This window comes from Terrabacter sp. Soil811, from assembly GCF_001429655.1.
In the GTDB taxonomy this organism is placed as follows: Bacteria; Actinomycetota; Actinomycetes; order Actinomycetales; family Dermatophilaceae; genus Terrabacter.
Genome location: NZ_LMSX01000009.1, coordinates 175399 through 290741 on the forward strand (window position 1 = coordinate 175399; position 115343 = coordinate 290741).

Below are 115343 nucleotides of genomic sequence, written 5' to 3' on the forward strand. Positions count from 1 at the left end.
CGAGGTAGGGGTCGTCGACGGTCGTCGTGCGGTCGGTGATGCCGCGTGCCGTGACGTCGGTGTTGCCGGTGATGCGGCCGAGGCCGGGGAAGTGCTTGACGGTCGAGGCGATGCCACCCGCGCGCATGCCGGCGATGAAGGCACCGACCATGCGTGCGTTGCGCTCGGGGTCGCTCGAGAACTGACGGTCGTACTGGCCGATCGGCCCGTTGTCGCGCCCGATCGACGTCGGCACCGTGTCGGCGACCGGCGCGAGGTTGACGTTGATGCCCGCGGTGCGCAGCTGGTCGGCCCATCGGGTGGCGTCGGCGGTGAGGGCGCTGGCCGAGCCCTGGTCCTGGACGCGGGCGGACGGCATGCGGCTGAAGCCGTCGCCACGCAGCTGCTGCACGGCCCCGCCCTCCTGGTCGGCGGCGACGAGCAGACCGAGGCCCGCGGTGTCCTCCTTCGAGGCGAGCGCCGCGAGGTGTCGGGTCGTCGCACGGACGCGTTCGGTGCCGCCGTCCCAGCCGCCGAGCAGGATGACCCCGCCGAGGTGGCGCCGGGCCACGAGGGCGTCGAGGCTCGTGCGGCTCGCCCCGTTGTCGAGGCCGACCATGAGCAGCTGCCCCGCGCGTTCGCCGTCGTCCATGCCGGCGACGATCGCCGGGGCGCACGAGGAGGGCGTCGACGGTGTGGTGGTCGTGGGGGCGGGAGTGGTCGTCGTCGACGGGGTGGCGCTCGTCGACGCGACCGTCGTGGGCGCGCTCGATGCCGAGGTCGAGGGGACGGTCGTGGTCCCCGTCGCGGTGGGCCCGGCGGCCGGCGGGGCGGAGGAGCAGGCGGTCACGACGAACGTCACGGCAGCCGCGAGGACCGCCCACCGGGCGATGGACGGGCGGCGTCGGCTGTGGCTCGGGCGCATCGTTCGAGCCTATCCTCGGACGCCGGTCGTCCCCAGCGGGGCCGCGTCGGCCACCGACCGGTACGTTGCCGCTGTGACGACCGAACCCACCCCCATCGTGCTCGACGTCGACACCGGAGTCGACGACGCCTGCGCCCTGCTCCTCGCCGCCCTGCACCCGGCCCTCGACCTGCGCGCCGTGACGTGCGTCGGCGGCAACGCCCCCGTCGACGACGTCGTACGCAACACGCTGCTCGTCCTCGAGACCGCGGGACGCACTGACGTCCCGGTGGGCCGGGGTGCCGAGCGGCCCCTGCTGGAGGCGCCCGTCGACGCCCGCCACGTGCACGGGGACGACGGCATGGGTGACCTGGGCTGGCCGCCCGCCGCCATGAAGGCCGACCCGCGCCACGCCGTCGAGCTGCTGCGCGACGTCTGCCGTGAGGCCGCGGAGCAGGAGCGCCCGGTCACGCTCGTGCCCCTCGCGCCGCTGACGAACATCGCCCTGCTGCTCCGGACCTACCCGGACGTCGTGTCGGGCATCTCCGAGATCGTCTTCATGGGCGGCGCCGCCAACGTCGGCAACGCGACGGCGTCGGCCGAGTTCAACGTCTTCCACGACCCCGAGGCGGCGGCGATCGCACTCGACGCCGCGGCCGACCTCGGCATCCCGGTGACGATGTACGGCCTCGACGTCTTCTACGAGCCCGTCGTGTCGGCCGAGCTGGCCGACACGCTCGTCTCTGTGGGTGGCCGGGGCCCCGCCGAGCTCGCGGGCAGCCTGATCCGCTTCCAGAACGCCCGCTTCGACCGGCCGGCGTCGACCATCGGTGACGCCGGCGCCGTCTGCGTCGTCATCGACCGGGCCGGGATCCGGACCGAGCCGCTGCCGCTGCGCGTCGAGCTCGCCGGCACGTGGTCACGGGGACGCACCATCGTCGACCGGCGTGACTGGAGCGGCGACATGGCCCACGACCCGCACGGCGAGGCGCCGGTGCGGGTCGACGTGGCTCTCGAGGTCGACGGTCCCCGCTACGCGCGGCTCTGGGCCGACACCCTGCTCGGCCGGGTGGGCGAGCGCTGATGGGCCGCGTCGCGGTCCTCGGCTCGCTCAACGTCGACGTCGTCATCCTCGTCGAGCGGCACCCGGTGCCCGGCGAGACCCTCCTCGGTGAGGCCGGGGGCACGTATGCCGGTGGTAAGGGTGGCAACCAGGCCGCGGCTGCCGCTCGGGCCGGGGCGGCCGTCTCGATGCTCGCCCGGGTCGGCGACGACGGACCCGGCGGGGCCTACCTCGACCGCCTCACTGGTCTCGGCATCGACACCGCAGCGGTGTCGACGAGTGGAAGCGCCCCGACCGGCACGGCCTTCATCACCGTCGACGAGCAGGGCGAGAACTCGATCATCGTCGTGGCCGGCGCCAACGGTGAGCGTGACCGGGCGCTCGTCGAGCAGGCCGGAGGGCTCGGACCCGGCGACGTGCTGCTCTGCTCGCTCGAGGTCGACCTCGCGACGGTGGCCGACGCCGCCCGCGCGGCCCACGCCGCGGGAGCCCGGGTCGTCCTCAACCTCGCGCCGTATGCCACCCTGCCGCCCGACGTCATCGCGCTCGCCGACCCGGTCGTCGTCAACGAGTCGGAGATGCGCGACCTCGCCGACTCCGACCTCGTGCCGGAGTCGCTGCTCGTGACCTTCGGGGCAGCGGGCGCGCGCTGGGGGATGGACGGCGTGGACGGCATACCTGTGGCGAAGCGCGACCTCGGTGACACGGTCGGTGCCGGGGACGCGTTCTGCGGGGCGCTCGCAGCGGCGCTCGCCGGGGGAGCGGACCGTCAGGGCGCCCTCGAGGCGGCCAACGCGGCCGGCGCGGCCGCCGTGCGCTGGGTCGGGGCCCAGCCGGACGCCGCGCTCTGACCCCCACCCCACCCCGCAACACACCGAGCAGGTCACGACCCACCAGGATCCGATCCCGGTGGGTCGTGACCTACTCGATGTGTTGCGAACAGGCGTACCTTGTGCGTTACGTAACTCAAGGGTTACTCTTTGGTCGTGAGTGGGACCTGGGAGGCGCTGACCGACCCGACTCGGCGGACCATCGTCGAGCACCTCGCCCGTGAGGAGCTGACGGCCGGCGAGGTCGCGGCGCTCTTCGACGCCGCGCGGCCGGGGATCTCGAGGCACCTGCGCGTGCTGCGGGAGGCCGGTGTCGTCGAGGCCGAGGCCGTCGGGCAGCGGCGCGTCTACCGGCTCGCGCCGGGCGCCCTCGACGAGGTCGAGCAGTGGTGCCGCGAGGTCCGCTCGTTCTGGGGGCGGCGCCTCGACGCCCTCGACACCGAGATCGCCCGCGGCGCGCGGGCCCGACGACAGGGACAGGGACACCGATGAGCGAGCTGACGCAGGTGCTGGGCCGGATCGAGCGCGGCGGCGAGGAGGTGGCGGTCGTCTTCGACCGGCACTACGCGACGTCGCCCGACGACCTCTGGCGGGCGTGCACCGAGCCCGACCGCCTCGCGCGTTGGTTCGCCCCCGTCCAGGGGGAGCTGCGACCCGGTGGCGACTTCACCATCCACTTCGACGACGCCGACACCCCGGTGTGCCGCGTGGTGGTGTGCGAGGCGCCGAGCCGGCTCGTCTGGGAGTGGCCGCTCGGCGACGTGCGGTCGGTCGTCACCGCCGAGGTCATCGCCGACGGGGAGGGCGCCCGCCTGCACCTGCGGCACGAGCGGCTCACCGGCGCCCAGGCAGCGGGGTATGCCGCAGGCTGGGACACCTACGTGCGTCGCCTGGAGTCGGACGTCGCGGATGCTGCGATGGCGGACTGGGACGCCACGTGGAGCGCACTGCACGCGCTCTACGCCGCCATCGCCTGAAGCCCGTGGCGGCCGTCGCGCTCGGTCGAGGAGCGCCGAGGCGTCCGTTGCCGGGAGCGGCATCGGCGGCGGGCCGCTGACACTGGAACGCCACGTCGGAGACGGACGCCCGCCGACGCTCCACGCCGCGAGCGGCGGCGGTCGCTTTGGCAGCCGGGGGCGCCGGTCAGCCGGGGCTGCCGGTCAGGCGGGGGTGACGACGAGGGCGACCTGGCCGCCTCCGACGCGTGTCAGGACGAGCGTCGCCTCCGAACCGCCCTTGCCGCGGCCGGTCATCTTCAGCTGCCGGCGCAGCAGGTCGGCGTCGAGAGTCACGCCACGCTTCTTGATGGTCACCCGGTCGTGGCCGTGGTCGCGCAGCCAGCGGGCGAGCCGCTTCGTCGACAGGGGCATCGCCTCGACGACCCGGAAGCGCCGCGCCCACGGCAGCTCGCGCGCGACGCCGCTCGAGACGTAACCGACGCCCGTCGCGAGCTCGGCGCCGTCGACGGCCGCCACGAGCGCCCCCGTGAGCCCGGCCCGGATGACGGCCCGGTCCGGCTCGTAGAGCCACTCGCCGATGTCGGTCACCGACCCGAGGCCGGGTCTCTGACCGCCGTCGACCGCATCCTGATCCGTGACGACGGACGTCGAGGTCTCGGTGCACACGGCGGCGGTCCGTCCGGCGGTCGCGACGAGCGGTCCCCACCAGACTGCGCACTCGAGCACCTCGCCGTGCCACGACGTCCACTGCGCCTCCGCCCCCGACGGGACCGAGCCGTGCGGAAACGCGGGGGAGAGCTTGGCCCCCGTCGCCGGCACCTGCTCCGCGAAGTCGAGCACCTGTGACCACGACGGCGAGATCGCGTCGAGCGAGAAGACGCGCTTCGTGCGCCCGCTGATGTCGGCCACGCCGGTGACGCGGCGGGCCGGGTCGAGCCACAGCCCGAGGTGCCGTCGCCCCTCGCCCTGCGGCAGGCGTACGTCCTCGGCGAGCCCGTGCGTCACCCGGGCTGACGCCCAGTGGCGCAGGTTGACCGCGGCGATGCGGGCGGTCGTGTCGTCGGCGTCGACGGCGTTGACGGTGAGGTCGAGACCGGCGAACGCCATGGCGTCGGCGCCCAGCCCGCACCCGAGGTCGTAGACGTCGCGGACCCCGGCAGCGGCATACCGGTGGGCGTGTCGCGCGGCGATGGCGAGGCGCGTCGACTGCTCGAGCCCGTCGGAGGTGAAGAGCATGCCGGCGGCGAAGTCGCCGAACTTCTCGGTGCCGCGCGAGCGCAGCCGCGACTGGGTCATCGCGGCCGCGACGAGGTCGGCCGCGAAGCCCGCCTCGCGCAGTCGGCCCTGCAGGTGCAGCGAGCCGTCCTCGTCGTAGGGAGGCAGCGACTGGAGCAGGGCCCAGCCCTCACCTGCGGAGAGGCGATCGACCATGGCGGCATCCATGGCCTCATCCTGCCAGCGCCGGTGGGTGTGCCCGTCCGGGCCGCGGCGCGCCGACGAATCTGGCACTCGACTTGACCGAGTGCTAATGACAAACCTAGATTTCATCCTGTTGGCACTCTCGACCTGAAAGTGCCAGCACCCTCATCGAGGGAGGTCGACCCCCGCGACGGCGGCCAGCCTCGAAGAGCCCACAGTCCGTAGTCAGTTTTCCGACTGTCCCGAAGGGAAGGTCACCACCGTGTCGGTTTCCATCAAGCCGCTCGAAGACCGCATCGTCGTCAAGTCCCTCGAGGCCGAGCAGACCACTGCGTCTGGCCTCGTCATCCCGGACACGGCCAAGGAGAAGCCCCAGGAGGGCGAGGTCCTCGCTGTCGGCCCCGGCCGCTTCAACGACACCGGCACCGAGCGCGTCCCGCTCGACGTCAAGGTCGGCGACAAGGTCATCTACAGCAAGTACGGCGGCACCGAGGTCAAGTACGGCGGCGAGGAGTTCCTGATCCTCTCGGCCCGCGACGTCCTCGCCATCGTCGGCTGACCCAGCCGTATGCCGTGACCGCACCCCGGTGAGCCCCGCTGGGGTCTCCCCGGGGTGCGTCTCGTTTGACCGGGCATGCTCGCAGATGCCCGGATTCCCAAGAACCACAAAGCAACCCGAGCCAAAGGAACACCATGGCCAAGCAGCTGGAGTTCGACGACTCCGCCCGCAAGTCGCTCGAGCGCGGCGTTGACGCGCTCGCCAACGCCGTCAAGGTGACGCTCGGCCCGAAGGGCCGCAACGTCGTCATCGACAAGAAGTGGGGCGCCCCCACGATCACGAACGACGGCGTGACCATCGCCCGCGAGATCGAGCTCGAGGACCCCTACGAGAACCTCGGCGCCCAGCTCGCCAAGGAGGTCGCGACCAAGACCAACGACGTCGCCGGTGACGGCACGACGACCGCGACCGTCCTCGCCCAGGCCATGGTCAAGGAAGGCCTGCGCAACGTCGCCGCCGGCGCCGCCCCGGCCGCGCTCAAGCGCGGCATGGACAAGGCCGTCACCGCGGTCAACGACCGCCTTCTCGAGAACGCCCGCGAGGTCGACGGCAAGGACGAGATCGCCTCCGTGGCGACGCTCTCCGCCCAGGACGCCACCCTCGGTGGTCTCATCGGCGAGGCGTTCGACAAGGTCGGCAAGGACGGCGTCATCACCGTCGAGGAGTCCTCGACGACGGCGACCGAGCTCGAGTTCACCGAGGGCATGCAGTTCGACAAGGGCTACCTCTCGGCGTACTTCGTCACCGACACCGAGCGCATGGAGACCGTCCTCGAGGACGCCTACGTGCTCATCAACCAGGGCAAGATCTCCTCGGTCGCCGAGGTGCTCCCGGTCCTCGAGAAGGTCGTGCAGTCCGGCAAGCCGCTGCTCATCATCGCCGAGGACGTCGACGGCGAGGCCCTCTCGACGCTCGTCGTCAACAAGATCCGCGGCACGTTCAACGTCGCCGCAGTCAAGGCCCCCGGCTTCGGCGACCGCCGCAAGGCCATGCTCCAGGACATCGCCATCCTCACCGGTGGCCAGGTCATCGCGCCCGAGGTCGGGCTCAGCCTCGACCAGGCCGACCTGACCGTCCTCGGCCAGGCCCGTCGCGTCGTCCTCACCAAGGACAACACGACGATCATCGACGGCAACGGCGAGGAGGGCGAGGTCTCCGGCCGCGTCCACCAGATCAAGGCCGAGATCGAGCGCACCGACTCCGACTGGGACCGCGAGAAGCTCCAGGAGCGCCTCGCCAAGCTCGCCGGTGGCGTCTGCGTCATCAAGGTCGGCGCGCACACCGAGGTCGAGCTCAAGGAGAAGAAGCACCGCATCGAGGACGCCATCTCGGCGACCCGCGCGGCCATCGAGGAGGGCATCGTCGCCGGTGGCGGCACCGCCCTCATCCACGCCGCGTCCGCCATCGACGCCCTCGAGCTGACCGGCGACGAGGCCACCGGCGCGTCCATCGTGCGCAAGGCCGTCGCCGAGCCGCTGCGCTGGATCGCCGAGAACGCCGGCCTCCAGGGCTACGTCGTCACCTCCAAGGTGGCCGAGCTGCCCATCGGCCAGGGCCTCAACGCGGCGACGGGCGAGTACGGCGACCTCATCGCCGCCGGCGTCATCGACCCGGTCAAGGTCACCCGTTCCGCGCTGCGCAACGCCGAGTCCATCGCGTCGATGATCCTCACGACCGACACGCTCGTCGTCGACAAGCCCGAGGACGAGGAGCCGGCGGCCGGCGGTCACGGCCACGGTCACGGTCACTGACCGACCGCGCGACACGGCATACGACCGGGGTCCTTGACGGGCCCTGGTCCCACGCCCCGGCACGACAGCGAGGGCCGCTCCCCGACGGGGAGCGGCCCTCGCTGCGTCTCGACCTCCGCGACCCCGTCGTGTCTCGCGGTCCGGTCGAGCGGCTGTGTCGGTCGTCGGCGGCGTGTGCCGGCGACCGTCAGACGGTCAGGAGGCCTCCTGGATGCCGTCGTAGAGGACCTCGCGCTCGGCCTCGGTCAGCCCGCCCCAGACGCCGTACGGCTCGCGGACCTCGAGGGCGTGCGAGCGGCACTGGGCCACGACGGGACAGGCGGCGCACACGGCCTTGGCCTGGGCGTCCCGGTTGCGACGGCGTGGGCCGCGCTCGCCCTCGGGGTGGAAGAAGACCTCGGGGCTGACGCCTCGGCAGGCCCCGTCCAGCTGCCAGTCCCAGAGGTCGGCTACCGGTCCGGGCAGGCGGGTGATCTCGGCCATGAACTCGTCTCTCGGTCGGGCGGGGGTGCCCGCCGTGTCGTACCGGCCCGCTCGGTGCGTGTGGTGGGGTCGCGGGACCGCGGAATCGACGCTAACCGGGCACGCGATCACGGATAAAGAGCGGAATCTTAAGGACTTGTTCAAGAATTGCCATCTGGATGGCATGCTCGTCCAAGGAGTCGGATCCGACCATCCGAACTCGTCCCGAGGGGTCCGTTCGCACTACCATGGCCCCGCTCTGGGCGAGCACCGACGGCGGCGCAGACGAACAAGGCGGCGCAGACGAAGGCGTCGCCTGCACAGACAACAGTTCGGGGGGACGAGGACTCACATGGGTCTTGGTTGGTCCACGCACACCGGCGTAACACCCGGCGGCGTTGGTGCGATGGAGCGGATGGACGCTCCATCGCTTCGTGAGCTCGCGGCCCTCGCCGCGCGTGACGACAACGCGCGCGACGTGCTGCTGGCGCGCGTCAGGGACATGGCCCTGCGATACTCCCGCGTCCGCCTCGGCCGCTTCGGCGCCGAGGACACAGCCCAGGACGTCGCTCAGGAGGTGTGCATGGCCGTCGTGACCGCCCTGCCGACCTACCAGGAGCGCGGGCTGCCGTTCGAGGCGTTCGTCTACACCATCACCTCCCGCAAGCTCGCCGACGCCCAGCGTGCCGCGATGCGCGGACCCTCACCCGTGGCCGACGTCCCCGACGGACCTGACGACGGTCCGTCGCCCGAGTACGTCGCCGTCATGCGCGACGACGCCGCGACGGCGATGGCCCTCATGCAGCAGCTGCCCGGCCAGCAGCGCGAGATCCTCACGCTGCGCGTCGCCGTCGGCATGAGCACCGACGAGACCGCGGCCGCGCTCGGCATGTCTGCCGGCGCGATCCGCGTCGCCCAGCACCGGGCTCTGACGAGGCTCCGCGCGATGATCGCCGAGGCCGGGGCGGGTGACGTCGCGTGAACGACCTGTCTCCCATGAGCGACCTCATCGCCGACGACCTGCTGCTCGACCGCCTCGCCGGTCGCATGGACGCCGGGTCCGAGCCGGTCGCCGCGTTGCTCGGTGCCCTCGCGGCCCACGCCGACACCCCGCTGCCCTCGCGCACCGGGCGCCGACGGATCGCCAACAAGCACCGCTACCTCGGGGCCTTCGCGGCCCTCGCGGTCGCAGCGTCCGGTGCCGGGGTTGCGGCCGCCGTCACGCTCCCGACCAACGGTCCGAGCCAGGCCGACCGCGCCCGCATCGTCAAGAAGATGGACGAGAGCGCCCGGAGCGACAGCCCCAGCGCGCTGCTCGCGCGCCTCGGCCTCCCGCAGACCTCGGGCACCACCGAGGCCAGGGGACTCGTCCTCGCGCGCGCCGAGGACGGCACGATCGTGCTGCTGCCCGCCGCGGTGGTCGCCGCCCAGGGCCGCGCGGCTGCTGCGGGGACCAACGGCATGCCCGGCGCCGTCGCCGGTGCGGAGGGCGGGCGTCCGGTCGCGAACGGTCTGAACGGTGGCCAGAACGGCCAGACCGGCAACGGCCAGACCGGAAGCGGTCAGGTCGGCAGCGGTCAGGTCGGCAACCCGCAGGGCGGCACCCCGGCCGGCGGTGGCCAGACCGGCACGCCGCAGGCGACGAACAACGGCAAGAAGCCAGCCGTCGGCACCAAGGGCGGGAAGAAGGCCACCGTGACGCCGACGGCCACGCCGACTCCCACCCCGACGGGCACGTCCGAGGTCGTCCCGCAGACCACGCTCGCCACGAGCACCCCCACCGCCCCGGCGTCCAAGACGCGCGCGACCGGCCCCGTCCGTCCGCGCCCGACCGGAACCACAGGCGGCTCGAGCGGATCGGGATCGTCCGGCACGTCCGGCAGCACGAGCGACGGCACCAGCGGCACCAGCGGCACCAGCGGCACCAGCGGCACCAGCGGCACCAGCGGCACCAGCGGCACCGACGGCACCGACGGTCTCACCGACACCCTGTCGGGCACGCTCGACGGCGCCGCCTCGACGACAGCTGGCGTCGTCGGCGCCCTCACGCTGCCCGTCGTGCCCACCCTCTGAGGCACGTTCGGTCGCACCCTCGGCAGCCCGTAGAATCGGGCAATGAGCCTCGGATCGTCTGACGTGCCCGCTGCTTTCGCCTCGATGGGGCTGACGTACGACGACGTCCTGCTCCTGCCGGGCTACAGCGACCTCGCCCCCAACGACATCGACACGACGACGCGCCTGACGCGCGAGCTGTCGATCCGGTCGCCCCTCATCTCGGCGGCGATGGACACCGTCACCGAGGCCCGGATGGCCATCGCGATGGCCCGCCAGGGCGGTCTCGGCGTCCTGCACCGCAACCTCTCGATCCAGGACCAGGCCTACCAGGTCGACCTCGTCAAGCGGACCCAGACCGGGATGATCTCCAACCCGATCACCATCGGTCCCGACCGCACCCTCGAGGAGCTCGACACGATCTGCGGCGAGTACCGCGTCTCGGGTCTGCCGGTCATCGGCGACGACAAGAAGCTCATCGGCATGGTGACCAACCGCGACCTGCGCTTCACGCCCGTCGCCGAGTGGGCCACGACGCTCGTGAGCGACGTCATGACCCCGATGCCGCTCATCACCGGCCCGGTGGGCATCGGCCGCGACGAGGCGACGGCCCTGCTGCGCCAGCACAAGCGCGAGCGCCTGCCGATCGTCGACTCCGAGGGCCACCTCGCCGGGCTCATCACGGTCAAGGACTTCGTCAAGGGCGAGCAGTTCCCCGACGCGAGCAACGACGCCGACGGCCGCCTCATGGTCGGTGCGGCCATCGGCTACTTCGGCGACGCGTGGGAGCGCGCCACCACGCTCATCGAGGCCGGCGTGGACGTGCTCGTGGCCGACACCGCCCACGGCCACGTGCGCCTGCTCATCGAGATGGTCGCGCGCCTCAAGAGCGACCCCGCGACCCGCCACGTCCAGGTCATCGGCGGCAACGTCGCCACCCGCGAGGGCGCGCAGGCGTTCGTCGACGCCGGCGCCGACGCCGTCAAGGTCGGCGTTGGTCCGGGCTCGATCTGCACGACGCGCATCGTCACCGGGGTGGGTGCCCCGCAGGTCACCGCGGTCCACGCCGCCGCCCAGGCGTGCAGGCCGGCCGGCGTGCCGGTCATCGCCGACGGCGGCCTCCAGTACTCCGGCGACATCGCCAAGGCCATCGTCGCCGGGGCCGACTCGGTCATGGTCGGCTCGCTCCTCGCCGGCTGCGAGGAGAGCCCCGGAGAGCTGATCTTCGTCAACGGCAAGCAGTTCAAGGCCTACCGTGGCATGGGCTCGCTCGGCGCGATGAGCAGCCGGGGCAAGAAGTCCTACTCGAAGGACCGCTACTTCCAGGCCGAGGTCGACTCCGACGACAAGATCGTGCCCGAGGGCATCGAGGGCCGCGTGGCCTACCGTGGTCCGCTCGCGGCCGTCGCCCACCAGATGCTCGGTGGCCTGCGCCAGTCGATGTTCTACGTCGGCGCGCGCACGATCCCCGAGCTGCAGGACAAGGGCCAGTTCGTGCGCATCACGTCGGCCTCGCTCAAGGAGAGCCACCCGCACGACATCCAGGGCATCGTCGAGGCGCCCAACTACTCGATCGGCTGACACCGCGCTCCGGGCCCCCCGGCGCACCACCCGATGACGTATGCCGTCCCGCGGAGCCCGCCGGACGGCATACGTCCGCTCGTGGCCGGGTCGGTAGGATCGGCCGGTGACCGAGATCGAGATTGGCCGAGGCAAGCGCGGACGGCGCGCCTACTCCTTCGACGACATCGCCGTCGTGCCCTCGCGGCGCACGCGCGACCCCGAGGAGGTCTCGGTGTCGTGGCAGATCGACGCCTACCACTTCGACATCCCGGTCATGGCGGCGCCGATGGACTCCGTCGTCTCGCCCGAGAGCGCGACGGTGCTCGGCAAGCTCGGTGCCCTGCCGGTGCTCGACCTCGAGGGCCTGTGGACCCGCTACGAGGACCCGACCGCGCAGCTGCGTGAGATCGCCGAGATCGAGCCGGAGGCCGCCACGGCGCGCATGCAGCAGATCTACGCCGAGCCGATCAAGCCCGAGCTCATCACCGAGCGGCTGCGCCAGCTGCGCGAGGCGGGGGTCACGGTCGCGGGCGCCCTGTCGCCGCAGCGCACGCAGCAGCACTGGAAGACCGTCGTCGATGCCGGCGTCGACCTCTTCGTCATCCGTGGCACGACGGTGTCGGCCGAGCACGTCTCGGGTCGCGCGGAGCCGCTCAACCTCAAGCGCTTCATCTACGAGCTCGACGTGCCCGTCATCGTCGGCGGCGCCGCGTCCTACACGGCGGCCCTGCACCTGATGCGCACGGGCGCGGCCGGTGTCCTCGTCGGCTTCGGCGGTGGCGCGGCGCACACGACTCGCACGGCCCTCGGCATCCACGCCCCGATGGCCTCGGCCGTCGCCGACGTCGCAGCCGCGCGCCGCGACTACCTCGACGAGTCGGGTGGCCGCTACGTCCACGTCATCGCCGACGGCGGCGTCGGCACGTCCGGCGACATCGTCAAGGCCGTCGCCTGCGGCGCCGACGCGGTCATGCTCGGGGCGGCCCTCGCCCGAGCCACCGACGCCCCCGGCGGCGGCTACCACTGGGGCCCGGAGGCCCACCACCAGCAGCTGCCGCGCGGCGAGCGCATCGCGCTCGGCACCCAGGCCTCCCTCGAGGAGATCCTCTTCGGCCCGGGCCGACAGGCCGACGGCGCCACCAACGTCATCGGAGCCCTGAAGCGGGCCATGGCCACGACCGGCTACTCCGACGTCAAGGAGTTCCAGCGCGTCGAGGTCGTCGTCTCGCCCTATCTCGGCAACTGAGCGCCCAGCCGTCCCCTCGGGGGCGGCCACGGCGTCCCGAACGGCCCGCGTTCGGGACAGATAGTATTTGTGCGGCAATCGCCCCGAGCGGGGTGGCGCGGCCGGGATGGCGTCAGGGGACTCCCACCGCGAGACCAGATCCACCGGAGCACGGGAGCCACGCGGCTGCCCCGTGCGGGAAAGGCACCAGACATGACCGAGGCGACTCCCGAGCACGTGACCCTGCCGAGTCCGGGCAGGCCACTCTTCTCGGTGGTCTCGGCCGTCTACAACGTCTCGCGCTACCTCGAGGAGTACATCGCCTCGATCGAGGCGCAGACCTTCGACCTCGCGCGACTCCAACTCGTCCTCGTCGACGACGGCTCGACCGACGACTCGCGGGCCGTCCTCGAGGAGTGGGCCACCCGCGCCCGCTGCGAGGTCGTCGTGCTGCACCAGGAGAACGCCGGGCAGGCCGCAGCCCGCAATGCCGGCCTCGAGCGGGCCACCGGTGAGTGGATCACCTTCATCGACCCCGACGACACCGTCAACGCGGTGTTCTTCGCCTCGATGGCCGCCTTCGCCGCCGCGAACCCCGAGGTCCAGTTCCTCTCGGCCAACGTCGTGCTGCGCAACGAGGGCACGGGCGAGCTCGGCAAGCACCCGCGCTGGAAGATGTACGCCGAGGACCGCCTCGTCGACCTCGACGTCGCGACCTCCTACATCCCGGGTAGCTCGACCACCTCGCTGATGCGCCGCGAGGTCATCGGCGACCTGCGCTTCAACGCCGGGCTGCGCCCGAACTTCGAGGACGGCGACTTCGCCGTGCGCTACCTGCTCGCGGCGCCCAGCCGCCAGACCGGCTTCGTCGGGTCGGCGTGCTACTACTACCGCAAGCGTGCCGACCAGAGCTCGACGTTGCAGACCGGCATCTCCGCGACGGGCCGCTACTCGACCGTCCCCCGCGACGGCTACCTCGAGCTGCTCCGCGAGGCGCGTCGCCGCCACGGCGCCGTCCCGATGTGGGTCCAGCACGTCATCCTCTACGAGCTGTCCTGGTACTTCTCGTCCGAGGACGCCATGGCCAACTCGGCGTCCGCCATCAGTGGTGACCTCGCGGCGACGTTCCGCGAGACCCTCGGCGAGATCGCCGAGCTGCTCGCGCCGGACGTCGTCGACTCCTTCACGATCCGCAAGTTCCAGCCGCACTGGCGCGACATCCTGCTGCACGGCCTCCGCGGCCGGGACTGGCACACCTCGTATGCCGTGACGGACAAGTACGACCGCACCAAGCGCATGGTGCGCGTGCTCTACCGCTACATCGGCGAACCGCCCGAGGAGGCGGTCTACTCGCGCGGTGAGCTCAAGACCCCGCGCTACGCCAAGACGCGCGCCATCGAGTTCTTCGGTGACACGCTCATGTGGGAGCGCGTCCTCTGGGTCGACGCCCGAGGTACCCTCGAGCTGCGTCTCGACGGCTCGCGGGTCGAGCTCCTCGGGGCCTGGAAGGGCGTCCGCACGCGTGCCCTGGGCGCCCGGGCGATCGCCAACCGCTTCCGTCGTCCGGGTCGGCGGCGCCGCGAGGCTCTCGACCGGCTCAAGGTCGACCCGGTGCGCGTGCTCGCCTCCCGGGCCCAGGTGCGCAAGCAGTTCGAGGGCGCCTGGGTGCTCATGGACCGCATCCACGACGCCAACGACTCGGGTGAGATCCTCTTCCGTTGGCTGCGCGACAACCGTGAGGACGTCAACGCGTGGTTCGTCCTCGAGAAGGACACCCCGGACTGGAAGCGGCTCAAGGCCGAGGGCTACGGCTCGCGCCTCGTCGCCCACGGCACGCTGCGGTGGAAGCTGCTCATGATCAACGCCGGGCACCTCATCTCCTCGCACATCGACGCGCCCGTGCAGAAGCCGCCGGCCATCCTCAAGCACATCGACCCGCGCTGGAAGTTCACCTTCCTCCAGCACGGCGTCATCAAGGACGACCTGTCCCGCTGGCTCAACCCGAAGCAGATGGACATCTTCGTCACGTCGACGCCGGGGGAGTACGAGTCGATCGCGGGTGACGGCTCGCCCTACGTCTTCACGGCCAAGGAGGTGGCCCTCACCGGGTTGCCGCGCTTCGACCGCCTGCACGCCAAGGCGCAGCGGATCCAGGGCGACGCGTGCGACCTCATCCTCGTCGCACCGACCTGGCGCAACTGGCTCGTTCCGCCCCTCAAGCCGGGCAGCCAGCGTCGCGTCATCGACTCGCACTTCTTCGAGACCGAGTACGCCAAGGCGTGGACGGCCTTCCTGCGCAGCCCCGAGCTGACCGAGCTCGCCGCCCGCACCGGGCGCACCGTGGCGTTCCTGCCGCACCCGAACATCCAGCCGGTCCTGGCCAAGATGGACCTGCCCGACTCGGTGCTGCGCCTGTCCTTCGACGGCGCTGACGTGCAGGAGTACTTCGCGCGATCCGCCGTGCTCGTCACCGACTACTCGTCGATGGCGTTCAACGCCGCCTACATGGACCGCCCCGTCGTCTACTTCCAGTTCGACGCGCAGCGGGTCATGGCCGGCGGGCACGTCGGCCGGGCCGGCTACTTCCAGTACCCCCGTGACGGTTTCGGGCCGGTCGTCGAGGACGTCGAGGCGGCTGTCGCGGCCGTCGTCGACATCGCCGACAACGGGTATGCCGCCCGCCCGGACTTCCAGAGCCGCATCGACGCGACGTTCCCGATGCGTGACGGCCAGTGCTGCGCCCGCGTCACCGCGGCCATCGAGGAGCTCGACAAGGCCCGCCAGGGTGAGCCCGGCCGGTCGAAGAAGGACCAGCCCGCGGCCGTGAGCCGCTGACGGCGGCGGGCTCAGCCGACGTCGCCGGCCGGGCCCGCACCGTCGCCGGACGGCCGGAGCGACAGGTTGCCGTTGCGCGTGCGGTAGGCCTCGATGCCGTCGAGCGACGGGAGCGCGACGGTCGTGGGCAGCTCGACGGGGTGCGGCTTGCGGGTCCGCACCGGGAGCCGGCTGCGCAGCGCACCCACGACGTCGACCCTGACGTCCCACGCCTTGCCAGGTGTCGCGGCCGCGCCGCGTGGCGGCAGCTCGAGGGCCGCGTCGAAAGCGCCGTCAGGGCGCAGCCGTGCGACGGCCGAGGACAGGCGTGCGCCGGTGTCACGATCGACGAGCGAGACGGTGAGACGCGCGCGCGCACCGATGCCGTCGTCGCCGTCGACGACCGTGCCGGAGAGGTGCAGGGCGCCCTGCACCACGTGCACCTCGCGACAGGTGACCGTCCAGATGCGGCGTCGCCGGGCATGCTCCGTCGCGACGACCGACGTCAGGTCGTGGTCGGCAGACGCCTCGCCCGCGGGTCGGTACGGCCACCACCACCGGTCGGCGCGCAGCGCGAGCGGGCGGTCGACGTGGAGGCGGCGGTAGGCGAAGAGGCAGGCGGCCACGGCGCTCTCGGTGCTGCCGTCGACGAGCTCGCGGATCGCGAGGCGGTAGGGCTGGTCGAGACCCTCACGCAGCTCGGCGGGCAGCTCGGTGAGGTAGTCCCGCACCGCTGCGAGGAAGGCTGTCCGGTAGTCGGGGTCCCGGGCGTCGAGGTCCTTGCCGTAGAGCGACAGGTCGTGACGGACGAACTTGTCGAGCTTGGCCGACGCGAGGTCCGGCCGGCCAGTCAACTGGACGTCGATGGCCCGGTTGGCGGCGAGGCGGTCGTGGACGTTGGCGATCTCGTGGCGTCGCGCGGTGATGGACTCCTCACCCGCGACGTTGTTGACGTACCAGTGGTAGACGACCTCGTCGAGGGTCGCGACCCGTCGCGCCGTCGACCAGAGCGCCACGGTGAAGGGCTGGTCCTCGTAGAGGATGCCCTCCGGGAAGCGGATCGCCTCCTCGTCGAGCAGCGCCCGCCGCATGACCTTCGCGACGGCGATGGTGTCCTGCCACAGGGGTGAGCCGGGCGACAGCGGGTCGACCGGCCCCGTGGTGTAGCCGGTCGCCGGAAGCGGCGTGACGCGGTCGGTCCGCTCGTTGTAGCGGGCCACGGCGCCGGCCGCGACGTCGGCGTCCTGGGCGACCGCGGCCTCGAGGAGCCGGCGCAGCGAGCCCGCGACGTACGTGTCGTCGCTGTCGACGAAGGCCACCCAGTCCCCGCGGGCCTCGTCGAGGCCGAGGTTGCGCGGCGCCCCCGGGGCGCCGTCGTTGACGCCACGGTGCACGACGCGTACGCGATCGTCCTCGGCGGCCAGCCGGTCGGCGACGGCGCCGGTGTCGTCGGTCGAGCCGTCGTCGACGACGAGGACCTCGACAACGGGTCCGTCGTACGCGGCGAGGGCCGACCCGACGGCCCTCGGGAGCCGTGCGGCGTCGTTGTGGACATTGCAGATGACGGTCAGCAGGGGAGCGGCGGAGGGCACGCAGGTTCTCTTCCGGTCGAGGAGGGTCGGCCCATCCTATGGGCCGTTGTCTGAGCGGAGCCTGTGCTCGCGAACGCCCCACGAGCCCGGCGAATCGGTCTCCGGCAGGTTCGTGCGTTAGTTTGTCTGGGTCATTTCGCGGTGGGCAGGGGCACAGCCCGCACAGGAGTACCAGCAATCCGGAGTAGATCCATTGTCACTGCCCGACAGACCGAGTGCGGCGATCGTCGGCGACGACAAGGACGTCGTCACCAGCCCCCGAGAGATCCCCGCTCAGGTCGCCCAACCGCGCAGGGACATCCAGGCGCTGCGCGCCGTCGCAGTCGCGCTCGTCGTGGTCTACCACTCCTGGCCGCAGCGGCTCACCGGAGGCTACGTCGGGGTCGACGTCTTCCTCGTGATCTCCGGCTTCCTCATCACGCTCCACCTCCTCGAACGTCCGATCCGTAGCGCCAAAGATCTCTTCTCCTTCTGGTCTCGTCGCATCCGACGGCTCATCCCAGCGGCCACCCTCGTGCTCGTGACGACGCTCGCGGCGAGCATCGTCTGGCTTCCCCAGACGGTCCATGAGCGGGTGGCGAAGGAGGTCCTCGCCTCGGCGTTCTACGTCGAGAACTGGTTGCTCGCACTGACGTCGACCGACTATCTCGCGACCGACCAGCTGCAGTCGCCGACCCAGCACTACTGGTCGCTGTCGGTGGAGGAGCAGTTCTACATCGTCTGGCCAGTGCTCATCGCCCTGGCCCTGCTCGTGTGCCGTCGCCGCGGGCTCTCGCTCCGCTTCCCACCGCTGCTGGTGATCGGCGTCGTCAGCCTGGCGTCCCTTGCCTTCTCCGCCTGGTTCACCCGAGAGGACGCGGGTCAGGCCTACTTCGTCACCACGACCCGGGTGTGGGAGCTCGGGGTCGGGGCGGCGGTCGCTGCGGCGGTCCACGCCGGCCTTCGCGCGCGGGGCGCCGTCGTCCGCTCCGTGCTCGTCTGGGGAGGCCTCGCCGCCATTCTCTGGTCCGCCATGGCGTTCACCGTCGAGACCTCCTTTCCGGGCGTCGCGGCACTGGTGCCCACGTTGGGAGCTGCGGCGGTCATCGCGGCAAGGTCCGACGACCTCCGAAGTGGTCCACGGCGGCTCTGGTCCGGGCGTCACGTCCAGTGGCTCGGCGACGTCTCGTACTCGGTCTACCTGTGGCACTGGCCCGCCATCGTGATCGCGCCTTTCGTGCTCGACGAGGACGACATGCGGGCGTGGCAAAAGTGCGTCCTGATCGCCGGTGTGCTCTGCCTGTCGGGCCTGTCGAAACGCTGGGTCGAGGAGCCGTTCCGCTTCGCGCCGAAGCTGACTCAGAGCGTCAGGCGCTCCTTCGTGCTGCTCGGGGCCTGCCTCGCGCTCTCGGCCGGCCTCGCGGGCCTCGCCCTGTGGCACGGCCAGCGGGTCACTGACTCTGCCGCGACCGTCGTCGTCGACCCTTCGGCGAGGTGCGTGGGTGCAGACTTCTTCCGCACCGCTGCGTGCGCCACCCGCGACATGCCATTGCTGACCACGCCGGTCGCAGCTGCCAAGGACAAACCCGAGGTCTACTCCGACGGCTGCTGGAACGAACGCCCGTTCACCCGACGAAAGGTGTGCGGCTACGGCCCACGCTCGACCCCCGTGCGGATCGCCCTGTACGGCAACTCGCACGCGGGTGCCTGGTTTCCCCCGCTGCACACCCTGGCCCGCGAACGCGGATGGCGGATCGACACCTACCTCACCTCCGAGTGCTACTCGGTAGACGTGCCCATCTCCTTCAACCCGCCCGAGATCGGGGCGAACTGCCAAGCTTGGAACGACTGGACTCGCCAGCGCATCAACTCGGGGGGCTACGACCTCGTGGTCATGTCGGACCGTACGCTCCAACCGCTGGTCGGTGTGCCCGCGAACCGCAAGACGGCGGTGGCGCAGCAGGCCTACCGACGTGTGCTCGAGGGCTTCGTTCGCCAAGGTCTGCGGGTGCTCGTCATTCGCGACACCCCGGACGCGGGAGGAAATGTGCCGGACTGCGTGGCCCGCTACGCGGACGACCTCACGCGGTGCGGAATCGACGTGGACAAGGGCCTCGAACCCGACCCCCTGACCTCAGCAGCACTCCAGGGCGGGTTTCCCGCAGGAGCGGTGAGCACCCTGGATGCCACCAACCTGCTGTGCCAGACCGGCAGGTGTCCCGCCGTCGTCGGGGGTTTGATCACGTACTTCGATCACGGGCACATGACGACGCAGTACTCCATGACGCTCTACCCCGAGGTGGCCTCAGCGGTGACCAAGGCATTGCGCCCCTGACCTCAGGAGGAACGCCTGAGCGGCGGCCGGCCGACGTACACGGTGTGCACGCCGTGGCGACTACTTGACGGTGATCGCCAGGGACGCCGGCAGGTCGTAGAAGAGCTTGTAGCGGGTCTCCCACGGCTCGAAGTCGGGGTCGGGGGCATGGACCCACCGCCCGCCGTACGGTAGGTGCCGGAGCACGACGCTCGACGCGCCATCCGCCACGGCCGTCCGAGCGGTCGCCTGTCGCGCCGCCGAGGCTTCGTCGATGCGGTGGTAGATCTCGTAGCGAACGACGAAGGCCGTGACCCCGATGACTGCCGCAGCGGCAACGAGGATGTAGGCCGAGGTTCGAGCGGGGACGCGGCCCAGGCGTCGCAGGCCGACGCGTGCGAGCACAGCGACCGCCACGAGGAGAAGGACGTACGAGGGAACGAAGCACCTAGGCCCGAGCGGCTTCACCACCAGGAGCGGCGCGATGAGGAGGACGAAGCCAATGGTGACGAACAGCAGGAGCCGCCGGTCCTCGTGGTCCTCCACCGTGACCATGGCACACGCCATCGTCACGAGCACGAGCACCAGGCTGGCGATTCCTCCCGACGTAAGAGCGGAGGCGTCGTGTGGCACCCACCACACGACGAGGACAGCGGCCACGAGGGCGACCACGCCGATGGCGCCGAAGAAGAGTCGGGCGGCGGCCCCGCTCGCGTGAGTCGCCCGGCGTGCCGCCACCAGGCCCAGCAGACCCAACAGGACGACGTTGAGTGCGGTGTTGAGAGCGACGCCGTATGTCCCGATGATCGTGTCGAGCGAGATGAGCATCTGCTCCGTTCGGCTCCCGCCCTGCGACCCGATCTTCTGGTAGCCATCCCCGCCTGAGAAGGCGCGACGATACGCGCCGTTCGAGAACATGGCGGCGGCCCCGAGCACCGCGCCCCCGAAGAGGCACCACAGGGACGCCCCGACGCCTCGACGCGTGACGAGCGACCAGAGGACGCACCCGCCCGTGACGGCGACGACGAGGATCGTCACGTGCTCGATGAAGAGCTGGCCGACGAAGGCAAGCAGGAAAAGAGCGACACCCCGCAGGACGGGGTGACTGGGGCGGTCGGAGGTCCGCGTCAGCGCAGACCGGACGGCCACCATGACGCCCAGCATTGAAAGCGTCGCGAGCATGTAGTTGCTGAAACCCGAGGTCCAGACGATGCCCTGGCGCCAGACGTCGACAGGGGTCGCGAGCAGGAGCGCATAGACGAGCACGTATCCGGTGAGCGTCCGGAAACGAGCGAGGTGCAGGACGAGGAAGGCGGCCGCTGCCACCGCCAGGGCCATCGTCACCGCCACCGCGGCACTCGACCTCGTGAGGACGAGGACGGCGAGGTTGCCGGCGTAGCGGCCGTTGTAGTCGGCGAAGAAGGTCGACAGCCGGTCGACGCCGATCTGCGAGCCCCAGGCCCAGTCGTCCCCGCTGTAGGGGAACAGGTCGGCGAGCACGCCGAAGGTCACGACGATGACGGCCAGGACCACGACCTCGAGCCCCCGCGGCAGCCGCTCCGCCGGCCCGCGCCACACGATCGGGTTCACCTGGTCGTTCCGACCACGGCGCCGTCCGCCGACGCGTCGACGTCACTGAACGGGTCGCGGTCACGCATGAGATGGCTTCCTAGCAGGTACGAGAACGGGATGGCGCAGATCCCTGCGATCAGAGGTGCGAGCCGCACGTTGACGTGAAGCAGCTCGACGAGCCCCACGACCCCCACCGAGGTGAAGAGGATGTTCGGGAGGTTGGAGAGTGGGAAGAGCAGGTATCTCTTCCACGTCGGCCTGACGTGGTAGGTGAATCGACAGTTCATGAGGAAGGAGAAACTGATGGAGACGAACCAGCCCACGACGTGGGCGACGAGGTACGGGGCGACCTGGACGATGAGCAGGTAGATGCCGTAGTAGACCCCCGTGTTGAGCACTCCGACCAGGGCGAACCGCATCAGGGGACGGAAGTGCTCGTCGATCATCGCCCTCATGTCGACGTGTGGCCGGTCTCGGCCAGGTCGACGACCTCGGGCTCCTCATCGAGCGACCCGTCGAACGCGTGTGGCGCGATCTGGGGGCTCGCCATGGACCCTTGGCTGTCGTAGGAGAGCAGGAAGATCGGGCGGCGTTTGGTCTCGTTGAAGATCCGGCCGACGTACTCTCCGATGATCCCGAGCGTCAGCAGCTGGACCCCGCCCATGAGAGAGCTGATCGCGATGGTCGTCACGTAGCCTGGGGTGTCGACGCCGTTGATGAGGGCCGCCAGGAGAATCCACATCGAGTATGCGACGGTGATGCAGATGACGATGACGCCCATCCAGATGGCCAGACGGAGCGGTCTGCTGTTGAACGAGAGCACACCTTCGATCGCGTAGTTGAACAGCGATCGCATGGTCCACGTCGACGCGTCCCGTGAGCTCGCGACGTCGTCGTACTTGATCTCCATCTGGGAGAAGCCCACCCACGCGAACATGCCCTTGGAGAAGCGGTGCACCTCGCCGAGCTGGAGCAGGGCGTCCACGCAGCGGCGGCTGATGAGGCGGAAGTCCCCGGCGCCGTCGGTCAGGCGGACCTCCATGAGGCCGTTGACCAGGCGGTAGTAGAGGCGGGACACGCTCTTGCGGACGACCTTCTCCTGGCCTCGCGTGCGTCGGGCGACGACTTGGTCCCAGCCCCGACGTCCGTAGTCGAGCATCGCCGGGATGAGCTCCGGCGGATGCTGGAGGTCGGCGTCCATGATGATGACGAACCGTCCGCGCGCCGCCTGCAACCCGGCGTACATAGCCGCTTCCTTGCCGAAGTTGCGGCTCAGGCCCAACGCTCGCACCCGTGGGTCCGAGGTCGCCATCGATCCCGCGAGCAGGCGCGTGTCGTCGCGGCTGCCGTCGTCGACGAGCAGGATCTCCCAGGAGCCGACCCGGTCGGACAACTCGTTGACGAGGGCCGAGTAGAGGGCTTCGAGGGTCGCTTCCTCGTTGTAGCAGGGGACCACGATGGACAGTTCCACGGCGCGGTCCGACGACTCAGTTCTCCCCTCCACGGGAGGCCACTCTACACGCGGCCGACCACGGGCCCGGACACTCGCCGAGCCGTCGCCCGGAACTTACTGTCGGTAGCCTAGGGGTGTTCGGACCGTTAGCCTGACGTCCATGGAGACCGTCCACGACCACGACGTCGTCGTCATCGGGTCCGGCTTCGGCGGGTCCGTGGCCGCGCTGCGTCTCGCCGAGAAGGGCTACGGCGTCCACGTCTACGAGGCGGGCCGCCGCTTCGAGGACGACGACTTCGCCCGGACGAGCTGGGACGTGCGCCGCTACCTCTGGGCACCGCGCCTCGGCCTCTTCGGGGTCCAGCGCATCCACCGGCTGCCCGACTGCCTCGTCCTCGCGGGCGCCGGCGTCGGTGGTGGGTCGCTCAACTACGCCAACACCCTCTACGTGCCGCCGGCGCCGTTCTTCCGCGACCGCCAGTGGGGGCACATCACCGACTGGCAGGCCGAGCTCGCGCCGCACTACGCGACGGCCCAGCGCATGCTCGGGGTGACCGTCAACCCGTGCGACGGCCCGGTCGAGCAGCTGATGCGCGACACGGCGACCGACCTCGGTGTCGGCGAGACGTTCCGCAAGACGCCGGTCGGCGTCTTCTTCGGCGAGCCGGGCAAACGCGTCCCCGACCCCTACTTCGGCGGTGAGGGCCCGGCCCGCACCGGGTGCACGGAGTGCGGCAACTGCATGGTCGGGTGCCGCGTCGGTGCCAAGAACACCCTCGTCAAGAACTACCTCGCGCTCGCCGAGCGACGCGGTGTCAGCATCGAGCCGCTGCGCACGGTGACCCGGGTGCGGCCGCTCGACCCGGCTGCGCCGGAGCAGGGGTATGCCGTCACGACCGTCCGCAGCGGCTCGTGGGGTCGGCGTCGGGCGGGGGAGCGCACCGTCACGGCCGGCCAGGTCGTCGTCGCGGCAGGGGCGTGGGGCACGGCCCAGCTGCTCCAGGCCATGAAGGCCGAGCCCGAGGGGCGGGGGCTGCCGCGCCTGTCGGACACGCTCGGGGAGCTGACCCGCACGAACTCGGAGGCCCTCGGTGGGGCGATGACGGCGCGGGTGCCCGACGGCGTCGACCTGACGCGAGGCGTGGCGATCACGTCGAGCTTTCACGTCAACGACACGACGCACGTCGAGAACTGCCGCTACGGCAAGGGGTCCAACCTCATGGGAGCGCTCGCCGTCATGCAGGTCGACGGCGGCGGACGCGTCCCCCGCTGGGTGCGTTTCGCCGGCACCGTCGCGCGCCACCCGTGGGTCTTCGCCCGGTCGCTGTCGAGCCGGCGCTGGAGCGAGCGCACCGTCATCGCCCTCGTCATGCAGAGCAGCGACAACTCGATCAAGGTGCGCCGCCGGCGCGGCCTCCTCGGGTGGCACCTGACCTCGACGCAGGGCCACGGCGAACCCAACCCGACCTTCATCCCCGAGGGCAACGAGGCAGTGCGCGCCATGGCGGCGCGGCTCGAGCGCACGACGGGGGAGCGGGCCTGGCCCGGGTCGTCGGTCGGCGAGGTCCTCGACATCCCGATGACGGCGCACTTCCTCGGTGGGGCGGTCATCTCGGACTCGCCGGAGCACGGGGTCGTCGACCCGTACCAGCGGGTGTGGGGCTACCCCGGCCTGCACGTGCTCGACGGATCGGCCGTCTCGGCGAACCTCGGGGTCAACCCGAGCCTGACCATCACGGCGCAGGCCGAGCGGGCCGTGTCGCTGTGGCCCCTGCGTGGCGAGGCCGACCGGCGCCCGGCCCAGGGCGAGGCCTACCGACTCGTCGACGCCTGAGCGCGTCCGGGCTGCCGGGCCGCGACCTCGCCGTGTGCGGTCGACGGTGCCCTGACCCCCGCAGGTGCACACACGACCGGACCACCCCAGCGAGGAGCGCCGGCGCCGAGCGCCGGCGCCGAGCGTCGGGGCCGAAGGGTGGCGGCAACCGGTGGGCCGTGCTTGGATCGGCGCACATCGGACGTCAGGGGAGGGCACGGATGGACATCGGGGCGAACACGTCGAACACTGCGAACTCCTCAGGAGCTCGGCCAGGGGTGCAGCCGGCCGAACCGGTGGCGACGCGGGAGCAGCAGGCGATCGTGGCGGGACTCGTGCTCGCGGCGCTCCTGCTGCCGGGGGTCGTGCGTGCAGCACTGCTCGTGGCTGCGGCGCTCGTGTCGGCCGTCGTGCACTGCCCGAGATGGGTGGGCATCCTGCTCGTCTCGGCGGGTGTGCCGCTCCTGCTCTTCTCGGCCGTCACCGGGAGCCTGTGGTACCCCTGACCGGTCGGGTCGGGGCGCACCCGCCCTGGAGATGAGGGAGGGTGAGGCCGTCACCCCTCAGAGACGGCCCCACCCGACGGTGCGGGCTAGCAACCGGTCGAGAAACAGCCCGGCACCGCGCTGACAACGACGCAGGCCGAGGGGGGTTACGGCATCTGCCATTTATTTGCCGAAGTTGTCGAAACCGCTTCCCGGACGCAGTGACGACGGGGCCATTCGACCCGGTCGTCGAGTGGCCCCGTCGTCACGGGTGCCGCCTGGTGCGGCCTGGTGCCGGCTCGTCCCAGCGGCCGTCAGCGGGCGGGCTGCGGCTCGTCGCGCCACGAGCGCCACAGCGCGGCATACGCCCCGTCGGCCTCGAGCAGCTCGTCGTGCGAGCCGATCTCGCTGATCCGCCCGTCCTCGACGACGCACACGCGGTCGGCGTCGTGCGCGGTCATGAGCCGGTGCGCGATGGCGACCACGGTGCGGCCGTCGACGACCGCGGCGAGCGATCGTTCGAGGTGGCGGGCTGCGCGCGGGTCGAGCAGCGAGGTCGCCTCGTCGAGGACCAGTGTGTGCGGGTCGGCGAGGACGAGCCGTGCGAGGGCGAGCTGCTGCGCCTGCGGTTCGGTGAGCCGGTGGCCACCGGAGCCGACGACGGTGTCGAGCCCGTCGGGCAGCTCGAGTGCCCAGCTGCGTGCGTCGACCGCGGCGAGGGCCTCGAGCAGCTGCTCGCGGGAGGCCTCGGGGCGGGCGAGACGCAGGTTGTCCTCGAGCGAGCCGACGAAGACGTGGTGCTCCTGCGTCACGAGCGCGACCTGGCCGCGCAGCTGGGCGAGCTCGAGGTCGACGAGGCGGACGCCGCCGACGTCGACCCGGCCCTGGCGCGGACCGTCGATGCCGGCCATGAGCCGTCCCAGCGTCGACTTGCCTGCTCCGGAGGGACCGACGATGGCGAGGCGCTCGCCGGGCTGGAGGTCGAGCGAGACGCCGCGGAGCACGTCACGGCCTGCGCGGTAGGAGTAGTGGACGTCCTCGACCTCGAGGTGGTCGTCCTCCGGCTCCTCTCCGGTCGCGGCGCGGTCGGCCGGGACGTCGGCGATGCCGATGACGCGCGCGAGCGAGGTCGCGCCGACCTGGATCTCGTCGAGCCACGAGATGAGCTCGTCGAGCGGCCCGGCCATCTGCTGCACGTAGAGGGCCACCGCCGTGACGGTGCCGGCCGTCGCGACGTCGCGCGAGATGAGGTAGCCGCCCCAGAGGAGGGTGACCGCGACCGGAGCGAAGAAGGCGAACTCGACGGAGGGGAACCACCGCATCCGTAGCTTCAGCGTGTAGAGCTCGGCGTCGTAGCAGTCGTGCAGGGCGTCGTCCATGCGCTGCCGGCGGCGGCTGCGCAGGCCGAGCGCGTCGACGGTGCGGGCGCCGTCGGCCGACTCGGTGACGACACCGTTGAGCACGGCGTACGTCGCGCGCTCGCGCAGGTAGCCATCGGGCGCGTACCGCAGGTAGCGGCGCGTCGAGAGCACGAGGATCGGCACGCCGACGACGATCGCGAGCGCCACCTGCCAGCCGGTAAGAAAGGCGGCGACGACCGTGATCGCCGTCGTGACGGCGCCGACGAAGATCGACGGGATGCCGAAGCGGATGACGTGCGAGAGGGCCTCGACGTCGTTGGTCGTGCGCGAGACGAGGTCGCCGGTGCCGGCGCGCTCGACGGTCGACAGGGGGAGCTCGACGACGCGCCCCATGAACTGCTCGCGCAGCTCGGCGAAGATCGTCTCGCCCATGACGAACGAGGCGCGCCGGGCGAACCACGTGACGACGGTCTGGACGACGACCGCACCGGCGATCCAGAGGGCGAGCCGGTTGACGACCTCGAGCGACCGGCCGTGGCTGATCTCGTCGACGAGCAGGCCGATGACGCGGGGCGCCACGAGGGCGGCGCACGCGGCGACGGCATGCAGGCCGATGACCGTGAGCAGGCTGCCGCGGTGGCGGCGGAGCAGGCCGCGGGTGTGGTCCTTGACCGAGTTCATGTCGGCCACGGGAAGGGTGCGCGTGGACGGCGCTGGTGTCAGCGACATCAGTCCTCCTCTCCTCGGACGACGGTGCGTCGGTAGTCGGGTTCGTCGGCCATGAGACGACTGTGGGTGCCGGATGCGGCGACCTTGCCCCCGCGCAGGAAGACGACGTGGTCGGCCTGGTCGAGGATGAGCGGGCTGGCCGACATGACGACCGTCGTGCGTCCGGCGCGGGCGGCGGTGAGGCGACCGGCGATGCGGGCCTCGGTGTGGGCGTCGACGGCGCTCGTCGGCTCGACGAGCACGAGGGTGTCGGCCTGGGTGAGGAGGGCGCGGGTCAGGGCGAGCCGCTGGCGCTGGCCGCCGGAGAAGGCCCGGCCGCGCTCCTCGACCTCGTTGTCGAGGCCGCCGGGCAGCGCCTCGAGCACGTCGTCGCCGCTCGCCACCGACAGGGCGTCGAGGATCGAGACGTCGTCGTGGTCACCCCACGGGTCGAGCTCGTCGCGCAGCGTGCCGGTGAAGAGGCGCGGGTCGGTCTCCGACACGACGACCCGGCGGCGCACCGCGGCCAGCGAGGCGTCGGCGAGGCGAGTGCCGTCGAGCCGAACGTCCGTCTCTCCGACACCGAAGCGGCCGAGTCGGTCGGCGAGGGCCGCGGACTCCTCCGGGCGCGCCGACACGACGACGGTGAACCGGCCGGGCTCGATGGTGACGCCGCTGCGCGGGTCGTAGAGGCGGGCGGGCCCGGTGGGCAGCGGCTGGGCGTCCGGCGTCTCGACGTGGTCGGGCTGCACGCGAAGGATCTTCGTCAGCTTGCGGGCACCGATGTGGGCGCGGGTCGCCCGGTCGACCATCTCGGTCGCCGTGCGCAGCGGGATGACGAGGAAGGCGGTGTAGCCGTAGAACGCGACGAGCTGGCCGGCCGTGATCTCGCCCGCGATGGCGAAACGCGCCCCGAGCCACACGACGACGAGGACGAAGAGGCCGGGCAGCAGCACCTGGGCGGCGTCGAGGGCCGCCTGGTAGCCGGCCACCCGATTGCCCACCTGGCGCACGGACTGCGACTGGACGGCATACCTGCTCAGGAAGGTGTGCTCGCCGCCGATGCCGCGCAGGACGCGCAGCCCGGCGACGGTGTCGGCGCCGAGCCCGATGAGCTTGCCGGACTCCTCGCGCTGGGCGAGCTGGCGCGCCTGGAGCGGGCGGACGATGAAGGTGAGGCAGGCGACGAGCACCGGGACGCCGATGAGGACGACGAGGCCGAGCGGCGTCGAGGCGCCGAGCAGGATGAGCGCGACGACGACGTAGGACACGACGGCGCCGGCGAATCGCGCTGACACGTCGTAGAGCCCACCGATGCGCATCGCGTCGGAGCTGACCGTGGCGACGACGTCTCCGGTCGGGACCGTGCGCGACAGGGCCTCACCGGTGTCGGCCGCCTTGTGGCCGATGAGCTGGGCCGAGCGGAAGGCGCCCTGCATCCAGTTGGCGACGGCGTACTTGTGCCGCATGGCGCCGGACAGGGCGCTGATGGTCACGAGACCGACGAGGATGCCGCACCACAGCAGGAGCGAGCCCGCGTCGCCGCCGATGATGCCCTCGTCGATGGCCTTGCCCATCGCGGCGGGGAAGAGTGCCTGGCTGACGAGCCACACGATGCCGAACGCGATGGCGACGACGAGGGTGCGCCACTGGCCCTTGCCGACCCAGCGGAGGTAGGCCGTCGGGCTGGTCAGGTCGGGAGTGCCGGGATCGGCGTGGGGCAGCGAGATCACTTGGTTCATCGTACGTTCGGCGCGGGCATGCCTCATGCCATTTTTCGTCGGGGCCACGGGCCGACCGTAGGAGCTCAAGCGTGCTTGAGGTCAACACGAGGGCGTATGCCGTGTGGCCGCCTCGAGGTCAGGGCGTGGGGTCCTGACCCGAGCGGTCGAGGGCCTCGGACAGCTCGTCGACCTCGAGGGTCTCGGGGTCGACGAGGCGGTTGCGGTAGGCCGCCCGGGCGACGAGGTGTGCGGACACCGGGGAGGTGAAGAACTGCGTCGCGGCGAGCAGGACGAGCGTCGTGACCGCCGCCCACGTGCGTAGCGTCAGGGCGAGCCCGGCGAGGATGAGGATGAGGCCGAGGGTCTGCGGCTTCGTCGCTGCGTGCAGGCGGGAGAGGGTGTCGGGGAAGCGGATGAGGCCGACGGCCCCGGCCATGCAGAGGAACGAGCCGAGCAGGAGGCACACGGCTCCGGCGACGTCGAGGGCGGACGACCACGTCATGACTGCTCCCACCCCTCGGGCTGCTGTCGTGGCTCCGGGTGGTCGACCTCGACGGCGTCGTGCTCGTCGGAGTCACGGGACATGAAGCGGGTGACGGCGACGCCGCCGACGAAGCCGACGAGGCCGAGGATCATGAGCAGCGGCAGGTAGGTCGTGGTCCGCTGGCGGGCCGACTCGAGCGCGACACCGGCGATGACGATGACGAGGAGGATCTCGGCGGCGACGATGCGGTCGAGGTTGCTCGGGCCACGGAAGAGGCGCACGAGGACGAGCGCGGCCGCGGCGCCGAGCATGCCGAGCGAGATGCCGAGGACGATGGTCACGGGTGCTCCTCCCCGTCGCGGGGGCGGGTCCCGTCGAGGTCCGGGCCCTCGGTGGCGTCGAGGTGGTCGCCTGCACCCCGAGGGTCGCTCGCCGAGCCGGTTGCCATCGGCCACGGACCGCCCGCCTCGAGCGCCGCGATCTCCTCACGGGACCCGAGGGCTCGGACGACGCGCCGCTCGATCGCGAGGACGTGGGCCCGCTGTGCCTCGATGGCGCTTTCGCCCCTGACGTCGAGCAGGTGCAGGTAGAGCACCGACGTCGAGCGCCGGGCGTCGACGACGACCGAGCCGGGCACGAGGGCCACGAGCTCGGCGGTCAGGGTGAGGTAGAAGTCCGATCGCGAGCGAAGCTGCACCTCGATGACGGCGTTGCGCGGGCTCCGGCGGCCGAAGGCGAGTCGCATGACCTGCCACGAGGCGCCGACGAGGTCGACGAGGAAGTGCGCGACGAGCAGGAGCACCCGGTGCGGTCGCAGCCGCCCCTGGAACTCGATCGAGGGGAGCGGGAACGCATACGTCACGAGCAGGCCGACGAGGACGCCGTTGACGACGTTGCCCCACGTGACGCGGTCCCACAGCAGGACCCACGCGAGGGCGATCGTCGCGACGGCACGCGGCTGCAGGACCCGCCGCCGACGGCGCGGCGACTCGGGCTCGCGCGGGGCCGTGGCCATCCGGACGTCGGTCATCGGCGGACCTCCACGGGAAGGACGCTCGTGATGTAGGGGTCGCGGCTCATGAGGTCGGTGGCGGCGCGCTGGGTGTAGGCGAAGAGCGGTCCGGCGACGACGGTGATGAGCAGCCCCACGACCGTCATGGCGGCGGTGGCGCCGAGCATGGTGCGCGGCAGCGCTCGTGAGCCGGTGTCGACGCGGATGGTGTCGACGCGGACGGTGTCGACGCGGACGGTGTCGACGAGAACGGTGCCGGCGGGGTCGGCGCTCGGCTCGACGTCGAGGGTGCCGGCCTCGATCGCGGCTGCCGTCTCGGTCGAGCGCGGGGCGTCGGCGAGGGTGCGCCAGAACGCCTGGCTCCAGACCTTGGTCAGGGCGTAGAGGGTGAGCAGGCTCGTGACGATGCCGCCGACGACGAGCAACCAGGCGAGCGGGGTGCCGAGCTCGATCCCGGCGTTGAGCAGCCCGACCTTGGCGAGGAAGCCCGAGAGCGGCGGGATCCCCGAGAGGTTCATCGCCGAGACGAAGAAGAGGGTCGCGAGCACGGGGGAGGCCACGGCGAGGCCGCCGAGACGGTCGAGCGACGTCGTGCCGGCGAGGCGTTCGACGAGGCCGGTGATGAGGAAGAGGGCCGTCTGGATCGTGATGTGGTGCGCGATGTAGAAGATCGCACCGGCGGTGCCCTCGGGCGTCGCCAGCGCGATGCCGAAGATCATGTAGCCGATGTGGCTGACGAGCGTGAACGACAGGATCCTCTTGAGGCCGGACTGGGACACGGCGCCGAGGATGCCGATGACCATGGTGAGCAGCGCGGCCCACATGAGCAGTCCCTGCAACGGCGAGTCCGGGAAGAGCAGCGTCTGGGTGCGGATGATCGCGTAGACGCCGACCTTCGTCAGCAGGCCGGCGAAGACGGCCGTGACCGGCGCGGGCGCGGTCGGGTAGCTGTCGGGCAGCCACGCCGACATGGGGAAGACGGCGGCCTTGATGGCGAATGCCGTGAGCAGCGAGAGCTGGAGCACGAGCGCGACGCCGGGGGCGAGGTCACCGATGCGGATCGCCAGCTGCGCGAGGTTGACGGTGCCGGTCGCGGCGTACGCGGCGGCGATGGCGACGAGGAAGAGCGCGGAGCTGAGCAGGCTGACGACGACGTACGTCGTGCCCGCGTGGATGCGCGCGGCCGAGCCGCCGAGGGTGATGAGGACGTAGGAGCTGAAGAGGAGGATCTCGAAGCCGACGAAGAGGTTGAAGAGGTCGCCGGCGAGGAAGGCGTTGGCGACGCCGGCCGAGAGCACGAGGTAGGTCGGGTGGAAGATTGTGAGCGGGGTCTCGCTCTCGCTCTCGTCGTCGCTGTCGGCCTGGCCCTGCCCGATGGCGAAGACGAGCACGAGCAGCGTGACGATGCCCGAGACGAGGAGCATGAGGGCGCTGAGGCGGTCTGCGACGAGCGAGATGCCGAGCGGCTCCTGCCACGCGCCGAGCCACAGCACCTGCGGGCCGTTGACGTCGGTCTGCCACACGAGGGCGCCGGCGACGGCGACGACGGCGGCGAGCACGGCGATGCTGACGCCCCGCTGCAGGCGTGGGGACCGGCGGAAGGCGAGGGTCAGGGCGGCGCCGAGGAGCGGGAGCAGCACGGGCAGCGGCACGAGGTTGGGCACGGCGACGTCGGTGAGGTTCATCGGCGGGGGCTCCGGTCGCCGTCCGCGAGCTCGTCGGACGTCGTCGTCGACTCCTCGGACGGGTCGTAGGTCGACGACGTCTGGTCCTCGAGGGCGAGGCGCTGGATGCGGGCGTCCTCGGCGTCGTCGGGCACGTCGTCGGTGCCGGAGATCTGCCACAGGCGGTAGGACAGGGCGAGCAGGAAGCCGATGGTCGCGAGGGAGATGACGATCGCCGTCAGCACCATGGCCTGTGGCAGCGGGTCGCTGATCGCGGCGGGGTCCTCGCCGACGAACGGTGCACGCCCGGCGCGCCCGCTGATGACGAGGTAGAGCACGGCGATGCCGTTGCCGATGAGCACCATGCCGAGCAGGACGCGCACGAGGCTGCGGTCGAGCGCGAGTGCCGTGCCGGCGGCGACGAGCCCGACGGTGACGAGGACGAGCGTGATGTTGGGCTGGAGCGTCGACTCGATGAGTGCGGGAGCGAGCGTCGTCATGGGCGGGCCACCTCCGCCTGGCCGGCTGCGGAGGCATCGGTCTCCTCGGTCTCCGCGGCCTCCTCCTCGGCGATCTGCCGGTCGATGCCGGTGCCGAGGCTGCGGACGATGTCGAGCATCATGCCGACGACGATGAGGTAGACGCCGATGTCGAAGACGAGCGACGTCACGAGGTGCACCTCGCCCCACGGCGGGAGCGTGAAGTCGACGGCCGTCGTCTCGAGGACCGTCCCGCCGAACGCGAGCGGGGCGAGGGCGGAGCCGACCGCGACGAGCAGGCCCAGGCCGACGAGCAGTCCGGCGTCGAACGGCGCGGCCTCGTCGAGCTCGTAGCGGCCACCCGCGAGGTAGCGCACGACGAGCGCGAGTCCCGCGACGAGCCCTCCCGCGAAACCGCCACCGGGCTGGTTGTGGCCGGCGAAGAGCAGGAAGAGCGAGGCCGCGAGCATGATGTGGAAGACGAGCCGCGTCACGACCTCGAAGATGACCGAGCGCTTCTCCTTGCGCATCGTCCGGCCGCCGTGCAGCCACGTGCCCCGGCCGGCGTTGCTCGACGGGAGCGACTTCGACGTCGCGCGTGAGATCCGGGTGTTGCGGGTGCGCACGAAGATGAGGCTCGCGATGCCGGTCGCGGCGGCCACGAGGACCGACACCTCGCCGAGGGTGTCCCAGGCGCGGATGTCGACGAGCGTGACGTTGACGATGTTCTTGCCGTGGCCGAACGCGTAGGCCTCCGTGGGGAACCCGGCCGACACGGGCTCGGCGGTGCGGCCCCCGGAGGCGACGAGCGCGATGGCTCCGACGGACGCTCCGACGGCCGCACCGAGCGCGATGCGCCACGTGCGCGAGGGCGAGTGGGGGTGACGGGTGAACTTCGTCGGCAGGCGGCGCAGCGCGAGGACGAAGACGACGAGCGACACCGTCTCGACGAGCATCTGGGTGATCGCGAGGTCGGGAGCCCCGTGGAGGATGAAGAGCAGCGAGACGCCGTAGCCCGTGGCGCCGACGAGCATGACCGCCGTGAGCCGGCGGCGGGTCACGAGCACGAGCACCGCGGCCGTCACGACGACGACCCCGACGACGGCCTGCCCCGGGTTGTCCCAGAGCCGGACGTCGGGGACCGTGCCGCGGGTCACCGCCGCGAGACCCGGCAGGGCGACGAAGACGATGAGGATGCCCGCGAGGTAGATCGGGAGCGAGCCGCGCTGGGTCACGGCGGTCGTCTCGACGGCCCCGCGGTCGACCCACCGCAGCGTGCGGGCGAAGCCGCGCTCGCCGTCGACGAGCGACGGAACGCCGGACTGCACCCGGGCGACGAGGTCACGCTGCGCGAAGAGGACGAGCCCGACGGCCACCGACACGAGCGAGAGCATCAGCGGCACCGTGACGCCGTGCCACAGGGCGAGCGACTGCGGCTCGGCCCCGACGGGGAAGTCCACGGCATACGGGAGCAGCCACGGGGACTCGAGTGGCGACAGGAGGCCGACGAGCAGGCACGCCACGCCGAGCAGCACCGGCGCGAGCACGAAGCCGGGGTGGGCGGCCTTGACGGGGGTGGGGGCGACGCCGGGCTTGGTGGCGAAGGTGCCCCAGAGGAAGCGCGCCGTGTAGGCGACGGTCAGGGCCGACCCGGCGACGACGCCGACGATCGCCAGCCAGCTCCACGGGGCCGGGAGCGGGGCGGAGGTCTGGACGTCCTCCCACAGCGACTCGAGCGCGCTCTCCTTGGACACGAACCCCGCCAGCGGCACGATCCCGGCCATCGAGAGGCCGGCGAGCGTCGCCGGCACGGCGACCGGGAGCAGCCGACGCCCGACGCCGGACAGCTCGCGCAGGTCGCGGGTGCCGGCGCACTTGTCGACGACCCCGACGGTGAGGAAGAGCGTCGACTTGAAGAGGGCGTGCGCGATGACGAGGGCCAGCGCCGAGAGGGCGGATGCCTTGGTGCCGAGACCGGCGATGGCGACGATGAAGCCGAGCTGGCTCACGGTGCCGTAGGCGAGGAGCAGCTTGATGTCGTGCTGGCGCAGGGCACGCCACCCGCCGACGAGCATCGTGAAGAGGCCCAGGCCCACGGTCAGGGCGTGCCAGGCCGGGGCCCCCGCGAAGGCCGGGGCGAGCAGGGCCACGAGGTAGATGCCGGCCTTGACCATCGCGGCTGCGTGAAGGTAGGCGCTGACCGGCGTCGGTGCGGCCATGGCGCCGGGCAGCCAGAAGTGGAAGGGCACGAGCGCCGACTTCGACAGGGCGCCGACGAGCAGCAGCACGACGGCGGCCACGGTGAGGGTGTCGAGAGGCGGCGGGTCGGCGATCAGCGCCGAGATCGAGTAGGTGTGGTGGACCCCGAGGATGATGATGCCGACGAGCATCGCGAGGCCGCCGAACGTCGTGACGATGAGCGCCTGCATCGCCGCGCGCCGGTTGGTCGAGCTCGCCGGGTTGTGACCGATGAGCAGGTAGGAGAAGACCGTCGTCAGCTCCCAGAAGACGTAGAGGACGAGAAGGTTGTCGGTGAGGACGAGGCCGAGCATGGCGCCGGCGAAGGCCGTGAACACCGAGGTGAAGCGCCACAGCGTCGGGTCGCGGTCCGTGAAGTACCACGTGCAGTAGAGCAGGACGAGCGCACCGACGCCGGTGACGAGAAGGCCGAGCACCCACGAGAGGGTCGTGACCCGGAAGTCGAGATCGATCCCGAGACCGGGGACCCACGAGATTCGTTGTGTCGGAAGGTTGCCCGCGCGGACGTCGTTCGAGACGGAGACGAGCCAGACGAACGAGACGGCGGGCGCGAGCGCGAGGACGGGGAAGGCCTTCGTGCGCAGGACCTTGGCGAGCCACGGCGCGAGGGCGGCGGCGAGCAGGTGCAGGAGCAACAGTTGCGCCACGGCGGCCCCTCGGTCGTCGGGTGTGTCGAGCTCGGTCCAGTTCTGCGTCGGTCGTGACCCAATCCTAGGTGCAGCGAAGGACCCCGCCGACCACTGGTCGGCGGGGCCCTCCCTGTCAGCTGCGGATCCGGACCGCTCCGGACCGCGTCGCCGGACCGCGTCGCCGGTCCGTCCCGTCGGGACGACCGTTCGTGAGGTCGGTGCGCGTTCGTCGGCGTCTGCGCCCCCCTTGTGCCGTCTGGGCGTCGGCGCCTCAGAAGGTGGTGAACGTGTCGCGTGCCAGGAAGAAGCCGTGCCGGCTCGCCTCGTCGATGCACGTCACGCCGAAGCTCTCGCTGAGACAGGCGTTCGTCCCTGACGGCGGGGTGCGTGCGCCGTAGCCGAGCTCGGGCTCGCCGCCCGTGCGGATCGTGTCGGAGTTGCACACCGGCAGCGCGCCCTTCGGTCCGAGCTCGATGCGGCCGATGTCCGACGGTCCACCGGCCGGGCAGATCGAGGGGAGCGGTGGGTCGATCCGGCCCTTCTCCACCTCGCACGCGGCCAGGCCGGAGTCGGTGCTGCGGCGGCAGACGATGTTGCCGCTCGGGCTGCGGAAGCGGTCGCTCACGGAGGCCGCGGGGCGGGCGGCGTCGAGGCGCGCCCTGGCCTCGTCGAACGACCTGGGTGCGCCGCGCAGCCGGCCGACCGCGAGGGCCGTCGGGACGTCCGTCGACGTCGGCGCGCTGGTCGGCACCTGGGTCGTCGTCGCTGTCGGCGTGCCGGCCGGCGCCGTGCTCGGCGCGTCGACGGTGACGGTGACCGTGCGTCGCGGCGTCGGGATGTCGGTGGCGCCGCACGAGGCGAGCAGGGACGCCACGGCGAGGATGGCGGGGACGACGACCGCGACACCCGGCATACCTGCTCGGCGTCGGCGCAACGAGGACATGGCGCAGGAGTCTGGCACGGATGGACGCCCCGGGTCAGGTCCGAGCCGGGAGGGTGACCTACCCTTGGGGCGTGTTCCGGCGGCTGCTCACCCCTCGCTGGGTCGGCATGCTCGCCGCCCTGGCCGTCGTCGTCGCCGCCTGCGTCCTGCTCGGCCTGTGGCAGCTCGGCGTGGCCCGCGACTCCGGTCGCCAGGACGCCGTGGCCGCAGCGTCGACGCTCGAGCGTGCGCCCCTCGAGCAGGTGACCGCGCCGCACAGCGACTTCAAGAGCGACTACTCCAACCGCGCCGTCACCGTGACGGGGACGTATGCCGCCGGGCGCAGCCTGCTCGTCGTCGACCGTCGGCTCGACGGCCGGGTCGGCTCGTGGGTCGTGACGCCGCTCGAGACCGCGGCCGGCACCGTCCCGGTGCTGCGCGGCTTCGTCGACGGCACGCCGGCGTCCGTGCCGGCGCCCCCGACCGGTGTCGTCACGGTGACGGGCACGCTGGGCCCGGGGGAGTCGCCCCGCGACGGCGCCCCGCTCCCCGCGCCGCAGGTGCGCTCTGTCGACCTCGCCTCCCTCGTCAACGAGTGGCCCGGCGACCTCTACAACGTCGTCGTGCTGGCCTCGGCGGAGTCCGCCGGGCCCACGGTGGGCACCCCGCTCGCGGCCGCCGGTCTGAGCCGCGTCCCGCCGCCCCCGCTCGATGCCCCGCTCAACCTGCGCAACGCGGCCTACGCGGTCCAGTGGTGGGTCTTCGGGATCTTCGCGATCTGGATGTGGTGGAAGATGTTCCGAGCAGAGCAGCAGGCGGACGAGCCCGTCGCTGCACCGAGAGAAGGCGCGACGACGTGAGCACGTACCCTCAGACCCTGGCCAAGCCGCAGCAGATCCGGTCGGCGCTGTCGATCTACCGGGTCCTCGCGACCGTCGCCGGCATCGCCCTCTTCGTGCTCATCCTGGAGATGGTCATGAAGTACGTCTTCAAGCAGACCAACGTCCTCACGGAGTACTGGAGCCCGATCCACGGGATCATCTACTTCGCGTATGCCGTGTCGGTCGCCAACCTCGGCCTCAAGGCCGCGTGGGGCCCGGTGCGCATCGTCAAGAACCTCCTCGCCGGCTTCGTTCCGGTGGTCCCGTGGATCGCCGAGCGGCGCAACACCGTCCAGACCGAGGCGCTGCTCTCGCGCGCCTACGTCGCGGGCGACGGGACGTCGTCGGAGGAGCCCTCACCGGGCCGATAGTCTTGGCGCGTGACTGACGCCGTGCCGAACGAGCCGACCGACCTCCAGAGCCACCCCGTCCTCGTCGTCGACTTCGGCGCCCAGTACGCCCAGCTGATCGCGCGGCGCGTCCGTGAGGCGCAGGTCTACAGCGAGGTCGTGCCCCACTCGATGGCCGTGGCCGACCTGCTCGCCAAGGAGCCGGCCGCGATCATCCTGTCCGGCGGCCCGAGCTCGGTCTACGAGGACGGCGCCCCGCGCCTCGACCCGGCGCTGCTCGAGGCCGGTGTCCCGGTCTTCGGCATGTGCTACGGCTTCCAGTCGATGGCCCAGGCTCTCGGCGGCTCCGTGGCCCGCACCGGAGCCCGTGAGTACGGCAAGACCGACGCGGCGATCAGCGACGTCGAGTCGACGCTCTTCGCCGGCCAGCCGCCGAGCCAGACCGTCTGGATGTCGCACGGTGACTCCGTCAGCGCCGCTCCCGAGGGTTTCGCGGTGACGGCCACGACCGCGGGCACGCCGGTCGCAGCCTTCGAGGACGACGACCGACGCCTCTACGGCGTCCAGTGGCACCCCGAGGTGCTCCACTCCGAGCAGGGGCAGCGCGTCCTCGAGAACTTCCTCTGGAAGGGCGCGGGCATCGCACCTGACTGGACGCCGGGCCACGTCGTCGACGACCTCGTGTCGACGATCCGCGAGCAGGTCGGCGAGGACCGGGTCCTCTGCGCCCTGTCCGGCGGAGTCGACTCCTCGGTCGCGGCAGCCTTGGTGCAGAAGGCCGTCGGCGACCAGCTGACCTGCGTCTTCGTCGACCACGGGCTCCTCCGTGAGGGCGAGGCCGAGCAGGTCGAGCAGGACTTCGTCCAGGCCACCGGTGTCGACCTCGTCGTCGTCGACGCCCGTGAGCGCTTCCTCGAGGCGCTCGCCGGGGTCACCGACCCCGAGACGAAGCGCAAGATCATCGGCGAGCAGTTCATCCGCGTCTTCGAGCAGGCCGCGCGCGACGTCGTGCACGACCGCGGCGACGAGGAGCACCCCGTCAAGTGGCTCGTCCAGGGCACGCTCTACCCCGACGTCGTCGAGTCCGGCGGCGGTGAGGGGGCGGCCAACATCAAGAGCCACCACAACGTCGGCGGCCTGCCCGACGACCTCCAGTTCTCGCTCATCGAGCCGCTCCGCACCCTCTTCAAGGACGAGGTGCGGCAGGTCGGTCTCGAGCTGGGGGTGCCCGAGGTCATCGTGTGGCGCCAGCCGTTCCCCGGCCCCGGCCTCGGCATCCGGATCATCGGCGCCGTCGACGCCGAGCGCCTCGCGATCCTGCGCCGCGCCGACGCCATCGCCCGCGAGGAGCTGACGCGGGCGGGCCTCGACCGCGACATCTGGCAGTGCCCGGTCGTGCTCCTCGCCGACGTCCGTTCGGTCGGCGTCCAGGGTGACGGCCGCACCTACGGCCACCCCGTCGTGCTGCGCCCCGTGGCGTCGGAGGACGCCATGACGGCGGACTGGGCCCGGGTGCCCTACGACGTGCTCGCGACGATCTCGACCCGCATCACCAACGAGGTCGAAGAGGTCAACCGCGTCGTCCTCGACGTCACGAGCAAGCCGCCGGGCACCATCGAGTGGGAGTGACCCGCTGAGACCGGACGACCCGACGAGGGCGGCCCCGACCTGATGGTCGGAGCCGCCCTCGTCGCATCCGGACCGTGACCTCGCCCGGCGTCGCGCGTAGCACTTCCGGGTGTCGCCCGTCGGGATAACCCCAGACCGACGCCCCCCAATTCTCGGGGAGTGTCACCCCCCACCGTGGCGCATGCCCCTCGGTGTCGACGCTCCCACGATGGACGCAAGTCCTTGAGGGGGGATCGTGATGAGTCGATGTGACGCTCGTCCGGCAACGGGTCGACCGGCGACCGCTCGGCACTGTGCTGGCCCGACCGGCTTGACCGTCACCGACGTCCACGGACCCCGCCGGCGCGATGCCGCCGCCACGCGCACCCCGGGCCCGGGAGCCGACACCCGGGCACCGTGCCGCCCCGACCCGTGGGATCGGTCGCGGAGCCCTGACCAGGGCCGGTCACCCCATGTCAATGCCAGTCAACGCAGCAGGAGATGGATGGAGGACGGAGATGTCTAGTCAACTGGGGGGTGCGCTCTCGAAGCGCCACGTCGGCGGACCCGACCCGGGAGGCGGTGTCCGACGGCGCCGACTGCTCTCGGCCGCGGCCGCCATCGCACTCGCGGCGGGCCTGGCCCCGGTCGCGAGCAACGCCGCGCACGGCGCGGCCACCCCGCTGGTCGCTCCGGCGATCAACCCCGTGGTGGCCTCGAGCACGCAGTTCGACATCACCGGCTTCCTGCAGTCCGCGACCCTCGACTCGGCGGGCGACCCGCACTCGGGTGGCACGCTGACGCTGAACGGTCACGTCGTCGTCGTCCCCAAGGAGACGATCGTCATCCTCCCGGCCAGCGCTCTGACCTGGCAGGAGCTCTTCACCCACGCACCGGCGCCGTACGGCCCGACACAGACCGGCATGGCCCTGGGCGACAGCCCGAAGCCGCTCACGACGTACGAGGTGCACGTCGTCGGCAACCGCGTCGTCAACGGCAGCGGTGACCGCTACATCGCCGGCATGGTCGACATCTCGGAGCAGGACCTCAACAACGGGGCCGGCTACGTGAACTACCTCGACTACTCCACCGGCGAGATGGAGGTCGGTGGCACGCCGGGCGTCGCCGGCACCGGCACACGCGTGCGGATCAACGACCCGGCCATCGCCGGGTCGACGACGTCCGGACGCTATGGACGTGCGATGTCGCCGGACGACCGCTTCCAGGTCGACCAGGACAACCCGACGATCCTCGCCGAGACCGGCTTCCCGATGTGCATCCCGCGCACCGCGCCGACGACGACGAACGACGACGCCGAGTGCCCGCAGACCAACCGGCCCGTCTACACCGGGACCGACACCTCGGGCATCACCCCCCAGCCGGCGCTGCCTGCGGTGGGTGCGGCATACACGATGTTCCGGATGGACGCGCCGTCCGACGTCGACGCCAACACGTGCGCCCGCGGCACGTGCGCCGACCCGCGCAAGCAGGCGCCGTTCGAGATCGGTGACTACGTGACGTTCGCCGGCAACCTCGTGCAGGACGGTGGCGCCAACGGGGGCCAGTACATCTCCGCCCACACCATCGTGGCCAGCCTGGGCGTCTACACCCAGCCGGGAGTCGACCCCGCCTACGTGTCCGTCGACGTGTCGATCCTCGGCACCGGTGGCCTGACGATCTTCGGTGCCGGCGAGGCAGCCGTGCGCACGCGGTTCGAGGGCATGACCACCGACGAGAGCCGGATGGTCCGTCTCTACGGCATCGACGTCAACCCGGCCACCGGCGCCACGAGCGACCGCGAGTGGGGCACGATCATGCCCGACCCCGGCCCTCCCGGCGGTGCGGTGCGCGGTCGCTGGCGGTTCCGGCCGCCGTGCACCGCGACGGTCCCCACCCAGAAGGCCTGCACGCCACCTCCGGCCGGGCAGTTCATCCCGCCCACGCGTGAGGTCCGCGCCGTCGTCGACGGGCTGTCCGAGTTCGTCCCGGGCACCCTGGACGCGAACCCCCGCAGCCAGATCCCCGGCACCGCGAGTGCCAAGACCGCGGCCAACGGGATCTACTACGGCCAGTACCACGCCCCGATCGGTGAGTACATCTTCCCGGAGAACGTCCCCGGCTCCCCGGTGCCGGAGAACAACTTCAACTCGATCCCGTTCCTCGCGTACGGCGGGTACTCGTCGCTCACCGGCGTCCAGGCAGGCGTCCTGAGCCCGTGGCCGAGCAGCGTGGCGGCACCGGCCGTCGTGTGTGCCGTGCCGACGATCAACGGTGCGCCGTACTCCGTCGCCAACGGTGGGACCATCCCGCTGTCCGGCAGCGTCACCGCCGGTGCCTCCACCCCGGTCACGCTCCGGTGGACGGCCGGGACCTCGGCCGGAGGCACGAACCTGGGCGGTGCCCTCACCGGTGCCGGCACCACGACCCCGACGTTCAACGCGACGGGTCTCGCAGCCGGCACCTACCACCTGACGTTCACCGTCTCGAACGCCTGCGGCGTCGCCTCGGCCGCCACGACGATCGTCGTCCAGGCCGCGCCGAAGCCGACCATCGCCCCCATCCAGAACCAGACGGTGACGGCGGGCAACCTCGTGACCCTGACGGCCTCGAGCAGCTCGCTGCCGGCGCCCACCTGGGTGTGGAGCCAGACGTCAGGCCCGACCAACCCGGCCCTGAGCCAGACGCCGTCGGCGGCCACGGCCACGGGCACGTCGCAGCTGAAGTTCACGCCCACCGTCGCGGGGACCTACACCTTCGGCGTCACGGCGACGAACGCCAACGGCACCTCGCCGGCCACGTCGGTCACGGTGACCGTCACGGCCTCGGTGCCGACGAACGTCACGCTGACCCCGGTCGAGTACCGGACGTCCAAGCAGCGGCTGATCGTGACCGCGACGTCGACGGACACGACGGTCAGCAGCATGGTGCTCCTGCCGTACCTCACGGAGTCGGGCACGATGTTCGACCCCGCCACCCTGGGCGCTGCGAACCTCACGGTCTCGCTCGTCGCGCCCGGCTCGTTCACCGTCACGGCCGTCGGGGCACCCGCCCCGGCCTGCAACCTGGGCGGCGTGTACGCCACTCCGTGCGCACAGGCGCCACTGACGGTGAAGTCGCTCAACACCGCAGGAGCGGTGATCGGCACCAGCGCCCCGTCGAGGCTCGACAAGATCCGGCAGTAGGGCGCCGTCAACGGTGGCTGTCGGGGTCGCACCCCCCGACCCCGACAGCTCACCGCAGGTACCGCCGGGGTCGGACCCGCACCTCTGGCCCCGACGGCGAAACCGGTGGGCCGCCTCCATCCCCCGGGGAGGCGGCCCACCGGGCACCGTTCACGACGAGGAGGACCCGATGTCACGTCGACCGACGCCCGCTCGGACCCTTCGGCTCGTCGGGGCCGGCGTCGCGGTCCTGCTCGCGGGCGGAGTCCTCTCAGGGTGTGGGGCCAGGCCCGACGCGCGCGGCGCCGCCCCCGCGGCGAGCTCCGCGGCGGGGCTGTCCCCCGTGGCAGGTCCCGTGGCAGGTCGCGTGGCAGGTCCCGTGGAGGCCGGGCCCACACCGGCCACGGCCGCCGCCTCGCAGGCCCCGGCCCGGGACGCAACGTCCTCGACCCGTGGCGGCCACGTCGACCGGATCGAGGTCGGCAAGTGCTGGACCAACGCGACGAAGAGCCAGGGTGGACAGCTGCTCATCAGCGCGAGGAGCTCGGACCCGGCCGCGCACCTGCGCGCCTACCGACCGGACGGCTCGCTCATCGGGGACGTCGGCAACGGCGGTGGGCAGCGCTACGGCGGCACCGTCTTCGCCTACGAGCGCAGCGACCCGGGGTGGGTGACGATCCGTAGCAGCGCCGGCGGAAGCCTCACCGTGCCGACGACGCCGTTCCGCGTCGAGGACTGACGGGCAGCGACGGCCGGCCCGGTGCGCGGTGGCACCCGGTCGGCCGTCGGCCGTGAGGATCGGTGAACGCTGGTGACGGAGGTCAGAGGCCGGTGGCGGCGATGTAGCGCTGAGTGTTGCCGTTGGGGTTGACCAGCACGGCGGGCATGTGGCAGTAGTCGGGCAGCCACACGGTGTCGTCGATGCGGGCGTCGCCGTCGGCGTCGAGCGGAGCGGGCATCGTCGTGGCGACCGTCATGCCGTTGCAGACGACCGTCGCCGTGATCGTCGTGACGGTGCCGGTACCGGCGCCCGGGATGACGAGGCCCTCGACCCTGACGCGGACACGCCCGTCCTCACGGACGCGAGCGAGGCTCTCGTCGACGACCCAGTCGACGCCGCCCGGCTTGACGCCGAAGAGCACCGGCCCGTCGGGCATGCTCCCCATCAGGGTGTCGCGCAGGATCGTGTGGCCGGACCCGCCCGAGGAGCCGTCGCCGGCGGAGGCAGCGGGGGCCACGAGGGTGGTGACGCCGAGGACGGCGCCGGTGACGAAGGCAGCGGTGCGAAGCGATCTGTGCATGTCATGCTCCTTGTCGGTGAAGGGTGTTCCCCAGTGGACGACGCTCGCTCGAGGTGATCTGGTTCACCTCCGGACCAGGTTTGTCCCACGACGGACGCGTCGGCGCCGGTGGGGGTGGGGCTGGGCCGGTTCGTGCGCGTCTAGGGTTGACCCATGTGCGGAATCGCCGGACACCTGGGTGTCCACGCCGACGAGGCCCAGCTCGACCGACTGCTCGACCGACTGCTCGCGACGCATCCGGGGTCGGGCGATGCGGCGACCGCGCGGGACGGTGACGCCGGCGTCGGGGTGCGGGAGGCGTGCCCGGGCGTGACCACCGAGGACGACGGCGGCCAGGGCGTCGCGAGGCTCGCGGTGGCCCGCGGTGGACGGTTCACCCTCGCCCTCGACGGCGAGCTCTACAACCGCGCCGAGCTGCGCGCCGACCTCGAGACCCTGGGTCACGACTTCGGCGTGGGCAGCGACGCGGAGGTCGTCCTCGCGGCCTTCACCGAGTGGGGCACCGACGGCCTCGACCGGCTCGACGGCGCCTTCGCGCTCGCGGTCTGGGACCGTGACACCCGGCGGATGACGCTGGCGCGAGACCACTTCGGCGTGCGTCCGCTCTACCTCGCCCGGGCCGATGACGGGTGGCTCGTCGCGAGCGAGATCCGCGGCATCCTCGAGAGCGGCCTGCACGAGCGTCGCCCCGACGACCGCACCATCTACCGCTACCTGCGCTTCCGCGTCCACGACGACAGCCGGTCCACGTTCTTCGCCGGGATCGAGCGCGTCGGCGCGGGCGAGGTCGTCACCTTGGGCGCCGACGTGCCGGGAGGGCTGGAGCGTCGTCCCTACACGCGGCTCCGCGAGGAGCTGGCCGCGCTGGGGAAGGCCCCCCGGGCCTACTCCCCGGCGGTCGCCGCCGAGTTCCGCACCCTGCTGACGGCGGCAGTACGGCGCCGCGCGACGTCGTCGGGGCGGGTCGGCACGGCCCTGTCCGGTGGCCTGGACTCGGCCGCCATCGCGGCGCTGCTCGACGTCGTCGAGCACGAGTCCGGCCGCTCGGCCGCCGATGCCGTCCAGGACACGTGGTCCGCCGTCTACCCCGGCTCGCGCAACGACGAGGTCGAGCACGTCGACGCCGTCGTGGCAGCGCTGGACGGGCGGGTGCAGGAGCACCGCATCGAGCCGACGCCGACCGAGTTCAAGCAGGACCTCCGCGACCTCGTGCGCACCCAGGAGGAGCCGCTCGTCTCGACCGGTGCCTACACGCAGTACCGCGTGCTGCGCGCGGCGTCCGAGAGCGACAGCGTCGTCCTCGACGGCCACGGCGGCGACGAGACCCTGGCCGGCTTCGGTCCGCACCACCTGATCCACCTGCGCGAGCTGCGTCACCGCAGCGCGGTGAGCGCCGCCTCGGAGCTGGGGCGCTCGCTCGACGTGCTCTACCGGCGGGGTCGGCCGCTCATCGGCGACCGGCTGCACGGCCGCAAGGACGTGCCGGTGGCCTCGTTGCTCGACGCGGACTTCGCGCGCGCCCACGCCGCCGAGGGCTACGACGTCGAGAAGGCCGACCTGCGGGCCCGTCTCGTCGACGACGTCTTCACCGGTTCGCTGCCGGCCCGACTGCGCTACACCGACAAGAATGCCCGAGCCTTCGGGGTCGCCGTGCGGATGCCGTTCGTCGACCGCGACCTCGTGCGGTTCGTCTTCGGCCTCGCCGACGACGCCCTCGTCAAGGACGGCGTCGGCAAGCGCGTGCTCCGCGACGCGATGCGGGGGCTGCTCCCGGACTCCGTCGTCGACCGTCGCGACAAGGTCGGCGCGACGACGCCGCAGGGCGAGTGGTTCATGCGCCTCAAGAACCACGTCTACGGCGAGTTCCTCTCCGAGTCCTTCGCCAACCGGCCCTACTTCGACCAGACGGCGGTGCTGCACGCCTTCGAGGGCTGGATCAAGGGCACGAACTCGATCGACTCGATGACCGTCTGGCGCATGCTCAACCTCGAGCTCTGGCTCCAGGAGTTCTTCGACGAGCGCGAGCCGGAGGACCCCGGTCAGGCCGAGCACGTCAAGACCGACTACGAGCCGAACGCCCGCAAGCAGCTCGACCTCGTCACGGAGGACGGCACCGCGGTCCGCCGCTACCCGTTGCGCACCGAGCTCTACGCCCGCGAGGACGACCTCGAGGCCAAGACGCTCGGCTACGTCGAGCGCTTCTTCTCCGGCCTGCCCGACGCCGGCCCCGAGCACGCGTCCGCCACGAGCGGCCGGTGGTACTTCTTCATCTCCGAGAAGATCGTCGCCATCACCCAGGGTCGCTCGTACTTCATCTGGGACATCAAGGTCGGCCGCCCGGCGCGGTTGCTCAGCCGCTACGTCACGCGCACCCCGGCCGGCATCGGCCTCGGCTCGCCCTTCACCATGCAGCTCGCCATCGAGGAGGCCGGCCTGCCGCGGGTGCTCTTCGCCTCCGCGGGCGGTGCCGTCGGCAAGGTGCTCGGCAAGCGGGGCCTGTTCTACGACCTCGTCGGCGGTGACATCCGTGCCATCGACGGTCCGACCGAGTACTCCGTCTACCCGGCCAACGTGTCGGCCAAGCTCGGTCCCAAGGACCCTGACGACGTGGCCGCACACCTGTCGGCGGCCATCCGCGCGCGAGTACCCGAGGCCTACCGCGACACGTTCGGCGGCACGGTCGTCATGGACGCCAACGACATCGGTCGCAACGTCCTCGGCAAGGACGCGCCGGGAGCCAAGGAGCGCTACGAGCTGATGTTCGCCGACAACCCGCTGGGACAGGGATCCGAGCAGACGCCGATGGCCATCGTCTTCGAGGCGCCTTCTCCCTGAAGGCCTTTCGGGCGTATGCCGTCCGGTGGCTTGGGTGCCGAGCGTCAGCCCTCGATGAGCGAGTCGCGCACCTGCTTGCGCAGGACCTTGCCGATCTGCGAGCGGGGCAGCTCGTCGACGACGACGACACGGCGCGGCACCTTGTAGGCGGCGAGGTCCGCCCGGCAGCGGGCGCGCACGTCCTCGACGACGAGCTCGACGCCCGGCTCGGTCGTCACGGCCGCCACGACGTCCTCGCTGCCGTCGTGCTTGGGCAGCCCGACGACCGCGGCATCGGTGATGCCGGGGACCGTTCGGAGCACGGCCTCGACCTCCGACGGCATGACGTTGAAGCCGCCGGTGATGATGATCTCCTTGATGCGGTCGACGACCGAGACGAAGCCGTCGGGGTCGACGACGACGATGTCACCGGTGCGGAACCAGCCGCCGTCGAGCAGGGCCGCTGCTGTCTCCTCCGGCCGGCCCCAGTAGCCGCCGAAGACCTGCGGCCCGCGGATGAGCAGCTCGCCGCGCTCTCCGGGCGCGAGGTCCCGGGTCGGGTCCTCAGGGTCGACGACGCGGATGTCGGTGCTCGGGAAGGGCACGCCCACCGCGCCGGGCCGGCGGTCGCTGCCGATGGGGTTGCCGAGCGCCACGGGCGAGGTCTCGGTGAGGCCGTAGCCCTCGACGAGCAGCCCGCCCGTCACGTCCTCCCAGAGCTCGAGCGTCTCGCGGGGCAGCGCCATGGCGCCGGAGATCGCGAACCGCGTTGCCGTCAGGTCGGTCCCGCGCTCGCGGGCGGCGGTGGCGAGGCGCTCGTAGATGGGTGGCACGGCAGGCAGGAACGTGGGTGGGTGCTTCTTCGCGGCGGTGAGCACGAGGTCGACGTCGAACCGGGGGAAGAGCACGAGGCGAGCCCCCATGCTCATCGCAAAGGTGAGGCACAGGGTGAGCCCGTAGGCGTGGAACATCGGCAGCACGGCATAGACGACCTCCTGACCCGGCGTGAGGCCGGGCACCCAGGCACGTCCCTGCGCGGCGTTGGCCATGAGGTTGCCGTGGCTGAGCATCGCGCCCTTGGGGACGCCGGTCGTGCCGCTCGTGTACTGGATCGCGGCGAGGTCGTCCACGGTCGGCCCGGGGGTCGACGGGGCGAGCGGGCCGTGCCTCACGACGTCGGACCACGCAGTCGTGCCCGGAGCCCGCCCCGTGAGCTGCGCGCGCAGCGCCCGGGCCCGGGCGACCGGCAGCCGCAGGGCGAGGCGCTTCGTCCAGGGCATCGACGCGGTGATGTCGACGGCGACGACGTGTTCGACACCGGGGAGTGCGGTGATCGTGGTGGCGATCCGGTCCCACGCGATGGCGACGGTCGCACCGTGGTCACCGAACTGGTGGGCCATCTCGGTCGGGGTGTAGAGCGGGTTGTGCTCGACGACGACGGCTCCGAGCCGGAGCACGGCGTAGAACGCGACGATGTGCTCGGGGCAGTTCGGCAGGACGAGCGCCACCCGGTCGCCCGGACGGACGCCGAGCCGGCGCAGGCCCTCGGCCGCCACGTCGACCTGGCGCCCGAGCTCGGAGTAGGACAGCTCGGCGCCGAAGAACTCGAGCGCCGGACGGTCGCCGTAGGTGGTCACGGCTCCGGTCAGCAGGTCGACGAGTGAGGAGTCAGGTGGCTCGATCTCGGCCGGAACACCCTTGGCGTAGTGGGCGACCCACGTGTGCTCCAGTCCCGCCGTCATCCGAGCCTCCGCTCCGGTGGTGCTGCCGCGCAGTGCGGCACGACCAGTATGGCGTGGGCGGCGGGACCGCACGGACGGGCCCGTCCCGGGCACACGGCATACGCCGTCGGCAGGGTCGCGGAGCCCACCCGGTCAGCGGGGTGCACGGTGCCGACCGCCCCGTCGGGCGGGTGCGGTGACGAGAGGGCCTGCTGGGACGAGCGCGAAGGCGCCCTCCTCCTCCTGGCTGTTGTGGAGGCGGCAGACGGCGTAGAGGCCGTAGAGCAGCCGCCTCAGCTCGGTGACGTCCTGGGGGGCGACGGAGCCGGGCTCGATCCCGTCGAGCAGGCGGCGCAGCCGCGACACCTGGTGCTCGATCTCCGCGTGCGTCCGCCGCATGGTCGTCGTGGCCGAGCCGCCGAGAGCCCGGGCCACGAGGGGCATGAGCTCTGCGTCGTCGTCCCGCTCGTGGGGGAGCAGCTCGGCCTCGAGCCGGTCGAGGAGCGCGCGCACGGGAGCGAGGTCGCAGGCGTGGGTGTGCAGGCCGTCGGCGACGGCCCGGACCTGCTCGACGGCGGCGATGGCGACGTCGTGACCCTCGCGCAGCCGACGCGCCGTGGCGACGTCCTCGGCGGACATGGGGACGCTGTGCAGCGGGGTCGGGAGCAGGGCCCGCAGGGCGATGCCGATCGCGAGGACGTCGATGCCCTCCTGGAGCACCGCGCCCGCCGCCGGCGGCAGCAGGCCGGCCGCTGCGGCGACCATGGCCACGAGCGAGAGACCCATCCCGACCACGACGGCCTCCAACGCGACCCGGCGGGACCGGCGCGCGATGAGGATGGCGTCGGCGACGGCGTCGACCCGGTCGACCGTCAGCACGACGTCAGCAGCCTCCGACGACGCCGTCGCGCCACGGGCGGCGAGGGCGACCCCGACCCCGGCGGCCGCGAGGGCGGGCGCGTCGTTGACGCCGTCCCCGACCATGATGGTGCGCGCGCTGGCCGACTCGTCGCGGACGGCCGCGAGCTTGTCGGCGGGGTCGCGGTCGGCGAGGACGGCGTCGACGCCGACGATCCGGCCGACCGTCTCGGCGATGTCGGCACGGTCGCCGGTGAGCAGGACGGTCCGGCGGATCCCGACCTCGCGCAGGGCCGAGACCATCCTGGGCGCATCCGCCCGCACCGGGTCCTCGAGCAGGAACGCGCCGGCCGGGGCGCCGTCGACGGCGACGAAGACCGTGAGGCACCCGTCGAGCGCGGCCCGGCGGCGCACCTGACGCAGCCACGCCGGATCGTCACCGACGATCCACCGGGCCTTGCCGAGACGGACCACCGTCGTGCCGACCCGACCCTCGAGGCCGTAGCCGTGCACCTCGTGGACGGCCGTCGGGAGCACGAGGTCGAGGCCGCGGGTCCGAGCCGTCCCGACGAGGGCGCTCGCGAGCGGGTGGGGCGAGACCTGGTCGAGCGAGGCCGCGAGGCGCAGCACCTCCGCGGCGGGAGGGGCGCCCGGAGCGACGACGACGGCCGTGAGCCCGGGCCGACCGTGGGTGAGGGTGCCGGTCTTGTCGAAGAGCACGACCTCACCGGCCGCGAGGGCCTCCAGGGCCGCGCCGCCCTTGACGACGACGCCGATCCGCGAGGCCCGGGACAGGCCCGACATGATCGCCACCGGAGCGGCGAGCAGCAACGGGCACGGGGTTGCCACGACGAGCACCGCGACGGCCCGCAGCGGGGACCCGGCCAGGGCCCAGGCGGCGCCGGCCAGCGCGAGCGTCAGCGGGACGAAGAGCACCGCGAAACGGTCGGCCGTCCGGACGAAGGGGGCCGAGGTCGCCTGCGCCTGCTCGACGAGTCGCACGACGTTCGCGTAGGTCGACTCGGAGGCCGACGAGGTGGCCACGACGTCGACCGGAGGGCCGGCGTTGACGACCCCGCTGCGCACGTCGTCCCCGTTCGGGCGCTCGACGGGCATCGGCTCACCCGTGAGCGCCGACTCGTCGAACGTGCCGGCCGCGAGCAGCCGGCCGTCGACCGGCACGACCTCGCCCGTCCCGACGACGAGCACGTCACCCGGTGAAACCTCCTCCACCGGAATGCGGTCCACGCGGGTACCCGTGCGCCGCCGGGCCGTCCGCGGCGTGCGCTCGACGAGCAGGCGCAGCTCCCGGTCGGCCCGCGCCGCGGCCCGGGCCTCGAGCAGGCGACCGCTCGCGAGCATCAGGGTGACCATGGCGCCCGCGAACTCCTCACCGACCCAGAGCGCACCCGCCAGGGCCAGGACGGCGATGACGTCGACCGTGGCGCGGCGCTCGGCGACCGACCGCACCGTCCAGAGGACCGAGAGCGCGAGTCCGAGCACGGTGGCCGCCACCCAGAGGGCGCCGGACAGCTCGTCCCTCCCCGACAGGGCGGCGAGCGCGCCGCCGGCCAGCAAGGCGGCCGACGCGACGAAGAAGACCACCGGGGAGCGGCCGCGCCACCAGGTCACACCTCCATGATCCGCCGCCCGCAACCGCACAGACCGCGTACGGGACAGGCGTCACACCGTCGACAGGCCACGTTCTGCGGGTGCGCTCGCGTCGAGGGGCCACGTTCTGCGGGTGCGGCCGCGTCGAGAGGCCACGAACGGGTCAGGCGAGCCCGTCGAAGACGTCACGGCGGATCGGATCGTCGGGGCGCGCAGAGCGGTCGACGAACCACTCGCGGCCGAAGACGAGGTCATAGAGAGGGCGGGGGATCCGCAGGAAGGCAGCCAGGGTGCGGTCGGCGCCGCCGTCGGCACTGGCTTGCGAGGCGTGGGCACGCATCGAGGCACGCTTGGCCGCGATGTGCCGGCGCACGCTGATCCGGTGGGTGATCTCGCTGCGCGCCGAGAAGGCGCGGTCGAAGCTCGACCGGTCGAACTCCGGCGGGAAGCGGTAGACCTTCGCCGCGAGGTCGATGGCGCGGCAGATCGTGTCGCGCGGGACCGTCGCCTCGAGCACCTTCGGGGTGCCTGCGAGCTCGGCGGCGCGCGTGCCGACGACGTGGACCTGCTTGTGGTCCGGGTGTCCGTAGCCGCCGTTGGGCTCGTAGTGGAGCAGGACGTCGACGCGCTCCTCGCGGAGGATCGCGGCGAGGCGCTGGGCCGCCTCCTCGACGTCGGCGCGGACGAAGCGCGTCGCGCCCGGCGGGTCGGGCGCCACCTCGGGGCCGAGGCCGCTGTCGGCGTAGCCGAGGTGCTCGACGCGGGCGACGCCGAGGGCCTGGGCGCTCGCGCGCAGCTCGTCCATCCGGGTGGCGGCGAGCGTCCCGTCTCCGGTGAAGTCGGTGGAGGCCAGGCCGAGCTCGCCGTCCGTCGCGACGACGACGACGACCCGGTGGCCCTCCGCGGCGGCGCGCGCCATCGTCCCCGAGGTCAGCAGGGCCTCGTCGTCGGGGTGCGCGTGGAAGGCGAGGAGCGTGTGCGGCACAGTCACCCATCTTGGCCCATGGCACAGTGTCTTCCGTGAAGGTGGCGCTCCTGTCCGACTGTTACCTGCCCCGACTGGGCGGGATCGAGGTCCAGACGCACGACCTCGCGCAGCACCTGCAGGCGGCCGGCCACGAGGTCGAGGTCTTCACGGCCACCCGCGGCGCGGAGGGTGAGATGCACGGCGCCGTCACGGTCGTCGACGGTGTGCCGGTGCACCGGCTCGCGGCCCGGATGCCGTGGGAGCTGCCGATCAACCCGTTCGCCCCGGCCGAGCTGCGCCGACGGCTCGTGGCCGGGGGTTTCGACGTGGCCCACGTGCAGACCGGTGTCGTCTCGCCCTTCGCGTGGGACTGCACCCGGGTCACCGTGGGCCTGGGACTGCCGACCGCGATGACGTGGCACTGCATGCTCGCCGGGATGGCGCCGGTCTTCGACGCGGCCCGCTTCGTGCGGCGATGGGCCGCGCGAGGGGTCGCGATGTCGGCCGTGTCCGACGTGGCCGCCGAGCCGCTGCGTCGGCTCGTCGGACCGGAGGCGACGGTGGGAGTGCTGCCGAACGGCATCGACGTGGCGCGCTGGGCCGTCGGTCCCGTCACGCGCGAGCCGGGCCCACTGCGTCTCGTGACCGCGATGCGCCTCGCAGCCCGCAAGCGTCCCGCGGCGCTCGTCGAGCTCGTCGCGGAGGCCGAGCGGGTGGCCGGTCCGGGCTCGGTGTCGCTGACGGTGCTGGGGGAGGGGCCCGACCGGCGCAAGGTCGAGGCCCTCGTGCGAGACCGTGGGCTCGACTGGGTGTCGCTGCCGGGGCGCGTGTCGCGCGACGAGCTGCGCGAGAGGTATGCCGCCGCGGACGTCTACCTGTCGCCGGCCCGTCTCGAGTCGTTCGGGATCGCAGCCCTCGAGGCGCGGACGGTGGGCCTGCCGGTCATCGGGCGATCCGGTTCCGGGGTGGGCGAGTTCGTCACCGACGGGGTGAACGGCCTCGTCGTGTCGAGTGACTCGGAGATGTCTGGTGCGATCGCCCGACTGGCCGAGGACGTCGGCGAGGTCGACCGCCTGCGACGGTGGAACGTCGCGCACCCGCCCGAGCAGGAGTGGGCGCGCGTCGCGGCGCTCGCCGTGTCGGAGTACGAGCGGGCCGTCGGGCTGGTGCGGCGATGAGGACCAACGTGCCGGGCGGCCTTCGCGTCGTCGGGGTCCGGGGCGATGGCATGCGTGTGGCCGAGGCGCGACTGGGCCACGGCGAGCACCCCGACGTCGTGCTCGGCGCGGCCGGCTGGCTCGTCGAGGACCCGGTCTTCGCGACGGTGGTGGACGACGGGGCGCTCGAGGTCGGCTACCGCGTGCGCGAGCTGGACGGCATACGCCCTCGGGCCGAGGCGGTGCGCCGGGACGCGGGGGTCGGCGACGACGAGGTGGGCGAGCCCTACCAGCGGGTCGCGGCGTACGCCGTCGTGACGAGCGGACGCGGCCTGCTGCTGACGCAGTTCAACGCCCAGACCCACGTGTCGGGGGACTGGGGGCTGCCCGGCGGTGGCCTCGACGACGGGGAGTCGCCCGTCGAGGGGGTCCACCGTGAGGTGTGGGAGGAGACGGGGCAGCGCATCGAGCTCGGCGCGCTGCTCACGGTCCAGTCGCAGCACTGGGTGGGGCGCGCGCCGTCGGGTGTGCTCGAGGACTTCCACGCGCTCCGGATCGTCTACGCCGCAACGTGTCCCGAGCCCACGGACATCGTCATCCACGACCTCGGCGGCACGACGTCCGACGCACGATGGGTGCCGTACGACCGGGTCGGCGACTACCGCCTGACGTCCTCGTGGCAGCGGCTGGCCGCCCTGCACGGGCTGGCGGGTGAGCCGGGGTCCTAGCCGGGGAGGGGCCGGCTCGCGCGACGTACGACGCTCCGTAGGATGTCGGCCATGGACCTCGTCTACAACCTCCTCGTCGCCCTCCACCTGCTCGGCATGGCCGCGGTCGTCGGAGGCTGGATCGCCGTCCGCAGCGGCCGCACCGTCATCGCCCCGATCGTCTGGGGCGCCCGCGCACAGCTCGTCACCGGCCTCGCGCTCGTCGGCATCGCCTCGGCGATCAAGGACGACGACCACACGGTCAACAACACGAAGATCGCCGTCAAGCTCGTCATCGCCCTCGTCGTGCTCGTCGCCGCCGAGATCGGCGCCGCCCGCGGCCGCAAGGGCCAGGACACCGGCAACCTGCTCGACATCGCGGGTGGCGCTGCGGTCGCCAACGTGCTCGTCGCCGCCCTCTGGTGACCAGGGCTCCGCACCCGGAGGGTTGCTGAGATGCGTTGGAGCGCAGGCGTTCTCGCTGGTCTGCTCATCGGCCTGGTCTGGCTGACGGTGGGCCTCGTGCTGGTGGTCGTCGGGCGCCGACGCGCCCGCGCGTCCCGGGCCGAGGGCGCAGGCAACATGGCCGTGATCGGTTGGTTCCTGCTCGCCGTCGGTGGCTTGACGTGGTTCGCCACCCTGCTGCTGGCCGTCGTGCCCGGTGGCGCCTGAGCGCCCGCACGGGCTCGCGGCCTCCTAGCCCACGGTGAAACGTGCGCCGAGCGCGATGACCGGTGGCACGTCGTCCGAGGTGAGGAAGTGCGACACCCGGCGCACGACGCCGGTCTCGACGTTCCACGCCATGATCCACGTCCCGCTGGGAGCGTCCGACACGTAGACGAGGTCGCCGTGCACGGTCCAGCCCAACACGGAGCAGCAGTCCGCCGCTCGCGCCTGCTCCTCGCCGAAGACGAGCATGCGGTCGCGGCCGAGGCTGTTCGTCGCGACGATGACCTGTCGAGGCCTCACGGCCTCCACGTCGCTCGGACCGCCTGCGGCGAGTCTGAACGCGGATGCGAACTGCCGTGCGTCGGAGACGGTCTCGCCCGCCGGTGTGATCCTCGGCCAGCCGACGGTTTGCGGGCGCGTGCCCACGTCGGGGGCGTGCTCGTCGAGGACGGTGCGGCCGCCCTCGACCCGGAACTCACGCGCGCCCGGCCGTCGCGGCGGCTCTGGCCCGGGGCGGCTCGGCGCTACGCCGGGCGACCACAGCCCCACGGCCGAGCCGGCCAGCAGGTGGTTGCCCCGCCAGGCCGCCCACTCGAGGGTGCGGGACGGGACGGCCACGGTGTGCACCTGGCGGGTGCCCACGTCGAAGACGACGACCTTGCCGGGCTGGGCGAAGGCGAGCGCCGTCTTGTCGCCCGAGAAGGCCCAGATGCCGAGCGGCGGGTGGATCTGCCCTGAGGCAGTGCGGACGTCCGTCAGCACGACGGTGTCGAGGGTGAGCAGCTCTCCGTCGCCGTAGAGGAGCACGGGCACCCAGCGCCCGGGTGCGCGCCGCTCGAGGTAGACGGCGTCGCCGAAGGCGCCCAGGCCGGTGGGTCGCGGTCCGCTGGCCAGGTGATGCTGCCGCCCGGGGTCGATGACGGCGGGCATCCCCACGTCGAGGACCGGCTGGTCGGCCTCAGCGCCGGCCGTCGGGGCGACGACGTATCTCAGACCGCCGGAGGTGGTGTGCCACACGGCCTGCTGGAGCAGTGGCACCCGCGTGAGACTGACGGGCGACGGTGCCGAGGCAGCGGTGATGACGGGGTCGCGGCCGGCCAGGGTGGCGCCCCCGATGACGAGCGCGGCCGCGGCGACGGCTGTGGCGCCACGGCGCCGCGTCGTCGTCCGGTGCAGCAGCGCGTCGTGCCAGGCGCGCTCTGCCAGGTCGACCTCGCGGACACTGGCGACCGCGGCCTCCAGGGCCGCGGTGACCTCGTCGTCCGTCAGCGGACGGTGTGCCCCCGACGCGAGAGCCGCGCGCGCCCGACGCTCGGCCCGGCGCACCCTCTCGGGCGAGCATCCGAGGACCTCCGCGGTGTCGTCCACCGACCGGCCCTCGTACCAGCGCAGCACGAGAACGGCCCGTTCGCGCGGCGTGAGGTGACGCAGGGGCGGCGGCAGCTCGCTCGGGATGCGGTCGGCGTGCACGTCGCCCTCGGCCGCGGCCACGGCTGAGTGCTGCACGCGCGTCCGGACGTACGCGTCGGGGTCGCCCTGACGGATGTGGTGCCAGTGCAGGGCGAGGCTCGTGAGGGCCGAGAGGACGAGGCGCTCGGCCCGCTTCGGGTCGCCGCTGACGAGGAAGGTGGCGCGGAGCAGTCGCAGCTGCCGTGCTCGTGCCCAGGCGGCGAAGTCGGCGTCGGTCTCGCGCATACGTCCTCCTCCTCCAAGGATGGACGCACGGCGACTCCCGCGACAGGGGCCGCCCGCTGAGGCGGTGCCTCGAACCGCGGTCAGCCGCCTGCCGCGGGGTGTCAGCGGCGCTCGTGGACCAGCTCGCCCCCGACCCGGGTCTGCAGCACCACGGTGTCACGGATGTCGGCGGGCGAGGACTCCTCGAGTGCCCACAGGTCGCGGTCGACGGCGACGAGATCGGCGAGCTGGCCCGGCATGAGGCGGCCCACGTCGGTGCGACCGACCGACTCGTGGGCGGCGACCGTGAAGGCGTGCACGGCCTCGGTCAGGGTGACCCGCTCCTCGGGGCGCCAGCCGCCGAGCGGCTGTCCGTCGGCCCGTTGCCTGGTGACGGCGGCGTGCAGGCCGTAGAACGGGTTCGGGTCCTCGACCGGCGCGTCCGATCCGAACGCCACGCGCACGCCGGCGTCGAGGAAGCTGCGCCACGCGTACGACGCGAGCCGCCGCGGGCCGATGATCTCGTCGGCGAGCTCGAGGTCGGCCGTGCAGTGGCTGGGCTGCATCGAGGCCACGACGTCGAGCGCCCGGAAGCGCGGGATGTCGACGGGCAGCACGTGCTGGGCGTGCTCGATGCGCAGGAGCCGCTCCAGCCCTTCGGCCCGCACGGCCTCGAAGGTGCTGAGGACGAGTCGGTTGGCCTCGTCGCCGATGGCGTGCGTGACGACGTCGAGGCCGGCCCGGGCGGCGGTCAACGTGCGCTCCAGCAGCAGCTCGTAGGGCATCGCGGGGATGCCGCAGCCCTCGTGGCCGATGAACGGTTCGGTCATGTGGGCCGTGTGCGATCCGAGTGCGCCGTCGCTGAAGAACTTGACCGGCCCGACGCGGAAGATGTCGTCACCCTGGCCCGAGCGTCGCCCCTCGGCGATCGCGAGCTCGAGGTCGGGGTCGCGCGTGCACTTGGTGACCCGCAGCCGCAGGGCGTCGTCCGCGTGCAGCTCGGCGTAGGCGGCGCGGGCGTCCTCGCCGTCGATGTCGGTGATGCTCGTGAGGCCGACGGAGAGCAGCCAGTCCTGGCACCGCTCGAGCCACGGCCGCAGCGGCGACTCCTCGTGCGGGATGACGGCGAGCAGCTCCTGCGCGGACTCGCGCAGGATCCCGGTGGGCTCGCCCGACGCGTCGCGCACGATCTCGCCGCCGACGGGGTCGGGAGTGTCGCGCGTGATGCCGGCCCGTTGCAGCGCAAGGGAGTTGGCCCAGATCGTGTGGCCGTCGACGCTCGACAGCGCGGCCACGCGGTCGCCCGAGACCGTGTCGAGTGCGTGCCGGTCGGGCTGCTCGGGGACGGCCCAGCGGTTGTGGTTCCAGCGACCGCTGTGCAGCACCTCGCCCTCGGGCAGCGTCTCGGCGTGCGCCCGCACGAGCTCGAGCGTCTCCTCGAGCGACCGGGCCTCGCGCAGGTCGACGGACGACAGATCGCGCGCGAGCCACTCGGTGTGGATGTGGGCGTCGTGCAGACCGGGCATGACGAGTGCCCCCGGGAGATCGACCGTGTCGGTGCCCGCACCGGCCGCGTCGACGGCGTCGCCGCCCACCGCGACGACACGGCCGTCCTCGACGAGCAGCGCCGTCGTCCAGGGGACACCGGCGTCGCCGGTCCAGATGCGGTCGTGCCGGAAGAGCGTGCGGCTCATGCGGTGGGCACCAGGATGAGCTTGCCCGTCGTGCGTCGACCCTCGAGGGCCTCGTAGGCCGCAGCCGCCTCGGTCATCGGATAGCGCCCGCCGATGTCGATCTTCAGCGAGCCGTCGGCCACCGCGCCGAGCACCTCACCGGCCCGCCACTCGTACTCCTCGCGCTCGGCGACGTAGTGCGCCAGCGTCGGACGCGTCAGGAAGAGGGACCCGCCGCTGTTGAGGCGCTGGATGTCGAAGGGGGGCACCTGCCCGCTCGCCCCACCGAAGAGGACCATCGTCCCGCGCGGGCGCAGCGAGGCGAGCGACGCGTCGAACGTCGACTTCCCGACACCGTCGTAGGCCACGTCGACCCCGCGTCCGGCAGCCGCGCGCACCGCGGCGGCCAGGTCGTCGACGGTCGAGTAGTTGATGAGGTGCTGGGCGCCGAGCGCCTCGGCGATCTCGAGCTTCTCGTCGGATCCTGCCGTCGCGACCACGGTGCCGCCGCGGGCCGTCACCATCTGCACGAGGAGCTGCCCGACCCCACCGGCTGCGGCGTGCACGAGGGCGACGGTGCCGGGCCCGACGGCATACGTGCTCGTGACGAGGTAGTGGGCCGTGAGTCCCTGGAGCATGGTGGCGGCCGCGACCTCGAGGTCGACGCCGTCGGGGACGGGGACGAGGAGGTGGGCGGGCTTGTTGACGAGCGTGGACTCGCTCCCGGACGACTGGCACCAGGCAACCCGGTCACCGACGGCGAGGTCGGTCACGCCCGCGCCGACCGCGGTCACGGTGCCGGCGCCCTCCTCGCCGAGGACGAAGGGGGTGCGCACGGGGTAGACGCCCTGGCGCTTGTAGACGTCGATGAAGTTGACACCCGCGGCGGCCACCTCGACCTGGACCTCGCCGTCGACGGGGTCGGGGATGTCGTGGTCGCGGACCTGCAGGACGCTGCGGTCGCCGGGCTCGGAGACGAAGACGCTGGTCGCTCGGTTCATGCTCGCCACCCTACGACCGCGGCCGCCTCGTCCTCGGGCCGGTGGGCCCCGCTGACCCGGCCTCGCCGATGCGCACGAGCAGGGCCAGCTCGTCCTCGAGTGCCGCGAGGAGCGACTCGGGGTCGGGGACGACGGACTCGTCGGCCATGATCCCGATGCGGACGGCGTCGGCATACGTGACGATGCAGAAGCCGAGCGTGTGCCGCCCCGACCCGGGCACCCAGCCGAGCACGCCCGTCACGGGGACGCCGCCGAGGTAGCGGACCTCCCGCGGGCCGGCGACGTTCGTCGTCACGCCGATCGCCTTGTCCGCGAAGAAGTCCACGACCCGGCGCTCCAGCTCTGCCGGGAAGCGGCCGATGACGGAGATGAGCGCGAAGGTGAGCGCTGCCTCGGGCGACGCCTTGAGCCAGTCCATCCGCGCCTTCGACAGGGCGAGGCGCGCGAGGGGCGTGGCGTCGCGACTCGGGAAGCGCAGGAAGACGAGCGCGAAGCGGTTGCCGAGCTCGCGCGGGAGCGGCTCGTCGAGCGGTCGGACGTTGACCGGCACCATCGTCACGAGGTCGACCGGCTCGCGGCCACGCTCGTCCTGGTAGGTGTGCAGGGCGCCGGCGACGGCGCTCAGCAGCACGTCGTTGAGCGTCGCGCCGACGAGCCGCCCGGCCTGCTTGAGCCCGGGAAGGGGCAGCGGCTCGGTCCACACGAGGCGCTTGCGGTGCCCGGGGACGCCGCCGACGACACTCCTGGGGTTCGTCGTCAGGAGCAGGTCGGAGACGACCTGTCCGGTACGAAGGGTGAGCCCGGCGGCATCCGTCACGGCAGCGCGGGCGCCCTTGGAGCGCAGGCGATCCCAACCCGAGCGCGTGGTCGCCCGGGCGAGCCGGAGACCGGACGCGACGATGCCCCCGCCGGTGCCGCCCTCGCCGCCGGACGGGGCAGCGAGCGGCAGGGTCGCGAGGTCGGTCGTCGCCGGGGGACCGACGAGGTCGCCGGGCCGTCCGTCGGCGTCCTCCGTGAGGCCGAGCAGCACCCGGGTCAGGGCGATGCCGTCGGCGAGCGCGTGGTGGATGCGGAAGACGAGGGCGGCGCCGGCTCCGTGGCCGTCGACGAGGTGGACCTCCCAGAGCGGGCGCGTGCGGTCGAAGGGCCGCGGGAGGTGCTCCTCGACGTAGGCCTGCAGCTCGGCGTCCGCCTCGGCCGCGGTCCCCTCGCCGGAGAGCGTCACCCGCGTCACGTGCCGGGCCAGGTCGAAGTCCGGGTCGTCCTCCCAGCGGTGCCCGGACAGCCCCTGGGGTCGCCTCGCACGCTGGCTGAAGACGGGGTACGGCTCGATGATCCGCTCGCGGACCACGTCGAGCACGCGGTCCCAGTCGGGCACCGACTCGAGGAGGACGACCGAGACGATGACCATGAGGTTGGTCGGCCGGTCCATGTTGAGCCAGAGGACGTCGGCCGACCCCATCCGACGCGGCGGGCGCGGCACCTACGGGCCCGCCAGTCGCGTCAGCGCGTCGCCGTCGAGGCGGAAGGTCGTCCAGTCGTCGAGCGAGCGGGCGCCGTGGGAGCGGTAGAAGTCGATGGAGGGGGTGTTCCAGTCGAGCACCGACCACTCGAGTCGCGTCCAGCCGCGCTCGACGCAGATGGCGGCGAGCCGGGCGAGCAGGGCCGTGCCGAGGCCGTGGCCGCGCTGCTCGGGGTCGACGAAGAGGTCCTCGAGCCAGATCCCGGCCCGGCCGGTCCACGTCGAGAAGCTCCGGAACCAGATCGCCATGGCGACGACCGTGCCCTCCCGCACCCCCACGAGGGCGTATGCCGTGGGGTCGCCCTGCGCGGGAAAGAGGGCCTCGCGGAACTGCTCGGGTGTCGCCGTCGCGGAGTCGGGCTCCTTCTCGTAGGCCGCGAGCCCCTGGACGAGGCGGATGAGGTCGGGGACGTCGTCGGCCGAGGCCTCACGGATCTGGAAGTCGCTCACGCCGCCATCCTCTCCCGACGCGCGTGGCTGTGCGTCGTGGTCGGGCGCTGTGGGTGGTTCGACGTAGGCTTGGTCGATCATGAGCACGCTCTTCGACGACCTCCCCATCCCCGGTTTCGAGCACGGTCAGGGCGCGCCCTCCGGCGGGTCCGGGCGCCCCGGGCGTGGCGCGGACGTCACCGAGCAGGGCGTCCCCACGTGGGCCGAGGCCGCCGCCCGCGGCGGCGTCGAGACCGCCCCCCAGGGGCGTGCCGACCTCGACCCGACGGTGCTGCTCGCGGGCCTCAACCCCCAGCAGCGCGAGGCCGTCGTCCACGAGGGCACGCCGCTGCTCATCGTCGCGGGCGCCGGCTCGGGCAAGACCCGTGTGCTCACCCACCGCATCGCGTGGCTGCTCGGCGAGCGTGGCGCCCAGCCGGGGCAGATCCTCGCCATCACCTTCACCAACAAGGCCGCGGCCGAGATGCGCGAGCGGGTCGCCGCGCTCGTCGGCCCGCGCGCCCGTGCCATGTGGGTCATGACCTTCCACTCGGCCTGCGTGCGCATCCTGCGCCGCGAGGCCGCCAAGGTCGGGATGAAGTCGACCTTCTCGATCTACGACGCCGCCGACAGCCAGCGCCTCATGAGCCTCGTGCTGCGCGACCTCGACCTCGACCCGAAGCGCTACCCGCCGCGCGGCTTCTCGGCGCAGGTCAGCAACCTCAAGAACGACCTCATCGACGAGGAGACCTACGCCTCCCAGGTCACCGAGGGCAACCACTACGAGCGCACCGTCTCCGACGCCTACACCCAGTACCAACGCCGGCTGCGCCAGGCCAACGCCCTCGACTTCGACGACATCATCATGATGACCGTCAACGTGCTCCAGGCCTTCCCCGACGTCGCCGAGTACTACCGCCGCCGCTTCCGTCACGTGCTCGTCGACGAGTACCAGGACACCAACCAGGCGCAGTACCAGCTCATCAAGGAGCTCGTCGGCGAGGTCAAGGGACCCGAGGGCGCGTATGCGGTGCCGCCCGCCGAGCTGTGCGTCGTCGGCGACTCCGACCAGTCGATCTACGCCTTCCGCGGCGCGACGATCCGCAACATCCTCGAGTTCGAGAACGACTACCCCGACGCCCGCACCATCCTGCTCGAGCAGAACTACCGCTCGACCCAGCGCATCCTGCGGGCCGCCAACTCCGTGATCGCGCGCAACGAGGGGCGCCGCGCCAAGAACCTCTGGACCGACTCCGGCGACGGCGCGATGATCACCGGCTACGTCGGTGACAACGAGCACGACGAGGCCGCCTTCGTGGCCAAGGAGATCGACGACCTCGCCGACCAGGGCGTCAAGCCCGGCGACGTCGCCGTCTTTTACCGCACCAACGCGCAGAGCCGCGCCATCGAGGAGGTGCTCGTGCGGGTCGGCTTGCCCTACAAGGTGGTCGGCGGCACGCGCTTCTACGAGCGACGCGAGGTCAAGGACGCCCTGGCCTACCTCCGGGTCGTCTCCAACCCCACCGACACCGTCAACCTGCGCCGCATCCTCAACACCCCCAAGCGTGGCATCGGCGACCGTGCCGAGGCGTGCGTCGCCGCCCTCGCCGAGCGCGAGCGCATCCCGTTCGTCGCGGCGCTCGGGCGGGCCGAGGACGCGCCGGGCATCGCGACGCGCTCGGTCGCGGCGATCCAGGGCTTCACGGCGCTGCTCGAGAAGCTCCGCACCTCCTACGAGGCCGACGACAGCATCGCGGCCCTGCTCGAGATGACACTCGAGGAGAGCGGCTACCTCGCCGAGCTGCGCGCGAGCCACGACCCACAGGACGAGACCCGCGTCGAGAACCTCGCCGAGCTCGTCGCCGTCGCGCAGGAGTACGACGACCGCCGTGCCACCGAGCTCGAGGAGTCGGGTGGCGAGCTGCAGCCCGGTGTCGAGCCCGAGGACGTCGGTCCCGCAGGCGCGCTCGAGGAGTTCCTCGAGCAGGTCTCGCTCGTCGCCGACGCCGACGAGATCCCCGACGAGCCGGAGGCCAAGGCGCAGGGCGTCGTCACGCTCATGACGCTGCACACCGCCAAGGGCCTCGAGTTCCCCGTCGTCTTCCTCACCGGGATGGAGGACGGCACGTTCCCGCACATGCGCGCGCTCGGCGACCCCAAGGAGCTCGAGGAGGAGCGCCGACTCGCCTACGTCGGCATCACGCGCGCCCGTGAGCGGCTCTACCTCTCGCGCGCGGCCGTCCGGTCCGCCTGGGGTGCGCCGCAGTACAACCCGCCGTCGCGCTTCCTCGACGAGATCCCGGGTGACCTGCTCGACTGGCAGCGCCTGGGCCCGTCGTTCAGCGGGGCGCGCGGCTCCGACCGTCCGGCCGTGGCGACGCTCGCGGCCCGGCCGGGCGTCCGCAGCGCCGGCAAGCGTCCGGTCATCGCGCTCCAGTCGGGCGACCGGGTCAGCCACGACTCCTTCGGCCTCGGCACCGTCGTGCGCGTCGAGGGCGACGGCGACAAGTCGATGGCGCACGTCGACTTCGGCGCCGACACCGGCACGAAGCGCCTGCTCCTGCGCTACGCCCCGCTCGTCAAGCTCTGAACCGCGGTCCGGGGCAGGCCGGACCTGTCGTCACAGCCGATGGCGTATGCCGTGTGGCGCAGCCCCGGCGTCAGCCGGGCTCCGTTGTGGCACAACGGCATACGGCATACGGCAGGCGACTGGAGGTCGCGGCCCCGGCGGGGCGGCGAACGCGACGAGGCCCGTCCCGGAAGGGGACGGGCCTCGTGTCACTGAAGGGCCTCGGTCAGAGGTAGACGCCGTGCTTGGCGAGCCAGGTGCGAGGTGCGACGGCCGAACCGTCGTCGGGGTGGATCTCGAGGTGCACGTGCGGGCCGGTCGAGTTGCCGGTGCTGCCGCTGTAGGCGACGCGCTGGCCGGGGGAGACCTCGTCGCCGACGGAGACCAGCAGGCGGCTGTTGTGGGCCATCCACGAGACGGTGCCGTCCCAGTAGCGGATCTTGACCATGTTGCCGTAGCCCTCGGTGGACCAGCCGGCGAAGACGACGGTGCCGCTCGAGAGGGCCCGGACCGTGCTGCCCGTCGGGCATGCGAGGTCTTGGGCGGGGTGCATCTTGCCCCAGCGGAAGCCGAAGCCGGAGGTGAGGGTGTAGCCGGCGACGGGGGAGACCCAGCGGTGGGCCATCGCGATCGCACGCTCGCGGGCTGCGGCCTTGACCTTGGCGGCGGCGTCGGCCTTCGCCTTCTCCGCGGCGGCCTTGGCGGTCGCGGCCCTGTCTGCAGCGGTCTGGGCGTCCGTGGCGGTCTGCGCGGCAGTGGCCGTGGCACTGACGATGAGCGTCTTGGCGTCGCGGGCCAGGTCACGCGAGGAGCGGGCGCCGGACCGGCTCGCGGCAGCAGCGGCGACGACGTCGGGGTCCGCGGTGAGACCGAGACCTGCGACCGAGTTGGAGACGTTCTTCATGGCAGCCGCTTCGGGGCTCAGCTCGCTCGCACCGGCGTCGCGGATGACGAGGCCACCGGCGACGGTCGAGGAGAGCAGAGCGACGGGGACGACGAACTGTCGACCCCGCGAAGGCTTGGCTGCCGGCCTGTGCCGGCCGGAGTAACTGGTTTTGGGCACGAAAGAGATACCTATCGGTCACAGATTGCGAGCCGCCAGCCTAACGTGACCATTTCGTTATCCAAAATCACGCCACGTTTCTGGACGTCCCGGCGTCGCGGTGGAGGGACGCGACTGCGCATGACACTAGGGCATGCCGGGGCCCCGGTGCGGGATGTACACAGGAGGATCTGCACGAATTCGCAGCCTCTCGTGACAGGGGTCGACCTGGTCAGCGCGCGGGCACCACACGACCCGCGGTGCCACCCCGGCGGGTCGTCGACGTGCTGGTGCGCCGGCTCCCGAGGGAGCTGACCCCGGGGGTGACGGTCGCTCCCGAGGTGTCGAGGTGGGCGAGGGCCGTGGAGATCCCGTGCACGACGCTGCTCGTGATCGGCAGGCTCATGTGGCCGACGCCGTGCAGGGCGATGTTGTGGACCGTGAGGTCGTCGTGGTGCAGGGCGGCGTTGCGCTGGGGCACGACGACCTGGTCGAGGTCGGACCAGTAGACGAGGAACCGGGTCTGGCACTCCTTGACCGGGGCGGCGAGCTCGTCCATGAGGGCGCTCCCCGGGCGCAGCTGACGGGTCAGCCCGTTGTTCCACGTGTAGGCGAGGTAGCTGCCCTGGTGCGGGGTGCCGAGGGTGACGAGCGTGTGCACGTGCTGGTCGCCGCCGAGCCGGGTCACGTAGTAGCGCGCGATGAGCCCGCCCATCGAGTGGCCGATGACGTGGATCCGCTCGTAGCCGGTCTCCTCGACGATGCGCTCGACCTCGGCGCCCAGGGCAGCGGCCGCAGCACGGACGTCGCCGGTGAAGATGGAGTAGTTGATCGTCTCGATGCGCCCGAAGCCGCGACGCACGAGGCCGCGCCGCAGGACGGTGAAGATCGAGCGGTTGTCGACCATGCCGTGCACGAGGAGGATCGGCGTCTCGGCGGCCTCGACGTTCTGGATCGCGAGTCCCCGCTGGCTCGGTGGCAGGTGACCGAGACGGTAGCCCTGGCGCCGGTCGCTGGCGCGCGAGCCGAGCAGCCCGAGCGGGTAGAGCCCGAGGTGCAGCCCCATCCACGTCGCCTCGAGAGCCGCGCCCGCGATCCCGGTGGGGGTCAGGAGCGCACCGGCGAGCTCCCCGACGGTCGCCACGAAGCCCCGAGGGCCCGCTGCGCCACCCTTCGGGGTGCCGGCCTGTCGCGGCGTCATCGCCGCCCGTGCTGCCACTGCCACGTCCCGAACGTACCCCGACCGGTGGGCGATGCATCACTATTGCGCGTCGCGTCTCGCGGGGCTGGCTAGAGTGCCCGGCATGAGCGAGTCCCTGGGCGCCGACGCCGTGACCGACGACGAGACCGCGAGCGCGACCGGAGCGGGTGCGGCGTCGACCGACGTCATCCGGGTGGTCGTGGCCAAGCCGGGTCTGGACGGGCACGACCGGGGCGCCAAGGTCGTGGCCCGGGCGCTGCGCGACGCCGGCATGGAGGTCATCTACACCGGCCTGCACCAGACCCCCGAGCAGATCGTCGAGGCGGCCATCCAGGAGGACGCCGACGTCGTCGGGCTCTCCGTCCTCTCGGGCGCGCACATGACCCTCTTCGCGCGCGTCGTCGAGCTCCTCGCCGAGCGTGACGCGAGCGACATCGTCGTCTTCGGCGGCGGCATCATCCCCGCGGACGACATCTCCGAGCTCGAGAAGCTCGGGGTGGCCAAGGTGTTCACGCCGGGCGCGACGACGATGGAGATCGTCGGCTGGGTCCGCGACCACGTCCACGCCGCCTGACCAGCCCTGACGAGCCCCGACCAGCCCCCGCCAGGTCACCCTCGCCCGCCCACGTATCGCGCGCTCCACGTATCGCGCGCTCCACACCTGAGCGCGCGAAACCAGCACGGAGCGCGGGAGGTTCTGGGCGCCCGGTGCGTACTTCGCGCCCAGGCCGCGCGGGACCCGGCTGTCCGCACCCTTCGGCCATCGGGCCGCACCGTCCACAGCTGCGCGGCCGGACCGGCGCGCCACCATGCATGGCCGAGATCCTCCTCGGGTGAACCTCGAGCTCATTGCCAGACACGGAGTCTTCAGCGCGCGAGACGCCCTGCGCGCCGGCGTCGACGGGCGGGCGCTGGCCCTGCTGTGCCATCGCTACGTCTGCACGAGGCTGACCCACGGGTGGTATGCCGTGGGCGTCCCCGCGGACGAGCGTGACCGTCACCGGCTCTGTACCATCGCGCTCTCCCGAGCCTATGAAGGAGCGGCCGTGGTCAGTCACTCCTCGGCACTCGTCCTGCTCGGGCTGCCACTGCACGGCGTGGACCTCGGCGTCGTGCACCTGACCCGCGTCCGGCCGCTCGACGCCGAGGCGCCCCAGCCCTGGAGCGGGCAGTCCCGCCGTCGCCCCGGCCTCCTGCTCCACCGCGAGCAGGAGGGAGTCGCTTGGGTCGGCGCGCCATCCGCGGGTGGCCACACTCACCCGGCCCCGCTCGCTCCGGTCGGGCACGCCGCCGTCGGCGCCGGACTCGTCGGCGAGCCGACGGCAGCCCTCGTGGCCGCCGACGCCGCTCTCGCTCGAGGGCTGTTGACAGCCGAGTCGTTGCCCGTGGCCATCGCCGACTTCGAGGGCCACCGCGGCGTGGGTCCGGTGCGTGCCGCGCTCCGGTGTGCGGACGGCCGGCACGAGTCCCCGGGCGAGTCGCTGACGGCATACGTCCTGCGCGGGCTCGGCCACGACGTCGAGCCGCAGTTCGAGGTCGTGGCGGAGGGCAGGACCTACCGCGCCGACTTCCGCATCACGGGCACCCGCGTCCTCGTCGAGTTCGACGGCAGGGTGAAGTACGCCTCGGGTGACGGCGCGGTCCTCTTCGACGAGAAGCGTCGTGAGGACGCGCTGCGCCGCTGCGGTTGGGTGGTCGTCCGGCTCACGTGGTCCGAACTCGCCAGACCGGAGATGGTCCACGGCCGCGTGCTCGAGGCCCTCCGCCTGGCCGCTCTCGCCGCCTGAGACCGCACACCGCCGGCGCCGCCACCAGCACGCAGAGCTCGGCCCCGGGCATACGCCCGGATCGCGCGCTCCTGGCGTGAGCGCGCGATCCGGTGAAGGGGCGCGCGAAAGGACCCGCGCACCTGCGTGTCTCGCGCGCTCGTGCGCTGAGCGCGCGAAACGGAGGGCCGGGGCGGGGTGGGATGCCGGTGTGATCTTCGTCCGGTCGGGCGCACCCGATGGGGTCGCCACACGTCACAGCCACTAGAGTCCGAGGGACAGCCTGATTCGGTTGCGCCTCGGCGCAGGGCCCGTCCGAGCGCGAGAGCGTGAGCACGTGGGCCCCGGGACGCCGCAGCGACGCGATCGACGACGATTCGAATCGACGACGAGGACGGACCCCACCCGTGGATCTCTTCGAGTACCAAGCCCGTGACATGTTCGAGAAGCACGGGGTGCCCGTGCTGGCCGGCGCCATCGCCACCACCCCTGAGCAGGCCCGAGCGGCCGCTGAGCAGATCGGACCGAAGTCGGGCGGTGTCACCGTCGTCAAGGCGCAGGTGAAGACCGGCGGCCGCGGCAAGGCCGGTGGCGTCAAGGTCACGAAGAGCCCCGACGAGGCGCAGGCCGCTGCCGAGGCCATCCTCGGGATGGACATCAAGGGCCACACCGTGGGCACCGTGATGATCGCCCAGGGCGCCCGCATCGCGGAGAAGTACTACTTCTCGGTGCTGCTCGACCGTGCCAACCGCACCTACCTCGCCATGTGCTCCAAGGAGGGCGGCATGGAGATCGAGCAGCTCGCCGTCGAGCGCCCCGAGGCCCTGGCGCGCGTCGCCGTCGACCCCAACACGGGCATCGACGCCGCGAAGGCGCAGGAGATCGTCGACGCCGCCGGCTTCGACGAGGGCGACAAGGCCGCCATCGCCGACGTCATCCAGAAGCTGTGGACCGTCTACCGCGAGGAGGACGCCACGCTCGTCGAGGTCAACCCCCTCGTCAAGACCGAGGACGGCCAGATCGTCGCCCTCGACGGCAAGGTGACGCTCGACGAGAACGCCGGCTTCCGCCACGCCGACCACGAGGCGCTCGAGGACACCGCCCACGCGGACCCGCTCGAGGCAGCGGCCAAGGAGAAGGACCTCAACTACGTCAAGCTCGACGGCTCCGTCGGCATCATCGGCAACGGCGCGGGGCTCGTCATGAGCACCCTCGACGTCGTCGCCTACGCCGGCGAGGAGTTCGGCGGCCAGAAGCCGGCCAACTTCCTCGACATCGGTGGCGGCGCCAGCGCCGAGGTCATGGCCAACGGCCTGCACATCATCCTCTCGGACCCCCAGGTCAAGAGCGTGTTCGTCAACGTCTTCGGCGGCATCACCTCCTGCGACGCCGTGGCCAACGGCATCGTCGGAGCGCTCGACGCGCTCGGTGACGAGGAGGACCGCCCGCTCGTCGTGCGCCTCGACGGCAACAACGTCGAGGAGGGTCGCCGCATCCTCCAGGAGCGCAACCACCCGCTCGTGACGATCGAGCCGACGATGGACGGCGCCGCGCGCCGCGCCGCAGAGCTCGCCTCCCGGCCCGCCGCCAACTGACCCCCTCGCCACAGAAGAGAGAACGAGCGAACATGGCTATCTTCCTCAACGCCGACTCGAAGGTCATCGTCCAGGGCATGACCGGGTCCGAGGGCATGAAGCACACCCAGCGCATGCTCAAGTCCGGCACCGACATCGTCGGCGGCGTCAACCCCCGCAAGGCCGGCACGACGGTCGACTTCGAGGGCGGCGTCTCCGTCCCCGTCTACGGCACGGTCAAGGAGGCCATCGAGGCCACCGGCGCCAACGTGTCCGTGATCTTCGTGCCCGCGCAGTTCACCAAGGCCGCGGCCGTCGAGGCGATCGAGGCCGAGATCCCCCTCGCCGTCGTCATCACCGAGGGCGTCGCGGTCAAGGACACGGCGGAGTTCTACAACTACGCCAAGGACAAGGGCACGACGCGCATCGTCGGCCCGAACTGCCCCGGCCTCATCACCCCGGGCGTCAGCAACGCCGGCATCATCCCGGCCGACATCTCCGGCACCGGCCGCATCGGCCTCGTCTCGAAGTCGGGCACGCTGACCTACCAGATGATGTACGAGCTGCGTGACTTCGGCTTCAGCTCGGCCGTCGGCATCGGTGGCGACCCGATCATCGGCACGACGCACATCGACTGCCTCGAGGCGTTCCAGAACGACCCCGACACCGACGCGATCGTCATGATCGGCGAGATCGGTGGCGACGCCGAGGAGCGTGCGGCCGCCTACATCAAGGAGCACGTCACGAAGCCGGTCGTCGGCTACGTCGCCGGCTTCACCGCCCCGGAGGGCAAGACGATGGGCCACGCCGGCGCCATCGTCTCCGGCTCCTCGGGCACCGCGCAGGCCAAGAAGGAGGCCCTCGAGGCCGCGGGCGTCAAGGTCGGCAAGACGCCGTCCGAGACGGCCGACCTCATGCGCGAGATCATGAAGGACCTCGCGAAGTAGCCTGCGCCAGCAGCGTTTCCGAGCGGGCGGTCACCTCCGGGTGGCCGCCCGCTCTGCTGTCTCCCGAGGGCGTATGCCGTGTGGCCGGCCCGTCGCCCACGGCACCCGGGCGCGTGGCCCGGCGGGACGGCATACGCGATCGGTGATCAGCAGGCCATCAGGCCGATGACGAAGCCGCGGGCCCGCAGCCTCGGGATGAGCAGGTCGAGGGCGGCCACCGTCTGCGACCGGTCACCGCCTCCGTCGTGCATGAGGATCCGCGAGCCGCCCCGGACGCTCGCGAGCACGCGGCTCACGATCGTCGTGGTGCCGGGGCGGGACCAGTCGCGCGGGTCGACGGTCCAGAGGATCTGGCGCTGGCCGCGGTTGGCGATGATCGTCGCGATGCGCGAGCTCGTCGCCCCGTAGGGCGGTCGCACGCAGCGTGGCCGGTAGCCGAGGGCCGACTCCATCCGGTTCAGCTGCGACGTGACGGCGGACGTCGACAACGTCGTGAGGTCGGGGTGGGTCCACGTGTGGTTGCCGATGAGGTTGCCGTTGCTGCGCAGGCTGCGGGTGATCGACGGGTACCACGAGACGTTCTGGCCGAGCTCGAAGAAGACGGCGTGCACGCCGTACTTCCGCAGGACGGCGAGGACCTTCGGGGTATAGGTGGAGCTGGGACCGTCGTCGAAGGTGAGGTAGACAGTGCCCGCGTAGGCGACGCGCACGGATGTGATCTCGAGCGGCGCGGTGGCGACGACGGCGGCGCGCGGGGTCGGGGCCCGGGCGGTCGGGCCGACGGCGGCCACGATGAGGGCGAGCACTGCCAGCAGGGGTGCCAGCAGGTGGAGGGTTCTGCTGTTCATGATGGGTCATCCCCTTCACCTCCATCGTCCGCCCGTCGGGTCGGGGGCGCGGGGTCTCGGGGCTGATCCGTGCCTCACATCCGGCCGCTCTCGGGCCCCATCGGCGTGGGCGCTCGCTCCGTGGCGGGGATCTTGTGACCATGGGAGCGACCACGCACGAGCCCGCAGGACCCGCAGCGCAGGAGTGAGACCACTGGCCCCGCCGAGCACGACCACGACGTCGACGACCACGTCGGCGACCTCGTCGACCAGCCCCTCGACGGCGATGCCGGCTGCCCTGCGCGCCGGCGCCCTCGCCGCCGTCGGCACGTGGTCGGTCGTCGTCCTGCCCGCGCTCATCGGCTGGGTGGCTGCGCCCGAGAGCTCGGTCGGGTGGTTCTCGGCGGTCTCGGTCGCCAGCGCTCTCTGGTTCCTCGGCCACGGACAGTCCGTCGGTGCCGGCTCCGTGGCGATCTCCATGACGCCGCTGCTGCTCCTGCTCGTCTTCGTCCTCATCGCCTACCGCTTCGCCCGTCGTCTCGCGGCGACGGAACGGCTGCGCGTCGGTGCGACTGACTGGAGCCGCGTCGCGCAGTGGGGCGTCGTGCCCGGCTTCGTCATCGGGTACGGCCTCGTGTCGGCGGTCTTCGCGCTCTTCACCCTCGGGGGCCCGGCGACGCCCGGTGTCGCCGCGGTCTTGGGGTCGCTGCTCGTGCCGCTCGCAGCGCTCGGCTTCGTCTTGCTCCGGCCCGACGACGAGAGCGCGCCGGCGTTCGTGCGCACGTGGTTCCGGCGCGGCCCGACGTGGCTGCCGACGGTGTGGCGCACCGGCTGGCGCGGGGCGGGCGTGCTGCTCGCCCTCGGGTTCGTCGTCGTCGTCGTGAGACTCGTCGTGTCGTGGTCGACCGTCGCCGACATCCAGGACCAGTACGGCGCCAACCTCGGGGCGATCGCCATCATCGCGCTCGCCCAGGTCGCCCTCCTCGGCAACGCGGCCACGTGGGCCCTCTCGTTCCTCGCGGGCCCGGGCTTCCAGGTCGCCCTCGGTTCGACGATCTCCGCCGGAGCCGCCCAGCCCGGGCTGCTGCCGCTCGTGCCCGTGCTCGGTGCGCTGCCGCAGGCCAGCGACTACCCGGCGACGATGTATGCCGTCGTGCTGGCTCCGGTGCTCGTCGGCGTGTGGCTCGGTCGTCGGGTCGACGCCGAGCTCGAGTTCTTCGGCAACGTGCGGGCCCGGTTGTCGGCCACGGCCGTGGCGGCGCTCGTCGCGGTCGTGGTCGTCGTCGCCCTGACCGCTCTCGGCAACGGTGCGGTCGGCGTCGACCGGCTCTCGGCCGTCGGGGCCCACCTCTGGTCGTTCGCTGCGGCCCTGACGGCCGAGGTCGTCGGGGGTGCGCTGCTCTTCACGGGCGTGCTCGTGCTCCGTGACCGTCGCGCCGAGCAGCGCGAGCGCGAGCACCAGTCGGGGGTCGCGACGCAGGCCGGTGCGGACGCGGAGACCTCAGCCCCCGAGGCGGACTGACGGGGAGTGTCGACGGGGGCTGACGCGGGGACTGACGCGGGACGGTCGGGGTGGCCTCAGCGGGCGACGAGGCCGATCATCCCGGCGTCCTTCAGCGGCGCGCAGTCGCCCTCGGCGATACTCGTCTGCGCCCCGGCGACGCACTCCTCGTAGGCGTGGACCGAGTCGTAGAAGACGACCTGGAGCGCCAGGGACGACAGCAGCATGCCGGAGATCACGAGGGTCACGACGGGCCAGATCTTCTCCTTGCCGCCGCGCGTCGACAGGAAGCGGAGCAGGCGCACGGTCAGCACGATCGCGAGCACGAGCGGCAGCACGGCGACGAAGCGCTTCGGCAGCGGGAGGTACATCGCCACGAGGCCGAGCAGCACGAGGAGCGCGATGGGCAGGGTGCGCTTCGCCTTCTCACGGGCGAACGCGATCTCCTGCTCCTGCTGCGGCTCGGTCATGTGGTCCATCCTCGCCCATCGCGAGCGGGCGCAGGAGGCCGGGAGCCGTCCAGAGTGGCACTGCCCCGGCGACCGAGCGCGCACACCCCCTCTCCCATCCGCTGGCATTGCCCCATCTGACGATTCGTCGATGGAACGGTGCGCGGCCTGCCATGCTGAGTCGGCGGGGGTGCACTCGGCAGAGGAGCCCAACCGTGATGAGCCGATTCTCGCGAATGGTGGCCGTACTCGGCCTCGTGACCGCCTCAGCCCTCACGGTCGCCACGGTGACGCCTTCACATTCTGCCGCGGCCGCCGAACCACCGGCCCCACCACCGATCATCAAGCTCTTCGACCTGGTGCCGGATCCGGTCTTGCACATTCCGCTGCCCCAGCCGTATTCGGCTGAGACCCAGGCGGCGCTCACGGCCTTCGAGACGAAGGCGGTCGCCGAGGTGCTCCAGAACAAGTCGCTCCCACCGAGCGACGAGCTGAGCGTCCGGGCGCTCGCCCGCGACGACATCCGCACCCAGCTCTGGGCCGACCTCGGGGTGATCATGCTCAAGCCGGCGGCGAGCAGAACGGCGACGGAGGGACTCGTCCACGCGTGGTTCTCCGCCAAGGTGCGACGCACGCAGATCGGCGCTGCGAAGGCTGCCGTGGGTGAGTACGTCAAGTGGTCAGGACTCACCGAGAGCACGTACACGAAGACCGACACCTATGCCCCCCAGCCGCGGAACGGGTCCGACGGCTACTGCAACTACCACCCGCCGGGCCGGTACGACACCACGGCCGAGTACAACGGACGAGGGACGACGATCTGCACCGAGTCAGGGCTCACGATCTTCAGCTTCCTCGTCTTCTCCCCACCCCGGCCGACCTATGACCAGTTCGTGAAGTACGGGCAGTACCTCCAGCTGGAGGCGCTGTCACAGGGAGTGACGAACGCGTGGAACCCACTGACGTACAACGACTTCACGATTCACGCAGGGCAGGTGTCCGCACTCGTGGGGATGGGTGTCTCGTTGGCCGCCAGTGGGGCGGCGATCCCCATCGCGCGGGCGTTGGCCGTCCCCCTGGGTGCGGACAACCTCTTCGTGACCAAGCTCTTCCCGTTCGCGGCCCGAGCGAAGTTCATCGCCAGCCCCGCCCTGCAGGGGGCCGAGGCCACGATCAAGATCGCGGAGGCTGCCGCCGCTGACGCGCAGGCGCTGCGCTCGTTCACGGCGCTCAAGGCCGCGAACTCCCTCAAGGCCGGGGCCGTGACCGCCATCGCCGACGCGGAGGCAGCGGCTCGCGCTGCACGAGCGGCTGCGTTGGCCGAGGCCCGGTTGACGGCCGGGATCGAGGTCTTCGGTGCCGTCACGTCAGTGGTGGGCGCCATCGTCGACATCGTCGTCACCACCACCATTGCATCGATCCAGATCAACAGTGACCTGGAGGCGCCGAAGAAGCTGGCCGAGCTGCTCACCAAGGCGCAGGGGACCCCCGATCTGGCTGCACTGATGAAGCAGGCCGAGGCCTATCCGGGACTCATGGCCACCTTCCTCAACGAGACCTTCCCCGAGCCCGAGTGGGGCTGCACCGGTTTCATCCAGGTCGGCGTCGAGCTGCATGAGTGCGCGAACGCGCCTGCCAGCGGAAGTGATGGCAACGCTCCTGCGTGGACCGAGGCGGAGCCGCAGTTCCTCAACGGTGTCGAGTCCGGTGGAGCCATCACGAGCTGGAGCCAAGCACCGCGAATCTCGGTGGACCTGCCCGACGACGAGGGATCGCTCTGGGTCCGACCGCATGGAGAGGGCTGGTGGATCCTGCAGCAGGTCCTTCCCGACGGCACGGTGACGCCGGAGTGGCAGTCGACGTGGTTCCCGTTCCGAGGGCCCGGCGGTGAGACCTACATCGCCGAGCGCACCCAGAACGCGACGGGCAAGTACTTGTTCAACATCGCCCCGGTCGGCGCCACGGCGCTGGACAGCTCGTGCTACCCCGGAGGCGGCGCCATCGCGCCGAGCGGGATGGCATGGATGTCGTGCCTCCGGGACGACATCACGTACGTCGACGGCCAGGGGCGCACCGCGAACGTGCTCGAAATGGTCCACGGCACGCCGCCGGACCCCGCCGTCCCACCGGCGTCGCCACAGATCAGGCTCGATGGACCGTGGGAGGCGACTCGAGGAGTTCCGGTCACCTACACCGCATCGGTGCTCGACGACTCCGGCACGCCGTTGACGTACGAATGGCTCTACTCGTGCCCGACCGCCGCCAACGGTTTCTGCATCGTCCCTGGCTCGTCGACACTCGTCCTGGCGTTCGAGCAGAGCGGGTCAGGTCACGTCGGTGTCAAGGTCACCAACGGTGCTGGTGGTTTCGCCTCGGTCACGCGCTCGTTCACGGTGTCCGAACCGACCAACACGATCGGCTTCGAGACGCCCGCCGACATGCAGTTCACGCGGAGCAGCATCTACGGCCGACCCTACGAGACCCAGGGCGTCCGTGCCTCGGCGACGTCTCAGCTGCCCGTCACGCTCTCCGTCGACCCCGCCTCGCAGAGCGTGTGCCGGCTCGACTCGGGCACCGTCACCGCCACCGGGGTGGGCACGTGCAGCATCACGGCCTCGCAGGCGGGGGACGGTGTCTTCCCGGCGGCGACCCCGGTCAGCAGGGCGTTCCAGGTCAGGCCGAGCGCGTTCCTCATCACCGTGAGCGACGGACCACTGCAGTACTCGGACCCGGCGCCTTCGCTGTCACCATTCATCCCTGAACCCCTCGCCCTCGACGGGATCACCGGCACGCTCTCCGGATGCGAGCGGCTCATCGGTCTCGTCTCTGCGACCGGGGAGGTCACGGCGGAGCCGGGCAGCTACCCGCTGAACGGCTGCGGCGGCTACTCGAGCGACCACTACGTCCTGGGCTACAGCGGGGCCACCACCGTCACCCCGGAGGATGCCACGCTGACCAGCACCACCCGAGCGGTGACCGCGCCCGGGCTCGCCGTCATGACGGCCACGTTGGGTCAGGTGGACGACGGCCACCCGGGCGACATCACCCGGGCCCGGGTGGACTTCCAGCTCTTCCGCTCCGCCAACCAGACGGACAGGCCGGACTTCCAGGTGGTCAACCAGGCAGTGAACGCGGACGGGCTGGTGGCACGGACCCTCGAGGGTCTCCCGGCCGACACGTACCGTCTCGTCATCCGCACCTCGCCGAACGCGGTGTTCGCGGCGACCGCCTCCGAGCAGAGCCTGGTCGTCGAGGCGGCCGTGGCGCCCTCCATGGGTCTCGTCCCGGCGAACACCACGGTGACCGCCGGCGAGTCGGTGACCTTCGCCTCGAGCGCGACGGGCAACCCGGCCCCGACCGCGCAGTGGTACCGCGTCACGGCGGGACCGACCTTCACGGCGATCCCCGATGCCACCAGCCCGAGCCTCACGCTGCCGGCAGTGACGTACGCCCAGAACGGTGAGCAGTACGTCGTCAGGTACACCAACGCGACGGGGACGGCGAACTCGGGCATCGTCACGCTGACGGTCCTTCCGGCTGCGCCACGTGTCGTGACCTCACCCAGCAGCACCGACGGTCTCGCTGGAGGCACGGCGACCTTCATGGCTGCGGCTTCCGGCGACCCCCAACCGAGCGTGCAGTGGTCGAGCTCGGGCGACGGGGGCGTGACGTGGACGCAGATCGCCGGCGCCACGACCGCCCAGCTGACTCTCACCGACCTCCGGTCCTCCCAGTCCGGGACGCGGTACCGGGCCGAGTTCACCAACGTCGGCGGCTCCGCCGTGACCGGTGTGGCCGTGCTCACCGTGCGCACACTGGCGCCGGGCGTCACGTCGGAGCCACAGGACGTCACCGTGAGGTCCGGCGCGACCGCGACGTTCACGGCCGCGGCGAGCGGGGCACCAGCACCCACTGTGACGTGGCAGAGGTCGAGGGACCGCGGCCGCACCTGGGTGCCGATCGCGGGCGCTCACTCCACGCGGCTCGTCGTCACCGGCGTCACGCCCACTGTCACGGGAACCCGGTACCGCGCCGTGTTCACCAACGAGGCAGGTGTCGCCAACAGCCGGGCGGCCACGCTCACGGTGCGACCCCGGTGACGGGCTCGGCCCCCGAAGGGCCCCTAGACTCGCGCCATGACGAACGCCGCTGCCCGCGCATCGACACGGACTGACGGTGGTGGCGCTGGTGACCCGGTGCCGGTCGTCGTCCTCGTCTCCGGCTCCGGCACCCTGCTCCAGGCGCTCGTCGACGCCTCGGCCGACCCGGACTACGGCGTGCGGATCGCCGCGGTGGGGGCCGACCGCCCGTGCACGGGGCTCGAGCGGGCCGAGCGGGCCGGCATACCGACGTTCGTCGTGCGGCCCGCCGACTTCGAGGACCGAGCCGCCTGGGACGGCGCCCTCGCCGAGCAGGTCGCCGCGGCCGGACCGCGTTTCGTCGTGACGGCAGGCTTCATGCGGATCCTCGGACGGGCGACCCTCGAGGCGCAGCCCGTCGTCAACACCCACCCCGCCCTGTTGCCGAGCTTTCCCGGCGCCCACGGCGTGCGCGACGCCCTCGCCTACGGCGTCAAGGTGACCGGCACGACGTGCCACGTCGTCGACGCCGGCGTCGACACCGGTCCGATCATCGAGCAGCGGGTCGTGGCGGTCGAGGACGACGACACGGAGGAGAGCCTGCACGAGCGGATCAAGGTCCAGGAGCGAGACCTGCTCGTCGACGTCGTGAGCCGACTGGCGCGTGAGGGCTTCGCCGTCGAAGGACGACGAGTTCGGATCGGGCGGCCCTGACCGCTACGCTGGTCGCACACGACTGGCGCGGGTGGGACACCACCGGGGAGTGACGTCGGGAGCATCGACCGCCTGGGTGCCTCGCGAGAACGGATGCTTTTCGGTCAGACCGACCGGACGCGCCGCGACCGATGTCACCGAACCAGGAGTGCACCCCATGACTGCTGCCCCGTCCGCCGCGCCGTCCACCGACACCGACGGCCGCCGCCCGATCCAGCGGGCCCTCGTCTCCGTCTACGACAAGTCCGGTCTCGACGAGCTGGCCCGGGCCCTCGACGCTGCCGGGGTCGCCATCGTCTCGACCGGCTCGACGGCGAAGACCATCGCCGCCGCGGGGGTGCCCGTGACGCAGGTCGAGGAGCTGACCGGCTTCCCCGAGTGCCTCGACGGCCGGGTCAAGACGCTGCACCCCAAGGTGCACGCCGGCATCCTGGCCGACACCCGCAACCCGGACCACGTCCAGCAGCTCGCCGACCTCGGCGTCGAGGCCTTCGACCTCGTCGTCGTCAACCTCTACCCGTTCCGCGAGACCGTCGCGTCGGGTGCGAGCGAGGACGAGTGCGTCGAGCAGATCGACATCGGCGGTCCGTCGATGGTGCGCGCCTCGGCCAAGAACCACGCGAGCGTCGCCATCGTGACGAGCCCGGCGGCATACGCCCACGTGACGCAGGCCCTCGGGGCCGGCGGCTTCACGCTGACCGAGCGTCGCCGCCTTGCGGCCGAGGCCTTCGTCCACACGGCGAGCTACGACAACGCCGTCGCGAACTGGATGGGCAACGTCGTCGCCGACACGAGCGACGGCACCGGCTTCCCGGCCTGGACGGGTGCGACGTTCGACCGCTCGGCAGCGCTCCGCTACGGCGAGAACCCGCACCAGAGCGCCGCGCTCTACCGCCACTGGCGCCCGGGCGTGGCCAGCGCGGAGCAGCTGCACGGCAAGGAGATGTCCTACAACAACTACGTCGACACCGACGCCGCCGTGCGGGCCGCGCACGACCATGGCGACCAGCCGACCGTCGCGATCATCAAGCACGCCAACCCGTGCGGCATCGCCGTCGGCGGCAGCATCGAGGAGGCCTACGAGCGGGCCCACGCGACCGACCCGGTGAGCGCCTACGGCGGCATCATCGCGGCGAACCGCACCGTCACCGCTGCGATGGCGGCTGCTGCGAAGCCGGTCTTCACCGAGGTGATCATCGCGCCCGACTACGAGCCCGAGGCCCTCGAGATCCTCACGGCCAAGAAGAACCTCCGCGTCCTGCGGCTGCCCGCCGGCATGGCGCAGGCAGCCGACCCGATCGAGACGCGTGCGATCAGCGGCGGCCTGCTCGTGCAGACCGTCGACAAGGTCGACGCCGTCGTGCGCGGTGAGGGTGACGCGGTGACCGGCGGCGACGAGGCCGCGAACTGGCGGCTCGTCGCCGGCGACGCCGCGGACGACGCGACGGTCGCCGACCTGCAGTTCGCCTGGCGCGCGATCCGCGCCGTGAAGTCCAACGCGATCCTGCTCGCCAAGGACGGCGCGGCGGTCGGCGTCGGGATGGGCCAGGTCAACCGGGTCGACTCGTGCTACCTCGCCGTGCGCCGCGCGGGGGAGGAGCGGGCCCGCGGCTCCGTCGCCGCGTCCGACGCGTTCTTCCCGTTCGCCGACGGACTGCAGATCCTGCTCGACGCCGGCGTCCGCGCGGTCGTGGCCCCCGGCGGCTCGATCCGCGACGAGGAGATCATCGAGGCCGCGAAGGCGGCCGGCGTGACGATGTACTTCACGGGGACGCGCCACTTCGCCCACTGACACCGTCGAGGGGCCACGTCCGGCCACTGTGGGAACGTCGAAAGGCCAGTTCTCCTCACGGGGAACTGGCCTTTCGACTGCGCCCACCGGGCCATCCGTGGCCTCTCGACGGTGGTGGCGGCGCGTCGGCGGTTCAGCGGTTCAGCGGTTCAGCGGTTCAGCGGGTCCAGCGGTAGCCGGTGGGCTCGCCCTCGCCGAGGTCGACGATCGCGGCGACCGGGCCGCCGCCGTCAGGGCCCTGGTGGGCAGCGGACACGGACACGAAGACGGCCGGGTCACCGGTCACCGAGGCGGTGACACCGCCGACGGCCGACTTGATCTGGCGGTGCCAGTGCACGTCGGAGTCATCGAGCATCGCGTTGCGTCGACCGTGCACGGTGCCGTCCTGGCTCACCTCGCACTTGAGGAAGACGTTGACGAGCCGGCCCTGGATGTCGCTGCTGTGCGGGCGCTCGGGCAGGTCGAGCCCGGCGTCCTTGATCGCGCCCCACACGCCGTCGGCGTCGAGCGCGTCCTGCATCACCGAGTGGCCGATGCGGTAGCGGCCACCGATGCCCTTGGTGTTGCCGACGACGACGACCTGCGCCTGGTCGAGCTCCACGCCCGAGCTGCACGAGGCGACGGACGAGAAGAGCGACCGGTCGTGCATGATGTCGGCGTCGGTCGGCATCTCGATCTCACCGAGGGCGACGGCGATGCCGAGGCCGGTCGTGCCGTTGGAGAGGTCCATCGACTCGTGCGTGTGCTCGGTCCAGACCTGGTGCCCGCGCGACTTCGCGTCGCGGATCGTGTGGATCGTCAGCAGCGGTGTCTTGGTCTGGACGTAGTGGACGTCGGCAGGGTCGGTGATGCCGGCGCGCTCCATGGCGACCTTCACGGCGTCGGCGACCTTCTCGACCATCGCGACGTAGCCGATCTCCTCGGGCTTGATCGGCTCGCTCATCGCGAAGCCGACGGTCAGCCGGGGCTCGTCGGACTGCTCGGCCCGGTCGGCCGGGACGGTGGCGAAGATCGTCGCGTGCGGGCTGATGATGCCGTCCGTGCCACCGGACCAGACGATCGGGACCTGCTTGACCTGGTCGGCCGGGGCACCCTTCTCGACGAGGACCTCGCGGAAGGCGCGGTCGGCGATGATCCGCGTGTAGTCGTTGACGCCGCCGTTGCCCTCGGTCTTGCCGATGATGGCGATGACGCGGCTCGCCTCCATGACACCGTCGTCGATGAGCGTGGCGAGCTCCGACGCGTCGGCGACCGAGTGGATGGGGACCTTGCGCACCTCAATGGCTTCGGGCACGTGAATCACCTTTCTCTTTCAGGGTTTTCGATGACGGTGCCGACGTGGCCGTCGACGGCGGTGGCGAGCTGGTCGAGTGCTGTGATGATCGAGCGCGAACCGCCGGAGCGGACGAAGCGCAGGGCGGCCTCGACCTTCGGGCCCATCGAGCCCGACGCGAAGTGGCCGGCGGCGGCATACGCCTCCATCTCGGCGAGCGTGACCCGGCCGATGTCGTGGGCCTCCGGCGTGCCCCAGCCGGCGACGGCGTGGGCGACGTCGGTCGCGATGACGAGCGCGTCGGCGTGGACGGCCCGGGCGAGCAGGGCGGCCGTGAGGTCCTTGTCGATGACGGCCTCGACGCCGTGCATGGCGCCGTCACTGCCGCGGACGACGGGGATACCGCCGCCTCCGGCCGTGACGACGACGTAACCAGCGGCGAGGAGCGTGTGGAGCGTGTGCGTCTCGAGGACCTCGACCGGCTCGGGGGAGGCGACGACGCGACGCCAGCCCTTCTCGCCGCGGTCCTCCCAGCGCTCGCCGTGGTCGATGAGCGTCTGGGCCTGCTCGCGGGGCAGGAAGCGCCCGATCGGCTTCGTCGGGTGGGTGAAGCCGGGGTCGTCGGCGTCGACGAGGGTGCGCGTGATGATCGCGGCGACCGGTCGCTCGACGTGACGGGCGGCGAGGGCGGCCTCGAGGGTGTCGAGCAGCGTGAAGCCGATCGTCCCCTGCGTCTGGGCGCCGCACCAGTCGAGCGGGACCGGCGGCACGACGTGCGCGGCGAGCTCGTTCTTGACGAGGAGGTTGCCGACCTGGGGCCCGTTGCCGTGCGTGATGACGACCTCGTGGCCGGCGGCGACGAGCTCGGCGAGGTGGTGGCTCGCGACGGCGATGGCGTCGAGCTGGGCCTGGGGCGTCGCGCTGCCGTCGGGCCCGGTCATGGCGTTGCCGCCCAGCGCCACGAGCACCCTCACGGCGCGTCCTCGGTCGTCATGGCGTGAGCCTATGGAGGGCAGCCGAGCGGGCGCGTTGTCACCTCCTGCCCAACGCGACCCCCGACATTGGCAGATGTATGCCGTCGGGTGCAGCGCGCGACCGTGCCGAGCCGGCGGGTGGGCGCCGTCACGAACCACGCCCGGCATACCGGTCGGGCGGGTACGAGGAACATAATGTCCGAGGGGGCGCCGTCCGGGGCGCCGCCGACCGAACCGAGAGGTGGGGGACCGTGGGAGTCGGAGTCCTGCTCGCCGTCGTGGGGGCCATCCTGACCTTCGCGGTGCGGGCCAACACGTCCGTCATCAGCCTGCCCATCGTCGGCGTCATCCTCATGATCGCGGGCGCGGCGCTCATCTGGCACGGGAGCAAGGGCACCCGCCGCAAGCGCATCATCACCCGCGAGGAGCGCCCCAGCGGCGCGACGACCCCGACCAACACCGTGCGACAGACCATCGAGGAACGCGACATCGACTGAGCGGCGGACGGTCCGGCGACGGTCAGGTGTGCGTGAGGACGTCGGCCCACGAGCGCGGCTCGCGGCCGAGCAACCGGCGCAGGGGAGCGGCCTCGCCCACGAGACCGCCGCGGTCGTAGGAGGCGAACATCGCCAGCAGGTCGTCGCGCGCCTGGGGCGTGAGCGAGGCGCCGGGCCCGGCCACCCACTCCGCGAGCTCCACGCGGACGGCCTCGACGGGGTGCCCGAGCACGTCGGCGGCGACGTGCGCCTGCTCCCGCACCGAGAGCACCTCGGGCCCGGCGAGGTCGTAGGTGACGCCCTCATGCCCGGGGCGGGCCAGCACCGTCGCAGCGACCTCGGCCACGTCGTCGAGGTCGACGTTCGTGAACGGGGTGTCGAGCGAGTAGGGGGCCGCGAGCCGGCCGGCGTGGGCCGCGTCGAGGAGGTTCTGGTGGTATGCCGCCGGGCGGAGCACCGTGGCCCCCCGCAGGTGGGTGCGCACGACCTTCTCGGCCTCCGCCTTGCGCAGATGGTGCGGCATCGACGGGTCGTGCGGGTGCAGCACCGAGTGGAACACGAATCGGGCCACGCCGGCCCGAACTGCAGCACCGGCGACGCGGTCGGCGATGGCGACCTCGTCGGGGTGGACGTTGGGCGCCAGGTGATAGACGCCGTCGACCCCGTCGAAGGCGTCGTCGAGACCGAGCCCGGAGCCGAGGTCAACGACCGAGATCGACCGGGCCCCAGCGGCATACGCTGTCTCGGCCCGCTCCGGCGATCGCACGGCAGCGCGCACGGTGACGCCGTGTGACGTGAGGGAGCGCGTGACGGCGCGGCCGGTCTTGCCGGCCGCGCCGATCACGAGGACCGTCGTCACGGTCAGACCCAGTCGACATCCGCCGCAGTCTGTCCCGCGGCGAGCGTCGCGTAGCCGGGGCCGCGGTCGAAGAAGGGCTGCTCGGCCGCGCGGTCGCCGCGCAGCTGCTCGCGCAAGGCATCCGAGGCGGCGGCGTCGATGACGGGCTCGTCGAGGTCGCCGGTGGCGACGACGCCGAAGTCGCGGCGCGCGCCCTCGAAGGAGACCTTGCCCCAGCGCAGGTCGCGCTCCACCTCGGCGTAGGGCCGGTCGAGCGGGTCGCCCCAGCCGCCGCCACCCGTGGTCCGGATGCGGATGACCTGGCCGGCCTTGACGACCTCGGCGTCGGCGAGGGCGTCGACGGTGCGCTCCTCCGGACCGCCCACGTCGACGGTGACCTCGAAGGGACGACCGGCCTTGCCGCCCTTGACGCCCCAGCAGGCGAGGATCGACCGGTCGGCGATCGACATGAAGTGGGCGTCCTTGAGCATCCGGATGTGCTTCTCGTAGCCGAGGCCACCGCGGTGCCGCCCGGCGCCGCCGGAGTCGACGGCGAGGCCGAGCCGCTCGACGATGAACGGGAACCGGCTCTCGGTGAACTCGGTCGGCAGGTTGCGGCTGTCGGGCACGACGTGGATCGTGTCCTCGCCGTCGGCGTAGTAGCGCCCACCGGAGCCGCCACCGAGCACCTCACGCATGAGGTAGTCGTTGCCGTCGCGGTCCTTGCCGTAGACGCCGGTGTAGCGGATCGTCTCCTGGTCGGCGGGCATCTTGCCGTCGACGGCCTTGGCGACGACGCCGGCGAGGACGCCGAGCAGGCGCAGGATGACGAAGGTGCGGGCGTTCGTCGGCGCGGGGTAGATCGGCGTGAGGAGCGTGCCCTTCTCGGGGAACTTCATCTCGATGAGCGGCACGATGCCCTCGTTGACGTCGAGCTCGGCCATCCGCTCGGGGGTGTCGGCGAGGTTGCGCAGGATGGGCGCGAGCCACTTCTTGAGGAAGTTGCCGCCGACGTAGTCGCCGCAGTGGTTGATCGGGCCCTTGGCCTGCGGCGCGGTGCCGGTGAAGTCGATGATCAGCTTGGGGCCACCGTCACCGGGGCCGGGGCCGCCGGTCGACTGCTTGGTCAGGGTGATCCGCTGCGTGTGCAGCTTCGGCTCGTCGACGCCGTCGTGCTCGGCGTAGTCCTCCCAGACGTACGTGCCGTCGGGGATCTTGCTGAGGATCTCGCGGCGGTAGGTCTCCGTCGTCTTGTCGAGGATCGCGTCGAAGGCGGCCTCGATCGTGTCCCGGCCGTAGCGTTCGAAGAGCTCCCCGAGGCGACGGGCGCCCATGAGGCAGGCCGAGCACTCGGCGTCGAGGTCCGCAGCGAGGCTGTCGGGCATGCGGCTGTTGCGCGTCATGATGCGCAGCGCCGCCTGGTTCGGAACTCCCTTGTCCCACAGCTTGATCGGCGGGACCGAGAGGCCCTCCTCGAAGACCGTCTGGGCGTTGCTCGGCATCGAGCCGGGGACGGCGCCACCGATGTCGTCGTGGTGGCCGAACGCCTGGACGAACGCGACGACCTCTCCGCCGGAGAAGACCGGCACGGTGACGCAGAGGTCCGGGAGGTGGCCGATGCCGCCCTCCGACTCGTAGACGTCGTTGTGGAAGAAGACGTCGCCCTCGCTCATCTCGTCGAGCGGGAAGTCGCGCGCGATCGGGTGCACGAGCGCGCTGTACGAGCGACCCGTCAGCTTGCGCAGCTGGCGATCGTGGATGCCGGCGCGGAAGTCGTGGGCGTCGCGGATCATGGGGGAGCGTGACGTGCGGGCAATGGCCGTCTCGACCTCCATCTCGACGCTCGCGAGCGTGCCCTCGACGATCTCGACGAGGATCGGGTCGACCGTCGTGCCCTCGGGCGTCAGGCGGTTGCCGTGCTCGTATGCCGTGGGGAGCCCCGCAGGGTTCACCGCCGCGCCGTCTGGGGCGGCCGAGACGTCGGGGTGCTGCGACCCGGTGGCGGCGTCGACAGGGGCGAGCCGGGTGGCCGCGGTCTGGCAGGAGAAGCACATGTCAGGCCTCCGGGGTGGTCGTCGAGGTGGTCGTCGGCGCGGCGGTGGACCGGGTGATGACGAGGTTGCCGAGCGTGTCGACACGGACGACGAAGCCGGGGTGCACCGGGACCGTCGATCCGAACTCCTCGATGACCGCTGGGCCCTCGACCGTGTCGCCGGCGAGCAGGTCGGGTCGCCACCAGACGTCCGTGTCGACGTAGCCGGCGTCGGCGTCGAAGCAGACCGGGCGCACGCTGCGGTGGGCCCGCTCGCGGACGTCGGCCGCGCCCTCCGACGGCGCGAGGTCACGCAGCTCCGGGCGCGTGATCGGGCCGACACCCGTGACGCGGAGGTTGACCCACTCGACCTGCTGCGTCGGGTCGTTCCGGAAGTCGTAGCCGTAGAGCGCCCGGTGCTCGTCGTGGAAGCGCGAGGCGACGCCCGCGGCATACGCCTCGTCGACCTCTCCCTCGGGCGCGGCGACACGGACCTCGTAGGCCTGGCCGAAGTAGCGCAGGTCGACGGTGCGCGTGTAGCGGTGGCTCTCGCGCGCGAAGCCCTCGCCGTCGAGGGCGCTCGCGGCCTTCGCGGTGAGGTCGTCGAAGGTCTTCTGCACGGCGGCGTGGTCGAGCGCGTGGTGGCGCGCGACGGACGTCTGGACGTAGTCGTTCTTGACGTCGACGGTGAGCAGGCCGAAGGCGGAGACGTTGCCGGGGTTCTGCGGGACGACGACGCCGGCGAGGCCGAGGATGTCGACGAGGCGGCACGCGAGCAGCGATCCCGAGCCACCGAACGTCGCGAGCATGAAGTCGCGCACGTCGAGACCGCGCTTGACCGAAACCTGGCGCAGCGCGTTGGCCTGGTTCCACGCGGAGATCTCGAGGATGCCGGTCGCGCAGCGCTCGAAGTCGAGGCCCAGGCGGTCCGCGAGTGCGGCGACGCCGGTGCGGGCCGACTCGACGTCGAGGGGGATCTCGCCGCCGAGCAGGTGCGGGGGGATGCGTCCGAGCGTCACGTGGGCGTCGGTGATCGTCGGCTCGGTGCCGCCCTTGGCGTAGCAGAGGGGGCCGGGGTCGGCGCCCGCGGACTGCGGGCCGACCTTGAGCGAGCCCTCGGGGGAGATCCACGCGATGGAGCCGCCGCCCGCCCCGACGGTGACGACGTCGATCATCGGGATCTTGCTCGGGTAGGCACCGACCGTGCCCTCGGTCGTCAGGGTCGGCTCGCCCGCGAGGACGACGGACACGTCGGTCGAGGTGCCACCGCCGTCGCACGTGAGGACCTTGTCGAAGCCGGCTCGACCGGCGATGAGGCCGGCGCCGAGCGCCCCGGCGGCCGGACCCGAGAGGACCGTCGTGATCGGCTGGTGCACGACCTCGTCGGCGGAGAGCACGCCGCCGTTGGACTTCATGATGTAGAAGGGCAGCTTCTCGGTGCTGCCGACGAACTCGTCGAGCCGGTGGTGGATGTTCGCGACGTAGCGAGACACGTTGGGCTTGACCGCGGCGTCGACGAGGGTCGTCATCGACCGCTCGTACTCGCGGTACTCGCGCAGCACCTCCGAGCTGATCGACACGACGGCGTCCGGGTGCTCGCGACGGAGCACCTCACGCATCGCGAGCTCGTGGCTGTCGTCGGCGTAGGAGTGCAGGAAGCACACGCCGATCGTCGTGATGCCGCGCTCCTTGAACCAGCGGGCGACCGTGACGGCGCGCTCCTCGTCGAACGGGCGGATCTCGTTGCCCTCGAAGTCGAAGCGGCCCCCGACCGTCTTGACGTAGTCGGCCGGCACGATGCGGGCGGGCTTGACCCAGAAGTAGGAGTTGCCGTAGCCGTCGGGGACCGCCTGGCGGGCGATCTCGAGGATGAACTCGTAACCCTCCGTCGTGATGAAGCCGAGCGCCTCGACCTTGCCCTCGAGGAGCTTGTTCGTCGCGACGGTCGTGCCGTGCGAGACGGCGCTGATGTCGTCACCGCTCGCCTCCATGAGGTCGAGGACCTTGCGGACGCCGGCGAGGAAGCCGTCGGCAGGGTTGCTCGGCGTCGAGGGCGTCTTCGTCGTGACGAGCTCGCCCGAGTCCTCGTCGAGCGCGACGACGTCGGTGAACGTGCCACCGGTGTCGATGCCGATGCGGATCCGGCGGCGTGCGGAGGTGCCTGCTGTCATGGTGAGGATTCAACCGGCGGGACGCCTCCCGGGGCGTTGGCACATGCTGCCAACACCTGCCCGGTTCCGCGCCAACCCTCGCCCAACCCTTCGCCCAACCCTCGCCAGAACCGGCTGACGGCCGCGTCGATGTCGAGAGCGAGGCCTCCGCTCCGTCCCCCGGGTGAGCGTGCCACGCTGGCACGACACGACGAAGGAGCGAGTGAGACATGGCGAAGTACCTCATCGGCGTGGACTTCCAGGCCGGCGACGACCCGGCCCCGATGTCCGACTGGACCCCGGCGGAGGTCCAGGCCCACCTCGACTACTACGAGCGGCTCGTCGGCGAGCTCGAGGCCAACGGCGAGCTCGTCTCGTCGACGATCCTCACGGGCCCCGACCTCGCCAAGATCGTCCGGTCCGACGGCGCGGCGCCGGTCGTCACCGACGGACCGTTCCAGGAGTTCAAGGAGTGGCTCGCCGGCTTCCAGGTCGTCGAGGTCGACTCGGAGGAGCGCGCCCTCGAGATCGCGTCGCTCATGTCGGCGGTGCCGGGGCGCGGTGGCGTGCCCACCCGGCAGCCGATCCACGTGCGCCAGGTCATGGAGGAGGCGCCCGCGAACACCGACGAGATGGACGCCTTCCTGCGCACCGCGGGCGGCACCCGCTGACCTCTGCACCCGCCGTCGACGACCTGCTGCGCACGCTCGCGCCGCAGGTCGTCGGCATCGTCAGCCGCCGGTTCGGCGACTTCGACTCCGCCGAGGACGCCGTCCAGGAGGCACTGCTCGTCGCAGCCCGGCGCTGGCCCGTCGACGGGCTTCCGGACGAGCCGCGTGCCTGGCTCGTCACGACCGCCTCGCGGCGGCTCGTGGACCTGTGGCGCAGTGACGCGGCCCGGCGCGAGCGCGAGGCGCGCGTCATCGCCTGGGAGGTCCCGGCACACGACGCCGTCGACCACGACGACAGCCTCACGGTCCTCTTCCTCTGCTGCCACCCGTCGCTGACCCCGGCCTCGGCGATCGCGCTGACGCTGCGCGCCGTCGGCGGCCTCACGACCGCCGAGATCGCCCAGGCCTTCCTCGTGCCGGAGGCGACGATGGCACAGCGGATCAGCCGCGCCAAGGCCACGATCCGCGCCTCCGGCGCAGGCTTTCGTATGCCGTCCGGTGCTGACCGCGAGGAGCGTGCCCGCTCCGTGCTCCACGTCCTCTACCTCGTCTTCAACGAGGGCTACGCGAGCACCCACGGCGACACGCTGCAGCGGACCTCACTGTCCCGCGAGGCGATCCGGCTGACGCGGATGCTCGTCGACGGGTCTCCCGACCACCCCGAGGCCCTGGGCCTGCTGTCGCTCATGCTGCTGCTCGAGGCGCGCACCCCGGCGCGCAGCGACGCCTCGGGAGCGCTCGTGCCGTTGCCCGACCAGGACCGCTCGAGGTGGGACGTCTCGCTCGTGGCCGAGGGGCTCGACCGGCTCGGCCGGGCCATGGCGCTCGGGGCCGTCGGGGAGTACCAGCTGCAGGCTGCGATCGCCGCGGTCCACGACCGGGCGCCGACCGCCGCGGACACCGACTGGGACGAGATCCTCTCGCTCTACGGGCTGCTCGAGCAGGTCACCGGCAACCCGGTGGTCACGCTCAACCGGGCCGTGGCGGTGGCCATGGCGCAGGGCCCGGAGGCTGCCCTCGCCGTCGTCGACGAGGTCGAGGACCGGCTCGGCACGACGCACCGCTGGCTCGCGGTGCGCGGCCAGCTGCTCGAGATGGCGGGCGACGCGGGCCCGGCTGCCGACCTGCTCGACCGCGCGGCGGCGACCGCGACGAACGAGGCGGAGCGTCGGCACCTCGCCGCCCGAGCCGCTCGACTCCGCTCGCCCCAGCCCTGAGCCACCGCTGCTGGGGACCGGGGCGCCGGCCCTTCACTCGTCGGGGGTGATGCCGGTGGCGGGCCGTCGGACGCATGCTGGACACGGAACGAGTCAACGGCGCCGGCCGCGCGGGTCACGGCGCACCGAGGTGTGAGGACGAGGCATGGACGAGACCACGGCAGGCGGGACGGACGAGACCGTCGTGCGCTACGAGCCGCTGACGGCCTCGGACCTCGCCGAGCTGGTGCTCGGTCTGGCCGCGGTCGGGGTCGAGACCGCTGGCCGCGTCGTCGAGGCGATCCGGCCACCGACACTGGTCACGGCCGTCGTCAAGGCTCCGCTGACCGCGGCCCTGACCGACCTGGGCTCCAAGCTTCGGCGTGCGGACTGGTCGCAGGAGCTGCTCCGTCGTGGGCACTCGCGACGGGGCGAGCTGGGTCGACGCGTCGAGGTGACGGCCCAGCGGGTGGCCGCGGCCGTCGTCGAGGCCGTGCTCGACGTCGTGGACCTCACCGACATCGTCGTCGACCACGTCGACCTCGACGCGGTCGTGAGCACCGTGGACCTCGACCGTGCCGTCTCCCGGGTCGACATCGACGCGATCGTCTCTCGGGTCGACATCGACGCGATCGTCTCCCGGGTCGACGTCGACGCCATCGTCGAGCGGCTCGACATCGACGGGATCGTCGCCAGGGTGGACCTCGACCGGGCGGTGTCCAGGGTCGACATCGGGGCGGTCATCGAGCGGCTCGACATCGACGGGATCGTCGCCCGGGTGGACCTCGACCGCGCCGTCTCGGGTGTGGACATCGACGCGATCGTCGGCCGGGTCGACATCGACGCCATCGCCGCCCGCATCGACCTCGACGCGATCCTGGACCGGGTCGACGTCAACGCCGTCGCGCAGCGGCTGGACCTCGACGCCGTCGTGGGCAGACTCGATCTCATCGGCCTCGCCGAGTACGTCGTCGAGGAGATCGACCTCCCCGGCATCATCCAGAGCTCGTCCGGGGCCATGGCCTCAGAGGGCATGCGCGAGGTGCGCTGGCAGGGCGTCGGGGCCGACGAGCGCGTCGCGCACGTCGTCGACCGGATGCTCCGGCGCAGGCCGAGGGCGCCGGGTCCGGGCGTCCCTGCCACCGAGATCGCCACCCGACCCGTGATCCCCGGGTCAGCCGGATGAACGGCGCGGCGCCATGACGTCACCGTCGCGCCCCGGCCGGGACCCGGTGTCCCGGATCGTCCTGCCCGGCCCGGCCCGTTCGGTCCAGGGGCACCGCGCCGGCATCGTCACGCGGGTGGCCGCCGGAGCCGTCGACCTCGTCGTCGCCCTCCTCGGCGTCGCCCTCATGTATGCCGCGTGGGCGGGCACGATCTTCCTGCTCGGTCCGCAGTCCTTCCACTTCCCCGACCCCGGCGGCCTGCGACTGCTCCTGCTCGTGCTCGGGCTGCTCACGGCATACCTCACCGTCGCGTGGGCCACGACGGGCCGCACCTTCGGCAACCGCCTGCTCGGCCTTCGGGTCGTCGACGACGGCGGGCGCACGATCGGTCTCGCACGGGCCTTCCTGCGTGCCGCGGCGTGCGTCATGTTCCCGATCGTCCTCTTCTGGGTCGTCGTCAGCCGCGAGAACCGGTCGCTACCGGACATCCTGCTGCGCACGTCCGTCGTCTACGACTGGACGTCCAACGCAGGCCGGGGTCATGAGCCCACGTCGACCCCACGGGCGATCGTGCTGCCCCCGGAGGACTGAGCCCCGACGGCGCGTACCAACGGTCGTCGGTTCGTCGCCGCCGGGTCGGCGCCGGGTCGGCGCCGGATCGGCGCCGGGTCGCCGCCGGAGGTCAGCCGGCGTCGCCGCGGTGGATCGGGGCGTGCGGGAACGACGTCTCGGCGACGCCCTCGAGCTCGGCCCGGTGGTTGCGGATGAGGTCGAGGTTGCGGTCGCGCAGGTGGTCGAACGCCTGCCCGACGTTGGACCCCGGGGTCAGCGACGAGAGCGCGTCGGCCGGGTCGAGCCGGGCCGAGACCCAGCCCGGGTGCGTCGCAGCCTTGGCGACGATGTGGCCGATCGGCGTCACGATGTGCGAGTTGCCGAAGTAGAGCACACCCGCGGGGTCGGCACCGACGGCGTTGGCCCCGATGACGTAGACGTGGTTGTCGTAGGCACGCGCGCGCGACGTGAGGTCCCAGATGTCGGCGGAGCGCAGCAGTGCCGACGGCCGACAGATCACCTCGGCCCCCTGGACCGCCTGGATGCGCGAGAGCTCGGGGTAGTCGCCGTCGAAGCAGATGATCATGCCGATGCGGCCGAGCTCGGTGTCGCACACCGTCACGGTGTCGCCCGGCGTGACCCAGCCGCCGCCGCTGACGATCTCGGAGCAGAACGGGTGCGTCTTGCGGTAGATCCCCAGGACCTCACCCGAGGGGCCGACGAGCACCGAGGAGTTGTAGACGACGCCACGCTCGGGCCCGCGCTCGTAGGTGCCGACGCAGACGTGCACGCCGAGCTCACGGGCCACGGCCTGGATCGGCTCGACCATCGGTCCGGGCAGCTCGGTGACGAGGTCCCAGAGCTCCTCCTTGGAGCAGCCCGGGGTGAAGCCCGTCGTCGCGGTCTCCGGGAGCACGACGAGCTCGGCCCCGGTGGCTGCGACACACTGCCGCGTCATGTCGACGCACGCGTCGAGGTTGGCCCGGATGGTCTCGGCGCTGAGGGGGGCCGGGACGGGGGCGACCTGGACGGCCGCGGCGGTGAAGGCACGCATCGTCAGTTCCTCCGACCGATCGCCCAGCCGAGGAGGACACCGACGAGAGCGACGGCCCCGCCGGTGACGACGCCGAGGGCGTACTCGCGCCCGGCGAACGACCCCGTGGGAGCCGGCCGACCGGCATACGACACCGGGGTGCCGGGCGCCGCAGCGCCAGCAGGTATGCCGGGTGCCGCGGTCGGCGTGAGGGCCGCGGGGGCGCTCGGGGTGGCGGGGCGGACGCCCGAGATGTCGGCGTCGACGGCCGAGAAGAACTGGCCCGCCATCTTCTTCGTGACGCCGGCGAGCATCCGCTGGCCGACGCCGCCGATGACGCCACCCACGGACGCGTCCGCGTCGTAGGTCAGGTCGGTGCCACCGGCGCTCGACGGTGCGAGCCGCACGACGACGTCGGCGTCGACGGTCCCGGGCGCGCCCGCACCCGAGGCCTTCATGGTGAAGGAGCCGGGGTGCTGCGGGTCGCGCAGGGACACCTCGCCGTCGTAGGTGCCCTTGATGGCGGCGACACCCGCCGTCACGGTCATGGCGTAGTGGTCGGGGGCGAGCTCGGTGAGGCGCTCGCAGCCCGGCAGGCAGCGCGCGAGCACGGCCGGGTCGTGGAAGGCGTCCCACACCTGCTGCGGGTCGGCCGCGAGGGTGGCGGATCCGGTGATCTTCATGCGGTCGGCTCCTTCGATGACGGGTGCGTCGTGCGGGTCGTGCGGTGCAGGGACGGGATCTCGCCGTCCGCGTGGCGGCGGCGCAGCTCCCAGAGGTCGTAGGGCGAGATCGGCATCCGGGTGATCGGGAAGCCCTCGGCGTCCTCGATGGCCGACGCGATGACGGCCGACACGGGGATGCAGCCCGCCTCGCCGGCGCCCTTGATGCCCAAGGGGTTCAGCGGCGACGGGGTCTCGAGGTGGTCGGCCTCGATGGTCGGCACCTCGGACGCGTAGGGCATGAGGAAGTCCATGAAGCTCGCGTTGAGCAGCTGCCCCGACTCGTCGTAGGCCATCCGCTCGTACAGCGCGCCGCCGACGCCCTGCGCCACGCCGCCGTGGACCTGGCCCTCGACGATCATCGGGTTGATCATCGTGCCGCAGTCGTGGATGACGCAGTAGCGCAGGATCTTGATCTCGGCGGTGACCGGGTCGGTCTCGACGATGGCCGCGTGCATGCCGTTGGCGAAGGTCGCCTGGGTGGGGGAGTAGAAGTCCTTGCCCTCGAGGCCCGGCTCCTCGTCGTCGGCCACGGGGGGCTTGTCGGGGTCGAAGGTGCCGGCGAACTGCGTCGCGGCCTTGGCCGCCTCGTCGAACGCGTAGCGGAGCGGGTTGGAGAGCACCGACACCGTGCCGAGGCTCATCGACGTCGCCGGAGCACCCTTGACCCGCACCGTGCCCTCGACGATCTCGAGGTCCTCGGGCGACACCTCGAGGGCGTCGGCGGCGATGCGCAGCGCCTTGGCCCGCACGTTGCGAGCGGCGAGGGCGATGGCGCTGCCGCTCATGACCGCGGCGCGCGACGCGAAGGTGCCCACGGCATACGCCATCTTGCGGGTGTCGCCGGTGGTGACGTAGACGTCCTCCATGCGCACGCCGAGCTCCTGAGCGACGATCTGGGCGAAGACGGTCTCGTGCCCCTGGCCCTGCGACGTCAGGCCCGTCGAGACGTTGACCCGGCCGCTCGTCTCGATCTGGATGTGGCCCCCCTCGTAGGGACCGACGCCGGTGCCCTCGACGTAGCAGCCGATGCCGAGCCCGACCTTGCGGCCTTCGGCCTCGGCTTCGCGGCGGTAGTCGGCGAAGTCGTCCCAGCCGACGAGGTCCTTGAGCTTGGCGAGGCTGGCCGGGAAGTCGCCAGAGTCGTACTTGAGCGGGCGTCCGTCCTGGAAGAGCAGGCCGTGGTCCCACGGCATCTCGGCCGGGAGGATGAAGTTGCGCGAGCGCACCTCGGCGCGGTCGAGGCCGAGCTCGTCGGCGATGGCGTCCATCGTGCGCTCCATCGCGAAGCATCCCTGCGGCCGGCCGGCGCCCCGGTAGGGCGTCACGAGAACGGTGTTCGTGTAGAGCGACCAGAACTCGCAGCGGTAGGTCCCCGGCTTGTAGGGACCGAGCAGCTGGGTCGACGTGATGATCGGGACGATGATCCCGTAGGGGGTGTAGGCGCCGTTGTCGTGCCAGAGCTTGACGTCGAGGGCGAGCAGGTGGCCCTCGTCGTCGAAGCCGACGGTGACCCGCTGGAGCTGGCCGCGCTCGTGCGCCGCGCTGATGAAGTGCTCGCGCCGGTCCTCGGCCCACTTGACCGGGCGGCCGAGGAGGATCGCGGCCCACGGGACGAGGACCTCCTCGGGCCACGGGTGGACGATCTTGACGCCGAAGCCGCCGCCGACGTCGGGGGCGATGCACTCGACCTTCGCGAGCGGCAGGTCGAGCTTGGCGGCGACAGCGGCGCGCACGCCGGTCGAGGTCTGGGTCGAGGAGTACATCCGCAGCTCGCCGCGGTCGCGGTCCCAGCGGGCGTAGACGCCCTTGCCCTCCATGGGCATGCACGCGCTGCGCTCGATGTCGAGGTCGAGCGTCAGGGTGTGCGGGGCGGCGGCCATCGCGGCGTCGACGTCGCCGACCTCCTGGAGCATGTGGGCCGCGACGTTGTCGGGCACGTCGTCGTGCACGAGCAGCTCGCCGGAGCGGGCGGCCTCGATGCCGACGACGACGGGCAGCTGGTCGTAGGTGACGCGGATGCGCTGGCAGGCGTCCTCGGCGACGTAGCGGTCGGTGGCGACCACCATGACGATCGGCTCGCCGACGTGGTTGACCTCGTCCTTGGCCAGGGCGTAGCCGGTGCGGCCGTGGGTCAGCGTCGGGTGCGGGATGAGCAGGGGCAACGGCTCACCGACCCGGCCCGGGAGGTCCTCGTGGACGTAGATGCCGACGACGCCCTCGACCTCGATCGCCTCGGAGGCGTCGATGTCGACGATGCGGGCGTGGGCGTGCGGGCTGCGGACGAAGGCGGCGGCGAGGGCGTCGTGGCCGAGGTCGTCGAGGTAGCGGCCGCCGCCGGTGACGAGGCGAGGGTCCTCCTTGCGCCTGATCGGCGCGCCGAACATCTGCGTCGTCATGCCTGCTCCTCCGCCCGCTCGACCTTGATCTCGGCGGCGCGCAGGACGCTCTTGACGATGTTCTGGTAGCCGGTGCAGCGGCAGAGGTTGCCCGAGATCGCCTCTCGTGCTTGCTCGCTCGTCGGTGAGGGGTTCTCCTCGAGGTAGGCCGTGACGGTCGTGAGGAAACCCGGGGTGCAGAAGCCGCACTGGAGCCCGTGGCACTCGGCGAAGGCCTGCTGGACCGGGTTCATCGACTCGCCGGTCGGGGCGACGCGCGCGTCGGGCGCCGAGCAGAGGCCCTCGACGGTCGTGATCGCGTGGTCCTGCGCCGTGACGGCGAACATGAGGCACGAGCGCATCGGCTGGCCGTCGACGAGGACGGTGCAGGCGCCGCAGACGCCGTGCTCGCAGCCGACGTGGGTGCCGGTCAGCTCGAGGTCGTGGCGCAGGAAGTCCGAGAGCAGCCGGCGGGCGGGCACGGCGGCGGAGCGACGTACGCCGTTCACGGAGACCGTGACGTCGTGGAGCCGCTCCGTGATGCCGGCAACATCGGGTCCGAGGTCGGTCATCGTCCTCCCCTTTCCTCACCGAACGCAGCGTTCGGTCGCGAACTCAGTGGTCTAACAGCGCTTTCGCGACCGAACGCAGCGTTCGGTGCGGGGCGTCGGGCGCGGTCGGCGGCCTGGGGGAGGACCCGACGGGTCAGCTCGGTGACGAGCATGCGGCGGTAGTCGGCGCTCGCGTGGATGTCGCCCTCCGGGTCGACGTGTCCACGCACCGCCTCGGCGGCGGTGTCGAGCGCCGCGTCCCACGCGCCCGAGCCCGGCTCGACCCCGTCGAGGGCCGGTCCGAGGTCGAGGACCGAGGGCACGTCGGTGACGGAGACGAACGAGGCGCGGGCGCCGGAGACGACGCCGTCGGCGACCGTCAGGGCCACCCCGACGCCGGCCATGGCGTAGTCGCCGTGACGTCGGGCCGCCTCGGTGAAGGCCGTGCCGGTGCCGGCCGGGAAGCGGCCGAAGCGCACCGCGACGGCGAGCTCCTCGGCCGCGAGCGACGTCTCGAGGGCGCCGAGGAAGAAGTCGGACCACGCGATCTCACGCGTCCCGGACGGGCCCGCCACCTCGACGACCCCGTCGGTCAGGGCGAGGATCGCGGGCATCTCACCGGCCGCGTCGGCGTGGGCGATGGAGCCGACCGTCGTGCCGCGGTTGCGGATGGCCGGGTGGGCGACGTTGACGAGCGCCTGGCGCAGGAGGGGGAGGGCGGCATACGCCTCCGCGGAGCGCTCGAGCCCAGCGTGGCGCACGAGGGCGCCGACGCGTACGGCCTCGGGTGTCACCTCGACGGTGTCGAGGCCGGCGACGCGGTTGATGTCGACGAGGTGCGCCGGAGAGGCCAGGCGCATGTTGAGGATGGGGATGAGACTCTGGCCGCCCGCGAGGACCTTGCCGTCGTGCCCGACCTCGGTGAGGACGGAGACGGCCTGCTCGACGGTGAGCGGTGCGTGGTGCTCGAAGGGGGCGGGCTTCACCGAACTGATCCTGCCTTCCGACCCCCGGTGGGGACTAGTGATGGTTGTGCATCGCTGCTCGTGGGCTTTTGGCAACTTCTGCCCTGAACGGGCCGTGGGCCCCCGATCCGAGATCGGGAGCCCACAGGCCGGTGGTGCGTGATGCCTCAGTGGCGCCGCAGGTCCGGTCCGCCCGGGCGGTCCTGGTAGAGGTCGTCGATGCCGTCGGCGTCGCCGTAGTCCCCTTCCCGTTCGCCGAGCGAGATCATCGTGCCGCTCGCGGCGTCGGCTCGCTCACGCAGGTCTGTCGGGGCGAGGGCGCGGGCCGCGTGGTAGGCCACGATGGTCACGATCGTGCCGAGCGCGATGCCACCGAGCGTGAAGTCCGACGTGAAGACGAGCGAGACGCCGCCGATGCCGATGATGATGCCGGCCGCGATGGGCACGAGGTTGATCGGGTTGCCGAAGTCGACCCCGTTCTCCTTCCAGATCTTCGCGCCGAGCAGGCCGATCATGCCGTAGAGCACGACGGTGATACCGCCGAGCACGCCGCCCGGCACAGAGGCCACGAGCGCGCCGAACTTCGGCGAGAGGCCGAAGATGATCGCGACGACCGCGGCAACGTAGTAGGCCGCCGTCGAGTAGACGCGGGTGGCCGCCATGACGCCGATGTTCTCGGCATACGTCGTCGTCGGCGAGCCACCGACCGAGCTGGCGATGACGGTGCCGATGCCGTCCGCGGCGATGGCGCGACCCATGTAGGGGTCGAGGTTCGACTTCGTCATCTCGGCGACGGCCTTGACGTGGCCGGTGTTCTCCGCGATGAGCGCGATGACGGCCGGGAGGACGAGCAGGATCGCGGCGACCGAGAACGACGGCGCGTGGATGCCGACGATCTCCTTGCCGTCGGCGCCGGTCGTCGACGTCGGCGGGAGGCCGAACCAGGGCTGGCTCGCGAGGTTGTCGAAGTTCGTGCGGAAGTGCGTCGTGACCTTGCCGGCGCCGGCGTCGAAGGACGTGATCTGGCCGAACACCTTGTCGAAGATCCACGAGATGATGTAGCCGAAGATCAGGGCGAGGAAGACCGCGATGCGCGACGCGAAGCCCTTGAAGGCGACCGCGCAGATGATCGTGAACGCCATGACGAGCAGCGCGACCCACTGGTCCTGGGGCCAGTAGATGCTGGCGACGACCGGCGCGAGGTTGAAGCCGATGAGCATGACGACGGCGCCCGTCACGACCGGCGGCAGCACCTTGTGCAGCACCGCGGACCCGGCGAAGTGGATCGCCACACCGACGAGTGCGAGCACGACGCCGGCGACGAGGATCGCGCCCGTCACGTCGGCGGAGGTGCCGCCCTGGGCGCGGATGGCCGCCACCGCACCGACGAAGCTCGCCGACGTGCCGAGGTAGCTCGGGACCTTCCCCTTGACGATGAGCAGGAAGCAGATCGTCGCGATGCCGCTCATCATGATCGCGAGCTGGGCGTTGAGACCCATGACCAGCGGGAAGACGAAGGTCGCCCCGAACATCGCTACGACGTGCTGCGCACCCAGACCGACCGTCCTGCCCCACGCCAGTCGTTCGTCAGGGGCCACGACGTCGTCGGGGCCCATCGTCTTGCCGTCCCCGTGCAGTTTCCAGCCCAAGCCCAAAGCCATTCCGACTCCTATGGTTGCCCCATGAGGTGATGGGGGTCACGTCCCACTCCGGGATGGCCGAAAACTACTCCCACGACAGGGGACTGCGTTCGTCAAACGTTGATACACGCCGACGGAGCCCCTCTGGCAGGAGATGACGTATGCCGTCACCCCCGTTCCCGGCGGTCCGCCTGCTCCCGCCGTGGAAGCTCACACCCCGCGGGGTGCCGTGTTCCACGAACCGCGCGACACGGCATACGCAAGGGGGTGTGACGGTCAGATGCCGCGCATCTGGTGGATCTTGAGCGCAAGGGCGAGGGTGAGGCGCAGGTCGGCGTCGGTCGTGAACGGGCCGAGGATCTTCTCGAGCTTGCCGATGCGGTAACGCAGCGTGTTGTAGTGGAAGAAGAGCAGGCGCGCGGTCTCGGCGACGTTCATGTTCGTGTCGATGAGGATGCTCAGGGTCTGGCGGAGGCCGGCGTACTCCGGTGAGTCGTCGGTGGCCAGCTCGCGCAGCGACTCGGTGACGAAGCGGCGCAGGTCGGCGCCGTCGGGGATGAGCGCGAGCAGGCGGTAGATGCCGAGGCCGTCGACGTGGGTCGTGGCGCCGTCGCCGTGCATCTGGCGGCCGACGGTGACGGCCGAGAGCGCCTCGTCGTATGCCTGGGGCAGGCCGGCGACCGAGGTGATGGGCCGCGAGACTCCGGCCGAGAAGCTGCGTCGACCACCACCGCCGTCGCCCCGCACGACCCGGACGTACTCGCCGACGATCCGCATGACCTGCTCGGTCTCGGCGCCGGAGGGGACGCCGATGAGGGCGACCACCTCGCGGCTGAATCCCATGACGGGAGAACGGGAGTCGCGCACCGCCACGGCGTGCGTCCAGGCACGGGCGAAGCGCTGCTGCAGGAAGCGCACCTCGTCGGCGTCGCGGGTCGAACGGTCGTCGTCCTCGTCGGTCTCGGCCACGACGACGACCATGGGCCGGTCGATGTCCCAGCCGAGCGAGCTGGCGTGGGCGACGGCATCGACGGGGGAGCCGGCACGTCCGGCGAGAGCGTCGCGGAGGAACTCGGCGCGGTACTTGCTCTCGACCGCCGAGACGGCCTGGTCCTTGGTGATGGCGAGGGCGGCGACCGTCGCGGCTCGCTCGAGCAGCCGCACGTCGTCGACCGTCAGGTGCCGGTGGCTGCAGAACGCCATGAGGACGCCGTGGTCGAGGTGGCCGGCGACGATGCGTACGGCGGAGCGGTTGGCGGTCGGGCCCTCGGGGCGGGGGCCCATCGGCTCGGCCTCGGTGAGCAGACGTCCCGTGCGGTCGAAGCACTCGAGGGACAGCGCGTGGTCGAGCTCGCGCTGCGAACCGGCGCGGGCGATGACGCGGCCGTCGGTCGTCGTGACCATCACGGCGCCGTCGAGGAAGCCGACCACCTGCTCGCAGAGGTCGTCGAGCGAGCCGCCGGCGAGGACGATCTGCACGAGGGCCCGGTCGGCGTCCTCGAGCCGGCGCAGGATCGCGGTCTGGTGCTCGAGCATGGCGCTCAGCACGTCGGTCGTGAAGGTCGCGATGTGGTCGAGCGGGACGTCGATGAGCGGCAGGCCCGACGACTCGGCGGCCTTGACGAGGGCGGCGAGTCGCTTGCCCGACAGCCCGGAGACGACGAGCCCTGCGGCTCCGGCGGTGTCGAGGGCGGCGACCGTGGCGGCGAGCGACGCTGCGTCACCGTCCTGCTCCGCGAGGGCCGCCGCGTCGGCGAGCACGAGCCGGTGGGTCAGCCGGGCCGGGGCGTTGTCGCCCAGGGCGGACCGGAGCGGCGTCGTGCTGTCGACGCTGACGTCGAGGCGTGCGGCCTCGGCCCGGACGACGCCGTGCGCCGCCGCGGCGAGACCGGCGATGAGCCGGAGCGAGATGCCGGACACCTCGGGCTCGGGCTCGCCGGAGCGCCCCGCGGCTGGCAAGTCACCCTCGGGCAGGGGCGGATCGTTGGCAACTTTCACCATGAGCGCACCCTACCCACCGTCGATAGCGTCACGTCAGCGGTCCGCGGCAGGCGGAGCGCCACGGAGCCGGTCCGGGCCTGGACGGCACGGACGGCAGCGGTCTCACGACGGAGGTGCGCGCGGGGATGGACGACCTCGACCTGACGCTGCTGCCGGCTGCGGTGTCGCCTCTCGTGGCGGGCGAGGTGGCCGGAACCCCGCGGCGCTGCCGCGTGCTCGGCGCCTTCCCGACGTGCCTCTACCTCGATCTCGGCGCCCACGAGCGGGTCCTCGCCGTGCTCGCCTCCGACGCCGTCGCACTGCCCATCGGCGTCCGCCTCGCGATGCCGTCGTCCGAGATCCGCTGGGGTGTCGAGCCCGGCGCCCACGTCGTCGTCGGGGAGGGGCGGGTGCGCCTGCCCCGCGCCGACGTCGTCGCGGCCCGGCTGCTCCGGCCGGCGCGAGTGCGTCCCGCGCCGCGCGGATCCGCTGGTGACGGCTGGCTCCCCGAGCCCGGAGTCCTCGGCGACCTCGCCCACGACCTCACCGCGGCGGCCCTCGCCGGCCGCTCGACCGACAAGGGGGTCCGCGGACTCGTCGGCGTCGGGCGCGGCCTGACCCCGAGCGGCGACGACGCGCTCTGCGGCGTCCTGCTCACCCTGGCCGCGGTCGATGCTCCGCCGGCCCGGCGCGCCCTGTCGGCGGTGCGCACCGCCGTCCGCTCGGTGCTGCCGTGGACGACGAGCCTGTCGGCCGCGCTCCTCGTCGCCGCGGGGGCGGGGTATGCCGTCCCGGACGTCGCGCGCCTCGTGACCCGTCTGGTCTCCGGGCCCGGGTCAACCAACAGGTCGGCCGGCGCCACACCGGGACTGAGCCGGGCAGGTGCACCGTCGAGCCTGTTGGTTGACCCGCGGGAGGCAAGCGACCTCAGCGACCTCGTCGACCGGGTGCTCGCCATCGGGCACACCTCCGGCCGCGACCTCCTGTCGGGAGTCAGCGGTGCGCTGCGCGCCGTCGACGCACTCGATTCCGTCCCCCGCCCCGAACCCCGACCTGCCCCAAGACCCGAATCCCAGGAAGGACTCCACCGTGGCTGACCACGTCGAGCTGAGAACCGGCGCCTACTTCGACTCCGTGACCCTCATGCAGGTCTCGCGCACCGTCGCCGCCGCTCCCGGCGTCGAGGCCGCGCAGGTCGCGATGGCGACCGAGCTCAACCTCGAGGTCATCCGCGGCATGGGCTTCGACGTGCCCGACTCGGCGCCCAACGACCTCGTCGTCGCCATCCGCGGTGACGAGGCCGCCATCGCTGCCGGGCAGGCTGCGCTGGAGTCCGCACTCACCCAGAGCCGTTCTGCCGCAGGCGCGTCCGCCGGCTTCGGCGAGGCGCCGACGGCCCGCACGCTCGGCGGTGCGATCCGCCTCTCGGGCGCCGACCTCGCGCTCGTCTCGGTACCGGGGGAGCACGCCGTCACCGAGGCGCTCGACGCCGTCCGCGCCGGGGTGTCGGTCATGGTCTTCTCCGACAACGTCCCGGTCGAGGACGAGGTGCGGCTCAAGGACGCCGCTGCCGCTGCCGACGTCCTCGTCATGGGACCCGACTGCGGCACGGCCGTCGTCGGTGGCGTCGCCCTCGGCTTCGCCAACGTCGTGCGACCCGGCTCCGTCGGCCTCGTCGCGGCATCCGGCACGGGCGCCCAGCAGGTCATGTGCCTCCTGGACGCCGCAGGTGTCGGCATCAGCCACTGCCTCGGCGTCGGTGGCCGCGACCTGTCGTCCGCCGTCGCCGCCCGCTCGACGAAGCAGGCGCTCGCCGCGCTCGCCGCCGACCCGGAGACGACGTCGCTCGTCGTCGTCTCCAAGCCTCCCGCTCCCGAGGTGCTCGCCGACCTGGAGGCGTATGCCGCCGGGCTGGGCAAGCCGGTCCACTGGGCCACGCTCGGGGCCGGGCGGCCGGACCTCACGGCGGCCGTCGAGTCGGTGCTGACCGCCGTCGGCGCGGACGTGCCGGTCTGGCCGACGTGGGAAGCCGCGGGCGACCGATCGGCCACGACGTCCTCCGGGTCGCTGCGCGGTCTCTTCTGCGGCGGCACCCTCGCCGACGAGGCGATGCTCGTCGCGGGTCCGGTGCTCGGCGACATCCGCTCCAACATCCCGCTGCGGCCAGAGCTCGCACTGGGAGCCGACCTGCGCGACCCGGGCCACGTCGTCATCGACTTCGGCGACGACACGATGACCCGCGGGCGCGCCCACCCCATGATCGACCCGTCACTGCGCCTCGACCGCATCGCCGTCGAGGCAGCCGACCCGACGTGCGGCGTGCTCCTCCTCGATCTCGTGCTCGGCCACGGCGCGCACGCGGACCCCGCTCCGGAGCTCGCTGCCGCCGTCCGTGCTGCCCGCGAGACCGCCGCCGCGAGCGGTCGTGAGCTGCCCGTCGTCGTCTCGGTCACCGGCACCACCTCCGACCCGCAGGGGCTCGACCGGTCGGCGCAGGCTCTCGCGGACGCCGGCGCCGACGTCCTCCTCTCCAACTCCGCAGCCACGCGCCGCGCCCTGCAGCTGCTCGGCCACGACGTGACGGCACCGGAGAGCGCGACGGGCGACACGGCATACGCCCCCGTTGCCGGGACGGCCACCGACGTCGGTGCCGAGCCGCTCCACGGACTGCTCGCAGCGGACGTCACGGTCGCAGCGGCCGGGGTTTCGCTCTTCTCGGATGCCCTTCGGGCGCAGGCGGTCTCGGTGACCGAGGCCTCGTGGCAGCCGCCGATGGCGGGAACGGCGGCCGAGCTCGGTCGGGTCCTGGCCGACCCCCGCCGCGACGCCGCCAACGCCGAGGCACTGCGCCGGATGACCGCGGCAGGTGCCGACCTCGTCGACGTCCGTCCGGCCCACGAGGTGCTCGGGCTCGAGCGGGGCACCTTCCTTCACGCGGGGCCACCCATCGAGTTCGCCCGCGCCTCAGGGCCGCTCAAGGGTGCGCTCATCGGCGCGATGCTCTTCGAGGGGCTCGCCGACACGGCCGAGGAGGCCGAGGCGAAGCTCGAGAAGGGCGACGGCATCACGCTGGAGCCGTGCCACCACCGCGACGCCGTCGGCCCGATGGCCGGCGTCATCAGCCCGTCGATGTGGGTCTACGAGCTGCGCGACGAGGTGCACGACAACACGTCGTGGTGCTCGCTCAACGAGGGGCTCGGCAAGGTCCTGCGCTACGGCGCCTACGGTCCCGAGGTCATCGACCGGCTGCGGTGGATGAACTCCGTGCTCGGCCCGATCCTCCAGCAGGCCGTGCGCACCCGGGTCGAGCAGCAGGGCCCGATCGACGTCAAGGCGATCATCGCCCAGATGCTCCAGATGGGCGATGAGGGCCACAACCGCAACCGCGCCGGATCGCTCATGCTCCTGCGCGAGCTGCTCCCGACGATGATCACGGCCGACGCGTCGTCGACCGACATCGCGGAGGCCGTGCGTTTCTCCGGTGCCAACGAGCACTTCTTCCTCAACCTCGGTATGCCGGCCTGCAAGCTGAGCACCCTTGCCGCCCATGGCATCCCGGGATCCTCGGTGGTGACGACGATGGCGCGCAACGGCACCGACTTCGGCATCCGCGTGTCGGGGACCGGCGACGCGTGGTTCACGGGTCCGGCCAACACGCCCGAGGGCCTCTTCCTCGGGTCCTACGGCCCGGACGACGCGAACCCCGACATCGGCGACTCGGCGATCACCGAGACGGCCGGCATCGGCGGCTTCGCGATGGCCGCCGCGCCGGCGATCGTGAAGTTCGTCGGGGGCGACGTGCCGTTCGCGCTGCGGGCCACGCAGACGATGTACGAGATCACCGTCGGCGAGCACACGGCCTACCAGGTGCCGATCCTCGAGTTCCGTGGCACGCCGACCGGCATCGACGTGGCCTCCGTCGCGCGGACCGGCATCCTGCCGCAGATCAACACCGGCATGGCCGGTCGCGTCGCGGGCACGGGCCAGGTCGGCGCGGGTCTCGTGACCCCGCCCGAGCAGTGCTTCACCCAGGCTCTGACTGCTCTCGCCGCGGCCGCGGGCGAGGGCTGACGGAGCGGCCCCTCAGCTCGGGTCGCGCGGTCGTCGTCGGCCGCGCGGCCCGACCCTCCCTCCGGACCCGACACGCATCTGCCGTGGGAGAAAAGAAGTGGGGCGCTGTCGGCGGCGCGACCTAGGGTGGACAGGCCATGCGAGACTTTCCGCCCCCGATCCGGGCCTACACCGACCGAGGCGCCGAGGCGCCCGACACCCGCTCGCCGCGGGCCTTCCTCTGGTGGATGGTGCGGCAGAACGGCGGCCTGTTCTGGGCCGGGCTGCTCGTCGCCCTCATCTGGATGGTGCCGCAGACGGTCGGGCCGTGGATCGTGGGCCGCGCCATCGACACCGGCATCGTCGCGGGCGACCCGTCGGCGACGATGCAGTGGGTCCTGGTGCTGGGTGCCGTCACCCTCGTCGGCGCGTGCAGCGGCATCCTCTTCCACACGGTCATCGTCCGCGAGTGGCTCATCGCCCTCTACGGCACGACGAAGCTCGTCACGCGCAAGGCGCTCCAGCTCGGCCACGTGCTGACCCGGCGCACGCCGACCGGCGAGGTGCTGTCGGTCTCGGGCAGCGACGGTGACCAGTTCGGTGCCCTCATGGAGATCAGCACGCGGGCCATCTCGCAGCTCGCCGCCTATCTCGTCGTGGCCGCCATCGTGCTCAGCACGTCGGTGCGCATGGGCGTCCTCGTGCTCGTCTCGGCGCCGCTGCTCGTCGTCCTCGGCACGCCGCTGCTGCGGCCGATGCAGCGCTGGCAGGGCGTCGAGCGCTCCCGCAACTCCGAGCTGACGTCGATGGCGACCGACATCGTCGGCGGCCTGCGGATCCTGCGCGGCATCGGCGGTGAGGAGACCTTCGGCGGCAACTACGCCGGGCAGTCCCAGCGCGTGCGCCAGTCCGGCGTCTCGGCCGGTCGCTGGCTCGCCGCCGTCGAGTCCGTCGGCGTCCTGCTCTCCGGTGGCTTCGTCGTCGCCCTGATGTGGCTCGGCACGCGCGAGGTCGCGCAGGGCCGGCTCACGGTGGGCCAGCTCGTCAGCTTCCTCGGCTACGGCCTCTTCCTCGTCCAGCCGATGCGCACCTTCGTCGAGTTCGCCCAGAAGTGGACCCGCTCGGTGGTCTCCGCGCGCAAGGCCGTCGCCGTCCTGTCGCAGCGTCCGCCGTGGGTGCACCCCGACGAGCCGGCCGGCCTCGACACGGGCGCCGAGATCGTCGACGGGACGTCCGGGGCGACCATCCGACCGGGCATCCTCACGATGGTCGTCTCGGCCGTGCCCGACGATTCTGCGGCCCTCGCCGACCGCCTCGGCCGCTACCTGCCCAGCGACGAGGGCGCACTCGTCAGTGACGAGATCCCCGAGGAGCTCAAGGGCCGCGCCGCCAAGCGGGAGCGCTCGGCGCGCGCCAGGGCCCGGGAGGAGCAGGCCCGCCGCGACGAGGAGCGGGCTCGTCAGCCGTGGGGCGTCACCGTCGGCGGCGTCGACCTCTCCCGCGTGGAGCTCGACGAGGTACGCCGTCGCGTCCTCGTCAGCGACACCTCGCCCCAGGTGTTCGCGGGGACCCTGCGCTCGGCCGTCGACCCGCTCGGCCGGCTGACGCGGGAGCAGGCCGAGCGGGCGCTGCACACCGCCGCCGCCGACGACGTCTTCGACGCCCTCCCGGGTGGGTGGCAGGGCGAGCTCGAGGAGCGCGGACGGGGGCTGTCCGGTGGTCAGCGCCAGCGGCTCGTGCTGATGCGCGCCCTCGCCGCCGATCCCGACGTCCTCGTGCTCGTCGAGCCCACCTCGGCCGTCGACGCCCACACCGAGGCCCGCATCGCGTCCCGTCTCGGGGAGCACCGGGCGGGGCGCACCACGGTCGTCATGACCGCCTCGCCGCTGCTGCTCCATCACGCCGACGAGGTCATCCTCCTCGAGGGTGGGGTCGCGACCGCCCACGGTCGGCACGCCGACCTGCTCGCCGACTCGCCGGCCTACCGCTCGGTCGTCGTCCGCGGCGGCGACGCCGACCCGTCCGTCCTCTCCCACCTCGCCGAGGAGTCCCGATGAGCCGCGCCGACAGCACGGTCGCGACGACCGGCGCCCCGGACGCCGCCGGCATCGCTGACACCACGGACGTCGCGGACGCCACGTGGGTCTCGCTGCTGCCCGAGGTGCTCGCAGCCGAGTCCGCCCGCACCTGGGACTCCGCCATCCACGCGCCCGCGGTGCCCGACGAGCTGCGGCCGCCGCAGTCCGCCTCGGTCGGGGAGCGGCTCAGCGCGCTGCACCGGCGCCACCTGCTGCGCGAGCGGCGGGCCCAGGAGTTCGTCGCCGACACGATGAACGCCCGCACCGGCCTGCCCATCGCCGACAACGCACGCGTCGTGCGCTTCATCGGCGGGCTGCTCTCGCAGGAGCGGCTGCTCGTCGTCGCCGTCGTCCTCGCCAACGCGCTCGCCGCCACGGCGGGCCTGCTCGTGCCGCGGCTGCTCGGTGAGCTCGTCGACTCGACGGTCGCCGACGTCGAGGCGGGCCGGGTCGATGCCGCCATGGCTGGGGCCAACTCCGCGGCGCTCGTCGTCGCCGGGCTCGTCGTCGTGCAGAGCGCGTTCACCTTCGCGGCCAAGATCTCCTCGACGGTGCTCGGCCAGAGCGTCCTCGCGACGGCCCGCGAGTACATCGTGCACGCGATCCTGCGGCTGCCGCTCTCGCGCGTCGAGAGTGCGAGCTCCGGCGACCTCGTCACGCGAGTCACCCGCGACGTCGGCACGATGAGCGAGAGCGTGCGCTGGGCGCTGCCCGAGGCCATCATCGCGAGCATCACCGTCGTGCTGACCCTCGTCGCCATGGTGAGCAACGCGCCGCTGCTGTCGTTGCCGTCGATCGTCCTCATGTCGCTCGCGCTCTTCCAGGTGCGCCGCTACCTCGGGCGCGCGCCGAAGGGCTACCTCACCGAGGGCGGCACCTACTCGCGCATCAACACCACGCTCACCGAGACCGTGGAGGGCGCCCGCACCGTCGAGGCCCTGGGCCTGACGCGTCACCGCCTGCGTCGCGGCGACGAGGACATCGAGGTGTCCGGCCAGGCCGAGCGCTACACGATGACGCTGCGCAACCTGCTCTTCGCCGTCATGGACATCGCCTTCAGCCTGCCGCGGGTGCTCGTGCTGCTCCTCGGCGCCATCGGCTACGCCCAGGGCTGGGCCACCCTCGGTCAGATCACCACGGCGATCCTCTACACCGAGGCGCTGTGGGGGCCGTTCGACATGCTCGTGCACACCGTCGACCGGGTCCAGGTCGGCATCGCGTCGACGACCCGACTGCTCGGCATCGCGACCGTCCCGCCCGACCGTGAGGCAGGCGCCGACCGACCCACCGGGCCCGAGCTCGTCGGCACCGACCTGCGCTACGCCTACCGCGCCGGTCACGACGTGCTGCACGGCATCGACCTCGACCTCGGCACGGGGGAGCGCCTCGCGATCGTCGGTCCGAGCGGCTCCGGCAAGTCGACGCTGGGTCGCCTGCTGTCGGGCATCCACGGCCCCCGCACCGGGTCGGTGACGGTCGGCGGCGTCGAGCTGACGTCGCTCCCGCTCGACCAGCTGCGCACCGAGGTCGCCCTCGTCACCCAGGAGCACCACGTCTTCATCGGGTCGGTGCGCGACAACGTCGTGCTGGCGCGCGAGGGCTCGACCGACGAGGAGGTCCGCGAGGCCCTGCGCGCCGTCGACGCCCTCGAGTGGGTCGAGCGGCTCCCGGAGGGCCTGGACACCAAGCTCGGCTCGGGCCACCAGGTGCTGACCCCGGGCCGCGCCCAGCAGATCGCCCTGGCCCGACTCATCCTCGCCGACCCGCACACCATCGTCCTCGACGAGGCGACATCGCTCATCGACCCGCGCACCGCCCGACACCTCGAGGGCTCGATGAACGCGCTGCTCACCGGGCGCACCGTCGTCGCGATCGCGCACCGCCTCCACACGGCGCACGACGCCGACCGCATCGCGGTCGTCATCGACGGGCGGGTCGCCGAGCTCGGCAGCCACGACGAGCTCGTCGAGCAGGACGGGGAGTACGCCGCCCTCTGGCGGGCCTGGACCTCCTGACCGCGGGAGGTCAGGCGTCCACGCGGGCGAGGCGGCGGCGTACGACCGGAGCCGTGAGGTCGAGCATGGCCCGGGTCAGGGCCACCCGCTCACGGACCGTTCGACGCAGCGAGTCCGAGTCCGGGCCGCGAAGCTCGACGGTCGGCAGCGCCGTGAAGAGCGAGCGCGCGAAGAGGGACCCGAGGTAGCCGAAGCGCACGTCCTCCGGGTCGGCGGCGTAGCCCTCGTCAGCGAGGCCACCCAGGTAGGCGTCGAAGATCGCGGCGTCGATGCGCGCGATGTCGGACGCCGGGGTCAGCCCCGCATGCATGGGTCCGACGAGCAGCTGGCCGAGGTCGAAGCCGACGGCGAGCGGCGAGCCGAAGCCCCAGTCGATGACCACGAGGTCGTCCTCGCCGTTGCAGATGAGGATGTTCTGGATGCTCGCGTCACCGTGGGCATACGTCTGGGGAAGGGCCTCTAGCTCGGCGAGGACGTCCAGGACCAGCGGGAGGAGCTCCCGCAGCTCGTCACGCAGATCGGGGTCCCCCGGGTCACGGAGGGCCTCGGCGAGAGCGGGCCGCGACCAGAGGTCGTCGTCGGCGAGGTCGGTGCCGGCACCGATCAGCACCCGGCCCTCGACGAGGTAGCGCAGCGCCGCACCGTCGGGCAGCCGGCACGTCTCCGGGAGACGGTCGTTGACGGGTGCGCCCGACCGGCGACGGGCGGCTAGCCGCCCGAGCAGCCTTGCCGCACGGGCGAGCTCGTCGATCGTCCACGGGCCGCGGCGCTCGTCGACGAACTCCCACCAGAGCCCGATGTGGTCATCGTCGAAGACCTCATGATGGTGCAGTGCGGGCATCCGCATGCCGGGTGGCAGCACCTCGTCGATCCCCGACAGCGTCATGTCGAGCTCGAAGCGCCACGGGAAGAAGTCGACGAACGAGTCGCGGAGGGGTCCTTCGGGCACGTGGACGAGACCGGGCCAGAGGCGCGGGTGTCGCAGCAGCTTGACGAACCACACGGCCTCGCCGCCGTCCGGGCCCGCGGCCGAGGCGTGCCACAGCCCCGCCGTCGCGGGCGAGCCCCAGTCGTAGTCGAAGGGCGAGAGGGTGACGGCGTCGACGGGGACACGGGCCAGCCGTGCCGTGACACCGGTGATGTCGACTGCCATGAGTCCCCCTCAGAAAGTAAAGCGTCTTGACCATTTCGAGGATAGGGTCGGAGCATGGCGCGAGGCAAGAGCGTAGGTATGCCGTCCGCACCCGCGGGTGCCGACGACGACCTCCCGGACCACCTCTTCCGCTGGTCGGATGCCTTGGGGCGCAGGCTGTCCCGAGAGATGCGGGCCATCGCGCCCCCGGACCTCGAGGCGATCGGTGGTCGGCGGGCGCGGCTGCTCCAGATCATCCCGGCCGACGGCCTGCGGGTCACCGACCTCGCGTCCCGCGCCGGCGTCACGAAGCAGGCCATCGGTCAGCTCGTCGACACCCTCGAGGAGCTGGGCCTTGTGCAGAGCAGCCCGAGCGAGTCGGACCGCCGCGTGCGCTGGGTGGCACGGACCCCCGGAGGCGATGCCGTCGTCGACCAGACCCTCGCGCTCATCGCGGAGGCCGAGGACCGGCTCCGCGCCGAGGTCGGTCGGGCCCGCTACGACGCGATGCTCGTGACGATGCGGGAGCTCGGCCGCGACGTCACCTGGTGAACCGAGCGAACCGAGGGCGTGGGTCTCGACGGGCACGGGCTCGCGTGTGAAGGTGTGGACATGACCACTGACACGACCGGACAGCAGGGGCGCACGGCATACGTGATCGTCGGCGGAGGGCTCGCCGCGGCGAAGGCCATCGAGGGGATCCGCGAGAGCGACACGGACGGTGCCATCGTCCTCGTGACGGAGGAGGACCGGCTGCCCTATGAGCGGCCGCCGCTGTCCAAGGCCGTGCTCAAGGGCGAGGACGAGATGGAGACGGCCTTCACCCACGACCGCGACTGGTACGCCGAGCAGGGGGTCGAGCTGCGACTCGGCAGACCCGCCACGTCTCTCGACGCCGAGCAGCACGTGCTGACGCTCGCCGACGGCGACGCGCTTTCCTACGAGCGGCTGCTCATCGCGACGGGATCGTCGGCACGCGCGCTCGACGTGCCCGGCGCGGACGTCGACGGCGTGCTCTACCTCCGTGAGATGCAGGAGTCCGAGGCGCTCAAGGCGCGCTTGACCGACGGGGCCCGCATCATCATCGTGGGCGCCGGGTGGATCGGCCTCGAGGTCGCCGCGGCGGCCCGCGACGCCGGCTGCAGCGTCACCGTCATCGAGCCCCAGGCTGCACCCCTCCTCGGCGTCATGGGCGAGCAGGTCGGGGGCTGGTTCGCGCAGCTGCACCGGGGGCACGGGGTCGAGTTCCGGTTCGGCGACGGCGTCGAGCGCATCGAGGGCGAGACCGCGGTGACGGGCGTCGTCACGACGTCCGGCGAGACCCTCCCGGCCGATGCCGTCGTCGTCGGGGTCGGCATCACGCCCAACACCGGGCTCGCCGAGGGCGCCGGCATCGACACCGCCAACGGCATCACGACCGACGAGGCGCTGCGCACGTCGGCCGAGGGCGTGTGGGCGGCCGGTGACGTCGCGAGCTGGCGTTCCACGGCGCTCGACACGAACGTCCGCGTCGAGCACTGGGCCAACGCCCACGACGGCGGGCTCGCGGCGGGTCGCTCGATGGCGGGCCAGGACGTCACCTACGACCCGATCCCGTTCTTCTTCTCCGACCAGTACGACATCGGCCTCGAGTACGCCGGCTACGTCCCGCGCGGGTCCGACGCCGAGGTGCTGCTGCGCGGCGAGCCGTCGAGCAACGAGTTCATGGCGTTCTGGGTCGTGCCCGAGGGCGACGGCGTGCGCGTGCTCGCGGGCATGCACGTCAACGTCTGGGACACCATCGACGACGTCCAGCGGCTCGTGCGCGACCGCATCGTCGTCGACCGGGACCGGCTCACCGATGCCGACGTCCCCCTCGCCGACCTGACCTGACCTGACCTGAGCTGTCCTGACCTGACCTGACCTGGTCTCACCCAGCTGAGCCGCCGTCCCGGCCCCGACGTCGCCGACGTCGGGGCCGGTCCTGTTATGTCCGTTGTGCTCACGTGCGGCTCGTGCGTCTCGTACGCTCTGACCGTGGCGGCGTGCCACGCGTTCTCGGGGCCCGCGCGATGCAGGAGTGAGGACGATGGACCCCTCGAGGCAGCACGAGCACGCGTCCTCAGCGACGGTGCCGCTCGTCAGCCCGGTGGCCCAGCTCGCCTACGTCTTCTCGGAGTACTCGACGGCGACGGGCAACGCCATGTCGACGAAGATCAACGCGCAGGCGCGCGCCCACGAGTCCCTCGGCGGCCGCACCTACGTCGTCGTCAGCGACCGTCGCCGGCACGACTACGACGACGGCACGCTCGTGCGCTACGCGTCGGCGCGCTCGACCCGGCGCGAGTGGTTCACCGACCTCGAGCGACGCGTCGATGCCGTATGCGGTGTCACCGTCGGGCGCCGACCGCTCGTCGCGCGGTTCCACCGGGAGGCGCTCGACGCCGTCCCCGCCGACGCGGAGGCTCTCGTCGTCTACAACTACGCCGGCGCCGTGACCGACCGGCTCGTCCGCCGGTCCGGCGGCAAGGTGGTGCTCCACCTCGGCAACGACGTCTTCCGCTCGTGGCGCGCCTCGGAGATCCGACGGGTCATCGCACGCACCCACGTCACCGTGGCCGTCAGCGACCACCTCGTCGCGACCATCGTCGACCGGATCGGCCACCGACCCGAGAACCTGCACGTCCTGCGCAACGGCGTCGACTCCGAGACCTTCCGGCCTGTCCCACGCGTCCCCGGTGCGCCCGTGACGATCCTGTCCGTCGGCAACGTCATGCCGCACAAGGGGGTCCACCACCTCATCGCGGCGGCGGAGGTGTTGGCCAGGCGCACCCGCGACTTCCGGGTCCACGTCGTCGGCTCGGCCGGGCTCCGTCCTGCCGACGGCCTCTCGGCCTACGAGCTCGCGCTGCGGCGCGCTGCCGCACCGCTCGGCGAACTCGTGCGGTTCACCCCGTTCGTCGACCGGCGCGCGCTGCCCGCCGTCTACGGTGCGGCCGACGTCTTCGCGATGCCCGTCGAGTGGCAGGAGCCGGCCGGTCAGGTGGTCACCGAGGCGATGGCCTCGGGGCTGCCGGTGGTCTCGGCCCGCAGCGGCGGCATACCGGAGTACCTCGGGCCCGACGGCGTCTACATCGACCCGCGCGACACCGTGCGCTTCGCCGACGCGCTCCACGCGCTCGTCACGTGCCCGACCGAGCGGGTCAGCCGCGGGCAGGTCCTGCGCACGCGGGCCGAGTCCATGACGTGGGAGCGCAACGTCGCCGAGCTGATGCGCCTGCTGGCCGACTGAGCCGCGAGCACGCCGCGCGGGCAGGGGTGGCAGGATGTCCACCGTGACGGCACAGATCCTCGACGGCAAGGCCACCCTCAAGGCGATCAAGGTCGAGCTGACCCAGCGGGTCGCTCGCCTCCGCGAGCAGGGGGTCGTGCCCGGCCTCGGCACGGTGCTCGTCGGCGACGACCCGGGCAGCCACTGGTACGTCAACGCCAAGCACAAGGACTGCGCCGAGATCGGCATCACGAGCCTGCGCCGTGACCTTCCGGCCACCGCCAGCCAGGCCGAGGTCGAGGCCGTCATCGACGAGCTCAATGCCGACCCCACGTGCACCGGCTTCCTCGTCCAGCAGCCGACCGGCCTCGACGAGATGGCGCTGCTCTCGCGCGTCGACCCGAGCAAGGATGTCGACGGCCTGCACCCGATGAACCTCGGCTGGCTCGCGCTCGGCAAGCCGGCCCCGCTGCCGTGCACGCCGATGGGCTGCATCGAGCTGCTCCGCCGTCACGACGTGCCGATCGCGGGCGCCAAGGTCGTCGTCATCGGGCGCGGCCTCACCGTGGGCCGCCCGCTCGGCCTCATCCTCACCCGCAAGAGCGAGAACGCCACCGTGACGCTCTGCCACACGGGCACCAAGGACCTCGCCGCCGAGGTGCGGCAGGCTGACATCGTCATCGCCGCGGCCGGCGTGCCCGGCATCGTCACCAAGGCCATGGTCAAGCCCGGGGCCGCGGTGCTCGACGTCGGCGTGAGTCGCGTCGACGGCAAGATCGCCGGCGACGTCGCCCTCGACGTCGCCGAGGTCGCCGGGTGGGTCAGCCCCAACCCGGGCGGCGTCGGCCCGATGACCCGGGCACTGCTGCTCACCAACATCGTCGAGGCGGCCGAGTCCTCGGTCGCGTCCGGCGCCTGAGCGGCCCCGATGCAGTGGCGGGGTAGTGGCTTCGTCGTCCTCGGCTGGTGGTACCTCGTCGCCGGTCTGGCCGCCGTCGGGGTCCTCGTCATCGCCTTCCTCGACGTCCGGTGGGGCGGACGCATCATGGCCGGGGCGTTCTTCCTCGGCGCGTTGATCCGGCTCGTGGCCCGACCCTCGCGCAAGGCGGGTGGGCTCAACGTCCGCTCCCGCACCCTCGACGTCGTCATCCTGCTGACGCTGGGCATCGGGGTGCTCATCGCGTCGGCCACCGTCAACGTCCGTGCCGACGTGCCCGACCGCACCTCCGTCGGCCGCACCGCGCGCTGACCGGGCGACCGTGCCGAGCCCTTCGCCTCCGGCGTTCGAGCACTACCTCCTGACCCGCTTCAGCGCGGTCTTCTCGGCCGACGTCCCGGCGCAGGAGGAGTGGCTGCGCTACCGCCTCGGCTTCTTCGTCGACGCCTGCTGGTCCTCGGTGCGCAGCCAGCAGGGCGCGGACTTCACCTGGCTCGTCCTCTTCGACGACCGCTGCAGCGACGACTTCCGCGCCGACGTCGAGGCTCTCGCCGAGGGCACGTTCACCCCGGTCTGGAGCCACGAGCGGTGGACGCCGTCGATCTTCGGCCGCGCGATCGCCGAGCGCAGCCCGGCGGACAGCGCTTCGCCCTGGCTGCTGACGACCCGCCTCGACAGCGACGACGCCATCGCGCGCGACTTCATGGCGGGCGCGCAGGGCGAGTTCGCACCGATGGAGGGCCTCTTCGTCGACTTCCCGCGCGGCATCCAGATCGACCGGAGCGGCGCCACCTACCTCTACGACCAGCTCTCGAGCCCCTTCCTCACGCTCGTCGAGCGCCGCCGCGCCGAGACGACGCCGCGCACCGTGTATGCCGCCCGGCACGCCCGCGCACGCGAGTGGGGTCCTCTCCGGGAGGTGAGTGCGCCGCCGATGTGGGTGCAGGTCATCCACGGCACCAACCTGCTCAACATGACGGTCGGCGCCCGGATCTCACCCCGCGTCGTCAACGAGCGATTCGACCTCGAGCTCGTCTACGAACGGGACGTGCCGACGTGGGACCTGTTGCGCCAGAAGGCAGTCCACCGGGTCCGGCTCGTTCGCCTGTGGGTGCGCCACCCCGGCGAGCTGACGAAGCTCGTCGAGGCGAAGTACTGGCGGCTGCGCGGCACGCACGTGCGGCCGCAGGGCATGTCGCCCTCGCTGACCGAGGCCGTCAAGGCGAGGGCCGCCCGGCTGGGCTGGCGTCGCTGACCCGGACACACGGCATACGCGAAGGGCGCCGCCCACCTCGTGGTGGACGGCGCCCTTCGACGTGAGCGGTCGGCTCAGATGAGGCCGAGACCCTTGACGGCGTCGCGCTCCTCGGCGAGCTCGGCGACCGAGGCGTCGATCTTGTCGCGCGAGAAGTCGTCGATGTCCAGGCCCTGGACGATGCTCCACGCGCCGTCCTTGACGGTGACGGGGAAGGAGGAGATGAGCCCCTCCTGCACGCCGTAGGAGCCGTCGGAGCGCACGGCCATCGAGACCCAGTCACCGTCGGGCGTGCCCTGCACCCACGTGCGGGCGTGGTCGATGGTCGCGGAGGCAGCCGATGCGGCCGAGCTGGCGCCGCGCGCCTCGATGATCGCCGCGCCGCGCTTGGCGACGGTCGGGATGAACGTGCCGGCCAGCCAGTCCTGGTCGCCGACGGCCTCGGCGGCGTTGCGGCCACCGACTTCGGCGTGGAACAGGTCGGGGTACTGGGTCGCGGAGTGGTTGCCCCAGATCGTCATCTTCTTGATCTCGGTGACCGGCACGCCGAACTTGGCGGCGAGCTGGCTGATCGCGCGGTTGTGGTCGAGGCGCGTCAGGGCCGAGAAGCGCTCGGTCGGGATGTCGGGGGCGTTGCTCATGGCGATGAGCGCGTTGGTGTTGGCCGGGTTGCCGGTCACGGTGATGCGGATGTCGTCGGCCGCGACCTCGTTCAGGGCCTTGCCCTGCGGGGCGAAGATGCCGCCGTTGGCCTCGAGGAGGTCACCGCGCTCCATGCCCGGGCCGCGGGGGCGCGCGCCGACGAGGAGGGCGTGGTTGACGCCGTCGAAGACCTTCGTCGCGTCGTCGCCGATCTGGACGCCGGCGAGGCTCGGGAAGGCGCAGTCGTCGAGCTCCATGACGACGCCCTCGAGCGCCTTGAGCGCGGGGGTGATCTCGAGCAGGCGCAGCTCCACCGGGGTGTCGGGCCCGAGCAGGGCACCGCTCGCGATGCGGAACAGGAGGCTGTAGCCGATCTGGCCGGCGGCGCCGGTGACGGCGACCTTGACGGGGGTAGTGCTCACAGGTAGGCCCTTCACATCGGTGTGGCGCTGGACGTTCCGACGCTATCAGTGGCCACCTGCTCGTCCGGACGGGCGCCCGTGCTCAGCGCGGGCCCGCCGCATGCGTACGCAACGGGCGTGACGACGATCACGCGGGCCCGGTGAGCGCTGCCGACGGCCCACCCCATGGCGTATGCCGTTACGCCGGGTCGGTGCCCGGGGCGCGGTCGCGGTTGCGGCGGGCCTTCGCTGCCTTGTCGGCCTCCTCGGCCTTGGCCGCCAGAGTCGCGTCGCGGTACCACTGGGGCAGCGGGTCGGCGCGGACCGCTCGGGGCGCAATCACGGTGCCGTCGCAGTCGTACTGTCGGCG

92 protein-coding genes and 1 riboswitch (2 of these 93 only partly in view) are annotated in these 115343 nt (G+C 72.0%); of the genes, 48 read left to right on the plus strand and 44 right to left on the minus strand.

Features of this window, described 5'->3' with window-relative positions; all coding sequences use genetic code 11:
* Positions 1 to 631, minus strand: the 5' portion of a protein-coding gene (locus ASH01_RS16400; RefSeq protein ID WP_235508722.1) for a glycoside hydrolase family 3 N-terminal domain-containing protein. The gene continues 395 nt to the left of window position 1, outside the view; the window shows 631 of its 1026 coding nt (coding positions 1-631); it begins with the start codon at positions 629 to 631; the stop codon falls past the left edge of the window.
* Here ASH01_RS16400 and ASH01_RS16405 point away from each other — a divergent pair.
* From ASH01_RS16405 to ASH01_RS16420, 4 genes are all read left to right on the plus strand, one after another.
* Positions 630 to 1967, plus strand: a complete 1338-nt coding sequence (locus tag ASH01_RS16405) for a nucleoside hydrolase (RefSeq protein WP_235509637.1) — start codon at positions 630 to 632, stop codon at positions 1965 to 1967. The genes ASH01_RS16400 and ASH01_RS16405 overlap by 2 nt on opposite strands.
* On the plus strand, positions 1967 to 2797 hold the full coding sequence (locus ASH01_RS16410) for a PfkB family carbohydrate kinase (protein ID WP_056778222.1): 831 nt from the start codon (positions 1967 to 1969) through the stop codon (positions 2795 to 2797). Before ASH01_RS16405 ends, ASH01_RS16410 begins: the two co-directional genes overlap by 1 nt.
* Positions 2798 to 2932: 135 nt before the next feature.
* A complete protein-coding gene (locus tag ASH01_RS16415; RefSeq protein ID WP_235509638.1) occupies positions 2933 to 3268 on the plus strand; it encodes a metalloregulator ArsR/SmtB family transcription factor in 336 nt (111 codons plus the stop codon).
* Positions 3265 to 3753 carry an SRPBCC domain-containing protein gene (locus ASH01_RS16420; protein ID WP_056778223.1) on the plus strand — a complete coding sequence of 163 codons (489 nt, stop codon included), beginning with the start codon at positions 3265 to 3267 and terminating at the stop codon, positions 3751 to 3753. Before ASH01_RS16415 ends, ASH01_RS16420 begins: the two co-directional genes overlap by 4 nt.
* A gap of 183 nt (positions 3754 to 3936) precedes the next feature.
* Here the strand turns inward: ASH01_RS16420 and ASH01_RS16425 are convergent, their stop codons facing one another.
* Positions 3937 to 5178: a class I SAM-dependent methyltransferase gene (locus tag ASH01_RS16425; RefSeq protein ID WP_056778226.1), complete on the minus strand. Its 1242-nt coding sequence runs from the start codon at positions 5176 to 5178 to the stop codon at positions 3937 to 3939.
* A gap of 238 nt (positions 5179 to 5416) precedes the next feature.
* On the opposite strand from ASH01_RS16425, the gene groES reads away from it, so the two are divergent.
* Positions 5417 to 5713, plus strand: a complete 297-nt coding sequence (gene groES, locus ASH01_RS16430; RefSeq protein ID WP_020144866.1) for a co-chaperone GroES — start codon at positions 5417 to 5419, stop codon at positions 5711 to 5713.
* Positions 5714 to 5847: 134 nt separating this feature from the next.
* Positions 5848 to 7464 carry a chaperonin GroEL gene (gene groL / locus ASH01_RS16435; RefSeq protein ID WP_056778228.1) on the plus strand — a complete coding sequence of 539 codons (1617 nt, stop codon included), beginning with the start codon at positions 5848 to 5850 and terminating at the stop codon, positions 7462 to 7464.
* 195 nt (positions 7465 to 7659) lie between these two features.
* Here groL and ASH01_RS16440 read toward each other — a convergent pair whose 3' ends face one another.
* Positions 7660 to 7947, minus strand: coding sequence for a WhiB family transcriptional regulator (locus tag ASH01_RS16440; RefSeq protein ID WP_020144864.1), 288 nt, complete (start codon positions 7945 to 7947; stop codon positions 7660 to 7662).
* A gap of 394 nt (positions 7948 to 8341) precedes the next feature.
* Here ASH01_RS16440 and ASH01_RS16445 point away from each other — a divergent pair, with 394 nt between their 5' ends.
* The 5 genes from ASH01_RS16445 to ASH01_RS16465 all read left to right on the plus strand — a co-directional run bounded on the left by ASH01_RS16445 (position 8342) and on the right by ASH01_RS16465 (position 15601).
* Positions 8342 to 8908, plus strand: coding sequence for a sigma-70 family RNA polymerase sigma factor (locus ASH01_RS16445; protein WP_056778230.1), 567 nt, complete (start codon positions 8342 to 8344; stop codon positions 8906 to 8908).
* Positions 8909 to 8922: 14 nt separating this feature from the next.
* Complete coding sequence (locus tag ASH01_RS16450) at positions 8923 to 9999, plus strand: hypothetical protein (RefSeq protein ID WP_056778233.1); 1077 nt, start codon at positions 8923 to 8925, stop codon at positions 9997 to 9999.
* A 42-nt stretch (positions 10000 to 10041) separates the two neighbouring features.
* Positions 10042 to 11559 carry an IMP dehydrogenase gene (guaB, locus tag ASH01_RS16455; protein WP_056778235.1) on the plus strand — a complete coding sequence of 506 codons (1518 nt, stop codon included), beginning with the start codon at positions 10042 to 10044 and terminating at the stop codon, positions 11557 to 11559.
* A 106-nt stretch (positions 11560 to 11665) separates the two neighbouring features.
* Positions 11666 to 12787, plus strand: a complete 1122-nt coding sequence (locus ASH01_RS16460; protein ID WP_020144860.1) for a GuaB3 family IMP dehydrogenase-related protein — start codon at positions 11666 to 11668, stop codon at positions 12785 to 12787.
* Positions 12788 to 12979: 192 nt separating this feature from the next.
* Positions 12980 to 15601, plus strand: coding sequence for a bifunctional glycosyltransferase/CDP-glycerol:glycerophosphate glycerophosphotransferase (locus ASH01_RS16465; RefSeq protein ID WP_056778238.1), 2622 nt, complete (start codon positions 12980 to 12982; stop codon positions 15599 to 15601).
* Positions 15602 to 15612: 11 nt separating this feature from the next.
* Here ASH01_RS16465 and ASH01_RS16470 read toward each other — a convergent pair whose 3' ends face one another.
* Positions 15613 to 17172, minus strand: coding sequence for a glycosyltransferase family 2 protein (locus tag ASH01_RS16470; protein WP_056778241.1), 1560 nt, complete (start codon positions 17170 to 17172; stop codon positions 15613 to 15615).
* Positions 17173 to 17365: 193 nt separating this feature from the next.
* Between ASH01_RS16470 and ASH01_RS16475 the strand changes: the two genes are divergently transcribed.
* Positions 17366 to 19486: an acyltransferase family protein gene (locus tag ASH01_RS16475; RefSeq protein WP_056778243.1), complete on the plus strand. Its 2121-nt coding sequence runs from the start codon at positions 17366 to 17368 to the stop codon at positions 19484 to 19486.
* Positions 19487 to 19546: 60 nt separating this feature from the next.
* On the opposite strand, the gene ASH01_RS16480 is transcribed toward ASH01_RS16475, so the two are convergent.
* The 3 genes from ASH01_RS16480 to ASH01_RS16490 are packed head-to-tail and all read right to left on the minus strand — an operon-like array spanning position 19547 to position 22508.
* On the minus strand, positions 19547 to 21055 hold the full coding sequence (locus ASH01_RS16480) for a DUF6056 family protein (protein ID WP_056778246.1): 1509 nt from the start codon (positions 21053 to 21055) through the stop codon (positions 19547 to 19549).
* The gene (locus tag ASH01_RS16485; protein WP_156415626.1) at positions 21052 to 21483 is read right to left on the minus strand and encodes a GtrA family protein; all 432 of its coding nucleotides are present in this window, start codon (positions 21481 to 21483) and stop codon (positions 21052 to 21054) included. The genes ASH01_RS16480 and ASH01_RS16485 overlap by 4 nt, the downstream gene beginning before the upstream one ends.
* Positions 21484 to 21488: 5 nt before the next feature.
* Positions 21489 to 22508 (minus strand): glycosyltransferase family 2 protein, encoded by a 1020-nt coding sequence (locus ASH01_RS16490; RefSeq protein ID WP_082619920.1) that lies wholly within the window; start codon positions 22506 to 22508, stop codon positions 21489 to 21491.
* 142 nt (positions 22509 to 22650) lie between these two features.
* Here ASH01_RS16490 and ASH01_RS16495 point away from each other — a divergent pair, with 142 nt between their 5' ends.
* Together ASH01_RS16495 and ASH01_RS16500 are read left to right on the plus strand one after the other, a co-directional pair.
* Positions 22651 to 24324, plus strand: coding sequence for a GMC oxidoreductase (locus ASH01_RS16495; protein WP_056778247.1), 1674 nt, complete (start codon positions 22651 to 22653; stop codon positions 24322 to 24324).
* A gap of 257 nt (positions 24325 to 24581) precedes the next feature.
* Positions 24582 to 24809 (plus strand): hypothetical protein, encoded by a 228-nt coding sequence (locus tag ASH01_RS16500; protein WP_056778250.1) that lies wholly within the window; start codon positions 24582 to 24584, stop codon positions 24807 to 24809.
* A gap of 293 nt (positions 24810 to 25102) precedes the next feature.
* Here the strand turns inward: ASH01_RS16500 and ASH01_RS16505 are convergent, their stop codons facing one another.
* The 9 genes from ASH01_RS16505 to ASH01_RS16545 form a co-directional block, all read right to left on the minus strand.
* Positions 25103 to 26878, minus strand: a complete 1776-nt coding sequence (locus ASH01_RS16505; protein WP_056778251.1) for an ABC transporter ATP-binding protein — start codon at positions 26876 to 26878, stop codon at positions 25103 to 25105.
* Positions 26878 to 28590, minus strand: coding sequence for an ABC transporter ATP-binding protein (locus ASH01_RS16510; RefSeq protein ID WP_082619921.1), 1713 nt, complete (start codon positions 28588 to 28590; stop codon positions 26878 to 26880). Before ASH01_RS16510 ends, ASH01_RS16505 begins: the two co-directional genes overlap by 1 nt.
* 127 nt (positions 28591 to 28717) lie before the next feature.
* Positions 28718 to 29083, minus strand: coding sequence for a monovalent cation/H(+) antiporter subunit G (mnhG, locus tag ASH01_RS16515; protein WP_056778258.1), 366 nt, complete (start codon positions 29081 to 29083; stop codon positions 28718 to 28720).
* Complete coding sequence (locus ASH01_RS16520) at positions 29080 to 29406, minus strand: monovalent cation/H+ antiporter complex subunit F (protein WP_056778260.1); 327 nt, start codon at positions 29404 to 29406, stop codon at positions 29080 to 29082. The genes mnhG and ASH01_RS16520 overlap by 4 nt, the downstream gene beginning before the upstream one ends.
* A complete protein-coding gene (locus ASH01_RS16525; RefSeq protein ID WP_056778262.1) occupies positions 29403 to 30095 on the minus strand; it encodes a Na+/H+ antiporter subunit E in 693 nt (230 codons plus the stop codon). Before ASH01_RS16525 ends, ASH01_RS16520 begins: the two co-directional genes overlap by 4 nt.
* Complete coding sequence (locus tag ASH01_RS16530) at positions 30092 to 31762, minus strand: Na+/H+ antiporter subunit D (protein WP_056778266.1); 1671 nt, start codon at positions 31760 to 31762, stop codon at positions 30092 to 30094. Before ASH01_RS16530 ends, ASH01_RS16525 begins: the two co-directional genes overlap by 4 nt.
* Complete coding sequence (locus ASH01_RS16535) at positions 31759 to 32241, minus strand: Na(+)/H(+) antiporter subunit C (RefSeq protein ID WP_056778270.1); 483 nt, start codon at positions 32239 to 32241, stop codon at positions 31759 to 31761. Before ASH01_RS16535 ends, ASH01_RS16530 begins: the two co-directional genes overlap by 4 nt.
* The gene (locus ASH01_RS16540; protein ID WP_056778273.1) at positions 32238 to 35126 is read right to left on the minus strand and encodes a Na+/H+ antiporter subunit A; all 2889 of its coding nucleotides are present in this window, start codon (positions 35124 to 35126) and stop codon (positions 32238 to 32240) included. The genes ASH01_RS16535 and ASH01_RS16540 overlap by 4 nt, the downstream gene beginning before the upstream one ends.
* A 253-nt stretch (positions 35127 to 35379) precedes the next feature.
* Positions 35380 to 36051, minus strand: a complete 672-nt coding sequence (locus tag ASH01_RS16545) for a hypothetical protein (RefSeq protein ID WP_156415627.1) — start codon at positions 36049 to 36051, stop codon at positions 35380 to 35382.
* Between the two features lie 71 nt (positions 36052 to 36122).
* On the opposite strand from ASH01_RS16545, the gene ASH01_RS16550 reads away from it, so the two are divergent.
* From ASH01_RS16550 to ASH01_RS16570, 5 genes are all read left to right on the plus strand, one after another.
* Positions 36123 to 36890 (plus strand): SURF1 family protein, encoded by a 768-nt coding sequence (locus ASH01_RS16550; protein ID WP_235508725.1) that lies wholly within the window; start codon positions 36123 to 36125, stop codon positions 36888 to 36890.
* Positions 36887 to 37282: a DUF3817 domain-containing protein gene (locus ASH01_RS16555; protein ID WP_056778283.1), complete on the plus strand. Its 396-nt coding sequence runs from the start codon at positions 36887 to 36889 to the stop codon at positions 37280 to 37282. The genes ASH01_RS16550 and ASH01_RS16555 overlap by 4 nt, the downstream gene beginning before the upstream one ends.
* 9 nt (positions 37283 to 37291) lie before the next feature.
* Complete coding sequence (gene guaA, locus ASH01_RS16560; protein WP_056778285.1) at positions 37292 to 38890, plus strand: glutamine-hydrolyzing GMP synthase; 1599 nt, start codon at positions 37292 to 37294, stop codon at positions 38888 to 38890.
* 497 nt (positions 38891 to 39387) lie between these two features.
* The gene (locus ASH01_RS16565) at positions 39388 to 42051 is read left to right on the plus strand and encodes a PKD domain-containing protein (RefSeq protein WP_056778287.1); all 2664 of its coding nucleotides are present in this window, start codon (positions 39388 to 39390) and stop codon (positions 42049 to 42051) included.
* Between the two features lie 169 nt (positions 42052 to 42220).
* Entirely contained in the window at positions 42221 to 42769 is a 549-nt protein-coding gene (locus ASH01_RS16570; protein WP_156415628.1) for a hypothetical protein, read from the plus strand.
* 82 nt (positions 42770 to 42851) lie between these two features.
* Here ASH01_RS16570 and ASH01_RS16575 read toward each other — a convergent pair whose 3' ends face one another.
* Positions 42852 to 43331 (minus strand): hypothetical protein, encoded by a 480-nt coding sequence (locus ASH01_RS16575; protein ID WP_056778292.1) that lies wholly within the window; start codon positions 43329 to 43331, stop codon positions 42852 to 42854.
* A gap of 153 nt (positions 43332 to 43484) precedes the next feature.
* Here ASH01_RS16575 and ASH01_RS16580 point away from each other — a divergent pair, with 153 nt between their 5' ends.
* Positions 43485 to 46166 carry an asparagine synthase-related protein gene (locus tag ASH01_RS16580; protein WP_056778295.1) on the plus strand — a complete coding sequence of 894 codons (2682 nt, stop codon included), beginning with the start codon at positions 43485 to 43487 and terminating at the stop codon, positions 46164 to 46166.
* A gap of 44 nt (positions 46167 to 46210) precedes the next feature.
* Here ASH01_RS16580 and ASH01_RS16585 read toward each other — a convergent pair whose 3' ends face one another.
* The 3 genes from ASH01_RS16585 to ASH01_RS16595 form a co-directional block, all read right to left on the minus strand.
* On the minus strand, positions 46211 to 47887 hold the full coding sequence (locus ASH01_RS16585) for a long-chain-fatty-acid--CoA ligase (RefSeq protein ID WP_056778297.1): 1677 nt from the start codon (positions 47885 to 47887) through the stop codon (positions 46211 to 46213).
* A 132-nt stretch (positions 47888 to 48019) separates the two neighbouring features.
* On the minus strand, positions 48020 to 50356 hold the full coding sequence (locus ASH01_RS16590; protein ID WP_056778300.1) for a heavy metal translocating P-type ATPase: 2337 nt from the start codon (positions 50354 to 50356) through the stop codon (positions 48020 to 48022).
* Between the two features lie 142 nt (positions 50357 to 50498).
* On the minus strand, positions 50499 to 51320 hold the full coding sequence (locus ASH01_RS16595) for a PIG-L deacetylase family protein (RefSeq protein WP_056778303.1): 822 nt from the start codon (positions 51318 to 51320) through the stop codon (positions 50499 to 50501).
* 35 nt (positions 51321 to 51355) lie between these two features.
* Here ASH01_RS16595 and ASH01_RS16600 point away from each other — a divergent pair, with 35 nt between their 5' ends.
* From ASH01_RS16600 to ASH01_RS16615, 4 genes are read left to right on the plus strand one after another with little or no spacing between them, the layout of a single operon-like run.
* On the plus strand, positions 51356 to 52480 hold the full coding sequence (locus tag ASH01_RS16600) for a glycosyltransferase (protein ID WP_056778306.1): 1125 nt from the start codon (positions 51356 to 51358) through the stop codon (positions 52478 to 52480).
* Positions 52477 to 53187 (plus strand): NUDIX hydrolase, encoded by a 711-nt coding sequence (locus ASH01_RS16605; RefSeq protein WP_056778308.1) that lies wholly within the window; start codon positions 52477 to 52479, stop codon positions 53185 to 53187. The genes ASH01_RS16600 and ASH01_RS16605 overlap by 4 nt, the downstream gene beginning before the upstream one ends.
* A 51-nt stretch (positions 53188 to 53238) precedes the next feature.
* Positions 53239 to 53592: a hypothetical protein gene (locus ASH01_RS16610; RefSeq protein ID WP_056778312.1), complete on the plus strand. Its 354-nt coding sequence runs from the start codon at positions 53239 to 53241 to the stop codon at positions 53590 to 53592.
* A 30-nt stretch (positions 53593 to 53622) separates the two neighbouring features.
* Positions 53623 to 53838 carry a hypothetical protein gene (locus tag ASH01_RS16615; RefSeq protein ID WP_056778315.1) on the plus strand — a complete coding sequence of 72 codons (216 nt, stop codon included), beginning with the start codon at positions 53623 to 53625 and terminating at the stop codon, positions 53836 to 53838.
* A gap of 24 nt (positions 53839 to 53862) precedes the next feature.
* Here the strand turns inward: ASH01_RS16615 and ASH01_RS23085 are convergent, their stop codons facing one another.
* The 5 genes from ASH01_RS23085 to ASH01_RS16640 all read right to left on the minus strand — a co-directional run bounded on the left by ASH01_RS23085 (position 53863) and on the right by ASH01_RS16640 (position 60263).
* Positions 53863 to 55530 (minus strand): sigma factor-like helix-turn-helix DNA-binding protein, encoded by a 1668-nt coding sequence (locus ASH01_RS23085; RefSeq protein ID WP_056778317.1) that lies wholly within the window; start codon positions 55528 to 55530, stop codon positions 53863 to 53865.
* A gap of 101 nt (positions 55531 to 55631) precedes the next feature.
* Complete coding sequence (locus ASH01_RS16625) at positions 55632 to 57203, minus strand: amidohydrolase (protein ID WP_056778320.1); 1572 nt, start codon at positions 57201 to 57203, stop codon at positions 55632 to 55634.
* Positions 57200 to 58183, minus strand: coding sequence for a quinone oxidoreductase family protein (locus tag ASH01_RS16630; RefSeq protein ID WP_056778693.1), 984 nt, complete (start codon positions 58181 to 58183; stop codon positions 57200 to 57202). The genes ASH01_RS16625 and ASH01_RS16630 overlap by 4 nt, the downstream gene beginning before the upstream one ends.
* Positions 58184 to 58193: 10 nt before the next feature.
* Positions 58194 to 59645: a wax ester/triacylglycerol synthase family O-acyltransferase gene (locus tag ASH01_RS16635; RefSeq protein ID WP_056778323.1), complete on the minus strand. Its 1452-nt coding sequence runs from the start codon at positions 59643 to 59645 to the stop codon at positions 58194 to 58196.
* 21 nt (positions 59646 to 59666) lie between these two features.
* Entirely contained in the window at positions 59667 to 60263 is a 597-nt protein-coding gene (locus tag ASH01_RS16640; RefSeq protein ID WP_443081168.1) for a GNAT family N-acetyltransferase, read from the minus strand.
* Between ASH01_RS16640 and pcrA the strand changes: the two genes are divergently transcribed.
* Positions 60235 to 62724, plus strand: coding sequence for a DNA helicase PcrA (pcrA, locus tag ASH01_RS16645; RefSeq protein WP_056778326.1), 2490 nt, complete (start codon positions 60235 to 60237; stop codon positions 62722 to 62724). The two genes, ASH01_RS16640 and pcrA, sit on opposite strands and share 29 nt — an antisense overlap.
* A 205-nt stretch (positions 62725 to 62929) precedes the next feature.
* Here the strand turns inward: pcrA and ASH01_RS16650 are convergent, their stop codons facing one another.
* Both ASH01_RS16650 and ASH01_RS16655 read right to left on the minus strand, forming a co-directional pair.
* Positions 62930 to 63766 carry a M23 family metallopeptidase gene (locus ASH01_RS16650; protein WP_056778328.1) on the minus strand — a complete coding sequence of 279 codons (837 nt, stop codon included), beginning with the start codon at positions 63764 to 63766 and terminating at the stop codon, positions 62930 to 62932.
* Between the two features lie 211 nt (positions 63767 to 63977).
* Entirely contained in the window at positions 63978 to 64970 is a 993-nt protein-coding gene (locus ASH01_RS16655) for a lipase family alpha/beta hydrolase (RefSeq protein WP_235508728.1), read from the minus strand.
* Positions 64971 to 65049: 79 nt separating this feature from the next.
* Here ASH01_RS16655 and ASH01_RS16660 point away from each other — a divergent pair, with 79 nt between their 5' ends.
* The 4 genes from ASH01_RS16660 to sucD all read left to right on the plus strand — a co-directional run bounded on the left by ASH01_RS16660 (position 65050) and on the right by sucD (position 69233).
* Complete coding sequence (locus ASH01_RS16660) at positions 65050 to 65520, plus strand: cobalamin B12-binding domain-containing protein (protein ID WP_235509639.1); 471 nt, start codon at positions 65050 to 65052, stop codon at positions 65518 to 65520.
* A gap of 472 nt (positions 65521 to 65992) precedes the next feature.
* Positions 65993 to 66733, plus strand: coding sequence for a DUF559 domain-containing protein (locus ASH01_RS16665; protein ID WP_156415630.1), 741 nt, complete (start codon positions 65993 to 65995; stop codon positions 66731 to 66733).
* 386 nt (positions 66734 to 67119) lie between these two features.
* Positions 67120 to 68307 carry an ADP-forming succinate--CoA ligase subunit beta gene (sucC, locus tag ASH01_RS16670; RefSeq protein ID WP_056778337.1) on the plus strand — a complete coding sequence of 396 codons (1188 nt, stop codon included), beginning with the start codon at positions 67120 to 67122 and terminating at the stop codon, positions 68305 to 68307.
* Positions 68308 to 68339: 32 nt separating this feature from the next.
* Positions 68340 to 69233, plus strand: a complete 894-nt coding sequence (sucD, locus tag ASH01_RS16675; protein WP_056778339.1) for a succinate--CoA ligase subunit alpha — start codon at positions 68340 to 68342, stop codon at positions 69231 to 69233.
* A 146-nt stretch (positions 69234 to 69379) separates the two neighbouring features.
* On the opposite strand, the gene ASH01_RS16680 is transcribed toward sucD, so the two are convergent.
* Entirely contained in the window at positions 69380 to 70081 is a 702-nt protein-coding gene (locus ASH01_RS16680) for a polysaccharide deacetylase family protein (protein WP_056778342.1), read from the minus strand.
* 184 nt (positions 70082 to 70265) lie between these two features.
* Here ASH01_RS16680 and ASH01_RS16685 point away from each other — a divergent pair, with 184 nt between their 5' ends.
* Complete coding sequence (locus ASH01_RS16685) at positions 70266 to 71582, plus strand: cell division protein PerM (RefSeq protein WP_056778344.1); 1317 nt, start codon at positions 70266 to 70268, stop codon at positions 71580 to 71582.
* Positions 71583 to 71638: 56 nt separating this feature from the next.
* Here ASH01_RS16685 and ASH01_RS16690 read toward each other — a convergent pair whose 3' ends face one another.
* Positions 71639 to 72031: a hypothetical protein gene (locus tag ASH01_RS16690; RefSeq protein ID WP_056778346.1), complete on the minus strand. Its 393-nt coding sequence runs from the start codon at positions 72029 to 72031 to the stop codon at positions 71639 to 71641.
* Between the two features lie 236 nt (positions 72032 to 72267).
* On the opposite strand from ASH01_RS16690, the gene ASH01_RS16695 reads away from it, so the two are divergent.
* From ASH01_RS16695 to purH, 3 genes are all read left to right on the plus strand, one after another.
* Positions 72268 to 76110 carry an immunoglobulin domain-containing protein gene (locus tag ASH01_RS16695; RefSeq protein WP_162263893.1) on the plus strand — a complete coding sequence of 1281 codons (3843 nt, stop codon included), beginning with the start codon at positions 72268 to 72270 and terminating at the stop codon, positions 76108 to 76110.
* Positions 76111 to 76146: 36 nt separating this feature from the next.
* Complete coding sequence (purN, locus tag ASH01_RS16700) at positions 76147 to 76803, plus strand: phosphoribosylglycinamide formyltransferase (RefSeq protein WP_235509640.1); 657 nt, start codon at positions 76147 to 76149, stop codon at positions 76801 to 76803.
* A gap of 8 nt (positions 76804 to 76811) precedes the next feature.
* A riboswitch (ZMP/ZTP riboswitch) is annotated at positions 76812 to 76888 on the plus strand.
* Positions 76889 to 76960: 72 nt separating this feature from the next.
* The gene (purH, locus tag ASH01_RS16705; protein WP_056778356.1) at positions 76961 to 78595 is read left to right on the plus strand and encodes a bifunctional phosphoribosylaminoimidazolecarboxamide formyltransferase/IMP cyclohydrolase; all 1635 of its coding nucleotides are present in this window, start codon (positions 76961 to 76963) and stop codon (positions 78593 to 78595) included.
* Between the two features lie 157 nt (positions 78596 to 78752).
* Here purH and ASH01_RS16710 read toward each other — a convergent pair whose 3' ends face one another.
* Positions 78753 to 79889 (minus strand): ring-opening amidohydrolase, encoded by a 1137-nt coding sequence (locus ASH01_RS16710; RefSeq protein WP_056778358.1) that lies wholly within the window; start codon positions 79887 to 79889, stop codon positions 78753 to 78755.
* 5 nt (positions 79890 to 79894) lie between these two features.
* Complete coding sequence (locus ASH01_RS16715; protein WP_056778361.1) at positions 79895 to 80842, minus strand: carbamate kinase; 948 nt, start codon at positions 80840 to 80842, stop codon at positions 79895 to 79897.
* A gap of 251 nt (positions 80843 to 81093) precedes the next feature.
* On the opposite strand from ASH01_RS16715, the gene ASH01_RS16720 reads away from it, so the two are divergent.
* Positions 81094 to 81339 (plus strand): hypothetical protein, encoded by a 246-nt coding sequence (locus tag ASH01_RS16720; protein ID WP_056778362.1) that lies wholly within the window; start codon positions 81094 to 81096, stop codon positions 81337 to 81339.
* A 22-nt stretch (positions 81340 to 81361) separates the two neighbouring features.
* Here ASH01_RS16720 and ASH01_RS16725 read toward each other — a convergent pair whose 3' ends face one another.
* Genes ASH01_RS16725 through ASH01_RS16735 form a run of 3 tightly spaced genes read right to left on the minus strand, consistent with a single transcriptional unit; the run spans position 81362 to position 86380 of the window.
* On the minus strand, positions 81362 to 82198 hold the full coding sequence (locus ASH01_RS16725) for an SDR family oxidoreductase (protein WP_056778363.1): 837 nt from the start codon (positions 82196 to 82198) through the stop codon (positions 81362 to 81364).
* Positions 82199 to 82200: 2 nt separating this feature from the next.
* Complete coding sequence (locus ASH01_RS16730) at positions 82201 to 84231, minus strand: hydantoinase B/oxoprolinase family protein (RefSeq protein WP_200961811.1); 2031 nt, start codon at positions 84229 to 84231, stop codon at positions 82201 to 82203.
* Position 84232: 1 nt separating this feature from the next.
* The gene (locus ASH01_RS16735) at positions 84233 to 86380 is read right to left on the minus strand and encodes a hydantoinase/oxoprolinase family protein (protein WP_056778365.1); all 2148 of its coding nucleotides are present in this window, start codon (positions 86378 to 86380) and stop codon (positions 84233 to 84235) included.
* Between the two features lie 209 nt (positions 86381 to 86589).
* On the opposite strand from ASH01_RS16735, the gene ASH01_RS16740 reads away from it, so the two are divergent.
* From ASH01_RS16740 to ASH01_RS16755, 4 genes are all read left to right on the plus strand, one after another.
* Positions 86590 to 87030, plus strand: coding sequence for a YciI family protein (locus ASH01_RS16740; RefSeq protein WP_056778367.1), 441 nt, complete (start codon positions 86590 to 86592; stop codon positions 87028 to 87030).
* Positions 87031 to 87053: 23 nt separating this feature from the next.
* Positions 87054 to 88247 (plus strand): RNA polymerase sigma factor, encoded by a 1194-nt coding sequence (locus ASH01_RS16745; protein WP_327191925.1) that lies wholly within the window; start codon positions 87054 to 87056, stop codon positions 88245 to 88247.
* Between the two features lie 145 nt (positions 88248 to 88392).
* Complete coding sequence (locus ASH01_RS16750; protein ID WP_056778369.1) at positions 88393 to 89412, plus strand: hypothetical protein; 1020 nt, start codon at positions 88393 to 88395, stop codon at positions 89410 to 89412.
* 13 nt (positions 89413 to 89425) lie between these two features.
* Positions 89426 to 89983, plus strand: a complete 558-nt coding sequence (locus ASH01_RS16755) for an RDD family protein (protein ID WP_082619924.1) — start codon at positions 89426 to 89428, stop codon at positions 89981 to 89983.
* 91 nt (positions 89984 to 90074) lie between these two features.
* Here ASH01_RS16755 and ASH01_RS16760 read toward each other — a convergent pair whose 3' ends face one another.
* The 7 genes from ASH01_RS16760 to ASH01_RS16790 all read right to left on the minus strand — a co-directional run bounded on the left by ASH01_RS16760 (position 90075) and on the right by ASH01_RS16790 (position 99234).
* A complete protein-coding gene (locus ASH01_RS16760) occupies positions 90075 to 90998 on the minus strand; it encodes a carbon-nitrogen hydrolase family protein (protein ID WP_056778372.1) in 924 nt (307 codons plus the stop codon).
* Positions 90999 to 91000: 2 nt separating this feature from the next.
* A complete protein-coding gene (locus ASH01_RS16765) occupies positions 91001 to 91660 on the minus strand; it encodes an SRPBCC family protein (RefSeq protein ID WP_056778374.1) in 660 nt (219 codons plus the stop codon).
* Positions 91657 to 94098: an aerobic carbon-monoxide dehydrogenase large subunit gene (gene cutA / locus ASH01_RS16770; protein ID WP_056778377.1), complete on the minus strand. Its 2442-nt coding sequence runs from the start codon at positions 94096 to 94098 to the stop codon at positions 91657 to 91659. Before cutA ends, ASH01_RS16765 begins: the two co-directional genes overlap by 4 nt.
* Positions 94095 to 94649, minus strand: coding sequence for a (2Fe-2S)-binding protein (locus tag ASH01_RS16775; protein ID WP_056778380.1), 555 nt, complete (start codon positions 94647 to 94649; stop codon positions 94095 to 94097). Before ASH01_RS16775 ends, cutA begins: the two co-directional genes overlap by 4 nt.
* A complete protein-coding gene (locus tag ASH01_RS16780; RefSeq protein WP_056778384.1) occupies positions 94646 to 95614 on the minus strand; it encodes an FAD binding domain-containing protein in 969 nt (322 codons plus the stop codon). Before ASH01_RS16780 ends, ASH01_RS16775 begins: the two co-directional genes overlap by 4 nt.
* 146 nt (positions 95615 to 95760) lie before the next feature.
* The gene (locus ASH01_RS16785) at positions 95761 to 97254 is read right to left on the minus strand and encodes a uracil-xanthine permease family protein (protein ID WP_082619925.1); all 1494 of its coding nucleotides are present in this window, start codon (positions 97252 to 97254) and stop codon (positions 95761 to 95763) included.
* Between the two features lie 255 nt (positions 97255 to 97509).
* The gene (locus ASH01_RS16790) at positions 97510 to 99234 is read right to left on the minus strand and encodes a helix-turn-helix domain-containing protein (protein WP_235509641.1); all 1725 of its coding nucleotides are present in this window, start codon (positions 99232 to 99234) and stop codon (positions 97510 to 97512) included.
* A gap of 125 nt (positions 99235 to 99359) precedes the next feature.
* Between ASH01_RS16790 and ASH01_RS16795 the strand changes: the two genes are divergently transcribed.
* The 4 genes from ASH01_RS16795 to ASH01_RS16810 all read left to right on the plus strand — a co-directional run bounded on the left by ASH01_RS16795 (position 99360) and on the right by ASH01_RS16810 (position 107356).
* Entirely contained in the window at positions 99360 to 100310 is a 951-nt protein-coding gene (locus ASH01_RS16795; protein ID WP_056778391.1) for an oxamate carbamoyltransferase subunit AllH family protein, read from the plus strand.
* The gene (locus ASH01_RS16800; RefSeq protein WP_056778395.1) at positions 100303 to 103284 is read left to right on the plus strand and encodes a DUF1116 domain-containing protein; all 2982 of its coding nucleotides are present in this window, start codon (positions 100303 to 100305) and stop codon (positions 103282 to 103284) included. Before ASH01_RS16795 ends, ASH01_RS16800 begins: the two co-directional genes overlap by 8 nt.
* A gap of 137 nt (positions 103285 to 103421) precedes the next feature.
* A complete protein-coding gene (locus tag ASH01_RS16805) occupies positions 103422 to 105320 on the plus strand; it encodes an ABC transporter ATP-binding protein (protein ID WP_056778398.1) in 1899 nt (632 codons plus the stop codon).
* Entirely contained in the window at positions 105317 to 107356 is a 2040-nt protein-coding gene (locus tag ASH01_RS16810; RefSeq protein ID WP_082619926.1) for an ABC transporter ATP-binding protein, read from the plus strand. The genes ASH01_RS16805 and ASH01_RS16810 overlap by 4 nt, the downstream gene beginning before the upstream one ends.
* Before the next feature lie 10 nt (positions 107357 to 107366).
* Here ASH01_RS16810 and ASH01_RS16815 read toward each other — a convergent pair whose 3' ends face one another.
* On the minus strand, positions 107367 to 108509 hold the full coding sequence (locus ASH01_RS16815) for a phosphotransferase (RefSeq protein WP_056778401.1): 1143 nt from the start codon (positions 108507 to 108509) through the stop codon (positions 107367 to 107369).
* Between the two features lie 54 nt (positions 108510 to 108563).
* Here ASH01_RS16815 and ASH01_RS16820 point away from each other — a divergent pair, with 54 nt between their 5' ends.
* The 6 genes from ASH01_RS16820 (at position 108564) to ASH01_RS16845 (ending at position 113930) form a co-directional block, all read left to right on the plus strand.
* On the plus strand, positions 108564 to 109040 hold the full coding sequence (locus tag ASH01_RS16820; protein ID WP_082619927.1) for a MarR family winged helix-turn-helix transcriptional regulator: 477 nt from the start codon (positions 108564 to 108566) through the stop codon (positions 109038 to 109040).
* Between the two features lie 60 nt (positions 109041 to 109100).
* Entirely contained in the window at positions 109101 to 110360 is a 1260-nt protein-coding gene (locus tag ASH01_RS16825; RefSeq protein ID WP_056778709.1) for an NAD(P)/FAD-dependent oxidoreductase, read from the plus strand.
* Between the two features lie 196 nt (positions 110361 to 110556).
* On the plus strand, positions 110557 to 111759 hold the full coding sequence (locus ASH01_RS16830; RefSeq protein WP_056778408.1) for a glycosyltransferase family 4 protein: 1203 nt from the start codon (positions 110557 to 110559) through the stop codon (positions 111757 to 111759).
* Between the two features lie 43 nt (positions 111760 to 111802).
* A complete protein-coding gene (locus tag ASH01_RS16835) occupies positions 111803 to 112657 on the plus strand; it encodes a bifunctional methylenetetrahydrofolate dehydrogenase/methenyltetrahydrofolate cyclohydrolase (protein WP_056778412.1) in 855 nt (284 codons plus the stop codon).
* Positions 112658 to 112666: 9 nt separating this feature from the next.
* Entirely contained in the window at positions 112667 to 112987 is a 321-nt protein-coding gene (locus tag ASH01_RS16840) for a DUF3017 domain-containing protein (protein WP_056778415.1), read from the plus strand.
* A 10-nt stretch (positions 112988 to 112997) separates the two neighbouring features.
* Positions 112998 to 113930, plus strand: a complete 933-nt coding sequence (locus ASH01_RS16845; RefSeq protein ID WP_162263894.1) for a glycosyltransferase — start codon at positions 112998 to 113000, stop codon at positions 113928 to 113930.
* Between the two features lie 74 nt (positions 113931 to 114004).
* On the opposite strand, the gene ASH01_RS16850 is transcribed toward ASH01_RS16845, so the two are convergent.
* Complete coding sequence (locus ASH01_RS16850) at positions 114005 to 114994, minus strand: malate dehydrogenase (protein WP_056778421.1); 990 nt, start codon at positions 114992 to 114994, stop codon at positions 114005 to 114007.
* 178 nt (positions 114995 to 115172) lie between these two features.
* A protein-coding gene (locus ASH01_RS16855; RefSeq protein WP_082619928.1) for a rhamnan synthesis F family protein crosses the window boundary here: on the minus strand, positions 115173 to 115343 show its final stretch. It continues 855 nt past the right edge of the window; the window shows 171 of its 1026 coding nt (coding positions 856-1026); its start codon lies off the right edge, out of view — the gene reads right to left on this strand; it ends in the stop codon at positions 115173 to 115175.

What these genes read in the sequence shown, in the direction of transcription:
- ASH01_RS16420 (WP_056778223.1), top strand. Translation starts at nt 3,265, where the DNA reads ATGAGCGAGCTGACGCAGGTGCTGGGCCGGATCGAGCGCGGCGGCGAG.
- ASH01_RS16485 (WP_156415626.1), bottom strand. Translation starts at nt 21,483, where the DNA reads ATGATCGACGAGCACTTCCGTCCCCTGATGCGGTTCGCCCTGGTCGGA.
- ASH01_RS16610 (WP_056778312.1), top strand. Translation starts at nt 53,239, where the DNA reads ATGGACCTCGTCTACAACCTCCTCGTCGCCCTCCACCTGCTCGGCATG.
- ASH01_RS16785 (WP_082619925.1), bottom strand. Translation starts at nt 97,254, where the DNA reads ATGGCTTTGGGCTTGGGCTGGAAACTGCACGGGGACGGCAAGACGATG.
- ASH01_RS16790 (WP_235509641.1), bottom strand. Translation starts at nt 99,234, where the DNA reads ATGGTGAAAGTTGCCAACGATCCGCCCCTGCCCGAGGGTGACTTGCCA.
- ASH01_RS16565 (WP_056778287.1), top strand. Translation starts at nt 39,388, where the DNA reads ATGTCTAGTCAACTGGGGGGTGCGCTCTCGAAGCGCCACGTCGGCGGA.
- ASH01_RS16750 (WP_056778369.1), top strand. Translation starts at nt 88,393, where the DNA reads ATGGACGAGACCACGGCAGGCGGGACGGACGAGACCGTCGTGCGCTAC.
- ASH01_RS16830 (WP_056778408.1), top strand. Translation starts at nt 110,557, where the DNA reads ATGGACCCCTCGAGGCAGCACGAGCACGCGTCCTCAGCGACGGTGCCG.
- ASH01_RS16775 (WP_056778380.1), bottom strand. Translation starts at nt 94,649, where the DNA reads ATGACCGACCTCGGACCCGATGTTGCCGGCATCACGGAGCGGCTCCAC.
- ASH01_RS16730 (WP_200961811.1), bottom strand. Translation starts at nt 84,231, where the DNA reads ATGTGCTTCTCCTGCCAGACCGCGGCCACCCGGCTCGCCCCTGTCGAC.
- ASH01_RS16740 (WP_056778367.1), top strand. Translation starts at nt 86,590, where the DNA reads ATGGCGAAGTACCTCATCGGCGTGGACTTCCAGGCCGGCGACGACCCG.
- ASH01_RS16755 (WP_082619924.1), top strand. Translation starts at nt 89,426, where the DNA reads ATGACGTCACCGTCGCGCCCCGGCCGGGACCCGGTGTCCCGGATCGTC.
- ASH01_RS16615 (WP_056778315.1), top strand. Translation starts at nt 53,623, where the DNA reads ATGCGTTGGAGCGCAGGCGTTCTCGCTGGTCTGCTCATCGGCCTGGTC.
- purH (WP_056778356.1), top strand. Translation starts at nt 76,961, where the DNA reads ATGACTGCTGCCCCGTCCGCCGCGCCGTCCACCGACACCGACGGCCGC.
- ASH01_RS16825 (WP_056778709.1), top strand. Translation starts at nt 109,101, where the DNA reads ATGACCACTGACACGACCGGACAGCAGGGGCGCACGGCATACGTGATC.
- ASH01_RS16580 (WP_056778295.1), top strand. Translation starts at nt 43,485, where the DNA reads ATGTGCGGAATCGCCGGACACCTGGGTGTCCACGCCGACGAGGCCCAG.
- ASH01_RS16575 (WP_056778292.1), bottom strand. Translation starts at nt 43,331, where the DNA reads ATGCACAGATCGCTTCGCACCGCTGCCTTCGTCACCGGCGCCGTCCTC.
- ASH01_RS16760 (WP_056778372.1), bottom strand. Translation starts at nt 90,998, where the DNA reads ATGCGTGCCTTCACCGCCGCGGCCGTCCAGGTCGCCCCCGTCCCGGCC.
- ASH01_RS16840 (WP_056778415.1), top strand. Translation starts at nt 112,667, where the DNA reads ATGCAGTGGCGGGGTAGTGGCTTCGTCGTCCTCGGCTGGTGGTACCTC.
- ASH01_RS16690 (WP_056778346.1), bottom strand. Translation starts at nt 72,031, where the DNA reads ATGACCGAGCCGCAGCAGGAGCAGGAGATCGCGTTCGCCCGTGAGAAG.
- ASH01_RS16795 (WP_056778391.1), top strand. Translation starts at nt 99,360, where the DNA reads ATGGACGACCTCGACCTGACGCTGCTGCCGGCTGCGGTGTCGCCTCTC.
- ASH01_RS16735 (WP_056778365.1), bottom strand. Translation starts at nt 86,380, where the DNA reads ATGACAGCAGGCACCTCCGCACGCCGCCGGATCCGCATCGGCATCGAC.
- ASH01_RS16630 (WP_056778693.1), bottom strand. Translation starts at nt 58,183, where the DNA reads ATGAACCGAGCGACCAGCGTCTTCGTCTCCGAGCCCGGCGACCGCAGC.
- ASH01_RS16410 (WP_056778222.1), top strand. Translation starts at nt 1,967, where the DNA reads ATGGGCCGCGTCGCGGTCCTCGGCTCGCTCAACGTCGACGTCGTCATC.
- sucD (WP_056778339.1), top strand. Translation starts at nt 68,340, where the DNA reads ATGGCTATCTTCCTCAACGCCGACTCGAAGGTCATCGTCCAGGGCATG.
- ASH01_RS16445 (WP_056778230.1), top strand. Translation starts at nt 8,342, where the DNA reads ATGGACGCTCCATCGCTTCGTGAGCTCGCGGCCCTCGCCGCGCGTGAC.
- ASH01_RS16625 (WP_056778320.1), bottom strand. Translation starts at nt 57,203, where the DNA reads ATGAGCCGCACGCTCTTCCGGCACGACCGCATCTGGACCGGCGACGCC.
- ASH01_RS16405 (WP_235509637.1), top strand. Translation starts at nt 630, where the DNA reads ATGCCGGCGACGATCGCCGGGGCGCACGAGGAGGGCGTCGACGGTGTG.
- ASH01_RS16660 (WP_235509639.1), top strand. Translation starts at nt 65,050, where the DNA reads ATGAGCGAGTCCCTGGGCGCCGACGCCGTGACCGACGACGAGACCGCG.
- ASH01_RS16440 (WP_020144864.1), bottom strand. Translation starts at nt 7,947, where the DNA reads ATGGCCGAGATCACCCGCCTGCCCGGACCGGTAGCCGACCTCTGGGAC.
- purN (WP_235509640.1), top strand. Translation starts at nt 76,147, where the DNA reads ATGACGAACGCCGCTGCCCGCGCATCGACACGGACTGACGGTGGTGGC.
- ASH01_RS16605 (WP_056778308.1), top strand. Translation starts at nt 52,477, where the DNA reads ATGAGGACCAACGTGCCGGGCGGCCTTCGCGTCGTCGGGGTCCGGGGC.
- ASH01_RS16640 (WP_443081168.1), bottom strand. Translation starts at nt 60,263, where the DNA reads ATGGGGAGGTCGTCGAAGAGCGTGCTCATGATCGACCAAGCCTACGTC.
- ASH01_RS23085 (WP_056778317.1), bottom strand. Translation starts at nt 55,530, where the DNA reads ATGCGCGAGACCGACGCCGACTTCGCCGCCTGGGCACGAGCACGGCAG.
- ASH01_RS16585 (WP_056778297.1), bottom strand. Translation starts at nt 47,887, where the DNA reads ATGACGGCGGGACTGGAGCACACGTGGGTCGCCCACTACGCCAAGGGT.
- ASH01_RS16570 (WP_156415628.1), top strand. Translation starts at nt 42,221, where the DNA reads ATGTCACGTCGACCGACGCCCGCTCGGACCCTTCGGCTCGTCGGGGCC.
- ASH01_RS16450 (WP_056778233.1), top strand. Translation starts at nt 8,923, where the DNA reads ATGAGCGACCTCATCGCCGACGACCTGCTGCTCGACCGCCTCGCCGGT.
- ASH01_RS16505 (WP_056778251.1), bottom strand. Translation starts at nt 26,878, where the DNA reads ATGTCGCTGACACCAGCGCCGTCCACGCGCACCCTTCCCGTGGCCGAC.
- ASH01_RS16465 (WP_056778238.1), top strand. Translation starts at nt 12,980, where the DNA reads ATGACCGAGGCGACTCCCGAGCACGTGACCCTGCCGAGTCCGGGCAGG.
- ASH01_RS16805 (WP_056778398.1), top strand. Translation starts at nt 103,422, where the DNA reads ATGCGAGACTTTCCGCCCCCGATCCGGGCCTACACCGACCGAGGCGCC.
- cutA (WP_056778377.1), bottom strand. Translation starts at nt 94,098, where the DNA reads ATGACGACGCAGATGTTCGGCGCGCCGATCAGGCGCAAGGAGGACCCT.
- pcrA (WP_056778326.1), top strand. Translation starts at nt 60,235, where the DNA reads ATGAGCACGCTCTTCGACGACCTCCCCATCCCCGGTTTCGAGCACGGT.
- ASH01_RS16810 (WP_082619926.1), top strand. Translation starts at nt 105,317, where the DNA reads ATGAGCCGCGCCGACAGCACGGTCGCGACGACCGGCGCCCCGGACGCC.
- ASH01_RS16425 (WP_056778226.1), bottom strand. Translation starts at nt 5,178, where the DNA reads ATGGATGCCGCCATGGTCGATCGCCTCTCCGCAGGTGAGGGCTGGGCC.
- guaB (WP_056778235.1), top strand. Translation starts at nt 10,042, where the DNA reads ATGAGCCTCGGATCGTCTGACGTGCCCGCTGCTTTCGCCTCGATGGGG.
- ASH01_RS16545 (WP_156415627.1), bottom strand. Translation starts at nt 36,051, where the DNA reads ATGTCCTCGTTGCGCCGACGCCGAGCAGGTATGCCGGGTGTCGCGGTC.
- ASH01_RS16820 (WP_082619927.1), top strand. Translation starts at nt 108,564, where the DNA reads ATGGCGCGAGGCAAGAGCGTAGGTATGCCGTCCGCACCCGCGGGTGCC.
- ASH01_RS16530 (WP_056778266.1), bottom strand. Translation starts at nt 31,762, where the DNA reads ATGAACCTCACCGACGTCGCCGTGCCCAACCTCGTGCCGCTGCCCGTG.
- groL (WP_056778228.1), top strand. Translation starts at nt 5,848, where the DNA reads ATGGCCAAGCAGCTGGAGTTCGACGACTCCGCCCGCAAGTCGCTCGAG.
- ASH01_RS16495 (WP_056778247.1), top strand. Translation starts at nt 22,651, where the DNA reads ATGGAGACCGTCCACGACCACGACGTCGTCGTCATCGGGTCCGGCTTC.
- mnhG (WP_056778258.1), bottom strand. Translation starts at nt 29,083, where the DNA reads ATGACGTGGTCGTCCGCCCTCGACGTCGCCGGAGCCGTGTGCCTCCTG.
- ASH01_RS16680 (WP_056778342.1), bottom strand. Translation starts at nt 70,081, where the DNA reads ATGAACAGCAGAACCCTCCACCTGCTGGCACCCCTGCTGGCAGTGCTC.
- ASH01_RS16635 (WP_056778323.1), bottom strand. Translation starts at nt 59,645, where the DNA reads ATGGGGTCGGCCGACGTCCTCTGGCTCAACATGGACCGGCCGACCAAC.
- ASH01_RS16535 (WP_056778270.1), bottom strand. Translation starts at nt 32,241, where the DNA reads ATGACGACGCTCGCTCCCGCACTCATCGAGTCGACGCTCCAGCCCAAC.
- ASH01_RS16525 (WP_056778262.1), bottom strand. Translation starts at nt 30,095, where the DNA reads ATGACCGACGTCCGGATGGCCACGGCCCCGCGCGAGCCCGAGTCGCCG.
- ASH01_RS16765 (WP_056778374.1), bottom strand. Translation starts at nt 91,660, where the DNA reads ATGAAGATCACCGGATCCGCCACCCTCGCGGCCGACCCGCAGCAGGTG.
- ASH01_RS16815 (WP_056778401.1), bottom strand. Translation starts at nt 108,509, where the DNA reads ATGGCAGTCGACATCACCGGTGTCACGGCACGGCTGGCCCGTGTCCCC.